The sequence below is a fragment of the Arthrobacter sp. LT660 genome, from assembly GCF_056172845.1.
This window is the reverse complement of record NZ_CM149651.1, coordinates 396,622-511,964: the sequence shown is the minus strand read 5'-3', so window position 1 is coordinate 511,964 and position 115,343 is coordinate 396,622. Positions and strand designations below refer to the sequence as shown.

The window sequence follows — 115,343 nt, the reverse complement described above, 5'->3', positions numbered from 1 at the left end:
CACCACTTTGCTCGGTTCCAACGGTGCTGGCAAGTCCACCACCCTGGCCTGCGCGCAGGGACTGCTCAAGCCCGACGGCGGCACCGTGCGGCTCCTCGGCGAGGACCCGTCGAACGCGTCCGCCTCATTGCGTTCGCGCGTGGGCGTCATGCTGCAGGATGGAGGTCTACCGCCCGCGTCGCGGCCCCTCCAGCTGCTGAACCATGTGGCGTCGATGTACGCCCAACCGGCCGACGTTCCTGCGCTGGCCGATCGGTTGGGGCTGAACGAGTTCGCCCACACCACCATCCGCCGGTTGTCCGGCGGCCAGAAACAGCGCGTCGCCCTGGCGGCCGCTCTCGTCGGGGATCCCGAGGTCGTTTTCCTGGACGAACCCAGCGCGGGTCTGGATCCGCAATCGAGGCGAGCGGTTTTCGACCTCATCAAGGAGCTTCGCGAGCGCGGATTGTGCATCGTGCTCACCACGCACCTCATGGAGGACGCGCAGCGGCTGTCCGACTACGTGTACATCATCGACGGCGGAGCGAACGTCGCTGAAGGCACCGTCCCCGAACTCACGGCGCGGGCAACGGCGGACGCCGACTCGCGGTCGCTGGACTTCTCCGCGCGGCCGGGACTGGTGGCCGGCGGTACCTCACCGCGGCTGGAATGCGGAGAACCCATTCTGGAGATAGAACCCGGCCGGTACCGGGTCCGCGCCCTCCGCTCCCCCACAGACCTGGCCGCCGTCGCGGCCTGGTGGTCGGCCGAAGGGGTCTTCCCCACCGCCATCAGCATGGAACCGCGCAGCCTCGAAGACGTGTTCCTCGAAATCGCCCAGGGAGGCCCCCGTGGCTAACACCGCGCGCGTCGCGCCAGGCAACGCGGCTCCCCAGCTCACCCGCATTCTGCGCCAGGGCCGCTACGAGGCCGCAACGATGCTGCGCAACGGCGAGCAATTGGTGCTGGCTGTCGTGCTGCCGCTGCTGGCCCTCTTCGGACTGACGTTCACCGCGATCCTGGACGGCGTGGCCGTCAACCGTATCGACGCCGCGGCCCCCGGCGTCCTGGCCCTGTGCGTCATGTCGACGGCGTTCACCGGACAGGGCATCGCGACGGGTTTCGACCGGCGCTACGGCGTGCTGCGGTTCCTGTCCACCACTCCGCTCGGACGCGCCGGTTTGGTTTTCGGGAAGTCGATGGCGGTGTTGGCCGTCTTGGCCATCCAGATCGTGTTGATCGGTGGAGCCGCGCTTCTCCTGGGGTGGCGTCCGGCACCGTGGGGGCTGGCCCTCGCCGCCGTGCTGCTGGCCCTCGGCGCGGCCGCGTTCACGTCCCTGGGACTTCTCGTCGCCGGGACCGTCCGCCCCGAGGCCACCCTGGCGATCACGAACCTCGTGTGGATCCTCTTCGCCGCCGTGGGCGGCATCATGATCCCGGTGGAGAACCTGCCCGGGATACTGCAGCCCCTGCTGGAGGCGCTCCCGTCCGCGGCTCTCGGCGACGCCCTGCGGGCGGCCTTCATGCATGGCGCGTTCGACGGCGGAGCCTTCCTCGTCCTGCTGGTGTGGACCGTGCTCGCCGGCTTCGCCGCGACGCGCTGGTTCAAGTGGAACTAGCGCCCCGCCTCTCCCGACCGTTCCGATTGGAGCCGCCCGCATGACAACCCCGGTTACCAAGGCGAAGTGGACCGACCGCCTTCCCACCTCTGTGGGACGCGGCGTCCACGCGCTGGCCATCGCTTCCCTCGCCTCTCAGATCGGCATCATCGTGACGGGCGGCGCCGTCCGGTTGACCCAGTCCGGCCTGGGATGCTCCGAATGGCCCAACTGCGTCCCGGGTTCGATGACCCCCACGCCGGAAATGGGCATCCATGGGCTGATCGAGTTCGGCAATCGGACACTGACCTTCATCCTGACGATCGTCGCAGTCGCCATGATCGTCGCCGTTTGGCGTATGCGCGCGACCCACCGGACCGTTTTCCGGCTCGCGGTGGCGCTCCTGTGCGTTATTCCGGTCCAGGCGCTCATCGGCGGCATCACCGTGTGGACCAACCTGAACCCGTGGGTGGTGAGCCTGCACTTCCTGGCCTCGGCGGCCCTGGTGGCGACGGCAATGCTGCTGGTCAACCGGACGGGAATGCTCCTGCGGCGCGAGTGGACGGTCGCCGTGCCGCCGTTGAGCGGAACCATGCGCGCCCTTGGCTGGACGATCGCCGGGACGTCGACGGCCGCCGTCGTGCTGGGAACGATCGTCACGGGGACCGGTCCCCACGCGGGCGACGCCGGTTCACCGCGCCATGCCTTCAACGCGGACCTCGTCACGCGCATCCATGTGGCACCCGTGTATCTCCTCGTCGCGGCGACCGCTCTGGCCCTTTTCGTGGCCTACCGTTGGCGGGCGGCGCCCGGTTTGCGCAGGGCGCTCGTTCTCCTGGGCGTGGTACTGGTTGCCCAAGCCGCCATCGGGTACACGCAGCATTTCACGGGCCTACCGGTTGGCCTGGTCCTACTGCACATGCTGGGCTCGTCGCTGCTGACCGCGGCGGCGACCAACGTGTGGGACCGCAGCACGGCAGCGTTCCCCCTCTAAGGGAAGCAGGCGGCGACACCGGCCGCATCGCCGGCCGGACAATAAATCAACGTCCCTCCGTCTAGACAACGAAACGTTGACAACGAAACGCCCCGTCCTCGGAGAGGACGGGGCGTTTCGTCGCGGGACATCTTCCGGCGCTAGCCGAACAGGGGATTACCGACGAACGGATCGATGGCCAGTGCCACGAAAACCAGGGTCAGGTACGTGATGGAGATGTGGAAGACCTTCATGGCCTTGCGGTTCATGTCCTGGGGTTCGTGGTTCCGACGGGCCTCGCGGTACAGCACGTGGCACTCGTAGACGAACCAGCCGCCGGTCACCGCGGCGATCACCGTATAGACGATTCCCGCGTATCCCATGGGCACCAGCAACAGCGAGCACACGACGGTCGCCCATGCGTAGAGGACCACCTGCACCGAAACGCGCTGGGCGCTGGCGATGGCCCCCAGCATGGGAACACTGGCCGCGTTGTAGTCGTCCGCGTATTTCATGGACAGCGGCCAGTAGTGCGGGGGCGTCCACAGGAAAATGATCAGGAACAGAATGACCGCCGGCCACGCCAGGGTGTTGGTCACGGCGGCCCAGGCGATCAGGACCGGCATGCATCCGGCGATGCCGCCCCACACGATGTTCTGCGCTGTGCGCCGCTTCAGGATGAGGGTGTAGAGCACCACATAGAACAGGATGGCCGCGAGTCCCAGGGCGGCCGTCAGCGGATTGGTTCCGAACCACAGGACGAGAAGGGAGGCGACCGCGAGCGTCCAGGAGAAGGCCAGGGCCTCCCGGGGCGTCACGTCGCCGGTGACCAGCGGCCGGTCCTTGGTCCGGTTCATGACCTTGTCCATGTCGCGGTCGATGTAGCAGTTGAAGGCACCGGACGCTCCGGCGGCCATGGCGCCGCCGAGCAGCGTCGCCAGAACCAGGCCCACCTGGGGGAATCCGCCGTGCGCGAAGATCATGGTCGGCAGCGTGGTGACCAGCAACAACTCGACGACGCGCGGCTTCGTCAGGGCGAGGTACGACCGCGCTTTGCGGCCCGCGAAAGCGCCCGGGGACTCCGCTGGCTGGCGGGAGGCACGCGGGGTCGGCGCAGAGTCGGTCGGGACAAACTTCACGGACATGCCACTCAGTTCTGCAGGGGATTCGGACAGACCAAGCCATCATACCCTTTTACGGCTCGTAGAAGTCATTCCGCCGGGCGGCGGACAATTGCCCCGTCGGCGAAAGCCGCGTCAATCTTTGGCCATAAACGGGCACAGCCGCCCGCCCCCGGGATAGGGTTGGGGCGAAGTGCCAGCGGCGGCATAACCGGTTCGGCTACGGGTGCGTGGGCTTCGCTCCGCCCTCTCGGTCCGGCCTTCCCGCCCTCACGACCCGCCCGACCACAGAGAGGGACCACACCGTGGCGCCACAGACAGAAGTTAGCGAACTCACTTGGACGAAGCTCGACGAGCGAGCCGTGGACACCGTCCGCGTGCTGGCCGCCGATGCCGTGGAGAAGGTCGGCAACGGCCACCCGGGAACCGCCATGAGCCTCGCCCCCGCCGCCTACCTCATCTTCCAGCGGCACCTGCGCCACGACCCCTCGGACCCGTCCTGGGTGGGCCGCGACCGGTTCGTGCTCTCCCCCGGTCACACCTCGCTGACGCTGTACCTGCAGCTTTTCCTCTCCGGATACGGCCTGGAGCTGAACGACCTCCAGGAGCTGCGTACCTGGGGCTCCAAGACCCCCGGCCACCCAGAGGTCGGACACACGCCCGGCGTGGAGATCACCACCGGTCCGTTGGGCCAGGGCCTCGCCTCCGCCGTCGGATTCGCCTACGGCCAGCGCCGGCTGCGCGGGCTGCTGGACGCGGAGGCGCCCGAGGGCGAGAGCCCGTTCGACCACACCGTCTGGGTCATCGCCTCGGACGGCGACCTGCAGGAGGGTGTCACCAGCGAGGCCAGCTCGCTCGCCGGGCACCAGGAACTCGGCAACCTCGTGGTGGTCTACGACGAGAACCACATCTCGATCGAGGACGACACCGACGTCTCCTTCACCGAGGACGTCCTTGCCCGCTACGCCGCGTACGGCTGGCACACGCAGCGCGTCGACTGGACCGAGACCGGCGAGTACGTCGAGGACGTCGCCGCACTGGACGCCGCCCTGTCCGCCGCCAGGGCGGAGACCGGCCGACCCTCGATCATTTCGCTGCGGACCGTCATCGGCTGGCCGTCCCCCGGTAAGAAGGACACGGGGGCCATCCACGGTTCCGCCCTGGGCAAGGACGAGGTGTCCGGGCTGAAGGAACTCCTCGGCTTCGACTCCTCCGCGTCCTTCCAGATCGACGACGACGTTCTCGCCCACGCCCGCGGCGTCGTTGACCGCGGCGCCGCGGCGCGCGCGGACTGGGACGAGGCGTTCAACGCCTGGAGGCAGCGCTCCCCCGAGGCAGCCAGCCTGCTCGAGCGCATCGAGGCCGGCAAACTGCCCGAAGGCTGGGAATCGCACCTGCCCACGTTCCACGCCGGCAAGGACGTCTCCACGCGCGCGGCGTCCGGCAAGGTCATCAACGCCATCGCCGCCGAGCTCCCCGAGCTCTGGGGCGGCTCCGCGGACCTCGCCGGCTCCAACAACACCACGATCGAAGGCTCCCCGTCGTTCATCCCGGAGTCGCGCCAGACGGACTCGTGGAAGGGCAACCCGTACGGTCGCGTGCTGCACTTCGGCATCCGCGAGCACGCGGCGGCCTCCATCGTCAACGGGATCGTGCTCTCCAGCAAGACCCGCGCATACTCCGGCACCTTCCTGATCTTCTCCGACTACCAGCGTCCCGCGATCCGCCTGTCCGCCCTCATGGGCGTCCCGTCGATCTACGTGTGGACGCACGATTCGATCGGCCTCGGCGAGGACGGCCCGACGCACCAGCCCGTGGAACAGCTGGCCAGCCTGCGCGCCATCCCGAACCTCGACGTCGTCCGTCCCGCGGACGCCAACGAGACCGCCTGGGCTTGGAAGACCATCCTGGAGAACAACTCCAACCCGGCGGGCATCGTCCTGACGCGCCAGAACGTCCCTGTCTACGACCGCTCGCCCGAGGGCGGATTCGCCGACGTCTCCGGCGTCGCACGCGGCGGCTACGTGCTGGCCGAGGCGTCCGACGCCGGCCAACCGGCCGAGCCGCAGGTGCTGCTGCTGGCCACCGGCTCGGAGGTCCAGCTGGCGGTGGAGGCACGCGAGGCTCTCCAGGCGGAGGGGATTCCCACGCGTGTGGTGTCCCTGCCGTGCATCGAGTGGTTCAACCAGCAGGACGCCGCCTACCGCGAGTCCGTGCTGCCGGCCGCCGTGCGCGCACGCGTGTCCGTCGAGGCCGGTGTGGCCATGGGCTGGCGCGAGTTTGTCGGCGACGCCGGCCGGATCGTCTCGCTGGACCACTTCGGCGCATCGGCCGACTACAAGACCCTGTACCGCGAGTTCGGCATCACGTCGGAGGCGGTGGCGGAAGCGGCACGCGAGTCGCTCGCCGCCACCCGCTAGCCTCGACACCGCCAGCCCCTTGACGATCCACGGAAGGAAACAAGCATGAGCAACCCCAACACCGAGGCCCTTTCGGCCGCCGGAGTCTCCATCTGGCTCGACGACCTGTCCCGCGACCGGCTCGAGTCGGGTTCGCTGCGCAAGTTGATCGAGGAGAAGAACGTCGTCGGTGTGACGACCAACCCGTCGATCTTCGCCGCCGCGCTGAAGAACGGCGACGCGTCCTACGCCGCGCAGGTCGCCGAGCTCGCGGCCGCGGGCGCCGACGTCGAGCGCGCCGTCTTCGAGATCACCACGTCCGATGTCGCCGAAGCGTGCGACCTCTTCTTGCCCGTCGCCACGGCAACCGACGGCGTCGACGGCCGCGTCTCCCTTGAGGTCGATCCCCGGATCTCCGCCGACACCGCCGCGACCGCGGCCGAGGCCCAGAAGCTCCACGACAAGGTCGGCCGCGAAAACGTCCTGATCAAGATCCCCGCGACCCTCGAAGGCCTCTCGGCCATTACGGCCACCCTGGCCGAGGGCATCAGCGTCAACGTGACGCTGATCTTCTCGCTGGAGCGCTACCGCGCCGTGGTCAACGCGTTCATGCAGGGACTCGAGGAGGCCAAGGAGAACGGCCACGATCTGTCCAAGCTCCACTCCGTGGCTTCCTTCTTCGTCTCCCGCGTGGACGCCGAGGTCGACAAGCGGCTGGACGCCGTCGGCACCGAAGAGGCCCTGTCGCTTCGTGGCAAGGCCGGACTGGCCAACGCGCGGCTTGCCTACCAGGTCTACGAGGAGCTCTTCTCCTCGGAGCGCTGGGCCGTTCTGGCTGCCGCGGGCGCGCGCCCGCAGCGCCCGTTGTGGGCATCCACCGGCGTCAAGGACCCGGCGTACCAGGACACGATGTACGTGACTGGGCTGGTCGCGCCCCACGTCGTGAACACCATGCCGGAAAAGACGCTCGATGCGACCGCCGACCACGCCGAGGTCACCGGCGACACCGTCACCGGAACCTATGCGGACTCGAACGCCGTCCTGGACGCCCTCGCTGCGCAGGGCATCGACTACAACGACGTCGTTGGCCTGCTGGAGCGGGAGGGTGTCGAAAAGTTCGAGGCCTCCTGGGCCGAACTGCTCGAGGACGTCCGCATTGCCTTGGACTCCGCCAAGGCCGGTGCCTAGGTGAGCGCCCTCGGGTTCCAGGCGACGGGGGCCGCGCTGGCCGCCATCGAGGCCCACGTGCCGCGCCTGGTCGAAGACAGGGTCGCCTCGCGCATCGCGGGGAAGGACCACACCCTCTGGGGACCGGAGGCCGAATCCGAAGCGGCGGTGCGGCTGGGCTGGGTCGATCTCGGCGAGACGTCCCGTCCGCTCGTGGAACAAATCCTGCGGCTGCGCGACGAGCTCCGCGCCGAGGGCGTGGACCGCGTGGTCCTGGCGGGGATGGGTGGTTCCTCCCTCGCACCCGAGGTGATCGCCGCGACGGCCGACGTCGAGCTGGTCGTCCTGGATAGCACGGATCCGGAGATGGTCGGCAACGCCCTAGCCGACCGGTTGTCCACCTCCGTGCTGGTCGTCTCCTCCAAGTCGGGTTCGACGGTGGAGACCGATTCGGCGCGTCGCGTGTTCGAGCAGGCCTTCGGCGACGCGGGGCTGGACCCCGCGAGCCGCATCGTGGTGGTCACGGACCCCGGATCCCCCATGGACAAGGCCTCGCGCGAGGCCGGATACCGTGCGGTCTTCAACGCCGACCCCAACGTCGGCGGCCGCTACTCCGCGCTCACGGCCTTCGGACTCGTTCCCACCGGCCTGGCCGGTGTCGACATCGGGTCTCTGCTGGACGAGGCCGAGGAAGCCGCGGAATTCCTGGCCGAGGACGACGCCGACAACATCGGCCTGTGCCTCGGGGCCGCCCTGGCCGGGACGTCGCCGTTGCGCGACAAGATCGTGTTCGTGGACGAGGGCTCCGGAATCGTGGGCTTCGCCGACTGGGCGGAGCAGCTCATCGCCGAGTCGACCGGCAAGCACGGCACGGGAGTGCTGCCCGTCGTCGCCGAGCCCGGCGCGCCAGAGACCGTGACCCAGGCCGACGATGTCCTCTTGGTGCGGCTCGTCACCGATTCCGACGACGCCGCGGCTCCCCTGGGCGACCAGGTGTGCGTCTCGGGGTCCCTCGGAAGCCAGCTGATGCTCTGGGAGTACGCGACGGTCGTCGCAGGGCACCTGCTCGGCATCAACCCGTTCGACCAGCCGGACGTCGAGGCCGCCAAGAACGCCGCCCGCGGGCTTCTGGACGCAACGCCGGAACCGCAGCCCTCGGAAGCGGTCGACGGGGACATCGAACTCCGCGCGACACCGGGGCTGCTGGACGGCGTCGAGACCGTGGCGGAGGCCCTGCGGCGGCTGCTGGATGTGGTCCCCGCCAACGGCTACGTCAGCATCCAGGCCTACCTGGACCGGGTGGGTCAGGCGGACCTCGCGGACCTACGGGACGACTTCGCCGCGCTGGCGGGGCGTCCGACCACGTTCGGCTGGGGCCCGCGCTTCCTGCACTCCACGGGTCAGTTCCACAAGGGAGGACCCAAGGTCGGCGTGTACCTGCTGATCACCGCGGACTCCGCGTTGGACATCTCCATCCCGGAGCGGCCCTTCACGTTCGGCCAGCTCATCTCGGCCCAGGCGGCCGGGGACGGGCAGGTCCTCGCCGACCTCGGGCGTCCGGTGTTGAGGCTCCACCTCAACGACCGCGTGGGCGGTGTCGCCCAGCTGCGGGAGGCCGTCGCCTCGCTGGTGACCACCTCGGAGGGCTAATCCGCCCCAGCAGTCCCCCCGAAATCCCCTCATGAAAGAGCCCCATGCCAGACACCACCTCGCGCAATCCCCTGCGTGACAGGAGGGACCGGCGGCTGAACCGCATCGCCGGTCCCTCGGCCCTGGTCTTCTTCGGCATCACCGGAGACCTCGCCCGCAAGAAGCTGATGCCCGCCGTGTACGACCTGGCCAACCGGGGCCTGCTGCCGCCAAGCTTCGCGGTGGTGGGCTTCGGCCGCCGTGATTGGTCGCGGGAGGAGTTCGTGTCCGAGGTCCGTGGCTGGGTGCGCGACAACGCGCGTACCCCGTTCAACGAGACCGTGTGGGAACAGCTGGCCGGCGGTTTCCGCTTCGTCACCGGCGGTTTCGGCGACGACGAGGCCTTTGTCCGGCTCCGCGAGACACTGGACGAGCTGTCCGCGTCCCGGGGAACCCGCGGCAACCATGCGTTTTACCTTTCCATCCCGCCGAACTCGTTCGAGCAGGTGTGCGAGCAGCTGTCCAGGCACGGACTGGCCCAGCCAGAGGCGGACGACGCGACGGAGATGCCGTGGCGGCGCGTGGTGATCGAGAAGCCCTTCGGGCACGACCTCGCCTCCGCCCGTGAACTCAATGAGATAGTGGAGTCGGTCTTCCCACCCGACGCCGTGTTCAGGATCGACCACTATCTCGGCAAGGAGACGGTCCAGAACCTGCTGGCACTGCGCTTCGCCAACCAGCTCTTCGAACCGCTGTGGAACGCAAACCACGTGGACCACGTGCAGATCACCATGGCGGAGGACATCGGGATCGGCGGACGCGCCGGATACTATGACGGCGTCGGCGCCGCCCGCGACGTCATCCAGAACCACCTGCTCCAGCTGCTCGCCCTGACCGCCATGGAGGAGCCCATTTCCTTCGACGCCGACCACCTCCGCGCGGAAAAGGAAAAGGTGCTCGGCGCGGTCCGTCTGCCGGAGGACCTCTCCACGCACTCGGCGCGGGGACAGTACTCCGGCGGCTGGCAGGGCGGCGAGAAGGTCACCGGCTTCCTCGAGGAGGAGGGTTTCAACCCCGATTCCACCACTGAAACCTTTGCGGCGATCCGCGTGGACATCAATACGCGACGTTGGGCCGGGGTTCCCTTCTACCTTCGCGCCGGCAAGCGGCTGGGACGAAGGGTGACGGAGATCGCCGTCGTCTTCAAACGCGCCCCCAACCTCCTGTTCCGGGACAACGCGAGCGACGACTTCGGCCAGAACGCCGTGGTGATCCGCGTCCAGCCCGACGAGGGTGCCACCATCCGCTTCGGATCCAAGGTTCCGGGTACCCAAATGGAGGTCCGCGACGTCACCATGGACTTCGGCTACGGGCACTCGTTCACGGAGTCCAGTCCGGAGGCCTACGAGCGGCTGATCCTCGACGTGCTGCTCGGCGAACCTCCGCTGTTTCCCCGCCACGCCGAGGTGGAACTCTCCTGGAAGATCCTCGACCCCTTCGAGGAGTATTGGGCCAGCCTGGACGGGCAGCCCGAACCCTATGCGCCCGGAAGCTGGGGACCGGCTTCCGCCGACGAGCTCCTCGCGCGCGATGGAAGGATGTGGCGGCGCCCATGATCGTCGACCAGCCCGGAACCACGGCCTCGAAACTGGCCAAGGAACTGATGAATCTCCGCGAAACGGGCGGCGTGGTGGCACTGAGCCGCGTGCTCACCTTGGTCGTGGTCACGCGCGACGGCTTCGAGGAGGACGCGATTGCCGCCGCCAACCTCGCCAGCCGCGAACACCCCTGCCGCATCATCGTCGTCGTCGAGGGGAACAAGGACGCGCCCACCGCACTGAACGGACAGATCCGGGTCGGAGGGGACGCGGGGGCCTCCGAGGTCGTGGTGCTGCATGTGCACGGAGAACTCAGCCACGCCGACGAGTCCCTCGTGGCGGCACTGCTGCTCCCCGATGCGCCCATCGTGGCGTGGTGGCCCCACGGGGCGCCGGAGAAGGCGTCGGCTACGGGAATCGGCCGCATCGCGCACAGGCGAATCACGGATTCGGGAAGCGAGGACGATCCGCGACGGGCCCTTTTCGCATTGGCCGATGCCTACGTGGCCGGCGACACCGATCTCGCGTGGACGCGGCTGACGCTGTGGCGGGCCCAGCTGGCGGCGGTGCTCGACCAACTGGATCCCGCCGAGGTCCAGGCAATGACGGTGAAGGGGGCGGCCGACTCCCCCAGCACGGTCCTGCTGGCGGCTTGGCTGACCCTCTTCCTCCACGTGCCAGTAACCATCGCCTCCTCGGCGGCCGGCACGGGGGTGCGCAGCGTCCGCTTCGCCCGCGCCGACGGCGACGTGGTGCTCACGCGCCCGGACAACGACGTCGCCGAGCTCTATCAGCCCGGGCAACAGGTGCAGCGCATCTCGCTTCCGCGGCGCCACCTCTCCGAGTGCCTGTCCGAGGAACTGCGGCGGCTGGACCCCGACGAGGTGTTCGGGGAGGTCCTTCGCGAGGGGCTGCCGCGCACCAACCTGCGCAGCGTGACGGCCAGCGAACGCTAAGCTGCGGGTTACGCCGCCGCTTAACGCGGCGGAACAAAAGGATGGCGGCTTCCGGTGTGGAAGCCGCCATCCTTATGTGTTCTTACAACTGTGCTTTATGCCCCGTGCGCTAGGACTCCGCCGAGAAGCGCATGACCAGCCCGAGCGCGATGATGACGGCACCCCAAGCCAACCCGAGCACCACGGTGATGCGGTTGAGGTTCCGTTCGGCGACCCCGGACGACCCGAGGTTGCTTGTCACGCCGCCGCCGAACATGTCCGACATGCCGCCGCCGCGCCCCTTGTGCAGGAGGATCAGCATGGTCAGCAGGAGGCTGGTGATGCCGAGCACCACCTGCAGGACAATCTTGAGTGCGTCCACTACGGCCTTTCGGTCAACGACGGCTTGTCAGCCGGCTAGTCGGTCACCAGATGGTGCTCGAACCTGACAATGCTAGCAAACTCCGCGGGGTCCAGGCTGGCACCCCCGACGAGCAGTCCGTCCACGTCGCGTTCCCGGAGGATCGCTGCGGCATTAGCGGCCTTGACGGATCCGCCGTACAGCAGCCGGATCCCGGCCGCCGTCCGCGCGTCGTAGAGATCCGTCAGCTCCGTGCGGATCGCGGCGCACATTTCCTGCGCGTCTTGGGGGCCCGCCACCTCGCCCGTGCCGATGGCCCAGACCGGCTCGTAGGCAACCACGAGGTGGGCTGCCTGTTCGGCCGGGAGCGACTGGAGGTTGGCGCGCAGCTGCGCCAACGTGTGCTCGACGTGCTCCCCCGCCTGCCTGACCTCGAGCCCCTCTCCGACGCAGAGAATCGGAACCAGCGAATGGCGGTAGGCCGCCTCCACCTTGGCCCGAAGCGTCTCGTCCGATTCGCCGTGGATGGTCCGGCGCTCGCTGTGTCCGACCAGCACGTAGCGGCAACCGAGCTTGGAGAGGAACTGCCCGGAGATGTCGCCGGTGTACGCCCCGGAGTCGTGGGGCGAAAGGTCCTGGCCCCCGTAGACGACCGGAAGGTCGTCGCCGGCCACGAGCGTCTGCACGCCGCGCAGATCCGTGAACGGAGGGAAGACCGCAACCTCCACCCGGCCGAAATCGTGCTTTGCGTCGTCGAGGGTCCACGCCAGTTTTTGGAGCAGGGTGATGCCCTGCGCGTGGTCCATGTTCATCTTCCAGTTGCCGGCAATCAGCGGCGTGCGGTCGAACTTTCCGTTCGTGGATGTCGTCATGTGCTTATTTGCCTTCCAATGCTGTCAGGCCCGGCAGTTCCTTGCCCTCGAGGTACTCGAGGCTGGCACCGCCTCCCGTGGAGATATGGCTGAAGTCGTCGTCGCGGAACCCTAGCGTGCGGACGGCCGCGGCGGAGTCTCCGCCCCCGACCACGCTGAACGCCTCGGAGTCGGCCAGCGCCTGGGCAACCGCCCGCGTGCCTCCCGAGAACGCGTCGATTTCGAACACGCCCATGGGACCGTTCCAGAAGACCGTGTTGGCGGAGCGGATGTAGCTCGCGAAGGCGCCCCCGGACGCCGGTCCGATGTCCAGCCCGAGCCCGGTGGCGCCGAACGATCCGCCCTCGATGTCGTCGGCGGCCAGCACCTCATGCTCCGCGTCCGCGCCGAACTTCGAGGCAACCACGATGTCCGTGGGCAGGATGATGTCGCAGCCGATCTCCTTGGCGCGCGCGAGGTAGCCGCGCACCGTGTCCAGCTGGTCTGACTCCAACAGGCTGGCGCCGACACCGTGGCCCTGCGCCCGCAGGAAAGTGAAGGCCATTCCGCCGCCGATGAGCAGCTGGTCCGCACGGCCGAGCAGCTTGTCGATGACGGCGAGCTTGTCCGAGACCTTGGACCCGCCCAGCACGACGACGAACGGCCGCTTGGGGCTTTCGGTGAGGGTCTTGAGGACCTCCACCTCCGTGCGGACCAGTTCGCCCTGGTAGGACGGCAGGACTGCGGCGATGTCGAACACCGAGGCGTGCTTGCGGTGGACGGCGCCGAACGCGTCGTCCACGTAGGCGCCGTTCCCGCCGGTCAGGGCCTGGAGCTCGCCTGCCAGGGCGGCGCGTTCGGCGTCGTCCTTGCTGGTTTCGCGGGCGTCGAACCGGATGTTTTCGAGGAGCAGCACTTCTCCGTCCGCCAGGGAGGCTGCACCAGCGCGCGCGCTGTCGCCAACGACGTCCCCGGCGATGGCCACGGGAAAGTCCGCGAGTTCGCGGAGACGTTCGCCCGCCGGGGCGATCGAGTACTTGGGGTCCGGGGAGCCCTTGGGCCGCCCGAGGTGGGCCATCACGATGACGCGGGCGCCGGCGTCGACCAGTTTGGAGAGGACCGGGAGGGACGCGCGTACGCGTCCGTCGTCCGTGACGGTGGAACCGTCGAGCGGCACGTTCAGGTCGCTACGGACCAGAACGCGCCGCCCACGGACGCCGTCGGCGAGCAGATCGTCGAGAGTGCGAGAAGTCATGCGCTTAGGCTATCCGAATCCCGTACCTACGCCAGCTTGCCGCCGACATACTCCGTCAGGTCCACCAGCCGGGAGCTGTAGCCCCACTCGTTGTCGTACCAGGCCAGCACCTTCACGGTGCTGCCGATGACCTTGGTCAGGGGCGCGTCGAAGATGGCCGACGACGGATCCGTCACGATGTCCGTGGAGACGATGGGGTCCTCGTTGTACTTCAGGAAGCCCTTGAGCGGTCCCTCCGCGGCGGCTTTCTTGAACGCGGCGTTGATCTCTTCCGCCGTGGTCTCGCGGGCCAGTGTCACCGTGAGGTCCGTGGCGGACCCGGTCGGGACCGGCACGCGCATGGCGTATCCGTCGAGCTTGCCCTTGAGCTCCGGCAGGACCAGTCCAATGGCCTTGGCGGCACCGGTGGACGTCGGAACCATGTTCAGCGCGGCGGCGCGGGCACGGCGGGGATCCTTGTGCGGCGCGTCCTGCAGATTCTGGTCGGCGGTGTATGCGTGGATCGTGGTCATGAGTCCATCGACGATCCCGAACTGGTCGTTCAGGACCTTGGCCACGGGGCCCAGGCAGTTCGTGGTGCACGACGCGTTGGAGATGATGTGGTGCTTGTCGGCGTCGTACTTGTCGTGGTTGACGCCCATGACGATGGTGAGGTCCTCGTCGGTGGCGGGCGCGGAGATGATGACCTTCTTGGCCCCGGCGGTGATGTGGCCTTGGGCGTCGGCGCCCTTGGTGAAGAAGCCGGTCGATTCGATGACGACGTCGACGCCGAGCTCGCCCCAGCCGAGGTCCGCCGGGTTGCGCTGCGATAGGACCTTGATGCGCTGTTCACCGACGACGAGGTGGTCGGAGTCGACGACGACCTCGCGGTCGAGGCGTCCAAGGACGGAATCGTACTTCAGCAGCATCGCCAGGTCGTCGATCGAGCCGAGGTCGTTGACGGCGACGATTTCAATGTCCGCCGTCTGGGCGAGGCTGGCGCGCAGGAAGTTGCGTCCGATGCGTCCGAAGCCATTAATGCCAACACGAGTAGTCACGTGGTTATTCTCCTTGCCGGAATGTAGGCCGCCGCGGTGGCCCCCGGAAGGGGTGTTGCGCGGAGTGGCCATGGGAAAAGTTGGACACTCCGTTGTGTCGTCGACTGACTGCCGACCGGATCCACGGACTCCCGTCCCGGGGATAGCCGGGAGCGGGGTCCGCGGGATCCGTTGTGCTTATCCTACGTCATGTGACGCGGATATGTGATGCGCATTACGCGCCGGGAACGACCAGTGCCGTTGCGCCCGTGCGGGCTGCCTCGAAGCGCTTGGCGACGTCGGCCCAGTTCACGATGTTCCAGAATGCCTTGACGTAGTCGGCCTTGACGTTGACATAGTCGAGGTAGAAGGCGTGCTCCCACATGTCCAGCATCAGCAATGGAACGGTGCCCACGGGGACGTTGCCCTGCTGGTCGTACAGCTGCTCGATCACCAGGTTGCCGCCGAGCGGCTCGTAGGCCAGCAGTGCCCAGCCTGAGCCCTGCAGGCTCAATGCGGCCGCTCCGAAGTGGCCACGGAACGCGTCGAAGGAGCCGAAGTACTCGTCGATGGCCGCGGCCAGCTCGCCCTCGGGCTTGTCCCCGCCCTCGGGCGAGAGGTTCTGCCAGAAGATCGAGTGGTTGGTGTGTCCACCCAGGTGGAACGCCAAGTCCTTGGAAAGCTTGGGGACGTTGCCGAACTCGCCCTTCTCGCGGGCTTCGGCCAGCTGCTCGAGGGCGGTGTTGGCGCCGGCGACGTAGGCCGCGTGGTGCTTGCTGTGGTGAAGTTCCATGATGCGGGCGGAAATGTTCGGTTCCAGGGCTGCGTAGTCGTACGGCAGCTCCGGGAGGGTGTACTTCGACATGTGTCTCCTCCATTCGTTGTGCACCCCCTCGAAGGGAGTGCCTTCTGGTTTTGCATCCCGAGCCCCCAGGGCGTCGGAAACCTACACCGCCAGACTATCCGTCCAGCATGTCTGCCGTAACACTGTCCTCGGTGCTCGGTATTCCCATCTCGATGGCCTTCTTGTCCGCCATGGCCAGGAGCCGGCGGATGCGCCCGGCGATGGCGTCCTTGGTCATGGGCGGATCCGCCAACCGTCCCAGCTCGTCCAGGCTGGCCTGCTTGTGGGCAACGCGGAGCGCCCCGGCGTACTGCAGATGGTCCGGGACGTCGTCGCCGAGGATCTCAAGGGCGCGCTCGACACGCGCTCCGGCCGCGACTGCGGCCTGCGCGGAGCGACGCAGGTTGGCGTCGTCGAAGTTCGCGAGTCGGTTCGCCGTCGCCCGCACCTCCTTGCGCATGCGCCGCTCCTCCCACACCATGAGTGCGTCGTGGGCACCCATGCGGGTCAGGAGCGCAGCGATGCTGTCGCCGTCGCGTATCACGACGCGGTCGACGCCGCGGACTTCGCGGGCCTTGGCGACCAGCCCCAGCCGCCGCGCGGCCCCCACCAACGCCAGCGCGGCCTCGGGCCCGGGGCACGTGACCTCCATGGCGGAGGAGCGTCCCGGTTCGGTCAGCGACCCGTGTGCGAGGAAGGCCCCGCGCCAGACCGCCTCGGCATCGGCCGTCGAGCCGTTCACGATGGCGGAAGGCAGTCCGCGCACCGGCCGGCCCCTGCCATCGAGCAATCCGGTCTGCCGGGCCAGCGATTCTCCGTCGCGCACCACTCGCACCACGTAGCGGTTTCCGCGGCGCAGGCCGCCGCCGGAGACGACGATGATTTCGGCGGTGTGGCCATACACCTCGGCAATGGACTTCCGCAGCCTGCGCGCCGTCGACGCGAGGTCGACCTCCGCCTCGATGACAATGCGGCCGGAAATGATGTGCAGTCCACCGGCGAACCGCAGCGTCGCGGAGACCTCCGCCTTTCGCTCCGAGGACTTCTTGACGTCAAGCCGGGACAGCTCGTCCTTGACCGAGGCTGTCAGTGCCATGTCTTGTGTTCCTCACTGCTGGGGTCGTTGGGATCGAAAGACGTGAAGACGTCCTGATAGGCCGTGGCCAGCCGCAACGGGTCGTGAACCGCACGTCCCGCCGCGACGCCTACTTTACCGAAGAAGCACCTGGCGCCGAGCCGGGCGGCCGCATCGCGGAACCTTTCGACCCCTTCGATGGACGATGGATCGGCGACGACGGCGTCGATCCGCAGGTCGGGGGCGTACCGCGAAATCACGTTCAAATGGTCGGCGGCGTCCATGCCCACGGTTTCCTTGGTCTCCGTGGCCAGGTTCATGGTCAGCAGGCGCCGGGCAGGGGTTGCCCGGAGCGCGTCCAGCATCTGCGGCAGGAGCAGGTGCGGCAGGACGGACGTGTACCACGATCCCGGTCCCAGAACGACCCAGTCGGCCAGCTCTATGGCGGACAGGGCCTCGGGGCACGCCGGAGCGTCCACGGGTTCGAGTTGGACGTTGCTGACGATCCCGGTGTTGCCAGCGACCGCCAATTGGGCCTGTCCGACCACTCGACGGCGCACCAGGGAGTCGCCGGCGCCCTGACCCAGGACCTCCCCGGAGATCGTCAGCGGGACGGTGCTCATGGGGAGCACCTGACCGCGGGCGCCAAGGAGCGCACCAGCCCAGCGCAGTCCGGCCACGGGATCCTCAAGCAACTCCCAGAGGGTGACGATCAGCAGGTTGCCGAGCGCGTGGTTGTCCAGCGTCCCGGCGGACCCCTCCTTCGATACGAAACGGTGCTGCATCACGTCGCGCCACGTGCGGCCCCAGTCGGTGTCGTCGCACAGCGCGGCCAGCGCCATGCGCAGATCCCCGGGCGGCAGGACGTCCAGTTCCTCGCGCAGGCGCCCGGAGGAGCCGCCGTCGTCGGCCACCGTGACGATGGCGGTGATGTCGCTGGTGAGCCTGCGCAGCGCGGCCAGCGAGGCCGCGAGTCCGTGACCGCCGCCCAGCGCGGCGACGCGCGCCGGCCCACGGCCCGCGCCGGCCGGTTTCGGCGGGACAAGGGGCATCTGCCCGGAAAGGAAGGCCATCTCGTCCTACTCCCGGCCCAGGTCGCGGTGGTTGACCGTGACGTTGACCCGCGGGAGCTGGCGCAGCCTGCGGGCGAGCTCCTCGCTGACCGCGACGGACCGGTGCTTGCCGCCCGTGCAACCGACGGCGAGGGTCGCGTAGTGCTTGTTCTCGCGCCGGTAGCCGTCCATGACCGGTTCCAGGGCCTCGATGTAGCGGTCCACGAACTCGGCGGCTCCCTCGGCCTCCAAAACGTAGTCGCTGACCACGGCTTCCACGCCGGTGTGCGGGCGGAGTTCCGGAACCCAGTGCGGGTTCGGGATGAACCGCACGTCGGCCACGAAGTTGGCGTCCGCCGGGAGGCCGTACTTGAAGCCGAAACTCATGACATTCAGGCGCAGGACGATCGGGCCCGACTCGGAAAAGAGTTCCGTGATGGCGGTGGCCAGGGCGTGGACGTTCATGGGGGTGGTGTCGACCACGAGTTCCGCCGACTCCTTGAGTTCCCGCAGGACCTCTCGCTCGGCCGCTATGCCGTCCAGGATCCGCCCGCTGCCCTGCAATGGGTGGGGACGCCGCCCCTGTTCGAAGCGGCGCACGAGCAGGTCGTCGCTGGCCTCGAGGAACAGCACGCGGTAGTTGATCCCCGCGGCGCGCAGCTGCGCGAGATTCTCCCGCAGGGCCGGGAAGAGGGACTTGCTGCGCACGTCCATGACGACGGCCAGCTTGGGAATGGACCCGGGGACGCGCGCCACGAGCTCGGTGAGCGTCCCCAGCATCTGGGGGGGCAGGTTCTCCACCACGTACCAGCCGTGGTCCTCGAGCGCGTGGGCCGCCGTCGTGCGCCCCGCACCCGACATGCCGGTAACGATCAGCAGTTCGGATTCGACGGGTTTGACCGGTGCCAGCTCGCTACTCATGTCTCCCAGTCTAGGGGAGGCCCGGCCCCGTTTCGGGTGCCTGGACTAGTCCAGCAGTTCTCCGGTGGCGGTGTTCACCGCGGGTTCGGACGGATCCGTCGTGGCCTCCGTCCGGCCGGTGTCCGTCGCGAGCGCCGCGGCCAGCTGCCTGGCCATGGCCGGTCCGATGCCGGGCACGTCGAGGAAGTCGGCCTCGGCCGCCGCACGCATGCGCCGCACGGAGCCGAAGTGCTTCAGGACGGCCTTGCGTTTGGCCGGTCCGAGCCCGGGGACGCCGTCGAGCACGGAGACGACCATCGCCGTCGAACGCTTCTGGCGGTGGAAGCTGATGGCGAAGCGGTGCGCCTCGTCGCGGATCCGCTGGAGCAGATACAGTCCGTGGGAAGCCCGCGGCAGCACCACCGGGAACTCGTCGTCGGGGAGCCACAGTTCCTCGAGGCGCTTCGCCAGCCCCACGACGTACACGTCGTCGATGCCGAGGTCCTCGAGCGCCTGCGAGGCAGCCGCCACCTGAGGCGGACCGCCGTCGACCACCACCAACGACGGCGGGTACGCGAACTTGCGGAGCGGCGCCTTGGCGGCGTCCTCCTCGATATCGATCTGACCGGTGATGGCCGGGGCGATGTGGGTCTGGTCGTCGAGGTAGTGCCGGAAACGTCGGGTGAGGACGTCGTACATGGCAGAGGTGTCGTCGCGCGCGGCCTCACCCGTGACGGAGAACTTCCGGTAATCGGATTTCTTGGGTAGTCCGTCCTCCACCACGACCATGGACGCGACGACGTTCGTGCCTTGGACGTGGGAGATGTCGTAGCACTCGATGCGCAGGAGCGGCACCGGGAGGCCGAGCGCCTCCTGCAACTCCTGGAGCGCGGTGCTTCGGGTGCTGATGTCCCCGGCGCGTCGGGACTTGTGCAGGCGCAGCGCCTGTTCGGCGTTCTCCCGCACGGTCTCCATCAGCACCGCCTTTTCCCCCCGGCGTGGAACCCGCAGGCTCACGGCCGCGCCGCGCAACCCGCGAAGCCATTCGGCGACCTGTGCCGAATCCTCGGGCTCCACCGGGACCAGCACCTCGCGCGGCAGCCGGTCCGCGTCCGTGTTCTCCCCATAGACCTGCTGGAGCAGGTGCTCCACGAACTCCGCGGGCGTGGTGTCCTCGACCTTTTCCACCACCCAGCCACGCTGTCCGCGGATGCGGCCGTTGCGGACGTGGAACACCTGCACGGCCGCCTCGAGCTCGTCCTCGGCGATGGCGAAAATGTCTGCCTCCGTGTCTTCGGACAGGACCACGGCGTTGCGCTCGAAGACGCGCCGCAGCGCGGCGATGTCGTCCCGTAGGCGCGCGGCCTTCTCGTATTCGAGTTCCGCGACGGCGCCGGCCATCTCCCGTTCCAGCTGACGGATGAAGCGGGTGCCCTCGCCCCCCATGAACTGGCAGAGCTCGTCGGCGAGTTTACGGTGGTCCTCGGCGCTGATGCGCCCGACACAGGGCGCCGAGCACTTGTCGATGTAGCCCAGGAGGCACGGGCGTCCGGACTGCTGCGCCCGTCGCAGGACGCCGGCGCTGCAGGTCCGCACCGGAAAAACACGCAGGAGCGTGTCAAGCGTTTCGCGTATGGCCCTGGCCGGGTAGAACGGACCGAAGTACTTGACGTCCTTCCGCCGGTCCCCCCGCATGACCTGTGCCCGCGGGAACTTCTCCCCGAGCGTCACCGCCAGATAGGGATAGGACTTGTCGTCCCGGAAGACGATGTTGAAGCGCGGCGCGAATTCCTTGATCCATGTGTATTCGAGTTGCAGCGCCTCCAACTCGCTGCCGACGACGGTCCATTCGACGCTCGCGGCGGCGAAGACCATGGCACGCGTCTTGGGCAGCAGTCCGGAGGGATTCGCGAAGTAGGAGTTCAGCCGCGAGCGGAGGTTCTTGGCCTTGCCGACGTAGACGACGCGTCCGTGTGGATCGCGGAACCTGTAGACGCCGGGATTCGTGGGGATCTCGCCGGCGCGGGGCCGGTAGGTGGAGGGGTCGGCCATGGTTCGACGCTACCCCGCGGCCGGAGCCTGGTTGTAGCCGTCGCAGCGCTCTTGGCCGGTGAGTTCCGCGACCGCGTCGACGATTCGGTCCGTGGCATGGCGGCGCGCCGGCAGCGGGTGCTTGGGACCGATGTGGTCGAACTGCAACGGTTCGCCGACCTTCAGCGTGAAGTGGTGCGGCGTGATCGCGTTGCGCCCGGCCGGCTGGAGCCGTTCCGTGCCGATGAGGCCGACCGGAACCACCGGCGCACCGGTGGACAGCGCCAGCCATCCGACGCCGGTCCGGCCGCGGTAGAGGCGCCCGTCGCGGGATCGGGTTCCCTCGGGGTAGATCCCGACGCCGCCGTCCGCTTCAAGGATCTCGACCAGGGAGTCCAGGGCGGCGACAGACGCGGCCTGTTCCCCGCGCTGCACCGGTATGGACCCGACAGACTGGAAAAACGCCTTCATCAGGCGTCCCTTCACGCCCGGCGTCGTGAAGTACTCGGCCTTCGCGAAAAAGGCCACGGGACGCGGCATCAGGGCTTGGATGATGATGCTGTCGAGGAAGGACAGGTGGTTGGAGGCCACGATGAAGGGCCCCTCGTCCGGGACGTGCTCCAGTCCGGTGACGGTGGGTCGGCAGGTGGCGCCGATCGTTCCCCGGAAGGTGGCGCGAACGCCGTCGTAGAATCCCATCTAGGCGACCGACCCCTCCGGAACGGCATCCGCCGGCGCGCTTCCGGTGGTCGAGTCCGCGGATTCGAGACCGAGTTTGGCGCCCAGCTCCGCGGCCGAACCGACGACGGCGGCGGCACCTGCCGCGGCGAGCTCGCCCTGCGGTGCGTACCCCCATGAGACCCCGATGCATTCGAGTCCGTTGGCCGCGGCGCCGATGACGTCGTAGTGGCGGTCTCCGACCATGACGGTCTCCCCCGGCGCCGTGCCCAGCGCGGCAAGGGCCGCCGCAACGATGTCTTCCTTGCCGTGCCCGGCGCGCGGGGCCGTTTCGTTGGCGACGGCGCCGTGGATGGCATCGAACTTGCCCGCCAGGCCCTGTACCTCGAGGAGCCGCCGTGCGATGTCGATGGGCTTGGACGTCGCCACCGCGAGGCGGACGCCGGAGGAACGCAGGCCGTCAAGCAACTCGGCCATGCCCGGGTAGACGCGGCTGGCGGCCATGCCGTGGGCGGCATACTCCGCACGGTAGTCGGCGATGACGGAGGGCAGGAGCTCGGCGGTCATGCCGGGAAGCTCAATGAGGCTCAGCGCGAGCGGCGGCCCGACCATGGTGTCGAGGCGCTCCGTGCCGGGATCCGCGAGGCCGTGCCGGAGCACCGCCGCGCGGATGCCCTCGGTGATGGCACCGGCGGGGTCCACCAAGGTGCCGTCGAGGTCGAACAAGACGGCGCGCACACGATTTATCACCGGGTCATTGTTGCACGAACCCGGTGTTGGGCCGGGTGTCCATGACCACCGGGGAATACTTCCCGGCCGTGGCGCGTGCTGCGCCACCTCCGTGCGCGGGTCCCGGGGGCGTTAGCCGAGCAGGTCGGCGAGGAACCGGCCGGTGTGGCTCTCGGGCACCTTGGCGACCTGTTCCGGCGTGCCGGCGGCGATGAGCTGCCCGCCGCCGGATCCCCCTTCGGGGCCGAGGTCCAGGAGCCAGTCCGCGCTCTTGATGACGTCGAGGTTGTGTTCGATCGTGATGACGGTGTTGCCCTTGTCGACCAGGCTCTGGAGGACCTTCAGGAGTTTCCTGATGTCCTCGAAGTGCAGGCCCGTTGTGGGCTCGTCCAGCACGTACACGCTCCGGCCATTGGAGCGCTTTTGCAGCTCGGACGCGAGCTTCACGCGCTGCGCCTCGCCCCCGGAGAGGGTCGTTGCCGGCTGGCCGAGCCGGACGTAGCCCAGGCCGACGTCGACCAGCGTGTTCAGGTGCCGCGCAATCGGCGAGAACGCGGCGAAGAACTCGGCGCCCTCCTCGATGGGCATGTTGAGCACGTCGGCGATGGTCTTGCCCTTGTAGTGGACCTCGAGTGTCTCGCGGTTGTACCTCGCCCCGTGGCAGACCTCGCAGGGCACGTAGACGTCGGGAAGGAAGTTCATCTCGATCTTCAGCGTGCCGTCGCCGGAGCACGCCTCGCAGCGCCCGCCCTTGACGTTGAACGAGAAGCGCCCGGGCAGGTAGCCGCGGACCTTTGCCTCGTTGGTCTCCGCGAACAGCTTCCGGACGTGGTCGAACACGCCCGTGTATGTCGCGGGGTTGGACCGAGGCGTCCGCCCGATGGGGCTCTGGTCTACGTGGATGACCTTGTCCAGCTGTTCCAGGCCCTCGACGCGCGTGTGCCGGCCGGCGACCTGCTTGGCGCCGTTCAGCTTGTTGGCGAGGACCTTGTAGAGAATGTCGTTGATCAGGGTCGATTTTCCCGAGCCGCTGACGCCCGTGACGGCGGTCATGACGCCCAGGGGAATGTGCGTGGTGAGGTCGCGCAGGTTGTTCTCGCGCGCCCCGACGATCTTCAGCTGCCGCTTCTTGTCGATCTTGCGGCGCTTTACGGGTATCTCGATGGAACGGCGTCCGGCGAGGTAGTCGCCGGTCATCGACTCGGTGTTGGCGAGCAGCCCCTCCAGGGGTCCCGAGTGGACGACCTGCCCGCCGTGCTCCCCGGCGCCCGGGCCGATGTCCACGATCCAGTCCGCCTGGTGGATGGTGTCCTCGTCGTGCTCGACGACGATCAGCGTGTTGCCGAGGTCCCGGAGACGGTTGAGGGTTTCAATGAGCCGGCGGTTGTCCCGCTGGTGCAGGCCGATAGACGGCTCGTCCAACACGTAGAGGACACCGACCAGCCCGGAACCGATCTGGGTCGCCAGACGGATGCGCTGGGCCTCCCCGCCGGACAGCGTGCCGGCGGCACGCTCAAGGTTGAGGTATTCGAGGCCGACATCCAAGAGGAAGCGGAGCCGTGCCTGGATCTCGATCAGGACCTGGTGCGCGATCTGCGCCTCGCGACCGGAGAGCACGAGGTCGTTGAGGAACTCGGAGCATTCGCGCATCGGCATGGCGGCCACCGCGGAAATCGACTTTCCGTTGATCAGCACGGAGAGCGACGCGGGGTTGAGCCGCGCGCCGTTGCACTCCGGGCATGGCACCTGCCGCATGTATTCCTCGTATCGGTCCCGGGCGTTGTCCGACTCCGTTTCCTGGTGCTTCCGGTGAATGTACTGGAACACGCCCTCGAAGCCCGTGCTGTACTTCCGCTCGCGGCCGAACCGGTTCCTGTACTGCACGACGACCTTGTGGTCCTTGCCGTGGAGGACGGACTCCCTGACGTCTTCGGCGAGCTTCTCCCACGGCGTCGTCATCGAGAACTTCATGTCCTTCGCCAGCCCCGCCAGCAGCCGGTTCCAGTACTCCGTAGTGGCCGTTCCGAGGGACCACGGGGCGATCGCGCCCTCCTGAAGCGACTTGGAGGGGTCGGGAATGACCAGCTCGCCGTCCACCTCCAGCCGCGTGCCGATGCCCGTGCATGCCGAGCAGGCGCCGAACGGGTTGTTGAAGGAGAAGGACCGCGGTTCGATCTCATCGATGGCCAGCGGGTGTTCATTGGGGCACGCCAGGTTCTCCGAGAACGCGCGCACGCGGCCGTCGTCGTCCGCGTCGAGGTCCACGAAGTCCGCAAGCACGCGGCCGTCCGCGATGCCCAAGGCGGTCTCGACCGAATCGCTGAGCCGCTGGCGGATGCCGTCCTTGCTGACCAGGCGGTCGACAACGACCTCGATGGTGTGCTTGAACTGCTTGCCGAGCTTCGGCGGGTCGGAAAGCTGGATGTTCTCGCCGTCCACCCGCGCCCGCGAGTAGCCCTTCGCCGTGAGTTCCTTGAAGAGGTCGACGAATTCGCCCTTGCGTCCGCGCACCACCGGGGCCAGCACCTGGAAGCGGGTCCCCTCCTCCAGCTCGAGCAGCTGGTCCACGATCTGCTGCGGCGTCTGGCGCATGACAAGTTCACCGCAGACCGGGCAGTGTGGGCGCCCCACGCGCGCCCAGAGCAGGCGCATGTAGTCGTAGATCTCCGTGATGGTGCCGACGGTGGACCGCGGGTTCTTGCTGGTGGACTTCTGGTCGATGGAGACCGCGGGCGAAAGACCCTCGATGAAGTCGACGTCCGGCTTGTCCACCTGGCCCAGGAACTGCCGAGCGTACGCCGACAGCGACTCCACGTAGCGGCGCTGGCCCTCGGCGAAGATCGTGTCGAAGGCGAGGGAGGACTTGCCGGATCCGGACAGGCCCGTGAAGACGATCATCGCGTCACGGGGCAGATCCAGGTCCACGTTGCGCAGGTTGTGCTCCCGCGCGCCCTTGACGACTAGCCGCGACTGGTCGAGCGGGGGCTTGGCTGCGGAACCGGACGGCGAAACAACGGTGCTCTCAGAAATGGCCACCATCAAATAGTAGTCGAAAACGTCTTCGAATTCTCGTTCGAATAGACGCCTTGCGCTCAGGGCGCACGACCGCGCCTAGTGTGCGTTGAAGGCAGCCCTGACGAAGCCGAGCGCCTGTTCCTCGCCCAACCCCCAACGCTTGGCTTCGTCCACGAAGACCTCCGCCGCGGCGCCCACGTGGCGTCCGGCGTCGTCCGCCGCGGCCTCGATCACGGTGCCGTTGCGACCCCGCGTGGAGACGGCACCGGCCCGCTCCAGCTCGCGGTAGGCGCGGGCCACGGTGTTGACCGCCACCCCGAGCCGGTCGGCGAGCGCACGGACCGAGGTCAGCCGGGTCCCTGGAACCAGACGCCCGTGGGCGACCGCGTCGAGGATCTGCCGGCGGATCTGTTCGTAGGGGTTCGAGGGATCCCCGGGATCCACGGTGATGAAGCCGAGTACGTCGTCGTCCATGGTTCCCTTCGCGGGGCGCCCGTCGCCCCATGCCGCCAGCGTACCCGTCCGGCCAAGCGGGTTAGACCGCCCCTCGGTGCCCTCGTAGGCTGTCCCCATGGACAACGACACGAGCCTGCTCCACGATCTTCGCCATGTCACCATCCGCCGCGCCTCGGTCTCGGAGATGGACAACAACGTGTACCTGATCACGTCCAAGGACACCGGCGCGCAGGTGCTCATCGACGCCGCGGACGACGTCGATGCTATCCGCGCCTTGCTGGCCGACGCGGCCGGCGATTCGCGAGGCGAAAACCGGCTGGTCCTGATCGCGACGACCCATCGCCATTGGGATCACGTCCGGGCCCTGCGGCAGCTGGCCTTCGAGACGGGGGCGCCGGCCGCCGCCGGCGCCGACGATGCCGAGGCGATCACGGCGGACACGGGCGTTGACATCGAGGTGGCCCTGAACCACGGGGACGTGAAGGATTTCGACGGCTTCCGGCTCACGGCCGTGCACCTGCGCGGGCACACCCCGGGCTCGGTCGCCCTGGTCTACGAGGATCCGGAGGGTCCGGCGCATATCTTCAGTGGGGATTCCCTCTTTCCAGGCGGGGTCGGAAACACCCAGCAGGATCCGGAGCGTTTCCGTTCGCTGCTCGCCGACGTCGAGCAGCGGCTTTTCGACGCGTACGACGACGCGGCGCTGGTGCACCCGGGTCATGGCGGCGGCACGACGCTGGGGCGCGAACGCCCCGAACTGCCCCTCTGGCGCGACCGCGGCTGGTAGCAGCGCGCGGATGGTCGGGCCCGCGTCGCTTCGCGCTCCGCCCGCATCACCAACCGGATCCCCCCCACCCTCGGCGGTCGCCCTCACCTCAGGGGGCTTCTTCGTGCCCTTCGGCGAATTCTCCCGACGGCGTTTCCCAAAACACGAACGCTTCCCCGCGTCCTCCGACACGCAACCTCCCAGTCGTTCGCCGCCGTCCGCGCGACGAACTCTCGGCATTTGTCGCCTTGCAGGTCCTTTGAGGACGCGGCGAGGATCTGCACCTGCAGTTAGATCTGCAACCACTCGCGCGCGAACTGGTCCAGCATGTCGTTCGGCACCACCACGGCCGGCTTGTTCGTCATGCCCAGCCGGCCCAGTTCCATGGCGCCCATGACCATCTCGGCGGTCTTGCCCGCCCCGACCTCGTGGAACAGCCCGACGGAGGGTTCAGAAATCATGCGTGCCACGGCCGCGCGCTGGTGCGGGCGCGGGGAGAAGTTCTTCACCAGTCCCGGAAGGGTCAGCCGTTCCCCTTCGATCGTGTAGTCGCGCAGCACCAGGGAGTTGAACCGTCGGTTGTACTCGTCGGTCAACGCGACGGTGCGTGCCGGGTCCTCCCACACCCATTCGCCGAACCGGTCCTTGATCATCTGCGCCTTTTCCTGTGCAGCCGTGGTCTCGGTCGGGTTCAGGACGCGCCGGTTGCTTTCCGGGTGGTCCGGGTCCGGGTCTGTGACCTGGACCCGGCGCTGCTCCAGCAGGTTCTTGAAGATGTCCCCGGCGGGCATACGTTCGGTGCCCCAGTCGTTGCGCGCCAGGAACACGTGGCGGTTGGCCTTGACGTCCCAGTTCGCCCCGCTGGCGCGGTCCACGTGAGCGGCCGGATCCTTGATCAGTTCCCTCAGGAACCGGGCGTGGATGTCCGGTGAGATCCAGACCGACCCGATCTTCGCCTCGATTTCGTCCGCACCCAGCGGCCGCGGCATCACCCCTTGCAGGTCGGTGACGTTGCGCCGGTACAGCGGATCGTCCGCTGCCGCCTCGGTGGCGGCGTCGAGCTTTTCACGGATGTTCCCGCTGAGGTATTCGGCCCGGGTCTCCATCGCACCCGGCTCCCCCGGAACGTCATAGACCAGATCCCCGAGCACCTCGCGGGCATCCGCCGGATCGGTGCCAAGCAGCAGGGCGATCTCGTCCAGGTCCACCTCGCCCTTGGTGTCCAGGGTGACGGCCAGGGCCTCGGCCGGGGTGTCCACACCGCGCACGGGCCTGCGGGGCTGGACCTGCCGCTCCCTGAGCAACGCGGCCGGGGCCGCACTCTGGGTGCCCTCGTCGAAGTATTCCAGCGCCGGCACCAACGGTCCGTAGGGATCCTTGCGCAGCACGGCCATGACGCGGGGCTGGGTGCGGGCCAGGATGTGCTGGCCGTTCTCGTCCGTGCGGCCGGTGCGGCGTTCACTGAACCGGTTGATCGGCCCGTACCGCTCCACGTACCGGGCGTAGTCCCCGGCCAATTGTCCGCGGGCCGCTGCCAGCTCGTCGGTGTCCTCGACGTTGGACGCCTCCAGGGTCAGCACGGTGCGCGCACCGTCGCGCAGGCCCAACAGGGCGCGCAACTCGGCCTGCTGCGTGCGCGGGACCTCCAGTTCCACGGCCACGCGGTCGAGGTTGACCTGGGTAAAGGTGCCGTCCGGTTCCGCGCCGAGGTGCCCGACCTGTTCATTGGCCGGCGCCTGCGGAAGACTGGCCGCCGCCTGGGCATCTTGTGAGCGCTGGTCGCGCGCCATTCCCCGGCCTGCGGCCACGGCGCTGGCGGCAATCTCCTGGAGTTGTCCGTGCAGCAGTTCGGGCACCGCCTGCAGGTCCTGTGCCCGCACGGTGACGGTCGCGTTCCCGTACATGCCGTTGCCGACCTCGAGGGTTCCCAGCACTTGGTCGGGGTTTTGGGCGAAGTAGTTGTTGATGCGCGCCTCGTCGCCGGCTGCGGTGCCCAGCGGGCGGGACTCCAGCCAGGAGCGGTCCCCCGGCGCCTCGCCGGGCAGCCTGCGGCGGAAGACCAGCACATCGGTGAGCGCGTCGGTGCCGGCGGCCCGGCGGTGTGCGCCGTTGGGCAGGCGCACCGCACCCAGCAGATCGGCCGTGTCGAACATTTCACGTCGGGCGGCCGGGTTCTGCGCATCCAATGTGAAGGCGGAGGACACGACGCCCACCAGTCCCCCCGGCCGGGTCAGGGCCAAGGACTTGATGATGAAGTGGTTGTGCATCGAGTGCCGGCCCTGGTTGTGGGTCGGATCGTGCAGGATGGTGCGGGCGAAGGGCACGTTGCCCACGGTGGCGTCGAACTGTCCTCCCCCGAACCGGGACTCGGCGAAGGACTCGGTACGGATCGTGGCCTGCGGATAGAGCGCCTGGGAGATCCCGGCGGTCACGGGGTCCAACTCCACACCCGTCATGCTCGTGCCCGTCGGCGCGAGGCCGATGAAGGTGCCTGCCCCGGAACCGGGTTCCAACACCTGCCCGCCGTCGAAGCCCAAGGTCTGGAGGGTCTGCCAGAGTTCCGTGGCGATGGCCGGGTCGGTGTAGTGGGCGTTGATCACCGTTCGGCTGGCCGCCCGGTATTCTTCCTCGGTCAGCAGGCCGCGTAGTTCGGCGCGGTCCGCGGCGAATTCGGGACGGGTCTCGTCGAAGACCTCCGCGACCCCGGACGCGCCCCAGCCGCCCCACCTGGCCAGTTTTTCCCGCTCGCGGCCCGTCGCTTCGCGGGCGTTCTCCCGTACCTCGCGCAGGGTGCGCAGGGCCTCAAGGTTGGCGCGGAAGCGCGCCCTGGCTCCCGAGGGGGCCAGGGCGTCCTGGTGCGCGGGGATGAACCGTGCGGACGCGCTTGGCGCGGCTACCGGTTCAGGTCGCGCTCCATTTCCTCCCGGTGCAGCTCCTCCAGCGACTCCCGATAGATCCGGTTCATTTCTTTCGTCCCTTCGAGGTGCGCGTCCCTCGAATCCGTCCCGGTCTCGTCGTCCTCGGCTTCCTCCACCGTCTCCGGGGTCAGCATCTCGGCCCGGACGATTTCCTCGGCCTGCATCTTCGCCGCGTTCAGGCGTCCGACCTTCTCCAGGTACGTCTCGCCCTGCGGATCCGGCCCCGCGATCTGCACCGACAGCTCCCCCACGCTCATCTCCGCCTCCTCCCCCAGCTTCTGGAACCACGCCTCCGGGTCCGGGATCAGCTCGTACTGGGTCGGGGCCAGCATCTTCCACGTGTCCTGCGCGAACTTGCCGTACGTGTTCATTGCGAACCTCCTCGGGTTCTGGAAAGAGGAAATCATCAAGGGATGCCTGGCCGTCAATCTGGCTTCGTTTGCGCGCTCTGACCATCGATGGGCTCCCGGGGTGAGGTGGCTGGTTTCCTCCCAGCGTATCCAGCCCCGGCGAGCCCATCCTGACGAAGCGCCCGAATGACCGTTGACCGACTGACCTTGAACTTCCCGGCAATACGGTCCAGCGGCCAATGTTCCGTCTCGCGCAGCCGACGGGCCTCGCGCACCTCGTGGGGTTGCAGGCGCGAGGGCCGGCCGCCCTTGCCGGCAGCCACAGCCAGCCCGGGCATCGTGCGTTCCCGGATCAGCTCGCGCTCCATCTCGGCCACCAACGCGATGGTGTCGAACATCAGCCGCCCATCAGGGGTGGTGGTGTCGATCCCCTCGGACAGGGACCGGAACCCCACCCCGCGCTCCTTGAGCGAGTCCAACAGTTCCACCAACCCGCGCACGGTCCTACCCAGTCGGTCCAGCTTCGTCACCACCAAGGTGTTGCCCGACTGCAGGGCGCGCAGGCACGCGTCCAATCCGGGGCGCACCATCGTCGCCCCGGACCTCCCTTGGTCCGCGTACACGTCATAGCAGCCAGCGGCCACCAGCTGCTGCCGCTGGCTCTCCAGGTTCTGGTCGGCAGTGGAGGCCCGGGCGTAGCCCAGGGATACTCCCTCGGGAACCATGATCGGTTCCTCCACGCCTTCCAGACGCTCCGGCCTGTCCATGCCACTCCCCCACTGGATCCAAAACCGTTCAAGCTCGTGGCACGAGCATACTTGTTTCGTACTTGGTTTGTGACCTCAGCCAAGGTGGCATTTAGCGCCTCACGGATGCAAAGCCAACTCCAGGGCCACGGCCACCGTCGCCCCGTGAGCCATGCCGGGCGGCCGTTGGTGCTCGTCCACGAACGCCACCAGTCGCCGGTTCCAACGATTCCACTCCGCACCGCTGTGCGGCCGTATGGTTTTGTGAGACAGCTTATTAGGAGCCCTCACTTAGATGCCCGAGCGTAAGAAGTACAAGCAGAAGTTCAAGGACGATGCCGTGGAGTTGGTGATTTCCTCTGGTCGTCCGATCGCGCAGATCAGCGTCGATATCGGCATTAACGAAGGCACGCTGGGTAACTGGGTGCGTAAATACCGTGCCGATCATCCGGAGCGTTTCACGGCGGAGGAGAAAGCAGCTGTGCCGTGGGAGGAACATCAGAAAGCACTGGCCGAGAACGCGAAGCTGAAGCAGGAAATTGAGTTCCTGGGAAAAGTCAGCGCCTTCTTTGCAGCGAAGCAACGGTAGAGGATTACTACCGGTTCATCGAAGCGGAGAAGGCCAACCATCCGATTGCCTGGTTGTGCCGAATCCTGAAAATTTCCCGTGCCTCGTTCTACCGGTGGCGCACCCCGGCAGGACCGTCACCGCGGTCCGTCCGCCACGAGGTCCTCGTGGCCGCGGTGACCGGTAAGTACGCCGATTGCGGCGGTAAGGCCGGCCGGGACCAGCTGGTCCGTCTACTCAACGAGGACGGCGTCAGCGTCTCTTCTGCCACGGTCGGGGCGATCATGCGCGAGCACGGCCTGCGCGCGGTACGGACGCGGGCGTGGAAGAAGACCACGGAGCAGGACCCGCAGGCAAAGACCGCCCATATCGAGAACCATATGCTCGACGAGGACGGGAAGCGGGACTTCACCTCCGAGGTGCCCGGCACCCGGTTGTGCGGGGATATCACGTACCTGAAAACCGGTGAGGGGTGGCTGTACCTGGCCACCGTGATTGATCTGTGCACCGGCATGGTGATCGGCTGGAACATGGACCAGCACATGCGTACCAGCCTGTGCACGAGTGCGCTGGCGATGGCCCGCGACCACGGATACCTGCACCCGAACGGAGCGATTTTCCACTCCGACCGAGGCACGCAGTACACCTCTTCCGAGTTCCAAGCCTGGTGCGCCAGTAACGGTGTCACACAGTCGATGGGCAAGGTCGGGATGTGTTGGGACAATGCGGTCGCGGAGAACTTCTTCTCGCATTTGAAAACCGAGTACTACCACCACCACAGCTTCGCCAGCAGGCTGGCCGCCAGGACCGGCGTCATGGAGTACATCGAGTCCTGGTACAACCGGAAACGCCCTAACGCAAGAGCCGGCCACCGGTCACCAGCGGCAGCTCTAACTGCCCATCAAGCCCCCGGCCAGGAACTCCTCGCCGCGTAACCCAGAAACAACCGAACTGTCTCAAAAACTTGACGTACGCAAAGCCTGGTGCGCCAGTAACGGTGTCACACAGTCGATGGGCAAGGTCGGGATGTGTTGGGACAATGCGGTCGCGGAGAACTTCTTCTCGCATTTGAAAACCGAGTACTACCACCACCACAGCTTCGCCAGCAGGCTGGCCGCCAGGACCGGCGTCATGGAGTACATCGAGTCCTGGTACAACCGGAAACGCCCTAACGCAAGAGCCGGCCACCGGTCACCAGCGGCAGCTCTAACTGCCCATCAAGCCCCCGGCCAGGAACTCCTCGCCGCGTAACCCAGAAACAACCGAACTGTCTCAAAAACTTGACGTACGCACTCGCGATCAACAACCCCCACGGCGACACCGTCGCCACCACCACCCTACCCACCACGGGAACGGCGACCGGGATCGACTCTTGGGCGCAATACGACGAATACGGCAACCAGCAAACCAACCCCATCGACACCGGCACCACCACCTACGGATGGCACGGCGCCAACCAACGCGCCCTCGAAACCAGCGGCCTCATCCTCATGGGAGCCCGCCTCTACAACAGCATTAGCGGACACTTCACCACCCGCGACCCCATCACCGGCGGCAACACCACCACCTACACCTACCCACAAGACCCCATCAACAAGAACGACATCAGTGGACAGGCATGGTGGAAAACAGCTCTCAATGTTGTTTCCCTCATTCCTGGGCCTCTCGGTATGGTCGCCACGGGAGGGCTCGTTGCAATGCACTTGGCTAGTGGGGATTGGCGATCGGCGAGGAACGCGGCGATTGGTTTCATTCCGGGCGCTAAGATTGCGGCAAAGCTGATCGGAAGCGGGAGCCGAGTCGGGCGACTAATGCAAAGAAATCTGAGCTGGCAGGCAAATAATCGGTTCCTCGGGACCAGAAGTAGGTTGTTCTCAGGCAAACTCAAATATCGCGGCTACCGGATCGGATGGAGCCAAGGGATCAAGCCCAGCCGAAAAAGGGCTGCACCTGTCGTCTGGCGAGCGGGGCGTCAGGGAGCACACCGGCATTACTTCAGTCAGCGAACCACCATCAATTGGTATAAGCGAAGGCAACGGTAAGAATCGTGCGTGGACCAATAGACGAACTCACTCTTCGATCGATAGCCGATGCCATCCCGTCTGTCCGAGCCGACGTAAAGCTCCTAAATGGAGGACTAGAGCTACTCATAGGCATGAAGCCAAATTCTGACAAACAATGGATCGATCTGTCCGTCGATCCTGGGCGGTGGCTGTGGCTTCAATGGCAAGTTCAAGGACGGCAGGGCATGGCGGAATTCGACCTTAATTTCGAAGCAGACGCGACGATCGCTGAAGAACTTGTCTGGAGCTTCGGGCAACGCCGAATCATATTGCAATTCTTCCCGAAATCACCGGACAGGTGGTCTCTGTGGTTGGACAGGGAATTACTTTGGCCACCCCACCCCCGCCGCGGAGTACAGACACCAGATTCATATTTCGTCGAACTCATGGGCGGGATTGCCTGAGCCTCGGAATTGCAAGTACTAAGCAATGCGGCCGGACGGGCATCATGTAGTACATCGAGTCCTGCTACAACCGGGAACGCCCCAACGCAAGGGCCGGCCACCGGTCACCAGCGACAGCCCTGACTGCCTATCAGACTCGCGGTCAGGAACCCCTCGCCGCGTAACCAAGAACAACCGAACTGTCCCAAAAACTTGACGTGCGCATGCCTCAGTCACGAACTCATCTAGGCGTGGAAGAACGATAACCACATGGACGAAGTCAATCTCCGCAAATTGCTGTATGCCCGCCAATCCCTCTCATCAGATGCACCCAACGTGCTTGACCTGTCGGCCCTGCCGCGGCTTGCGCCGTTGAAGGACTTGGATCTGCCCTTCGCGAAGGTCAGGAAGCTACCCGAGGGGGTGGACTGGTCGCAGATACGCCGTCTCAGGATCAATTGGCATCCGTGCTGGGTTCCACTTTTGCGCTTGCCGACGCTCACCTGGCTGGAGATCACCCATGCCACACAAGAGGCGCTCGATGCCACCAAACCCGTTCTGGAAACATTTATGCTCCATCGTCCCCGCCTCGCGGAGGACGCGACCTGGTTCGCACCGGACTTCGCATCCGAGGTCGTCATTCAGGACGCTAAGACGGTCCACTTCGGCAACGCCCGCGACCTCAGCGGCCTTCCGCGGCTGTCGCTCCGCAGAATTGGCGCAGTCCACGGGCTGGACCTTGCATCCCGGCGCGGCAGTATCCCCAAGCTGTCCCTCTTTGATGTCAAGGACGTACAACCCGAAGGCACGATCTGGGACATCCGCGTCGACCAAGGAGTCATCCTTGGGGAAAGACGCCAAAGCAAGTGGCTCTACGACGCATGGACCCGCCGCCCGGCAGACTGGCGGCGCTGGCATTTCAGCCCGCTCATCGCGAAGGACCTCGATCCGGAACGGATCGACGACCCCCTCCCCTTCCTGTAGAACAGACCAGAGAAGAGAATGCACATGGACATCGAGACATTCTGGAACACTATCGAACGGTCCCGCGCCGGCTCCGATGGCACGACCTCATCCCAGGCCGACGAGCTCGCCGCAATCCTGCGAAAACGGCCCGCCACCGAGATCGCGGAGTTCCACCGGCACTTCGCGGAAGCCAACCAGAGCCTCTACACCTGGGACCTCTGGGGAGCCGCCCACGTGCTGCTCGGCGGATGCAGCGACGACACGTTCACCGACTTCCGTTCCTGGATCGTCGCGCAGGGCCACGAATACGTCAGCGCATGCGCCACCGACCCCGCGGCGCTCGGCGATGGCCGGCTCCAAGATGAAGAGGACCTCGGCGGCGCCGAGGAACTGTCCTACCCCCCCAGCGAGGTCTACGAGGAACTCACCGGAAACGACCTCTACGACGACTACCCCAGCACATCCATGGTCGGGGAAGAACCATCCGGCGAACCCTGGGACGAAGACGACGAAGAGGCCCTCCAGGCCAGATTCCCCAATCTCCAGCCCATCGATTCGTAAACGAAAGACGCAACAGATCGCCGCGGGAGGCGAACGGGGGTGTAGCTCGCCCACGTGGCAGGATGTGCCTGTGAAGAAGAAAAGGCAGTCCCGGAAAAAGAACCTGTCGCAGCTGCAGCAGTCGCTTGCTGATGGCGTTCCCGTCCGGATTGTCCGCACCGTGGCCCCGGACGAGATCTTGGACGGCATCGTTCTGGAGTTGACCGCGGATTGGGTCCTGCTCGCCCGCCTCCGCGACGGCGGATACTTCAACGGCTACAGCATTGTGAGGCTCGCCGACTTCCGCCGCGTGGAATCCCGCACCACGTTCCTTCCGTTCCTGCGCGAACACCAACCTTGGCCGCCGGCAAAGCCCGCGGAACCCATCGACCTGGGAGGCCCGGCCGCCTTCATCACGGACGCAGTACGCCTAGCTGGCGTCGTTTCCCTCTTCGTGGAAGTCCGGCGACCGGACGAGTGCTGGATTGGTTCTCCAGTGCATTGGGGCAAGAAAACCGTCTGGATTCGGACCATCGAGCCAGATGCAACGTGGGAAGAGATGATGATTCCGTTCAAGTTCAAGCACCTAAGGCGCATCGACTTCCTAGACGACTACAACAAGGCACTAGTGATACTTGCAGGACCGGAACCAGAACCGGCAGCTGACGGTCAGCCAGGCTAGGGAATCCCGCCGGCGGCGTGGCCCACTAGGCGCAGCGCGGACCGTGAAAGTAACTGGGTAGAGAGCAAGCCGATGAAGAATAGGTATCTGCCCACTGTCTCGCAGCTGGCGGGTAGCAAGACTCTTCGTCGAGACACACCCTCTCTCATGTGGATCGAAGCGCTAAATGGCGCTCTTAGCAGACCTATGCGTCGCCAATAGGACCAGTACCAGCTCGGGACCGCCAAGGCTTACTCTCTCGCGGGCAAGGGCGACCCCAAACATCGATATGATGCCCCAATGAAGCACCGGAACGTTCTGACGCTGGAACCTCCGGATCCCGAGTTCGTAGCCAAGGAGTTCGCCGACTACACCCGCAGGAAGAGGGCGACTGAAAGCCAGCGCCTGGACATCGTTATTGACGGCAAGCCGCTGCGCTATTGGTGGCAGGGCTGGGAACAGCCTGATGCGGATTACAAAGTTCCGGTGCCAGACCTTGTCACGATGCTCACTTCGACTTCCCGGCGAGACGCGATCGACCAGTTGAGCCAGCTTCAAGGCACCGGCATCGGCCAACCGCCAGCACGGGCGGAGCTCTACTACTGTGCGGCCTGCTTCGATATCAGCGACGGCATCTTGTCAGTAGAAATCGACCGAACCGCTGAGGCCGTTACCTGGCGGGCCCTCGGATGGAAAGACGAGGAACAGGACGGCGCTGCTGATGCCCTCATCCCCAACACAACAGACTTCACATTCGATCCGGTCGCCTATGATTCCGTGCTCTCCCGGGCCCGCGCGGACCTGAGCCGCAACCGGCACCATCCTTACCTGCGATTCGGCAAGGCTTACGGACGATGAGCGACGACCAGGAAGTACATCGCTATCTCTAAGCGCTCTTGAGGGAGACTGAGCGGCTTCTCTCGACTCTGCCTGAAGGAGTAACTCGTGACTCCGTCAGTGCGGCTGTCTCGCAACCGGCGGGTTGCAAGACACTCCGGCGAGACACTTCGGCTTCCCCGGGAACTCAGCGGACGCACCTTCTTGCCACTATGCCTTGCAAGCTGGCACCGTGATTCGCCTTAGTCAAACACCGTTGCAAGAGACCTTTAGGTTGGATCGTGCGGAGAAGGGTGTCGTTGTCGGAGTCGTCTGCACGGGCATCCGTTGAAGCGCGGAGGTATGCAGGCGCGTCCGAACACTTGGGTGTGTTCGAACCCGTGTGCATGACGGATAGTCTGTCTCGAATCCTCTGCACTGAGCACCGCTACTGTCATCTATATAGGTGAGCTTGCGCCCTTTGCCTGTCGAGACTCGGCTGACGAAGCGTCTTTCGCGCGTCGGACGCGCTGGACACCCGAAGCCTTTTTTCTGCCATCAGACATGCTGGCCCCGTGCCCACATGTGCAAGGCAAAAGCCTGCGTGCTCCCGCTCTTGTCCCGCAGACATGACGCTCCTAGCAGGTGTCCATCACTTCAGGACGGGCGGCACAGCCTGCACAGGGGCTTATTTTCTGCGGCGCGCTCACAGGCGTCTGGAGTTCCGTCCGACAATTTACAACAGCTTGACTCGAATTGACTGTTGATAAACAACTTTGCAAGAGCAAGCTAAATTCTTGTAGACGAACGCAAATATTCAACCTAGTCTCACTATTGCAAAGTTAATCTCAACGAAGGAGAAAAGTGAGTAACGAGACCAACCCGGCCCGCACACTAGTCGAATCCCTGTACGCAGATGGCGTTGAAATTGACGCTAATTGGGATGCGGTCGATGACGAAGCCATCGCCAAGCTCCGGGATGCACATGCATCCGGCGACGAGGCGGTGCAAAGCCTGCTTGCGAACTTGGCATTCAACAAGTTTGAAACAGCAGATCAGGCTGACAGGATCGCCGCATCCATGGCGGGCATCAAGATGGGCATCGTCGCCCAGATCTTCGACGAGTTCCCCTCCACGTCGCTCGAGGATCTGCAAGCCGCAGCAGATAAAGCGGGCTACGACATCGAAGTTCTGGTCTAAAACCGATTACCGGTGGGCACCTCTTGCAGGAGGTGCCCACCGATGACTCTTCAGTTTTGAAAGGACTCACACATGAACATTGTTGGCCTCGAATGGCGTGACAACTGGCGCGTCAAGAACGGACCTGACAGCTTTGTCGTTCCGTTTCCCCGACTGCGCTCCGCACAACTGGTTTTTCATGGAACAAGCGAATTCTCCTACAGCCAGTTTGGCGTGCATCTCGGGCAAGACGACATTCTGACATTTCTAGGCCCCACCAAACAGAAGATCCAGGGACACTTCTTGGATTGCAGAGAAGGCAGCCCGACTTTCGGGCAACGCGATGACATGGAGTTCTCTCCTTCGAGTGAGTCCGCCCTTGTCATCCCACGTGGCGTCGGTCATGATTTCGACGGCCTTGAGAATGTGTACACGTTAAATACGTATGATCTGTATCTCCCCTCCCCGGACGACTGGACGGGAAGCGATTGGAAGCCTCGAGGTGACGTTATCAACGTCCCCTCGGATGTATTGCCCCACGAAGTCCCCTCTTTCAAACCGAATCCACTCCCTGCGGGGGACAAGTGGTATCAGTTGGTTGCACTTCAGCAAATGGTAATGATTCCGTTGTTGTCGCATGAGTATCCGGTTACTAAAGACGTCACCTTCGATGATGGCGAAACAAAGAGAGTCGCCCTCCTAAAGCGGAAGACAACCGATGACCGGGAGCCCTGGGAGCCGATTCCCGAGATTGACGACCTTGGTTGGGTGAGTCTGCCATTTGTATCTAGTGGGCCGGAATCCGGATTCGTCCCACTCTTGGACCCGTTTCCGCTCTACTTCATCGATCATGGCGAGAGCGGCTACACGCACGATGCTTTCGGTATCCATTTGGGGCAAGAAGACCATTTACTCTTCGCTGGTCCGCTGGATCAGAAGGTCTCGGTGGAATTTATCGATACGCGGGTTACCTCAGAGACGCAAGGAAAGCGATTCACAATGGCTTTCTTCCCCGACCCCACACGCTATCTCAAGATTCCGGCTGGTGTTGGTCACGCATTTTCAGACTTGGAGAACGTCTTCACCTTTAACCGAGCACCGGTATACCTGCCTTCAGGAAACGCAGGGAACTACCGACCCGGAAACGACGTAATCGACTGGCCGCGGACCAACGAAGAGATACCGGCACTGCAGCCGAACACAGAGTCCGCTCCCTCAGAGTTCTACGTGCAGCAGGTGGAGGACCAAGTGTCACTCCAGCAGGCGCCTCCAATGCACACTACTCCGGCCATCATGCTGATCGACGGTCCCAACGGTGAGAAAATCCGCGTGGCGCTGCGAAAGAGAATCGCAGAACCTGCAAACTGACCAGCCGTGTGCGGCGCCTCGGAGTCTCCGAGGCGCCAATCTCTGTCCCGACATCTGAGGCAAATCGATGCTCCACCTCCTAAAATCCACTAATTACCGCTCGTTCTTTCTGGCCTTTACCGTAGGAAACATCGCCGAGGGCCTCGTTTTAGTTACCGTTCCATTTTTCGTCCTTTCCGTGACTGGGGATATCAGATCGGTAGGAATCTGTCTTGCAGCTCAGACTGCGGGCGTGCTCCTTCTAGCCTTTCCGGGTGCTTCACTCTCAGACCGCTTCTCCCGTACCGCAGTCATTGCTTGCGCTTACTCGGCGGCAACGATCAGCCTCCTGAGCCTTGCATTGGCCCTTTCCCTATCGAGGAACGTGTGGCTGATCGCAATCTGCATGCTGTTCTTCGGCGCCAGCACGGCTGTATATGGGCCTGCCGCTGATGCAATGACCCCCCAGCTTGTGACGGCTGAAAATCTGCACCGGGCCAACTCCATGGACGGACTCAGTCAACGAATCGGACAGGGCATGGTTGGACCTCTACTGGGAGGCATACTAGTTGCGGCGAACCTCGGCGCCGTATCGGTCGGCATTTCAGCCGCATGCTGCGCCATCGGGGCGCTCGCAATCTTGCGGGTGAAACTGAGGAAGAACCCCGTACCGGGAACAAGTCCAATAGCGGAGGAACGATCCGACTGGCAAGGTGTGCTTCGTTTCTTGCTTAGGAGCAGAACATTCCTGTTGCTGCTCCTTTGGGTTTCACTGGCGGTCATGCTGCAAGTAGGAGCAAAACCAGTTGTGGTTCCAGCTTGGCTAACAGATTTGGAAGGAACCGACGCGTCCACATATGGCATAGCGTTGTCGCTTGGAGCAGCATCATCGGCAGCGGTGTCCATCCTTGCTGGTTCTCTGAGACTGCCGAAAAGGTACATCCAGTTCATGATTCTTTCCTGGAGTCTTGGATCGGGCGTGTTTCTCATTGCGGTCATATTCCCGGCCACTTGGAGCCTGCTGATCGCGTACGTGGCCGCCTCTGGATTTATGTCTCTCGGCAATATCTACTGGTCCACCTACGTGCAATCGTCCGTTCCAAACCGTCTCCTCACCCGCGTCATAAGCGTCGATTGGGTAGCTTCTCTCGCTCTCACGCCGTTTGGGGCCGTAGCGGCAGGTCTATCTGTTGCGCTACTCGGCTCCGGGAAAGTCTTTGTCGCGATCGCTGTAATCCCGCTTGTAACAGGACTACTCATGCTGAGCCTCAAGTCGTTGAAAGGTGACCCAATCACGAAGGGCAATGAACACACAGTGCCAGCAAACACTTAGGTGGGAGCGGAATGAAAAATGTCGCGTTCGAACCGAAGGCAAGTCCAGGTTGCATCCAGTCAGATAATCCACAAACCGTCCTACGTGGGGCATATCGTGTCGGGCGTCCGCCTGACAGCAGGGAACCGGCAGTCTTGTGCGTAGCGGGAGACGAGCTTGCCGGGCCTGCGTGACTCCGACCGGCCAAGGATTGCGGCATCCAGCTGCTCTTCCCACAAAAGGTTGAGCATTCTCTCTTCCGCCGGCGTTCCTGAGGCGCAACCCAGGACACTGCCCCATAGGCGCTTGCAGAAGTGGCGGAGACAGGGAGCTCTCCTTGCCTCCGCCACACCCCGTCACCGCAGTGTCAATGGCCAATAGTTTGTGCCCATGGGCGGCCAGCAGAAATGCCCGCTGGTGGCCATGAAAACTGCCCACTCATGGCCACCAGATCTGCCCACCTGATGTTCGGTGGCGTTGGCCATGTTGGGGTCGGGGTTTAGTTCATTGGCGTGACTCCTTTTCCGGCCAAGGCCTGGCTGAGTCGGATTGAATCTCCTGATGTCTGGCAGACGTGGGCGTGGTGCAGCAGCCGGTCCACGGTTGCCGTTGCCAGGGTTTTAGGCATGAGCTCGTCAAAGCCGGCAGGATGCAAGTTTGAGGACACCGCGATAGACCGTTTCTCATAAGCGGCGTCGACGAGACGGTAGAGTCCCTCCGCCGCGTCAACGCCGACCGGCAAGAGGCCTATGTCATCGACCACCACCAGATCTGCGCGCAGGATCCGGGCGACGACTTTGGTGACGCTGTCATCGGAACGGTGGGCGCGCATGAGAGCGCCGAGGTCCTCGAGGCGGAACCAAGCGACCCGCAGTCCGGCTTCGACGGCCTGCTGCCCGAGGGCTTCGAGGAAGAATGTCTTGCCCGTGCCGGAGGGGCCGCAGATCACGACGTTCTCCTTCCTTCCGATCCATTCCAGCGTCCGCAGCGCCTGCTGCGTCGGCGTGGGGATCGAGGATGCGGCGGGGTCCCAGGTGTCGAAGGTTTTCCCGGTCGGGAAGCCCGCGGCCTTGCGCCTGGCGGCAAGCATGGAGCGGGATCGACCGGCGACTTCCTCGACGAACAGGGCCTTGACGACCTCGGCCGGTTCCCAGCGCTGGGCGCGGGCAGTCGCGATCAGCTCCGGCGCCAAAGCCCGCGCGTGGGGCATCTTCAGCTGCCGCATCAGCGCCTCCAGCTCCGCCGGCAAGGCCGGTGCGGTGACCGGGACCGGACTCATGCGCTTTCCTCCAGAACGGCGGCGGCCTCGGCGGTTGCGGGTGGCTGGCCGATGGCTGCCCACCCTGCGGTGCCTTGGGTGAGGGACTGGGTTTCCCTGGCGGCATGGGTGGTGGTGCGTGAACCCGCTGCGTTCAGGATCGAGGTGAGGTCCTTGTTCGCGAAGCGGCCATGGATGGCCGCGGTTCCCAACGCGTGATCGACTTCGGACTGCCCGGCGATCTTGGCCAGGGCGACGGCTTCGGCCATCTTCACGTTCATCCGTGCCGTCCCGGCGGCTGCGGCCTCGAGCAGCCAGGTCCGGGCGCCGTCCCCGATCGCGAGGAACTCCGCCTCCGCGGCCGTCCGGGCCTTCGCTGTGTAGTCGCCAGGGATCCTGGGCCGGTGGTCCGGGAAGTGGGCGTCGTTGATCGCCGGGCTGCCGGGCCGGGCGCGCCGGTGCCGGGCGACTTCCACCGGGCCCTGGCTGCCGTGGTGGACGACGATGACCTGTTCATCGGGTCCGGCGCCGTGGGATCGGACGAACACCCCCGCGCCGAGCAGATACGCCGGGACGGAGTACTGACCGTTCTCGAAGGTGACCATCGGCGTGTTCTCCGGGACGGACCGGGAGAGGCCGAACGCGACCGTGTGCGCGGTGTCCGGGATGCGGTGCAACCGTGGCGCTTCCTCGGTCAGCATCGCGGCGGGTTTTCGGCGGGTAGCGCGGTGCTCACGGTGGTTGACCTCATCCATGAAGCCCTGGCACGCCGCCTCGATCTCGGCGAAGGAAGCGTATTCGGGGCGCAGGTTGGTGTCCTTGGGCACGATGTCGGCCTTGGCGAGTTTCACCGAGGACTCCACGCCGCCCTTGGACGCGGGATCAGCCGGCTGGCAGGTCAGGACCGTCACGCCGTAATGGCGGGCGAACTCGACCGTCTGCTGGTTACGGACAGGGACCCCGGCGACGTGGGAAACGGTGACCGTTTTCTCGTTGTCGGTGAGGACGTAGGTTGGGGCGCCGCCCACGACACGGAACGTGCGGTCCAGCGCCGCGAACACACTCGGCGCCGTCCGGTCCCGCAGGACGATCACGACCCGGAACCGGGACCACGCCAGCCATGCCACGAACAACACGGTCTTCTTGCCCTCGATCACTGGGCCGTCGCCGAAATCGTACTGGATCCACTGACCAGGTTCGGTCACCCAGGGGCGGTGCACCCGGACGTGGCCGAGCCGCCAGGCGGCGCGGACCTGCGCGACTGCCCGGCGGGTCGAGCGTTCCGAACCCTCGTAACCGAGGGCACGGAGTTTCTCGTGGGCTTTATCGGCTCGGATCTTGCCCTTGGAAGCCTCGATCCATTCCTCGATCTTGGGCAGGAACGCATCAGTGACCCGGCCCCGGTAGGCCGGCTCGGCGATCGGCTGACCGGCGTCCCGGGCAGCGACGTGCCGGGCGACCGTGTGGTGCGAGCAGCCGGTGAGTTCCGCGGCGGCGCGCAACGAACCCGTCAGATCATACGCAGCAAGTATTTCCATGATTTCTCCGTCAAACTTCATTAGGGCCTCTTCCCGGGCGACTTTGGTGCGACTAGACACCGTTATCAAACCCCGGGAAGAGGCTCCCGCCGCTTAAGCAGCAGGGCTACGTCAAAGAAGTGGGCAGATCTCACGGCCACCAACGGGCAGTTTCCATGGCCGTCAGTGGGCAGTTCCGTGGCCGCCTATGGGCAGTTTTTCATGGCCGCTAACACCGCAGTGTCTCGTAAATCAACAGGTTTTTAATACACGCACCTCGGGCGGATTGCGCCGAGGATCCGCGGCGGAATTCCGGGGCTCCCGTTGTCTCGGAAAGTCGTCTCACTGGAAATCGTCTCATCGACGCCTTGCGAGGGGTTTTTCGAGGCAGAATGGCGGGATGAGGCAATTGGGATACACGCGCGTGAGTACATCGAGCCAGGATGCGCAGCTGCAGCTCGACGCGCTCCTCGCGGCAGGCGTGCAGAAGCGCGACGTGTTCGCCGACGTCACGTCGGGGAGCAAAACCGCGATCGAGCGCCCCGGGATGAAGAAGCTCCTCGACTACGCCGAGGCGGGCGACACCGTCGTCGTCTGGCGGGTGGACAGGCTGGGCCGGTCTCTGATCGACGTGCTGAACACCGTGAACCTGCTGCGCGAGCGTGGCGTGCACGTCCGGTCCATTTCGGACGGGATCGACCCAGCGACCTCGACCGGGCGACTGATGCTGAACATGCTCGCCACACTGGCCGAGTACGAGCGCGAACTGATCGTCGAACGCGTCACCGCCGGGATCGCCGCAGCCCGCCAAGGCGGCACCCGCTTCGGCCGGCCACTTTCCGATCCGGCCGTGATCGCCGACAAGCTCGCGATCGCCGCAGACGCCCGCGCGAAGGGACGCACTGCGGAGGACGCGGCACGCCTCGTCGGGTGGAGCCGAGCGACGCTCTACCGCCACCAGCGAACCTTCTCTATGTCCAACAGTCAGGATGAACTCTAAGACCTCGCCTCGGAGCCGCCCGGAATAACGGAAGCCGCTCGCTATCTTGGAGAGCAACCTAAGCGGTGAGGTGTCTCCCAATCCGAGCCCGCCCATAGGGCGCCAGCCGCCGACTGAAGCGGCTCAATCACAACGGAGAAGTAGACGATGACTTCGATAAGCGAGCTTGCCCTGTCGCGGGCGCGAATCACTCGTGCCCAAGACAACATCAATGAGTTCAGCGAGGTCTTGGCTCGATACCTTGATCGGCGTCCTGCCGAACTCAAAGTGGATATCGACGAACAGGGCCAAGGGACAATTCGGGTCGCCCGACAGGAATCGATTCCAGTTCAACTGCCGATTCTTCTTGGCGAGGCACTACAGAATCTGCGCGCTGGCTTAGATAACTGTCTCTATGCCGTGGCCATTATTGATTCGGGAGTGAATCCACCTCCTGGCGCGTCCAAGCTTCAATGGCCGATAGCAGTGACGTCCAAAGAGTGGACGGAAAACAAAAAGCGGCTACAACACCTATCACCGCATCTGGTCAAGGCCCTTCACCGGATTCAGCCATTCCAAGCTAAGAATCCCGGTTTGAACTGCCTACGCATCCTGCATGACCTTGCGCGGATAGATCGTCACCGCGCACCCCACGAACTTGCGATGTGGTTAGAAACCGTAAAGGGGTCCTTCAGCAAAGACGCCATCCGTGACCTGACAGTCCGAGAAGGGCCAATCGACGAGGGGGGCATTATCGTCACGTTCAACAAGGTCGGACCTGAGGAGTTGAGTCCAGCGTTGCTCGACTTGAACGTCGAATTAGATATCGATGTGCAAGAGGTCGAGCTTGTTCCTTCGCTTACGGCAGGAAAACCGGCACGGCCTTGGGGTTCTTTGGACAATCGCCTGAAAGCAATGTGCAGAGCGGCAGAAGAGTACGCCGAGGGATTGGTGGTTATTGCCCAAAACCCTAGCGCCCTGTTGGATGACGACGAGTACTGATACCTCACTCGAAAACCAAACCGCTGCCGCACGATTGCCGGCAACCGATAGCGCAGCATCCAGGCCACAGCTCGGCAACGTCGGATATCGGCATTTCTGCTCGGTCTATGCTCGGCGGTGGTTATCAAAAGGGGAATTAGTGACTTGCCCGGTACCTGGCGCACACAGCCGGTTGGACGACGCGCAGGCAGCGTGGCACGACGCCCGGACCTGCTTGCCGTGAAGAAGCTGGCGGGCGGAAAGCCGAAGCGCGTGATGGTGTCCACGGTCCCCTCCCGGCTCGCCGTGCCGTGAGGTTCAGCCCCGGCACACGACTGACAGACTGAGTCCGTGACCATCGACATCCAAGCCATGCTGGCCCGCGTCGTCGCGGACGTCTTCGACGAGGACGTCGGCGTGCGACTCTACACCGACGACCGGGACTCGTGGCTACATTGCGTGGCGAGTAGCGCTTGCTGGTAGCGGTAGTCCATTTAGTCGGTAGCGCGGTTCTGGCGAGGTGGTAGCGGCCCGGGCGCTGTGTACCCGGGCCGCTCCGGTGTTATTCCCAGTAGTCCTGGTGGGCGCGGGCCTGGTCGTTTTGGTGCCTTCGCATATCGATCTGGCCGAGGTTGATGATCCGGGCGTTGTTGGCGAGGCGGTTCACGATCGAGTCCGCCGCGACCCGATCGGGCAGTTCGGCGATCCAATGCGCCGGCCCGGTCTGCGAGGCGATCATCGTCGGCAGCCGGTGTTCGCGGTTCGCGAGGATCGCGAACAGGTCGCTGGCGGCGTCGCTGTCGATGCCGACGGTGAGGAAGTCGTCGATGATCAGCAGGTCGATGTTGGAGAGCTCGTTCAGCAGTTTCTGGTGGGCGATGCCGTCGCCGCGTGCGATGACGAGCCGACGGGCGAGGTCGTCCATCCGGAAGTAGAGAACCGAGTGTTCGCTCTGGCAGGCGCCGATGGCCAGCGCGCAGGCGAGGTAGGTTTTCCCGCCGCCGGTGGGCGAGATGATGAGCAGGTTCGTCGCGTCGGAGCGCCAGTCGTGGGCGGCATAGCGTCGCATCCGAATGGGGGTGATGCCGCGCCCGTCGCGGTAGTCGACCTCGGCGACGGTCGCGCCCGGGATCGGGAAGGCGGCCTGGCGGATGAGTTTGTCGACCTTGTTGATGCGCCGGGACTCAAGGGCGTCGTCGACGGCGGTTAGGAACAGCTGCTCGGGGGTGAGGGTGTCGTTGCCTTCGTCTTGGATGAGCTCTTCCAGCCGGGTCGCGACGTGGGTCACGCGCAGGGCCCGGAACTTGTCATAATCGATGCTGGTGAACATCACTTCCCCTCCTCGTCGCGTGCATAGTGGGAGGCATCGCGAACATAGACGTCTGGCATGGTGTCGCGGAAAACGACGGTGCTGACGCGTTTGCGTGTCGAGGCCGCCGGGACCTGCGGCCGAGGCTTCTTCGCGTCGCTGTCGATCGCCGCCATCAGACGTTTCAGTGTCGAGTAGGTCGGATGGGCGCTGCGGTTCACGAGTTCCTGGCAGGCCGCCTCCAGCCGTTCCCGGTTGTTTTTGCCGAGCCCGTCCAGGACGTTCTGGCAGGACAGGTAGCCCTGCGCCTCAATCACCTGGCCGTCGAGAATCTGCTCGATCACCGTGACGGTTGCCGGCCCGACGCTGCGCGCCCGATCGGTGAACCACCGCCTGGACCACAGCCCATCGATATTGCGGTGCTGCGGCGGGACATGGCCGGGCAGGGTCGAGTACTGGCCCTTTCGGCCGGTCAACCGCGGGTGTTCGCAGAGCATCTCGTGCCCATCGAAGACCGTCACCCGGGACGAGGTCAGCCTCACCCGCAACAGCTTCCCCGCCAAAGCGAACGGCACCGAATACCGCTGCGTTTCGGCGGTGACGTGGTAATTACGGCCGGCCTTCAGTTCCTTCCAGGAGACGTCTTCGAACGCAGCGTCCGGCAACGGCTCGAGGAACTCCCGTTCCTCGGTGTCGAACCTCTCCCACCTGGTCGTATCGTCAGCGCGGCGGATGTCGTGGTTGATCTCCCGCACCCGCTCCTCGATCGCAGCATTCAACTCGGCCACGGTCGTGAAGACATCGTCGTCGAGGTAACCGATGACGCGCTTGTTCACGACGTTCACCGCGTTCTCGGCTGCGGCCTTGTCACGCGGGCGCTTAACGCGTGCCGGAACGATCGCGCACTGGTAATGGTCGGCGAGCTGCTGATACCGAGTATTCACAACCCGCTCCGCGTCACCCTTGTGGACTTGGTGGGTCGAGGTCGTCGGGTTGTCCGGAACGACGATCTGCGGAACGCCGCCGAAGAACGTGAACGCCTGAACGTGAGCGTCGAGCCAGGCCGGGGACTTCATATCCGCGTAGGCGCGGCAGAAGATCACGCCCGAGAAAGGCAGCACAGCAACGAACAACACCGCCCTGACCACCTCGCCGGTGATCGTGTCAACGACGTCCATCGTGTCGCCGGCCCAGTCCACCAGCATCGCCCGGCCCGGCTCGTGCCGGAGCACCGCCACCAAATCGTGGGTGCGGAGATAATCGGTGAACAGGGCGCAGAACTGCGAATACCCGTACTTCTTGCCCGCGTCCTTGGTATCGACGTAACGGCGCCAAGCCAACAGCAGAGTGAAGTGCCGGTTCTGTTTCATCGACGCCAGCACCTGCGACAGGTCGGGCTGGACGTACTCCTCTGATACCTTCCGGCGCCCGTCGGGGAACCACTTCGCGAGCTCAGTGTCGGTGATCGCACCCACCGAAGTGACACCCCGGCCCTGGATCTCCTGCCGAACCCGGGCCACGTCGCGATGCGAGCACCCCGCGATCTCGACGACTTCGCGGTAACTCCGCCCCTCCAGCAACAGCCCCAATATTTTCCGATAGTCCACCATGAACCCGCCCTTAACAATGAAACGACAACGCCGAATGCGTTGTCCCTTCACAGCAGAGCAGTACATCAACCGCCAGCGCTACCGTGTACCCGGAAACGTGCTACCAACTCGACGGACTACCGCTACCACCAAGCGCTAGGTGCCACGTCGCCGGATCTCCACCCCGCCCGACCGGCCATAGGCTCTGCATATGAGGTGGAAACAAAGGCGCGAATGGGCCGAACGTGTGGCCCAGATGCACTCGCTGGAAGCAGCTCCCGAACCGGAGCAGGGACACGGCCCGAGCTGGGACGCGATCCTGGCCGGCCGCCGCGAGTTCGCCGGCCGAGTCCTCGGCGGCCCATGGCTCGGCCACGACGTCCTCATCCTGGCCTACGGCAAGACGCGTCGCCGCCGAGAGCCTCGCCCCGACGACTTCGGATACTCCGCCGACTATGCGATCAACGACTGGAACACCCCTGGTCCCGGCGACGACGACGACTCGTTCAGTGTCGCCACGATCGAGGAACTCTACGAACGACTCGACGACACCCCCATCCAGTGGTATCCGCCAGCCAAATCCTTGGCCAAGGCGGGTCTCCTCTTCGGCGGATCGGGCAAGGAACAAAACCTCGAGAACGAATGAGGCCGCGGTCGTCCACGTGCCGGACCACCCAGCAGGACGGCGTCCTGTAGCCACCGGACTGACGCCACGTGAAATCGAGGACACTCACTCGTCAGGCCCCAAGGAGTCCACTCGATCATCCGCGACTCCCCTGACTAGGCAGGACCAATACACGTGTCTCGTAAGCAGCCGGTTGAAAGACGCCGCGTCGAGACACTCGGGACTTATGGAAAACTCTACGAACCGTCCCATTTCCTTGTCTCACAAGCTAGCGCGTAATTGCGATAGGCGATGTCTCACAAGCGGTTGCCGAGGCTCGTCGTGGGCCTCGGCAGACCTCAGGGCTGTTGGTTTACAGTTGCTTTAGCATCGCTTAGATGTTGCCCAATGTCGCTCGTCGTGGCACGATTGACACATGGAAGCGACCACACGCGACGAGATCTACCTCGGCACCACGCGCATGAACATCCACGATCTTGTGCGAGAGCTTATAGAGAACGTGGGGGCCGCCGTCGTGCAGTCCATGGCCGGCGTAAAGGACCGCACTTCACCCTATAAATGGGCAAAGCCAGACGGGACCGAGCCCCGGCCCGAAGTCGAGGCCCGACTGCGGCTTGGCTATCGAGTGTGGAAGACACTCGAGAGGGCCGAGGGCAAGAATGTGGCGTTGGCTTGGCTGATGGGCGCCAACCCGCGTCTGGAGGAGAACTTGCCGGTGCTCTACATCCAGCAGCAACGCTCCCGCGAGGTCCTTGGAGCCGCCGAGGCTTTCGTCAACGACACATACGCCGCGTGACCGCGACGGCAACCGAGCGCACATGCACCGGCACGGGACTCCGACTCGTTCTGACCGATGGCGAGAAGGCGTACCGGGTCGCTAAGGACCGTTACGGTGCACTGTCGGCCAGGGCAAACTCCATCGTTGGACCCCTGCCGGTGGGCACAGACCCGGCGGTGGGGGATGGTCGAGGCCGCTTCGACACCATCGGGTCCACGATCTACCTGGCGGACTCCCGGCGCGGCGCGTATGCGGAGGTGCTTCTGGCCTTTCGCAAGGAGCGCGCGAAAATCGCCGCGGTTGCCGAGACGGTCGGCTGGGACGTCGATGAATACATCGACCAGGTGGCTTCCGAAGCCGCCGCCAATGGGGTCGACGTTCCTTGGGCGATCTCGGTCGACTGGCAAATGGACCGCTCAATCTACGAGATCCGGCTGCCGCGTGAAGGCTGGTGGATCAAAATGGACCATGCCGACACTCTCGCTGCCCTGGAACGGCTCGTCCCAACAGTAGGTGGTACGACCGAGCAGCTTCGGCTCCTCACCTCGGGAACGATCGAGGGCGAGGACCGTACGCTGACCACCTTGCTCGCCCACGTCATCCGCGGCCAATCCCTCGACGACGGATCCGAGCCGCTCGGGATCTCCTACCAATCGAAAACGCTCATGGGCCGGTGCTGGGCCTATTGGGATCGCCGCAGCGACGCCGGTTTATCACCAGGCAGGAACGACCTTCTGCAACTGGTCTCCGAAAACGTTGGTCCGGATCCGGACTTCGCCGGCACTGCCGACTTCTACGGGCTGCCAAGGCTCGGATCCCGCCACTAAGCAGGTTGTCCTATCCGCCAAAGTCGGGGCGCGAGCTAGACATTTCACTGAATCGGCGTATTCCACCGGAAGAAACGAAGCAGGTCGAGGCGCTCTGGACCAATGCATACGGAGCCATCCTTACCTCGAGACGAGGACGCGCGGTGTGTCGTCGAAACTGGCACCGGGATACTGGTGGCGTTCGTGGACATCCAAAAACCTCCGGGTGTCTTGATACCCGCCGGTTGCAAGACATGACGTCGAGACTCTTTTGCACTTGTAGCTTTTTTGCATAGGTGGCAGGAAGGCGGTGGCCGTGCTTCGGGATGGCCATCCCGTGGCGCCGCGTCGGGCTCGGTCGTTGCAATGGGACGAGAATCCTGCCGCCCAGATGTCGGCGGGGTGCGTGCCTGAACAAGCGTCCACGCCATAGGTTAGGCGCACACGATTCCCTGAACACACGGAAACGCGACGTGTGCATTCCCTGACTAAGCTGGGTATTGCCTGTGCAACAGTTCTGGTGTATTTGTTGAGCAATTCATTCGAAAAGCCCCCACCGAGTGCGTGGGGGTTTTGTCATCCCTGGGGGGTAACGGTGTCCACTGCCGTTTCTGTTGCCGTGCGCCGTTTCCTTGCCGTAACAGCGACTGTGTGTTCGTTCGCGCTGGTGGGATCGGGCTTGGCTCCGGTGGCGGCCCAGCCTCTGGACCAGGCACCCGCAGCGGCCGATGCGACCCAGACCGGTACCCGGCCGGATGCGATGTCGGCGCAGGTCACCGCGCGGGCGACAGGGCATCGGGTGGAGGACACCTCCCAGCGCACCGAGACGTCTCAGGTGTTCTCCAACCCGGACGGGACGTGGACGTCGGAGTCCTTCACCCTGCCGAAGTTCCGTGCGGGGAAGGACGGGACCATGGAACCGATCCCGGAGACCGGGGTGTTCTCGGACGCCGGACGGGCGTTCACCGCCACCGGCGCCCGGCTCGAGGTCTCCGCCGGCGAAGGGCTCGGTTCCAAAGCGGCGGTGCCGCTGGTGGAGATGACGGGAACCGGCGAGGCCGCCGACCACACCCTTGTCCTGGGGTGGGAGGGACCGCTGCCGGCACCTGAACTCGCCGACGGCCAGGCCGTCTACGAGACCGGTATCGAGGTGCCCGTCGTGTCCCCGGACGAACCGGGTGGATCCGGCCCCGCACCCGCCGCGCCGACGGCCGAGCCGGCCGGCACGGCTGATGCCCGTGTCGTGGTCGAACCGACTCGGACCGGTTTCCAGCACAACGTCGTCCTGGACCAGGCGCCGGAGGGCGACGTCGTCCTCCGGTTCCCGCTCACCTTTTCCGAAGGCTTGGTGGCGTCCCTGGACCCCGAGGACTCCGAGATCCGCGTCGTCAACGCCGACGGGGAGCTCGTCTTCCACGCGCCCACCCCGTTGATGTGGGACGCGGAAATCGACGCGGCATCCGGTCTGCCCGCCGCGGAAACACCCGTGGACACGCAGCTCGTGGACGAAGACGGCGTCCAGGTCCTGATCCTGACCGCTCACGCCGACTGGCTCCAGGCCGCGGAGCGGGTCTATCCGGTGACGATCGACCCGGCGTGGTCGGGCAATGCGGGCGCTGACACGTGGGTGCAGTCGGGATCGACTATCGGTCACGGCGGGTCCACCGAGCTGCGTGTGGGAACGTTCGACGGCGGGACCACGCGGGCTCGCACGTACATGAAATTCAGTCCGCAGACGCTCACGGGCAAGAAGATCGTCAAGGCCGAGCTGCGTCTGAACAACTACTATTCCTATTCGTGCGCGTCCTCGGAGATCCGCCTGCAGCGCGTTCTCGAGGACTGGAACTCGACCTCGCTGGTGTGGACGGGGCAGCCGGCCGCGACGATCACGGGACAGGGCACGAGCTCCGCGTCCAAGGGCTACTCCTCGTCCGTCTGCCCGGGCGGGTCGGTGTTCTTCCCGGCGACCGCCATCGTCCAGCACTGGGCGGACAACCCCACCCAGGTCTTCGGGATGCGGCTCGTTGCCACGGACGAAACGAACTCGAACACCTGGAATGCGTACGTCAAGTTTTTGAGACAGTTCGGTTGTTTCTGGGTTACGCGGCGAGGAGTTCCTGGCCGGGGGCTTGATGGGCAGTTAGAGCTGCCGCTGGTGACCGGTGGCCGGCTCTTGCGTTAGGGCGTTTCCGGTTGTACCAGGACTCGATGTACTCCATGACGCCGGTCCTGGCGGCCAGCCTGCTGGCGAAGCTGTGGTGGTGGTAGTACTCGGTTTTCAAATGCGAGAAGAAGTTCTCCGCGACCGCATTGTCCCAACACATCCCGACCTTGCCCATCGACTGTGTGACACCGTTACCGGCGCACCAGGCTTGGAACTCGGAAGAGGTGTACTGCGTGCCTCGGTCGGAGTGGAAAATCGCTCCGTTCGGGTGCAGGTATCCGTGGTCGCGGGCCATCGCCAGCGCACTCGTGCACAGGCTGGTACGCATGTGCTGGTCCATGTTCCAGCCGATCACCATGCCGGTGCACAGATCAATCACGGTGGCCAGGTACAGCCACCCCTCACCGGTTTTCAGGTACGTGATATCCCCGCACAACCGGGTCCCGGGCACCTCGGAGGTGAAGTCCCGCTTCCCGTCCTCGTCGAGCATATGGTTCTCGATATGGGCGGTCTTTGCCTGCGGGTCCTGCTCCGTGGTCTTCTTCCACGCCCGCGTCCGTACCGCGCGCAGGCCGTGCTCGCGCATGATCGCCCCGACCGTGGCAGAAGAGACGCTGACGCCGTCCTCGTTGAGTAGACGGACCAGCTGGTCCCGGCCGGCCTTACCGCCGCAATCGGCGTACTTACCGGTCACCGCGGCCACGAGGACCTCGTGGCGGACGGACCGCGGTGACGGTCCTGCCGGGGTGCGCCACCGGTAGAACGAGGCACGGGAAATTTTCAGGATTCGGCACAACCAGGCAATCGGATGGTTGGCCTTCTCCGCTTCGATGAACCGGTAGTAATCCTCTACCGTTGCTTCGCTGCAAAGAAGGCGCTGACTTTTCCCAGGAACTCAATTTCCTGCTTCAGCTTCGCGTTCTCGGCCAGTGCTTTCTGATGTTCCTCCCACGGCACAGCTGCTTTCTCCTCCGCCGTGAAACGCTCCGGATGATCGGCACGGTATTTACGCACCCAGTTACCCAGCGTGCCTTCGTTAATGCCGATATCGACGCTGATCTGCGCGATCGGACGACCAGAGGAAATCACCAACTCCACGGCATCGTCCTTGAACTTCTGCTTGTACTTCTTACGCTCGGGCATCTAAGTGAGGGCTCCTAATAAGCTGTCTCACAAAACCATACGGCCGCACCAGTGCGTCAGGGGAACCGGCCACGACCAGCAGTACCTGGGCGTGTTTGGTGAGCAGTGTCCACTGTGGCCGCTGGGACTGGTCCCGGGCCGCGGACCCGGAACTGTCTGCATGGTCCGTCGCTGGTAGAGGAGTCCCGTCGCCGGGAAGGAACGTGGAAGGCATTTCGTGGTTTGTCCGTTCGGAAGTAGAGGGCTCACGACCCGACCAGAGGCGGGGCCGGTTGGCGCATGGTGGTGGTGGCCAACTCCCGCGTATCTCCGCCTCGGCGATTCGGGAATCTAGGTGGTGGCACGGCACCGCGTCAACGGATGCGATGGCCGTGGGCGGCGAATGGCCCATGGTTGTGGCTAGGCAGAAGGCGGGGCGGGATCGGGTGGCGGGTTCCTGGGCAGCTCCCCGCCGTGCCCGGGGTCGCTGAGGCGATCTCCGAGCGGGCCGGACGGCGCACTTTCATGGCTCCTGGGCGCCGCATCGGCTACGACGAACAGGACCTCGGCCCCGTGCTTCAGGGAGGGCACCGGGAACGCCGAAGGGGTGGTGCGCGGCGGGAGGGGCATTCGCGGTATCTTACCAACTGCAAATGGAACAACACGCCGGGGGCAAAATGCTCATCTGTTCGGTCAGCGCCTCCTGTATTGCACACGCAAAATGCCCCGTTCTGGTTGTTCACACACCAGAGACAGCGAAAACTACTAACCAAAGTCAATCATGCAGCTGCGGCTGGAACCCGCCAAGATACTCAAGCATGAAACACTGAATGCCGTAGACCGGATATCGAATACGAGAATCATGATGAGCGGTGAGCTGCCGGCCGTACGCTGGCATGGAAATCCTTGATTTGGCGGGTATCACCGCAGGCACTGGAGTGATTCTGCTGACGGCCCTTGATGTCTTTCACACCCTGCTTTATCCCCACTGCATGGGACCAGTGTGCAGGATGATCGTGTGCGGGTTCAGGCGTCTATCCAAAAAGATTCAGTGACGGGCGCACTACTCAGATGCCCGAACTTTGAGACGGCCTAGATCGACGCCCCTTGTTAACGTGCCCGAGGAAGCGGAGCGATCATGACGATGGGTTTTACTGTGGATCTCTTGCAGCACCCTCTGTGAGGGTAGTACCAACGGGTTGCAGCCGAGGTAGTAAGTGTCAGGGCATGTAGGGGGCGTAGTAGGGCAGTGAGTCATCGAGGACCGGCACCAGCACGGTCAAGGACTCGTCCGCGTATGTGACGGTCATTGGCACCATTGACCCTGGGTCAGCACCGGCCCGCTCGAAGAGAAGCGGCTCACCTCTCTCGAGACGAACCGAGTTCTCACCGAGGACTAGGATGCTGCTGAGCTGTCCTGCGACGTTGATGTCGAGCATAAGGTCCTGGTCAGTGTCGTTGATGATAGTTCCCAAGACGCGGCCAGGCTTCTGGGCGGAGTCGCCGACTATCAGGATGTTCAGTAGTCGGACGTTGCCGCTTGATGCGTGTGCGCCGTCGGTGAGTGAGTCGCTCATCTGGGTGGCGATTGGATTGGTGAACGAGCACCCGCACAGCGTTAGACCGAGCAGTATGAAACAGCCGGTCGTCGCCGCAGGCTTGCCTTTTGTCCAAGGTTGCATTTGAAGGGCTCCTACTTGCGTGGTCCCGATCAGAGCAGGTTTTGAGCTTGATCCTGAGGGTCGGGTAGGGATGAATGCGTGTGACTGGCACTTGAGGTTGCGACCATCGAGGCTCTGCAAGGTAATGGGCCTGTCGCAGGGCTTCGTGGGAAGCCTCCGAGCCATCTACGCCGACAGTCATTTTTCGCTATTTCCTGTCCGTGCCCCATTAAGGACTCCGATCTTGGTTTAGGTCCCAAGCTCCTTGCCGCTGGCTTCAAACGGTAGATCACTAGGAGGCTCATCGAGAGTGCCTGTCAGAATTGGTTGGGTAGTGGTGGATACCGTCCCAGAGGATCAGGATCAGGATCAGGATCAGGATCGCCAAGAGACGGACGAAAATCGGGGGCCGCCGGGCGATTGCCCATGGTTGTGGCTAGGCAGAAGGCGGGGCGGGATTGGGTGGCGGGTTCCTGGGCGGCTCCCCGCCGCGCGCAGGGTCGCTGAGGCGATCTCCGAGCGGTCCGGACGGCGCACTTTCATGGCTCCTGGGCGCCGCATCGGCTACGACGAACAGGACCTCGGCCCCGTGCTTCAGGGAGGGCACCGGCAACGACGATGGGGTGATGATCACGGCCGCCCCTGCCCGGCGGGCGGCGCGGGCCAAGGCCAGGGCTATGGCTTGGGACTGAGGTGCGCGGCGGAAGGGGCAAGCGCGGTATCGCACCAACTGCAAATGGAACAACGCGCCGGTGGCGTCCAGGGCGGGGTGCGCCCGTGCGGCGACGGTTTCGGCCTCCCGTAGCGCTTCCCGGTGGAGGCGGGCTGCGATGGCGGCGTCGGTGGTGAAGGCCGGTTGCGCGAGGGGCACCAGCAGAACGGTCGGCCGTCGTTGCGCGCAGGCGAGGGCCGCGGCACGGCGTGCCACTGCCGTCGCCTCAGGACCATCGGTGATAACCGCGGCAATGGGGCGGGGCGTTGGGCGGGCGGGTTTGTCCATCATCGTTCCCTTTCGGTTTTGCTTCCAAGGGGTGCTTTGTCCGTGGTGTGGGTGAGCGGCCGCCGTTCCCTCAAGGGACCGGGTCCTGAGCACCGGGCCACGGAAGGGGGCTGCTGAATTGGCCGGTGTGGAGGGGCGAGGCGGTCCACCAGCTCGGCCAACAGGAAATACATCGCCTTCAGACCGAGTACCACTGCTGAGCAGGGGCAGCGCGCGGGACCGCCCCGGGCCGAGATGTCCCTGGGCGGCAACGCCAATGGATCTACGTAACTCAAAACACGTATCATGGTTCGCATGCAGCCTCCTTCCAACTGGACTTTCCTATCCAACCACGGGCACGTGCTCGTCGCGTTGGCGGGTGATTCTCAGTCGCGGATGCGGGATGTGGCCGCCAAAGTCGGCATCACCGAACGTGCCGTCCAAATGATCGTTCGCGACCTGGAGGAAGCCGGGTATGTCGTCCGCGAGCGGGTGGGTCGTCGGAACCGGTACACCGTGGTGCAGCAGAACCGCTTTCGGCACCCGCTGGAGGAACACGTGCGGGTGGGGGATTTCCTGGCCCTCGCCGCAGCAGCACCCCCGGTCAGCGATCGTCTCAGCGCTTCCTCACCGCCCGACGTGCGAGCTTGATCATTTCCTCGACCACGAGGACGCAGGACGCCACCGCAAGGCAGGTCAGCCACTGGGTGGCGGAGAGCGACGTGGTGTCGAAGATGCCCTGGAGCGGGGCCAGTTGCACGGCGAGGACCTGTAGGACCAGGACCGCGGCGAAGGAGATCCACAACCAGCGGTTGGTGAACAGATGCCGCGTGAACACCGTCTGCCGCTCGGACCGAGCGTTGAGCGCGTTGAAGAACTGGAAGAGGACGAACGTGGTGAATGCCATGGTGGACGCCACGGCGGCGCCGTAGGCCCCCTCGGCCAGGGTGAGCACCGACAGGGTACCGATCGCCATGACTGCGCCGGCCCGCAACATCCGTAGCAGCCGGGTCCGGTCCAGGATCCGATCATCGGCCCTGCGCGGCGGTTCGTCCATCAGCCCTGGTCGGGCGGGGTCAACGCCCAGGGCCATCGCCGGGGGGCCGTCCATGATGATGTTGACCCACAACACCTGGATCGCGGTAAGCGGTGCCGGGAGCCCGGCCACGGTCGCGCCGAGGAAGGACAGGATGGCGCCGATGTTGGTCGACAGTTGGAAGCGGACGAACTTCACCACGTTGTCATAGATCGATCGGCCCTCGTGGACCGAGGCGACGATGGTGGCGAAGTCGTCGTCGGTGAGAATCATGTCGCCGGCTTCCTTGGTCACCTCGGTGCCGGTGAGCCCCATCGCCACACCCATATGCGCCGCGCGCAGGGCTGCCGCGTCGTTGACGCCATCGCCGGTCATTGCCGTCACGTGCCCCATGGCCGTCAACGCCCCGACGATGGCGACTTTGTGTTCCGGGGCGACCCGGGCGAATACCCCGATGCTCTCCACGCGTTCCGACAGCTCTTCCGGGGTCATCCGATCCAGCTCGGTGCCGGTGACGACTTCGCCGCGGATGCCGAGCTCCCGGGCGATGGCGGCCGCGGTGTCCCGGTGGTCGCCGGTGATCATCTTGACCGAGACCCCGGCCCGGTGGGCGAGTGCGATGGCGTCCTTGGCCTGCGGGCGGGGCGGGTCAGCGATGCCGACCAGGCCGAGCAGCGTCAGGCCGGTCAGCCGGTGCTCAAACGCGTCAGCGTTCGACGAATCACCGGCCGCGGGCAGGTCGTCCATCAACGTCGTCGCGGCGGCCAGCACCCGCAGACCACTCGACGCGAGGGCTGTGACCTCGCTTGCCATCTGGTCCCGGCCGGCGGCGTCGAGGTCACGAACTCCCTCGGCGGTGAGTAACGCCGTGCTGCGCGCGAGGAGTACGTCGGGAGCGCCCTTGAGGTAGACGCGGATGCGTCCGTCCTCCTCGTGTGCGGTCACCATGAACTTGCGGGCGCTATCGAAGGGCAACTCGGCCACCCGCGGGTGCGCCGCACGCAGCGTCGGGGCGTCGATCCCGGCCTTCACGGCCGCAACGACCAGCGCGCCTTCGGTGGGGTCGCCGACGATGCCAGCCCGGCCACCCGCCCCCGGGGCAGCCAGCACAGCGTCGCTGCACAGAACAAACGGTTCCAGCAGACGCCCCGGATCCCCGGTCCGCTGCCCGGCGGTCTCGGCAATGATCGACCCTGTCGGGGAATACCCCTCGCCGTCGATGCGCATGCGCTGGCCTGCGAAGACCAGCGCACGGGCCGTCATCTGGTTCAGCGTCAGCGTTCCGGTCTTGTCGCTGCAGATGACCGTAGCCGAGCCCAGGGTCTCCACCGACGCGAGCCGCTTGACGATAGCTCCCCGCCGGGCCATTCGACCGACGCCGAGGGCGAGGGTGAGGGCCAGGACGGCCGGCAAACCTTCGGGCACCGTGGCCACGGCGAGGGCCACCGCCGTGAGCGCCAGCTCGCCCAAAGGCTCGCCACGCACGAGGGCGATTGTCACGTAGATGGCGATGGCGATCCCGCCGATCAGGGCGATCCGCTTGCCCAATGAATCCAACTGCACCTGCAGCGGGCTCTTGGGCTCCTCGCCGCTCGCAAGCAGTTCCGCGATCGCGCCGACCTCGGTCTGCGCGCCAGTGGCGGTGACCACGAGTTCGGCCCGGCCGCGGGTGAGCGCGGTGTTCATGTAGCCCATGCCGGTGCGGTCGCCCAGCGGCACTTTCTCACCGGGAGCGGCGCCCACCGGCAAGGTGTCCTTGGCCACCGGCTGAGACTCCCCGGTCAGTGCGGACTCGTCGATCTCGACTGACTCCGCCACCAGGAACCGTCCGTCGGCCGGCACCCGGTCTCCCGCCTCGAGCAGGACCAGATCACCCGGCACAAGCTCGACCGCTCCGACCACCCGCACCGACCCGTCCCGGCGGACCCGTGCGGTGGGCACCAGCATGTCGCGCAGCGCCTCGAGGCTGCGCTCCGCCCTGTTCTCCTGAACGAAGCCGATCAAGGCGTTGATCAGGAGCACGATCAGGATGACGATCGTGTCCTTGAGGTCCCCGACGACGCCGGCGAGAACCGCGGCACCGAGCAGGATGAGGATCAGTATGCTACGAAACTGATCGAGGAATCGCAGCCAACCTGGCCGCCGCGGCCGCTCGGCCAAACGGTTCTCACCGATCAGTTCCCGGCGTCGGGCAACCTCTGCCTCACCGAGTCCTTGCGCGGAATCGACGCCCAGCGACTCCGCCACGACGGTCGCGATCTGAAGGTGCGGATCCCGCAGAGGCGCTTCCTTCGCGCCAATCGCCGGAAGGAAGCTGGATGACTGGTCGTCCTTGATCGCCATTACTGATCATTCCTCGTGGTGTCTGGTGTCTGGTGTCTGGTGTCTGGTGTCTGGTGTCGTATGCGGTCGGCGAGGGTGATGGGGGGTGTACTCGTGTTCATCTTGAGCATCGTCTCGTTTGCCGGCCGGGTCAACACCGGGGCCAGGCCAGCCTTGAGGGGGAAGAGACGGTGGACAATAAGCCGCATGAGGTACTCATGCGGCCACTCGTGGCCGGTCATCGAGGTACCGGCCCGTCAGGGGACGGATGGTATGGACAGGTCCTCGTCCCCGCGCTGCCCACGATGCCGCGCGGGGCCCAGCAGCGGGTTCGCGGATGCAACCGTAAGGCGATGGCGACGGACCACAGGGCCAGAGCAAACCACGGGATCAGGTTCGACACAGGAACTCCTCTTCTCTTGCCACTGCCGTTGGCGGGGCTAAACTGATACAGCCAGACTAAAGCAGAATAACTCGCGAAACAAGGTTCGCATGTGTCTCTGAGATCGTTATCCCGCCAAAGTTACTGTGCTCGGGTGGTGGGTCATTGCCCCGCTCGTTGTGCGGGGAATTCACCCGTAGCTCTTGCCTGCCGTGCGAGTTTCTTGATGTTGCTCGAGGAAGGGGCAAGCAGACTGCGCAAGGACGTCAAGTCACCAGCAACGGCGCGGCGCTTCTGGGACCCTGGGGGTCCATTGGAGCTTCTGAGATGAGCGGGTGTTGCGACGATTTGTCGGAATCCATCGGATTTGGGAGGTTCAGGGTCTCATGGGGAGCTGGATGCTGATCGTGGTTGGGCTGGCCGCCTTGATCGCCGGAGCCGAGCTCGTGCTCCGCGCAGGCACTCGATTGGCAGCCCGGCTGGGTGTGTCTCCCCTCGTCATCGGGCTGACCGTGGTCTCCATCGGCACCAGCACCCCGGAGCTGGCCGTCGGCGTCGACGCAGTGTGGGTCGGCGCCGGGGATCTCGCGGTCGGCAACATCGCCGGCACCAATCTCGTCAACCTGCTCCTCATCCTGGGGCTCAGCGCTCTGCTGCGCCCCTTGACACTGCACGGTCAGATCCTCCGCTTCGACTTACCCATGATGGCACTGGCAGCCATCAGTGTGCTGCTGATGACGCTGGATCGGACGCTCTCCCGGACCGACGGCGTGCTGCTGGTGGCCATCGCACTGATCTACACGGCTGTGATCCTGCGTGTTAGCCGGCGGGAGTCGGCGTCCGTACGCGCGGAGTATGAAGCCGAATACGCCGCGCCGCCCCGGCCCTCCCCGAAAGGCAGGCTCGTGGATACTGTTCTGCTCGTGGCCGGGATCGCCGTGGTGGTACTGGGAGCACACGGGCTGGTGGGCGGATCCGTGGAACTCGCCCAGCAGCTGGGTGTATCCGACGCCCTGATCGGACTGACTATCGTCTCCATCGGCACTTCTGCCCCTGAGCTGGTAACGACTCTCATCGCACCGTGCGAAACGAACGTGACGTGGCGGTCGGAAACCTTATCGGCTCCAGTGTCTACAACATTGCGTTCATCCTCGGGGTGACCACGCTGACCGCCCCGGGCGGAATCACCGTCTCCGAGCAGCTCGTCCAGGTGGACCTGCCCCTGATGACCGCGGCGGTGCTGCTGTGCATCCCCGTATTCCTCAGCGGGCGGAGGGTCCACCGTTTTGAAGGCGGGCTCTTCGTCGTCCTGTACCTCGGGTATCTCGTCTGGCTCCTAATGACCCGCACCTGACCCGGAGTGACAATGTCGGGGTAGTTCCCGGGCGCCCGTGGTGCTTTCCGGCCCAGACCTGCTCCGAAGAGCCTCCGCAAACATGGACCGCACCGCGCAAGATCGCCACTCTTGATCTGGGAACAAGGAATCAAGGACACTTGCGTTGAATCCGCGCCTCCAAGCGGACGATGACGCCTTTGTCGAAGAGATGAGCGGGTTCCGCCCGCGGCCGTTAGGATCGGATTACTGCAACAGGCAGGAGGCCGCAGTCCGCGCAAGTAATGCAGCCATGAGGTTCAGACGAGAGGACCCGATGCAGCCCCGAACGGACAGTTCAGTCCCGCAACCGGAAAACGACCCGACACCCCGCCGCCGCCGACGCCTGGCTATCGAACACATCCGGTACGCCGCCGTCATCGGGGCAGCCACTGCACTGTTCCTTTCGGCCGTAACCTACCTTTGGGCCCTGGGCAAGGCAGTGACGTTCGTCCACATCCTGGCCGTAGAAGGCCTGTCCTCCGATCCGGCCCTGGTGAAACTGTTCGAGAGCATCGATTCCATCTTGATCGCGACCGTGCTGCTCATCGTCGGCTTTGGGGTCTGGGAGCTGTTCGTGCACGACCTCGATCTTCCGCCGTCGCTGACCACCACCTCTTTTGATCACCTGAAGGGGCGGATCGCGGGCACCCTGGTCCTGGTCCTGGCCGTCCGATATTTGGAGCGCCTCATTTCCAAGCCCTCACCCGAGGAGATCCTGGCCCTAGGCATCTCGACCGCACTCGTCGGCGGCCTGCTTCTCGTCTTCGCGACCTCCCGCCGTTCGCATTGACGCGTGCTGCAGGATTGAATCTGCCAGGCATTCCATCCATGGCCCGGCTACCGGATGCACGAGACCCACACCTCGGACTCGAGGCACCTGCGATGGCGCAGATAAGGCACCTCGTCGGGCAAGTTCACCGGTCGCCTCATCCGGACACGACAAGACAATGGCAGCCGCGTGGGTTGACGAGCCGGGCCCGGTCAGCGCCGGCGCAAGACCGTGCCGCCCTCCTCATACCCTCAACCGTGGAGCAGCTGACTAGGCCGATCGTGAGGTCGAGCTCCGGTCACAGGGTCGTCCCAAGACAGGATCCCCTCGCGGACATGTGGTGGCCGTGCAGACGACTCTGGACATTTCGTGCAGACGACTTAGAGGAGAATGACAGCGGCGTCGTAAAAGTTACAGCCGTAACTGGTCATTATCGCCGGACTTGTGGGACGCATGGTGCAGCTGATCAACACCGCCTTCGCCGTCTATGAAATGCATCAGCAGTCCGGACGAACCCGTGAGGCGCAGCGCATCCGTGCAGTGGTCGAGCAACAGCTTGCCCCGTTCACCGGCGCAGTGGCGAACATTGTGGAGCAGTCCACCCGGGACGGGGTGCTGACGGACACCAGCGGGACCCTGACGGACACCAGCGGGACCCTGACGGCGGCCTTCGAGTTCACGGCCAAGACCGTCGCCGACGTGGAAGTGCCGATCGCTGAGATGGTGCTGCTGCCCTCTTCGGCGACGCCGGCGGACATTCGGCGGGCCGTCGCCAGCCACGGATTCTCCCGGTACATCCCCACGGACGAGGACGGGAACCCCTCCGGTTACCTGCACCTCAAGGACGTTATGGACCTGACGACGCCGGAGAAGTTCAGCGACCCAGTACCGGCCAAGCGGATCCGGCGCCTCGCGCCGGCGTTCAGCGGCAGCGATCTCGAGGACGCCCTGGCCACGATGCGCCGGACGGGTGCCACGTCGCCCGGGTCTTCGACGCCCATGGCACAACAACGGGTGTGCTGTTCCTCGAGGACATTATTGAGGAACTTGTGGGCGAGGTGCAGGATGCCACCAGCGCATAAACTCGCGAGACCATCTGAAGTACCGAACCGAACCGGCCGCAGCGGCCGGACCCTTCACGGAAGTTGAGCACCATGACCGTTTCCCCCCTTATTTGGGCCATCACCATTGCCGTGATCCTGGCCTTGCTGGCCTTCGACTACTTCTTCCACATCCGCAAGGCCCATGTGCCCACGCTCAAGGAGGCCGCCGCCTGGTCGGCCCTCTACGTGGGCCTGGCCGTCGTCTTCGGCGTCCTGGTGTGGGTTTTCGGCGGCACCGAGATGGGGTCGGAGTACTTCGCCGGCTACATCACGGAGAAGGCCCTCTCGGTCGACAACCTCTTTGTCTTCCTGATTATCATTGCGAGTTTCAGGGTGCCCCGTGAAGACCAGCAGAAGGTGCTGCTCTTCGGCATCGTCTTCTCGCTGATTGCCCGCACCGGCTTCATCCTGCTGGGCGCCGCGCTCATCAATTCCTTCGCGTGGGTGTTCTACATCTTCGGTCTGATTCTGCTGCTCACCGCCGGCAACCTGCTCCGGCCGGACGCCCACGGCGAGGACCAGGCCGACAATTTTATGATCCGGATCGCCCGGAAGCTCTTCCACACCACGGAGCACTACGACGGGGACAAGCTCTTCACCATCCAGGATGGCAAGAGGGCGCTGACGCCGATGCTGCTGGTCATGGTGGCGATCGGTGGAACCGATATCCTCTTTGCCCTGGACTCCATCCCGGCGATCTTCGGGCTGACCCAGAACGTCTACATCGTTTTCACCGCCACGGCGTTTTCCCTGATGGGCCTGCGCCAGCTTTACTTCCTGATCGACGGACTCCTGGACCGCCTCATCTACCTCGCTTACGGCCTGGCGTTCATCCTTGCCTTCATCGGCGTCAAACTGGTGCTCCACGCCCTGCATGAGAACAACCTGCCGTTCATCAACGACGGCCAGCCCGTTCCCGTGATCGAGATCAGCACGGCCACCTCCCTGACCGTCATCGTTGGGGTGCTCGTCCTGACCGTCGTCGCGTCGCTGCTGAGCAAGGCCGGCAAAGCCCAGACCTCCATCAACAATGCGCGCCGGCACGCCGTCAACTACCTCGACCTGGAATACACCGCTGACTCGTCCGAACGCGAACGGATGTACCGGATGCTGACCGATGAAGAGTCCCAGATTCTCACCATGGATCCGAAGTACCGCAACAAGGCCAAGGACATTGACAAGATCCGGGCGCTGGTGGCGGAAGCGCACCGGCAGCACGAAGAATACCTGGCGCGTTGATTGGCACTCCCGCTGGTCCTCGTCCTGGCTACTCAGGCGGGGACGGGGCCGTCGGGGAAGTGCTCCCCGGCCGGCCTTCCGCAGGCATGGGTGATGGCGGCTTGCAGCCGGGCCAGCACTTCGGATGGCTGCCCGTCAGAGGGAATGACGGCAAACCGGGGGAATTCCGGGAGTGAGTGGTAGGCCTCGTCCAAGGACTGAAGGTCTTCGAGCCGCTCGGAGTCGGTGCCCCGAGCCAGGACCCGCGCGTGGGCCTCGTGGGGGTCAATGTCGAGGTAGATGACGAGGTCGGGCTGGGGGAGCGCGCGGATGAGGAAAGGAAGCAGGCGTCCCCGGGGAAGTCCGTGCATCTGGCGCAGCGCGAGCTGGCAATGTAAGTCCCGGTCCATGACCACCAGGCCTGGAAATTGTCTGGCGCGGCGGTGTGAATTCAGGACGTTGAACGTCCGGACTGCCGTTTCCAGAAAGTCCGCCAGCCGCGGTGGCAGGTGAACGCGAAGTCCGGCACTGATGAGGGACATCTGTCGGCGACCCGCATAGTTGCCGAGAAACAGGGCGCCCTTCCCCGTGCGGCGGGCGGCATCCACCAGGGCCCGTGCCGCCGTGGTCTTTCCTGAACCGTCAATTCCGGTGATCACGATCAGCAAGCAGTCTCCTTTGGGCGGGCGGGTCTTGGGCCGCTACCCACCCCCAACGTATGCGATCACGGCTTTGTAGCGGACGGCAGCTCGAGGCGCCGGATCGCGAGGTAGCCGATGATGAGCAGCGCCACCACGAGCACGACGACTGCCCATTCCAGCGCCACCGAGACATCAGCCGCTGCCTGTAGTTCTGCAGCCTGCCGGATTCGCCGGCCACCACAGGCCCTGGGCCCTGGGGAGCTGAAGCTGGTTCTGGAAGGCCATGTCCGGTCAGCCGGTCGGCCCTGGATTGGACGGTTTCTCCGCTGTGAGAGAACCCGCGTGGGCGCGTGCGGTGGGGTCCCTGCGGACCTTGATCAGGCTGGCGGTTGTGGTCACTGTCAGAATTACTGCGATGACGATGAGGCTGGTGTTGGTGCTGATTTCCGGTACCCGGCCATCGAGGCCGTGGCCCCAGTGCAGGACCAGTTTCACGCCGATGAAGGCGAGGATGAGCGCCAGTCCAGTGGAGAGGTAGACCAGCCGATCCAGGAGGCCCTTCACAAGGAAGTACAAGGCCCGCAAACCGAGCAGGGCGAAGGCATTGGCGGTGAAGACGATGTACGGCTCGGCGGTGATGCCGAAAATGGCCGGGATGGAGTCGAGTGCGAATAATAGGTCGGTGCTCCCGATTGCCAGCAGCACTATGAACAGCGGCGTTACCGCGCGGCGGCCGGCGATGCGGGTGAACAGCCGGCCGCCCTCGTAGTCCTTGGTGACGGTCAATGTCCGGCGGGCCACCCGGACCAGCACGTTGTCCTGCACGTCCGGGTCGGCGTTGCGGTGCCGGTAAAGCTGCACAGCGGTCACAATCAGGATCAGGCCAAAGATTAGGAACATGAAGGAAAACAGCTGGAGCAGTGCTGCACCCAGGGCGATGAAGATCGCCCGCATGACCAGAGCCAGCGCGATTCCGAAGATCAGGACCTTCTGCTGGTACTTCTCAGGAACGGCGAAGGTCGACATGATGATCACGAAGACGAAGAGGTTATCGATGGAGAGGCTTTTTTCGACGATGTAGCCGGCGAAGTATTCCGCGCCGTAGTCCCAGCCCACCTGCATCGCGAAGACCAGTCCGAAGACAATGGCCACGGCAATGTACAGAATCGATGAGATTGCGGCCTCGCGGAACTTGACAACGTGAGGCCGGGCAGCGGCCAGTCCAAGATCCAGGGCGAGCAGTCCGAGAATAAGTCCGATGGTGAGCATCCAGCGGAGTGCACTGACTTCGAGCATTGGTAGCCTTTCTTGTCATCAACTGATAGAGACTGATTGCTTTCCCTGCGCTCCCAGCCGCCGACCGGGCGTCTGCGGGTCCGATCGACTATTTTCCTTGAAATGGCAACCAAGGATTTTGACTCAGGGACACCCGCCGTGCCTGCCGGCGAAACGCGTTGGACGTTCCTCACCAACCACGCCCACGTCCTTCTTACTATCGCCCGTGACCCGCAGATCCGGTTGCGCGACGTCCCCGCCCTGGTGGGTGTGACGGAGCGGGCAGCTCAGAAGATCACAGCTGACCTTGTTGAGGCCTGCTATATCACCAGGACGAGGACCGGGCGGCGCAACAGCTACACCGTCGCCACGGGCCGTCCCTTCCGCCATCCCGTCGATGCCGGTCACGAACTGGATGAACTCCTCGCGGTCCTCGTCCCTGAGCCCACCCCGCGCACCCTAGACATCCGAACTAGAGTTCGCTAATCTAGGTTCGTTGGTATAGATAATACGCTACCGCACGGGGCGGTGGGGTGGCCGGCCGTGGTTTGGCGGTGGCGGTTTGGAAGGAGCTCGCTCTTGAACAATCGAGAGGCACGTTTCAGACCGCGACACCCCGCCGGTGTTTCCCGGTACCATCGCGGGGCTTCACGACTGGCGCCGCCCTGGTCCGCTTCGTTACAGCGCAGGAATCAGGAGATGTCCCGGTTGGAGCGTCTCGGGCATCAGGTGCTGGATACCGCCGGGGTCACATTCGAAACTGACTTGATGACCTACCGGGGCGGTGGCTCTGAGTCCGGGCGGACCCGCCGTATGGCCTCCGCAATAGAGCGTCTGGCCCGCGACCGCGGTGCCATCCACTGGCCGGCAACCGCGGTTCCGGCCTCCCACAGCAAGGAGAACCACCCGTGAGCCAGGAAAACTTGGGCGACGGACTGATACCGGCACCGGCTGACAGCATCGTGGTCGGACATGACGGATCCGACTGCGCAGACTACGCCCTGGACACGGCACTTGGACTCGCAGACCAGCTGCAGGTCCCCGTCGTCATCGTGCGGGCCTGGTCCATCGCTACTGCCCCGCAGCCACCCGGCTGGGAGTTCGGATACGTGCCGTCCTTTGACGAATACGCCGCTGCCGTGCAAGGGGAGCTCATGCGGGATGTGCACACGAGGGTCGACAGATACCCCAAACTCTCCGTCAGCTCCAGGGCCGTTCACTCCGGCGCGGCCAAGAGCCTGATAGACGTCTCACGGGACGCCCGCATGCTGGTGGTCGGATCGCGCGGACGCGGCGGTCTCGCCGGGATGCTGCTCGGCTCCGTCAGTGACCACTGCGTCCGGCACGCTGCCTGCCCGGTCATGGTCGTGCGCCGTCGGAGCTGAAGCCACGGAACTCCGGCCACCGTTGGCTCCTTTGCCCGGTGCTGGCGGCCCGATCTGGGCAGGCCTAGAATTTCTCCGGCCGCAAAACGTCTACGTCACTCACGAACAGGATCATGGCGTAGTCCTGGTAGTAATGCTCCTGGAGGTAGGCGGCAATCGCTCCGGCCGTCGCTTCGTCGCACACCACCTCGACGCGGATGTTGCTGTTCGCTTCCCAGCCGGCACTGCGGACGCCGCGGTGGCCTTTGCCGCGAGCGTCGGTGATGGTGTATCCATGGGCGTTGAGCCGGTCCATGTCCCGAACGAGAGTGCCCTCAAGTACGGCTTCAGTGACGACGGTCAACAGCTTGCGTTTATGGTTTCGCATCAGTCTCATCCTTTCGCGAAAGTATGTGCCCACACCGCGAGGGCGTGGTAAATCGGGATACCCAGCAGGACATTGAACGGGAACGTGATCCCCAGCGCGGCGGCCAGCGACAGGGTGGGGTTGGCCTCGGGCACGGAAATGCGCATGGCCGCCGGGACCGCGATGTATGACGCACTCGCCGCCAGTGTCGCAAGAACGACCGTGCCGCCGATGGAGAGGCCCAGCACCCAGCCCAGTCCGGTCCCCACCAGGGCCGAAAAGAGCGGCATACCAATTCCAAAGGCCATCAGGAATGGCCCGTGCCGGCGCAGGCTTCCTATCTGTGTCGCGGTGATCAGCCCCATCTCCAGTAGAAAAAGAGCCAGGAATCCCTTGAAGAGATCGAAGAACAACGGCTCGATCGAAGATAATCCGTCCGGCCCCGCCGCCCAGCCGATGAGCAGCCCGCCCAGGAGCAGCACAATGCTTTTCCCGAGGAAAACCTCGTGGGCGACCGACCTCCACCGCGTCTCTCGAGAGAGACCCCGGGCCAGGACAATTCCCACAATAATGGCCGGCACTTCCAGCAACACCAGAAGCAGGGGCATGTGCTCTTCGAACGCGACCTGGCGGCTGCCAAGATACGCGACGGCCACGGCATAGGTGCCTACGCTCACCGAGCCGTAGTGGGCGGCGATGGAAGCGGCATCCGCGCGTTTGAATCGGCCCAGGTAGCGCAGCACGGGAAAGGCGGCCAGTGCGAGGAAGAATCCCAACGCCACGACGGCCAGCATTTGCGGCAGCAGGCTGCCGAAAGGCTGTCTGGCCAGTTCGATACCGCCCTTAAGCCCGATGGCCAGCAACAGCACGATACTGACAAACTCGTAGATCGCAGCCGGTAGACGCAACTCCGAACGCAGCAGACCAGCGGTGGCGCCCAGCAGGAAGAAAAGGATGATGGGATCGATCATGTGGTTGCTCTCTTGTTCGTTTCCGGCTTTTACGAAGTCGGGGTGCAGGCAATGGCCCGCCCCCCAAGTTCAGGGACTGCAATCCACCCGAGGCACCAGCATCCCAGGATCCCATTAACACACGCTATTTGATTCACGATCAAAATTTCAGGTATTGTAGAACGTAGCATCTGCGTCTGAGAGGCGGCCGTCGGTTCTTTTCTAACTAATCATGCGTACCTTTCGGGTGTGCTGCGACAGTTCCGGCAGTTCGCGCTCAGAGTGAAAGGTCAGTTATGACCAGTTTTGATTCCGGCAATTCAACCCGGCTTTCCGTCTATTCCGGTGAACGGATTTCTCTGCTTACCCAGCATGGCAAGGAGCGGGTGATCATCCCGGTGCTCGAGCGTGCGCTCGGCTGCCGGCTCGAACATGTCACGGGCTACGACACGGATCTGCTCGGTACTTTCACCCGTGACATTCCCCGCGCCGGCACACAGCTCGAGGCTGCGCGCAGGAAGGCGCGGGTAGGCATGGAATTGTCAGGATTGCCGCTGGGTATCGCCAACGAGGGTTCGTTTGGCCCGGATCCGTACATGGGGATGTTCCCCTGGAACATCGAACTCATGATCTGGATCGATAGTGAGCGTGAACTGGAGGTCGTTGGAACAGCCGAAGGCAAGACGAATTACTTCCACCTGCTGACCGCGGACTGGGCGGAGGCCCAAACGTTCGCCCGTGAATCGGCGTTCCCCGGACACCACCTGGTCGTTCGCCCGGACGGCGAGCACGACCCCCGCATCCGTAAGGGAATCGCCGCCTGGCCCGAGCTGGAGCGCGCCTTTTCGAGAGCGTTGGCCCGATCGGCCAACGGCAAGGTTTTTCTCGAGACAGACATGCGCGCCAACGCCAATCCGACGCGCATGGAAACTATCCGTCTCGCGGCCGAAGACCTTGCACAGAAACTTCGCTCCAGATGTCCGGCCTGCGGCACCCCGGGATTCTGGAAAGTGGAGCGAGTGGCAGGACTCCCGTGCACCGGCTGCGGCGAGCCAACGAGCGAGACCCGCGCTGAGATTCATGGATGCCTCACCTGCGCGCACCGCTACACTCGCGACTTAACTGACCCACCACGCGCCGACCCGCGATTTTGCGAATATTGCAACCCTTGACCCTGCCCAAAAACCTCGACGCGTCCCATTGCCCACCGCGTTCAGGGCGATACGCAGCTTGAAATCAACACCGGAGCAAAGATATGCAACCATCACATTTAGTGGACATCAAGCCCCGCAGCCGGGTCGTCACCGATGGAATCCATGCCGCCCCCGCGCGCGGCATGTTCCGGGCGGTCGGCATGGGCGACGATGACTTCGCCAAGCCCCAGATCGGCGTGGCGAGCTCCTGGAATGAAATCACTCCCTGCAACCTTTCCCTGAACCGGCTGGCCCAGGGCGCCAAGGAAGGCGTCCACGCCGGCGGCGGCTTTCCGATGCAGTTCGGCACCATCTCCGTTTCGGACGGGATCTCCATGGGCCACGAGGGCATGCACTTCTCCCTGGTGTCCCGCGAAGTCATCGCCGACTCCGTCGAAACCGTCATGCAGGCCGAGCGCATCGACGGCTCCGTCCTGCTCGCCGGCTGCGACAAGTCCCTGCCGGGCATGCTGATGGCCGCCGCCCGGCTGGACCTCGCCGCGGTCTTCCTCTACGCCGGCTCCATCATGCCGGGCTGGGTCAAGCTGGAGGACGGCTCCGAAAAGGAAGTCACCCTGATCGACGCCTTCGAAGCCGTGGGCGCCTGCGCCGCCGGCAAGATGAGCATGGAGGACCTGACCCGCATCGAACGGGCGATCTGCCCGGGCGAAGGTGCCTGCGGCGGCATGTACACCGCAAACACCATGGCCTGCATCGGCGAGGCGCTGGGCATGTCCCTGCCCGGCTCGGCAGCGCCGCCCTCGGCGGACCGCCGTCGTGATGTGTTTGCCCGCAAGTCCGGCGAAGCCGTGGTGAACCTGCTCCGCCTGGGCATCACGGCCCGCGACATCATGACCAAGAAGGCGTTCGAGAACGCCATTGCCGTCACCATGGCATTCGGCGGCTCCACCAACGCGGTTCTGCACCTGCTGGCGATCGCCCGCGAGGCTGAGGTTGAGCTGACGCTCGATGACTTCAACCGGATCGGCGACAGGATCCCGCACCTGGGGGACCTGAAGCCGTTCGGCCGCTACGTCATGACCGACGTCGACAGGATCGGCGGTGTTCCGGTCATCATGCGGGCGCTGCTCGACGCCGGGCTGCTGCACGGTGACTGCCTCACCGTGACGGGCAAGACCGTTGCCGAGAACCTGGCGGCCATCAACCCGCCGGACCTGGACGGCAAGATCCTCCGTGCGCTGGACAACCCGATCCACAAGACCGGCGGCATCACCATCCTGCACGGCTCCATGGCGCCCGAAGGTGCCGTGGTCAAGAGCGCAGGCTTCGACGCCGACGTCTTCGAGGGAACTGCCCGGGTGTTCGAGCGCGAACAGGGTGCACTGGATGCGCTGGACAACGGCGCCATCCACAAGGGCGACGTGGTGGTGATCCGCTACGAAGGCCCGAAGGGTGGCCCGGGCATGCGCGAAATGCTCGCCATCACCGGCGCCATCAAGGGTGCCGGATTGGGCAAGGATGTCCTGCTCCTGACCGACGGCCGCTTCTCCGGCGGCACCACCGGTCTCTGCATTGGCCACGTTGCACCGGAAGCGGTCGACGGCGGACCCATTGCCTTTGTCAAGGACGGGGACCGGATCCGCGTCGACATCGCAGCACGCAGCTTCGACCTGCTGGTCGACGAGGCAGAGCTGGATGCCAGGAAGGATGGCTGGGAGCCCCTGCCGGCCAAGTTCACCAAGGGCGTGCTCGCAAAGTACGCCAAGCTGGTGCACAGCGCCTCCACCGGCGCATACTGCGGGTAAATCACAGGCACCCATTTGCAGTCCACGGACGGTGACTTCGCTGAGAATCAGCCGAGGACTCGTCGGCTACTACAGAATCATTCAAGACGACCGAAAACACAGCTCGGAACTTTCCGTTCCACTCATCGCACTACGACCCACCAGCACCTTGCATCCCCAGGTCCCGTGATGCTCTGGACACCCTTCCAGTAGGTCGGGCCTTCCAACGGACAGCGAACCTGCCGCCGCGCGGGGCGGGCACTGCCTCTGTCGGCGAAGGATCCACGTGCGACATTTGCCCCAGCCGGAAAAGTTCTCGCTCAGCCTCCGGATTGCGCGTACGGAAACCCCAACTGGGGACGAGTGCAGAGGACTTCTGAAATTCCGTGCAGACCACTTCGGAAAATGACAGTCAGGCTGGGGTGTAGCCCACCTAGACAGCTATGGGCGGTGGGGCGACACTCTTCCAGGTCATAGGTGTAGTAAAAGGTAATCGCAATGAGTTCCCAAACCTCAATGATGGGCAGCAAGTCTTCCGCATCGCGACCCGCACTCCGGAGGGCCTCGATCTCGGGCTGCGTCCAACCGGCCACCCACCGCGCATGGAAAACGAAATCCTGCCCCGGTCAGCTCAGTCAGCAACGGGACGGAATGGACGCGGTTCGCTTTGCCGAGAATGTCCCACTGGCGCGGCATCGGAGCGACGGCGCAGCCGGCAGTGGGTCAAAAAGAGTTCGCATCCGAGATGTGGGGACCACGTTATGGGTTCGGACCGTGACCCGAGCTCGAACCGACCCTGCGTGTCAGAACTTGCCGGGTCAGAATCGGTCGATTGTCGACCGACCCATTCGCTTCAGGACTTGTGTCCCACCATGAAGATCCTGCGGAAGGGGAACAGCGTCAAGGGCCTGCCGCCCGTATCGGGAACGCCGGGTAGGCGGCGCGGACGAGACGGCCGTATTCGCACTGGAAGTCGGAGGCCGCGTCGTCGTCGAGGGCCGCCAACACAGGCCGCAGGGCGGTGCCGCGTACCCATTCGAGTACCGGGTCCTGCCCCGGCAGGACCTGCTGGTAGGTGGTTTCCCACACGTCGGCGATGAATCCGTTGCGGAGCAGGATTCGCAGATACTCGGACGGTTCGGCGACCGTGTCCGGCCCACGCAGCACACCACCCAGCATCCCGGACCACCCGGGGGAAGCGGCGAGGTCGCGCATGATGCGGTGCGAGGGCGCATCGAAGTTCCCCGGCACCTGCGCGGCGAACCACGCCCCGCGTTCCAGGGCGTCCAGCCAGCCGGCGAGTACGTCCATGTGGTCGGGCACCCATTGGAGCATCGCATTGGAGACCAACAAGTCGACGTCGCTTCCGGGCGTCCAGCCCGTGGCCTCCAGGCGTCGGAACGCCAGGTTGGCGCCCCGGTGGGCGCCGCGGGCCGCACCCACCATCCGCGGGGAGGCACCCAGCCCGACGACGCTTGCCGACGGCCAGCGTTCGGCGAGCGCCGCGGTGAGGTTCCCCGGTCCGCAGCCCATGTCGACGACGGTCCTCGGGCGGTCCGCCCGGATTCGTTGCGTCAGGTCGAAAAAGGGGCGATTGCGGTCGTCGGCGAACTCCGTGTACTTGGCGGGATCCCATTCCATGGCCCCAGCCTAGGGCCGGGCGGCGTTCGTGGGGCGTGTCCGCCGGGCGGCTAGGCTTAGCAGCACCATGAGACTCACCGAACTGCTGCCCGATGCCCCGCCGCGCGGGGCCACCGCCGATTCCACCTATGCCGCGTTCATCCAGTGGGTGGAGGACCGTGGGATCGGCCTGTACCCGGCGCAGGACGAGGCCGTCATGGAGATCGTCGAGGGAAACAACGTCGTCCTGGCCACCCCGACGGGATCCGGCAAGTCGCTCGTGGCCGTCGCGGCGCACTTCCACGCACTGGCCCGCGGCGAGCGCAGCTACTACACGGCGCCGATCAAGGCGCTGGTCTCCGAGAAGTTCTTCGCGCTGTGCGAGATCTTCGGCGCCGAAAACGTCGGCATGGTCACCGGCGACTCGTCCGTCAACCCGGACGCCCCCATCATCTGTTGCACCGCCGAGATCCTGGCCAACATCGCGCTCCGGCAGGGATCCGCCGCGGATCTCGGCCCGGTGGTCATGGACGAGTTCCACTTCTACTCGGACCCGCAGCGCGGATGGGCGTGGCAGGTCCCGCTGCTCGAACTGCCGCAGGCGCAGTTCCTGCTGATGTCCGCCACCCTGGGCGACGTCACCCGTTTCGAGGACGAGCTCACCTTGCGCACCGGCCGCCACACCACCACGGTTTCGCATGCGGAGCGTCCCATTCCGCTGCACTACTACTATTCCCAGGACCCCGTGCAGGAGGCCATGGAGGAACTCGTCTCCACGAAGCAGACACCGGTCTACGTGGTGCACTTCAGCCAGATCGAGGCGATCGACCGCGCCCAGAGCCTCACCAGCATCAACGTCTGCACCCGCGAGGAAAAGGACCGGATCGCCGACCTGATCGCCGGCTTCCGGTTCTCGCCCGGTTTCGGCAAGACGCTCAACCGCCTGGTCCGGCACGGCATCGGCGTCCACCACGCCGGGATGTTGCCGAAATACCGGCGCCTCGTGGAGCAGCTCGCACAGGCCGGGCTCCTCAAGGTCATCTGCGGCACCGACACGCTCGGGGTCGGCATCAACGTCCCGATCCGCACCGTCATGCTAACGGCACTGTCCAAGTACGACGGCGTCCGCACCCGTCCGCTGAACGCCCGGGAGTTCCACCAGATCGCCGGGCGGGCGGGCCGCGCCGGATTCGACACCTCGGGCACCGTCGTCGTGCAGGCCCCCGAGTTCTCGATTGAGAACAAGAAGTCGATGGACAAGGCGCTCGCGAAGTTCGGCGACGACCAGAAGAAGCTGCGGCAGGTCGTGAAGAAGAAGCCGCCGCAGGGCTTCGTGTCCTGGAGCGAGAAGACGTTCGACAAGATGGTCGCGAGCGTTCCCGACCCGTTGACGTCGAGCTTCGCGGTGACGCACTCGATGCTGCTGAACCTGCTCGAGCGGCCCGGGGACAGCTTCGCCGCCGCGCGCCGGCTGCTCACGGAGAACCACGAGCCGCCCACCCGCCGGCGCGACCTGATGCGCCGCGCGCTGGGCATCCTGCGGGAACTGCTGGCCACCGGCGTCGTCGAACGCCTCGACGCTCCCGACGAGCACGGCAACCGGCTGCGGCTCACCATCCACCTGCAGCAGAACTTTGCCCTGAACCAACCCCTCTCCCCCTTCGCCATGGCCAGCCTGGAGCTGTTGGACCGGGAGTCCCCGACCTACGCCCTCGACGTCGTCTCCGTGATCGAGGCGACGCTGGAGAAGCCGCGGCAAGTGCTCTCCGGCCAGCTGAAGAAGGTCCGCGGCGAGGCGGTGGCCGCGATGAAGGCCGAGGGCATGGAGTACGAGGCGCGCATGGCCGCCTTGGACGAGGTTACCTACGCCCAGCCCCTCGCGGAGCTCCTCGGGGAGGCCTTCGAAACGTATCGCCGCGGCGCACCCTGGCTCGGGGACTTCGAACTCGCCCCGAAGTCGGTGGTGCGGGACATGTACGAGCGCGCCATGTCCTTCGGGGAGTACGTGCAGTTCTACTCGCTGGCCCGCAGCGAGGGCATCCTGCTGCGCTACCTGACCGACGCCTACAAGGCGTTGCGGCAGACGGTCCCCCAGGATCTGTTGCGCGAGGATCTGCAGGACCTCATCGTGTGGCTGGGCGAGATGGTCCGCCAGGTCGATTCGAGCCTGTTGGACGAATGGGAGAAGCTGGCCAACGGCGAGGCCCCGCGGGACGTCTCCGAGGACATCCTGCCCCCGCAGCCGGACCGCCTGACCTCCAACGAACGCGCGTTCCGCGTGATGGTGCGAAACGAGATGTTCCGCCGCGTCAAGCTCTTCGCCAACGAGCAGGACGTCGCCCTGGGGGAACTGGACGGACACGACGGCTTCGACGCGGACGCGTGGGCCGGGGCCATGGACGACTACTTCGGCGAACACGACGACATCGACGACGGGCCCGAGGCCCGCGGGCCGCAGCTACTGATCATCAAGCCCGCGCAGGGCCGCTGGAACGTCCGGCAGATCTTCAAGGACCCGGCGGGTCACAACGACTGGGGCATCGACGCCCACGTCGACCTGGCCGCCTCGGACGAGGCAGGATCCGCCGTCGTCACGGTGACGAGTGTGGGGCGCCTCGGCTAGCGCCGCTCCCGCCGTCTCACAGGACCCGGGTGCCGGCGACGCAGAGTCCGGCGAGCGCGTAGCCAGCCACGGGAACGGACAGCATCCATTCGCGCAGCGAGCCGGCGTTGCCGATCAGCGGCACGGCGATGTTTCCGTTGGCCCGCCAGACGTGGCGGAGCACGGGCACCCGGGCCAGCTTCCGCGGGCGGCGGACGCACAGCGGCCACGTCAGGGCGACTCCCCCGGTGGTGATGAGGTCCCCCGCGACGTGCACGGCGGCCCCGAGTCCCACGGCGGCGGCGAACCACCGCGGGTCCTCCGGCGCGTAGAGCGCCACGGATGCCCCGGCCGCCAGGCCGACCAGCCACGGGAACCGGCGCATTGAGTCCGGGATGAACCGCAACGCCTTCGCGGCGAAGGCGGCGAGCAGGACGGTCGCGAGTCCGGCTCCCGGATAGACGGTCCCGAAGCGCTGCGTCTCCCACGTCGACATCCCCACCAAGGCCGAAAGCACGACGGCGGCGACGAGCCCGAACAGCGAATGGGTCCCCTTGCGGTGTCCTCCCATGGCGCGTCCCAGACCGGCGCACAGGGCATTGGACACGGGCGGCAGGGCCTGGGCGATGGTGGCGCTGCGGTGGTCCGCATCCGGGAGCAGGGCCGCCCCCGCGCACACCAGGGCTCCGGTCAGCACGCCGGCGGGCCCGGCCTCGATCGCACCGAAGCCCACGGTCACGGCGTCGGGCAGGGCTTCGGCGACCGCACCGGGCATCGCCGGAAGCCGGGTGGCCCATCCGGCGACGGGGACCTCGTAACGGGTGGTCGCCGCCACCCAAGCCGCCGCGCCGCACGCGGCGTGGTTTCCGCCCATCATGGTCAAGCGCCCCCTGTGCCTCGGAGAGGCGCCGCCCGGCGCGGAGCCCCCTCAACGCTAGGTTCGCATCCGGCCCGGCACACGCAGCGACACCGGTACGCTGGGTCACATGAGCGACATCCGCGACGCGCGACCCGACGACGTCCCCGCGATCCTCGGCCTCATCCGTGATCTGGCCGCCTATGAGCGGGAACCGGACGCGGTCAGGAACACCGAGGACCGACTCCACCTCAGCCTGTTCGGCGACCAGCCACGCGTGTTCGCGCATGTCGTCGAGGACACCCTGCCCGGCGGGACGGACCTAGGCGTGGTCGGAACGGCCATCTGGTTCCTCAACTACTCCACGTGGGAGGGCACCCACGGCATCCACCTCGAGGACCTGTACGTCCATCCCGGCGTCCGCGGAGCCGGCCATGGCAAACGGCTCCTGCGCAATCTGGCCCGCATCGCCGTCGAACGCGGCTATTCCCGCCTCGAATGGAGCGTGCTGGACTGGAACGAACCCGCGATCGGCTTCTACGACTCCCTCGGAGCGGGCTCGATGGACGGCTGGACGGTGCGCCGACTGGACGGCCAGGCCCTTGCGGACATGGGATCCCGGCCATGACGCTCCACGAGGCTCACCGGGTCGCCGCCGTCCACGAATTCCGCGGCATGCGCGCCACCGAGCACTATTTCACCGTCCCGTTGGACCACGCGGCGCCCGGGCGGGAGACCATCACGGTCTTCGCCCGGGAGGTCGTGTCCCTGGAGCACGCGGATCCGGAGTCCCTGCCGTGGCTGCTCTACCTGCAGGGCGGTCCCGGCGGGCAGTCCCCGCGCATCTCCTCGCTGTCCGGCTGGATGGCCGAAGCCGCAAAGGCTTTCCGCATCCTCCTTCTCGACCAGCGCGGGACCGGCCTCAGCACCCCCGCCAACCGCCAGACGCTGCCGTTGCGGGGCGACTCCGCGGCCGAGGCGTACTACCTGACCCACTTCCGCGCCGACTCGATCGTCCGCGACGCCGAGGCCATCCGCGGGATCCTGGGGGCCGGGCCGTGGACCACGTTCGGGCAGAGCTACGGCGGATTCTGCACCCTGAGCTACCTCTCGCACGCTCCGCGCGGGCTGGCACGCTGCCTGATCACGGGGGGCCTGGGCCCCGTCCGCGGCGACGCCGACCGCGTCTACCGCGCCACGTACGCCCGCATGGAAGCCAGGAACGCGGAGTACTTCGCGGAGTACCCCGAGGACCGCGCCGTCCTGAATCGGGTCTTCGAGCACTTGGGGAGCACCGCTGAGCGCCTGCCCGACGGCCGGCCCGTGACGCGGGCACTGGTCCAGATGCTCGGCCAGTTCCTCGGAGGGAACACCCGCGTGGACCAGCTGCACCACGCGTTCGAACAAGCGTTCGTCCCCACCCCCGGCGGGGCGCGCCTCGGCGACGCCTTCCTGGCGGTGCTGCAGGCGCAGGCCGCACGGCTGACGAACCCGCTCTACGCGCTGATGCACGAGTCGATCTATGCCCAGGGGTTCGCCACCGACTGGGCGGCGGCACGCGTCCTGACGGAGTTCCCGGCGTTCCACCCGGACGCCGCCGAGCCGCTCCTCACCGGGGAGATGGTCTACCCGTGGTACTTCGATGAGGACCCGGCACTGCGCCCGTTGGAACAGACTGCCGGGCTGCTGGCGTCCATCGACGAGTGGCCGGAACTGTACGATCTGGACGTGCTGGCCACGAACACCATTCCGGTGGCCGCCGCGGTGTACTCGGACGACGTGTACGTAGACCGCGACCTGAGCGTGGAGACGGCGTCCCTTGTCCGCGGCCTCCGCGTCTGGGAGACGGGCGAATACCACCACGACGGCATCGCGGACGACGGCGCCGGCATCTTCGCGCGCCTGCTGGGGATGACCGAACCGCAGCCCGACGACGCAGAAACACCTCAGGCATCCCACCGGGGCCCCGCGGAAGGAAACGAATCATGACTCTGCACATCACGGGCGACGAGGCCGCGGACGCACTGCTCGACGAGAGCCCCCTGGCGCTGTTGCTCGGGATGCTCCTGGACCAGCAAGTCACCATGGAATCGGCCTTCGCCGGCCCGGCAAAGATCCGCGACCGGATCGGCGCACTCGACGCGGCCCAAATCGCCGCCTACCCACCCGACGACCTCCTCGAGGTCTTCCGGCAATCCCCCGCCGTACACCGCTTCCCGGGGTCCATGGCCCAACGAGTACAGGCGGTCTGCGCCGTCGTCGAGGCCGAATGGGGCGGCGACGCCGCTGCCCTCTGGACGCGCGGCGGGCCGGACGGCGCCGAGGTCCTCAAGCGGCTCAAGGCGCTGCCGGGCTTCGGAGACCAAAAGGCGCGGATCTTCCTCGCGCTCCTGGGCAAGCAGCGGGGCCTCGACGCCGCGGGGTGGCGCGAGGCGTCCGGGCCCTACGGCGAGGAGTGCGCCCGGAAGTCCGTGGCGGACATCGTCGACGCGGAATCGCTCGCCCAGGTCCGCGCGACGAAGAAGGCCGCTAAGGCCGCGGCGAAGAAGAAGTAGCGAACACCACGCGCAGGCACCAGGCCCCGACGAAGGCCGCCACGGCCATGGCGGCGTAGTTCAGCCCACCGAAGCCCGCGAGCGCCAGCACGACGCCGGAGAGCGCGGCGCCGAGGGCGCCCGCCGCGCCCATGAGGGCGTCGGCCGCCCCCTGCACCAGGACGCGGACCTGGCCCGGGACGCTCTCGGAGACGAAGGCGGATCCCGACACGGTCGCGAGCGACCATCCAAGGCCCAAGAGCACCAGTCCGACGACGACGGCGGGTCTGGACTGACTGCCCAGCGCGCTGGTGAGCAGTGACGCCGCAAACACGGCCTGGGCGAGCAGCATCGTGCGCGGCCGTCCCCACCGGTCGGCCAGGAGTCCCACCAGCGGCGACAGCGCGTACATGCCGGCGATGTGCAGCGAAATGGTGAAACCGATGATCACCAGCGCGTCGGCCGGCACCTGCCCGCCCACGGCATGGCCGGCGTGGGCGACTTCGGACGCGGCCAGGTTCTTCAAGTGCACCGGCGTCATGGACATGACCGCCACCATGATCAGATGCGCACCGACGATCGCCGCGATGCCCATTCTGGCCGCGGGATAGTCGCGCAACGCGGCCATCCCCTCGCGCAGGGAAGGCCTGCCCGGGGCGCCCCGGACCGCCGCCGCCGGATTCACGTCGGCGGGTGCGTCCCCGGTGGCGGCCCGGGCCATCTGGAGCGGGTCCGGCCGCAGCCCGATGTTCAGCACGAGCAGTGCCACGAGCAGTCCGGCGAACGAAAACAGGAAGGGCCCGCTCAGCTCCGGAAGCCCCAACGCCGCGCCCAACTCCGCGCCGGGACGGATCAGGTTGGGACCGCCGACGGCACCGATGGTGATGGCCCAGACGACGAGTCCCAAGTCGCGGCCGCGCGTTGCGTCGTCGGCCAGGTCGGTGGCCGCGAAACGGGCCTGCAGGTTGGCCGCCATCCCGACCCCCAACAGCCCCGACGCCACCAGCAACAGCGGAAAGCTGCGCACGACCGGCGCCAGCACCATGCCGAGCGCGCCCAGCGCGGCCAGTGCGAGACCGGCGGACAACGCGACCCTGCGTCCGCGGCGGATGGCCAGCCCGGCAAGCGGCATCGCGGCGACCGCCGCGGCCACGGAGATGGCGGTGGTGGACGCTCCCGCGAACGCGTCGCTTCCGGTGAGTTCCACGGCAAGCAGGGAGCCGAGCGCCAGCCCCGCCCCGTTCCCGACGCCGCTGAAGAGCTGGGCCACGGACAACGACAAAACAACGCGGCGCTGGAGCGCCTTCCTTTGGGGAAGGCGGCCCAACGCCGCGTCGGTTGGCTCGCTCACCGCCCCAGCGTAGCAACCACCCGCTACGGGGACGAGGTTGTTCAGAAGGGTGCGTGAGTGACTACTCGGCGTCCGAGCGGGCGAGCTCGACGTCCTTGGCCAGGCGCGCGTCCATGGCGGCCCTCTTGCCGGCCGGGCTCAGCAGGCTGGCAACCGTCGCGACGACGATCGTTCCGAGGATGACGGCCAGCGAAAGGGGCGTCGAGATCTCGGGTACCCATTCGATGTGCTGGCCACCGTTGATGAACGGCAACTCGTTCTCGTGCATCGCGTGGAAGACCAGCTTGACGCCGATGAAAGCCAGGATGACCGACAGTCCGTGCTTGAGGTAGATGAGCCGGTCCATGAGTCCGCCCAACAGGAAGTAGAGCTGGCGCAGGCCCATCAGCGCGAAGATGTTGGCCGTGAACACGATGAAGGCGCTCTGCGTCAGGCCGAAGATGGCGGGGATCGAGTCGACGGCGAACAGCAGGTCCGTCATGCCGATGGTGATGAACACGACGACCATCGGGGTGAAGACGCGGCGACCGTCAACGGTGGTGCGCAGCTTGTTGCCGTCGTAGTCCTTGCTCATCGGAAGCCGTGACGTGAGCCGCGCGATCAGGCCGTTTTCGGAGCCCTCTTCCTCGTCCTCGCCGGAGTCCGTGGCCTGCTTCCAGGCGGTCCAGAGCAGGAAGGCGCCGAAGATGTAGAACACCCAGGTGAAGTGCTCGATCACGGTGGCGCCCACCATGATGAAGATGCCGCGGAGGATCAGCGCGATGATGATCCCGAACATCAGCACCTCCTGCTGGTACCTGCGCGGCACGGAGAACCTGGCCATGATGATGATGAAGACGAAGAGGTTGTCCACGCTGAGGCTGTACTCGGTGACCCACCCGGCGATGAACTCCTGGCCGTAGTCCGGCCCGGCCTGCCAGAACATCAGGCCGGCGAACACCAGGGCGAGGGTGACGTAGAAGCCGACCCACAGGCCGGCTTCCTTCATGGAGGGCTCGTGCGGTCGCTTTACCACGTAGAGGAGATCGAAGAGGAGGACCAGTCCGAGCACCACGAACGTGATGGTCTGGAACTGGGTGGAAAGCTGGTCTGACACAGGTGACCTTTCGGGGGCGGCGCGAAGCACCGATTGCGGATACGAGTGATTGCCGCAAGTCTCTCCGCCGCCCGGTGTCCGGGTCCGGCCACTGCGCCCGGCGGTGCCCCATTGCCCCGCGTGCTGACGTCCACAGTGTTCGGGATACTCCCCTACGCTCGGAACAGTCTATCGCAGGGCAGGACCTACGCGTGCCCGGCGTTCTTCATCTGGCGCAGTTCCTTCTTCAGGTCCCCCACCTCGTCGCGCAGACGCGCTGCCAACTCGAATTGCAGTTCCGCGGCCGCTCCGTGCATCTGATCGGTGAGTTGCGTAATCAGGTCCACGAGGTCCTCCGCGGGGACCGCGGCCAGCCCGTCCCGCTTGACGGCAGCCTCGCCCCTGTCCTTGGCCGACTTGCTGCGCTTGGCCCCCTTGGCCAGCCGCTGGTTGTTCAGCAGTTCCTGCGTGTCGGCGTCCTCGCGGGCGATCTGGTCCGTGATGTCCGCAATCCGCTTCCGCAGCGGCTGTGGATCCACGCCCTTTTCCTTGTTGTATGCCATCTGGATTTCGCGCCGCCGATTGGTTTCGGAGATCGCGTGCGCCATGGAGTCCGTGATGCGGTCCGCGTACATGTGCACCTGGCCGGACACGTTGCGGGCCGCGCGGCCGATCGTCTGGATCAGCGAGGTCCCCGAGCGGAGGAAGCCCTCCTTGTCCGCGTCCAGGATCGACACCAGGGAAACCTCCGGCAGGTCCAACCCCTCGCGCAGCAGGTTGATGCCGACCAGCACGTCGAAGACGCCCAACCGAAGTTCGCGAAGCAGCTCGACGCGGCGCAGTGTGTCGACATCGGAGTGCAGGTATTCGACCTTGACCCCGTGCTCCGTGAGGTAGCCCGTGAGGTCCTCCGCCATACGCTTGGTCAGCGTGGTGACGAGCACTCGCTCGTTCTTCTCGGTCCGTTCGCGGATCTCGTCCAGGAGATCGTCTATCTGGCCCTTCGTCGGTTTGACGACGATTTCGGGGTCGATCAGGCCGGTCGGGCGGATGATCTGCTGGACCGTCCCGTCGGCCTTTCCGAGCTCGTACTTGCCCGGCGTCGCCGAGAGGTACACGGTCTGGCCGATGCGTTCGAGGAACTCGTCCCACTTCAACGGACGGTTGTCCATGGCGGACGGGAGGCGGAACCCGTGCTCCACCAGCGTGCGCTTGCGGGACATGTCGCCTTCGTACATCGCGCCAATCTGCGGGATGGTCACGTGCGACTCGTCGACAACGAGCAGGAAGTCGTCCGGGAAGTAGTCGATCAGGCAGTGCGGCGCCGTGCCGGGTCCGCGTCCGTCGATGTGCCGGGAGTAGTTCTCGATCCCGTTGCAGAAGCCCATCTGCTGCATCATCTCGAGGTCGTAGGTGGTGCGCATCCGCAGGCGCTGCGCCTCGACCAGTTTGTTCTGCGACTCCAGTTCCTCCAGACGCACCCGCAGCTCGTCCTCGATGTCGGTGATGGCCCGGTTCATGCGCTCGGGCCCGGCGACGTAGTGGCTGGCCGGGAAGACGTACATCTCCGTCTCCTCCCGGATGATCTCGCCCGTCAGCGGATCGAGCGTGAAGATCTTTTCGATTTCGTCCCCGAAGAACTCGACGCGCAGCGCCTGCTCCTCGTACATCGGGATGATCTCGACGGTGTCGCCGCGCACGCGGAAGGTTCCCCGGTGGAAGTCCACGTCGTTGCGCGCGTACTGCATGGACACAAACTTCCGCAGGAGGTCGTCGCGGTTCAATTCCATGCCCCGGCGCAGCGTCACCATCCCCGCCACGTATTCCTCGGGAGTGCCGAGGCCGTAGATGCAGGACACTGTGGCGACCACAACGACGTCGCGCCGGGTCAGCAGCGCGTTGGTGGCCGAGTGCCGCAGCCGCTCCACCTCCTCGTTGATCGAGGAGTCCTTCTCGATGAACGTGTCCGTCTGCGGGACGTAGGCCTCGGGCTGGTAGTAGTCGTAATAGGAAACGAAGTACTCGACCGCGTTGTTGGGCAGCAGCTCGCGGAACTCGTTGGCCAGCTGCGCCGCCAAGGTCTTGTTCTGCACCATGACCAGCGTGGGACGCTGCACCTTTTCGACGAGCCACGCCGTCGTCGCGCTCTTTCCCGTGCCGGTGGCACCCAGCAGCACGACGTCCTTCTCACCGCCCTTGATCCGTTCGGTCAGCTCGCCGATGGCCTGCGGCTGGTCCCCTGCGGGCTGGAAATCACTGACCACCTCGAACGGCGCCACGACGCGGTTGATTTGCTGGGCAAGACTCATGGGACAAGGCTACGCCCGGCCCCGGACGCATTGCGCCACTACCGCCGATGGCTTAATCGGCCGAGAATGGAACCCGCCAACTCGCGCGCGAACAACACTCCCCCGCCGACGGCCAGCACCATTCCGAGTCCGGCCAGCCAACCGGGGACCAGCACGCGCCACGTCCACGGAGCGGAGGACGTGGTGAACTCAGCGCGCCCCCCGACCGCGAGCCACAGCACGAGGGCGACCAGCAGGCAAGCCGCCATGGCCGAGAAGGTCCGCCGCACCCAGCGCATGCCGTCCCCGAATTCGAAACCCGGCGTCGGATCGGACGCGCGCGGCGTCACGGTCCGGCCCCGGGCTTCCCCGGGGCGCGCACGGCCGCCGCCGGCAGTATCCGTTCATTCCAGAGGCGGTCCACGGACGCCAGCAGGTCGCCGAGGGTTCCCGAGTTCTCCAGCACGACGTCGGACGCGGCCGCGCGTTCGGCGTCCGTGGCCTGGGCGGATACGCGGGATTCGGCCTCGCTCCGGGCCATGCCGCGGTCCTGAACCATGCGGCGGATCCGTTCGGGCTCCGGCGCCTGGACTGTTACGACCAGATCGAAGTTTCCGGCCTGCCCGGTCTCCACCAGCAGGGGGATGTCCTGGACCACGACGGCTCCGGGTGCGGCCGCCGCACGCCGGCGGGCCGCCTCCGCACGGACCAGCGGGTGCACGATCCCGTTGAGCTTCAGCCGAGCCGGTTCGTCGGCGAAGACCAGCGCACCGAGCGCGGGCCGATCCAGCGCGCCGTCGGTCCCGAGCACGCCGTCACCGAACGCCTCGACCACGGCGGCCAGTCCCTCCGTCCCCGGCGCGACCACCTCGCGGGCGATCGCGTCGGCGTCGATGAGGACGGCTCCGAGTTCGACAAGCCGCGACGCGACGGCCGATTTTCCGGCGGCGATCCCGCCGGTCAGTCCAACATTGAGCATTCCCCCACCCTATCGGGCGCCTTCGGCCGGGGGGATGTTCTGGTTGACGTGGAACAGGTTGGCGGGGTCGTAGATGGCCTTGATGCGGGCCAGCCTCTCGTAGTTGCCCCGGTATGCCGCTCGGACCCTGTCCTGTCCCTCGTCCATGAGGAAGTTGACGTAGGCTCCCCCCGCGGTGGTGGGGTGGAGCTCCTCGGAATAGGAGCGCGCCCAGTCGCTGATGAGCTCCGCCTTCGCCGGATCGGGGTCGACCCCCACAATGACTCCGGCCCAGCCCCCTTGCCGGTAGGCGAAGGCGGTGTCGCCGGTCCCCACCCGGGCCGCTGCCCCGTCGATCGGGTACAGGTGCATGGTGGAGTGTCCGGTGGGCAGCGCAGCCCCATGCCTGGCATGGATCCCAATGGCCGCGTCGGAGATCTCGGCGACGAAGTCGGCACGCCAATACCATTGCATCCCAGCGGGATACAGCCCGTCGAAGGCCTGTTGCAGCACATTGAAAGGCATTTCCTGCAGGCCGACCAGCAGGGGATTGCCGAACTCCCGCACCTGTCCCAGCACCTCGCCCGCGCGCTCGTGGGCGCCGGTGTAGCACCAGACGATGCCACAGGATTTCCTGCCCCACAGTTCCTCGGGGAACGGCGCGGCCGGCGGAATCGCCATGATGCCGATCCAGCCGGACAGCTCTGCCGGCAAGGTGGGGAGCAGTTCCCTGTACCAGGCCATGACCTCGCTGGTGTCGGCCAGGTCGTAGAGCACGGGTCCCCCAATGATCAACCCGTGCTCACCGATGTCATGGGTGCGGAAAACGAAGGACGTGGCGACGCCGAAGTTCCCTCCCCCGCCGCGCAGGGCCCAGAACAGATCGGGATGCCGGTCCGCGTCTGCCCTGACCAGCGAACCGTCGGCGAGCACCACGTCCGCGGAGAGCAGGTTGTCCACGGTGAGCCCGAAGCGGCGCGCCAGGTAGCCGATACCGCCTCCGAGCGTCAACCCGCCGACGCCGGTGGAGGCGATGAATCCGCTGGGCGTCGCCACCCCGAAGGGCACCGTGGCGTGGTCCACGTCGCCCCAGGTGGCGCCGCCGTCGACGCGCACGGTGTGGGCCGCCAGGTCGAGGGTGGTGCCGCGGAGACCGCCCAAGTCGATGACCAGCGCGTCGTCGGCGATTCCCAGTCCACCGGCGTTGTGCCCGCCTCCACGGACGGCGACGGTCAGCTCATGCGTGCGCCCAAAATTGACGCAAGCGACGACGTCGGCCGCATCGGCGACCCTGGCGATGGCCGCGGGGCGCTTGTCGATCATCGCGTTGTACACGGCGCGCGCCGCGTCATAGCCCGCGTCCGATGGTCGGGTCAGGCTTCCGCGCAACTGCGCGGCGAGTTCGTCGAAGTCCGCATGCGCGGTGGCGGCCGTCGGTGTTGAGAGGCTCATGGCGTACTCCCTGGTGGGCGTGGTGGGTTGATGGTCCCCACGATAGGATGCCGGGCGTTCGCGGAGCGTTCGGCCGTTCGGGCCAACCGTTCGCGTTGCTCCCTGAGATGCCCCGCCCACCAGTTTTCCTGGCGCGATCGGACCGCCTCGAGCGCCGCATCGACTTCGGCGAGCGCCGCCACGGGTTGGTGGTCGCGCACGAGGACGTCGGCCAACAGCGAGTGCCAGTACGTCATTCGCACCACGGCATCCTGGTGCTCCAGGGCCAGCATCGCTGTGCGGATCCGCCGCGCGCCGGAGGCTCCCCCGGTGCTCCATCCGGCGAAGATCTCCGCCCACTGTCCGTAGTAGGCGATGTCGTAGCGGCGACACAGCCCGAGCAACTCGTCCACCACCTCGCCGAGCCCCTCCGCGTCGGCCGACAGTTGGCGCAATAGCGCAACGTACGCCAGTGCCACGGCCCGGGTGTAGGGATGTTCGGCCGCTGCCGAGCGGTTAAGGGCCTCGGAGGCCAGGAGCCGCGCCCCGTCCCGATCTCCGGCAAGCCAGTGCGCGTGCGAGGCCCAGGCCCGCGCGTGGATCTCGATGCGCGTTCCCAGGATCGTGGAGTACCCGGGCGTTACCGTTGTGTAGCAGGCGGCGAAGTGTTCGATCGCCTCGCCGGGCCGCCCCAGTGCAAGGGCGGCCCCTGCCACCGCAAAGTGCGCCTGGGCCGCCAGGTCGGCGTCGTCCGCGGTGATTTCCAGGGCGCGTAGGCCGATCGCGTAGGACTGTTCGATACGTCCCTGAACATGCCGCCCGCAGAACAGGCCGATGAGACTCGCCACGACCACGCGTGGGCGCCCCAACCGCTCGGCCAGGACGACCGATCGTTCCAGGTTCTCCAGCAGCTCCGCGCAGGAGTACCCGTGAAGGGCGGTCAGCGGCGGAGACATGGGGCGCCTCGCGTCCAGCTCCGCCGCATCGCGGCCGGCTCCGGGATCCAAGCCCGCGACGATGTCCAGCGCCTGTCGGTAGCTTTCCAGCGCCGTTGCGTTAGCGAACACGCCGGCCGCCGCCGCTCCGGCACGCATCCGGAAGTGCAGCGCCCTGGCCGGGTTGGAGGCCAGGGCATGCTGTTCGGCGAGCAGGGCCGCCACGGCATCCAGGTCCTCGGCGTGCAACGCCTCGAGGGACGCGGCCAGCCGGGTGTGCAGGAGCCACCGTTGCGCGGGGGTCAACGGCCGGTAGGCGGCGTCCGCCAGCAATTGGTGCGCAAAGTAGTAACCGTGGCCCACGGGAACCAGGATGCCGAGGCGCCACAGTTCGTCCACGGCCGCCACCAGCTCGCCCGCCGGGAGATCGGTTGCGGCATTGAGCAAGCCCATGCCGATTTCCCGTCCGTTGGCCGCCACCAGCCCGGCCACTGCCCTGGCCTCGGGATCCAATCCGGATATCCTGTTCCCGAGCACCGCGCCAAGCTTATGTGGAGATCCGTCGGCTTCCTCCGGGAGAATGCGGGCGGTCTGGACGATGAACAGCGGATAACCTCCCGTCGCCGCCCTGAGCATTCGCGCCTGACCGTCGTTCAGGGGGCCTCCGCGCAGGGCGCCGGCGAGGGCGGCGGTATCCGCTTCGCCGAATGGTTCCAGGGGAATCTCGTGGAGGCAGCCACTGGTCCGCAGCGAGGCCAGCATGCCGGCAACGGCCCCGCCGGGGAGGGAACCGCCCGTGCGCATCGTGGCGACCAGCATCAACCCCGGCGCGTACTCCCCCGCAAGGAGGAAGTGGATCAGCGCGGCGGTTTCGCTGTCGCACCACTGCAGGTCGTCCAGCACGAGCAAGGTGGGCCTGCCCGCGGCCCCGATGCCGCGGGCCAGCGACTCGAAGTAGCCGAAGCGCTGCCACGCATCGACCATGGCGCGCTCACCGTCCGCGGCCGCGGAGGGGAGCGCCGCCGTGCCGCCTCCAACACCTGGCAGAAGCCGGCTCACGTTGCGTTGGATGCGGGGAGGGAGATCCCGCAGCACCGCGGCAAACCCGCTGGTGTGCAGCCACGCGGCGAACGGCGCCAGCGGGATCATCCCTCCGCCGTCGAAGCACCGCGCCCTCGCGACGAGGGCTCCACGCGCGGCTGCACCGGCCGCGAGGCTCTCGGCCAGATGCGTCTTCCCGACTCCCGGGCCTCCCGTCAGGAGCATCACGGCACCGTGTCCGGAAGCAGCGGCGTCCCAGGCGGCGCGTAGTGTCGCCATCTCCCGGGCCCTGCCGATGGGATCCTGCAGTCGTTCCCGCCGCGAAGTGCGCCCGTGTTCCCCGGAGAGTCCGGACACCAGGGCCCGGGTCTCCTCCCCCGGGCCCACGCCCAATTCCCCCTCGAGCATCTGGCAACAGCCGTGGAACGTGTGCATGGCTGCCGCTGGCTCTCCGAGCGCCAACTGGACCCCGATCAGGTCGCGGTACCCGCTTTCGGAAAGGGGTGCGACCTGCACTCCCCGTCGCGCCGGCCCCAGCGCCCGTTCCGCCTGTCCCAGCCTCAGCCAAGCCGCCGTCGCCTCCGAGCAGAGTCCCGAGTATTCGCCCTGCAGCGATTCGCGAAGCGGACCCACCCAGTCCGCATAGTTCCCAGGCATCAGTTCCCCGCGGTAGCTGGACAGGGCGGCGTCAGCATGCCGTAGGAATCCCCTGACGTCGCCCCGTCCCGCGGCGTTCCGAGCCGCGGCGTTCCGAGCCGCGGCCCCCTCGCCGGTGAAAAGCTCCACATCGATGCGCACGCCCGTGTCGGGAACCCATCCGATGGCGCCGTTCGCCGTCTCGAGGCGCCCGGACCCGCCCAGCAGGCAACGCAGGTTGTGGAGTTCGCGCCGAAGGTTCGTCAGCGCCTGCGCATCCGCGGAATCGGGCCAGAAGGTTCCGGCCAGCACCTGCCGCGAAACGAGCATGCCGGGGTGCAGCACCAAGTAGGCAAGGAGGTCCAGGGCACGGGCTTTGCCGACACCCACTTCGGCTCCGGCATCGGTGAGGCGCTGTTCGCCCAGCAAATTCAACTTCAGCACGATCCGTGTCTCCCCACGATCCCCCCACGCGCCATTCTCGCACCACCTCCACCGGCGAACAATGGGCCTTCCGCCGCCGCTAGGCTTGAGCAGTGACTGCCACTGAAAGCCGTGCGACGGCGTACACAACGGTCGAGGGCGACCACGTGCACGAAATCGTGGTCAAGCGGTCCCGGTTCGTCACCCACCTGCGCCGCGTGGAGACCGAGGACGCGGCCCGGGATGTGGTCGCCGAACTCCGCAAGACCCACTTCGACGCCCGCCACCACTGCAGCGCGTACATACTGGGTCCCGACCGCATGGCCATGCGCAGCAACGACGACGGCGAGCCATCCGGCACCGCCGGCGTCCCGATGCTCGACGCACTCGCCAAGCGCGAAACGGCTCCGGACACCGCCGGGCTCTCCGACACCGTCGCCGTCGTGGTCCGCTACTTCGGCGGGGTCCTGCTCGGCGCAGGCGGTCTGGTCCGCGCCTATTCCGAATCGGTCTCCGCGGCGCTGGACGGCGCCGTCCTGCTGCGCCGCCAGCGGATGTGCAGCTACGGCATCGACGCGCACCACGCCGACGCCGGCCGGCTTGAAAACGAACTCCGAGCCGCCGGCACCACGGTCCTGGGCACCGACTACGGACCCTCCGGGGTGACCCTGCGCATCGCGCTGCCCGACGACGCCGCCGTTCTGGCTGGATTCAACGAGCGGCTCGCGACGCTGACCGCCGGTTCGGGACGGGCCGTGCAACTGGGAACCGACTGGGTGGACCTGCGGTGAATGATCCGATGCCTGCCGGCCTTGTTTTCACGGCGCTGCGCCGCTGGCCCGACGCCGAGGCCGAAAACCTACAGGCGCACGACGCGGCGGACCGCCTGCTGCTGCACACCGCCGCCGAAACCGGGCGGCTGGCAGCCCCGGGAAAGGTCGTGGTCCTCAACGACCACTACGGCGCGCTGGTATTGGGCGCCGCCGCACTGGGCGCACACGGTTTGCGCGTCCACCAGGACGGGCTCTCCGGGGTCCGCGCACTCGCGGCGAACGCGGACCGGCTGCTGCCCGGGCTGCCCGCCGATGCGTACCGCCAAGAGGCGCTGGGTCCGGCACTGCTTGCCGGAGCCACGCTCGTCGTCCTTCAGCTGCCGCGCTCGCTGGACGCCCTCGAGGAGTTCGCCGGGATGGTTGCCGCCCACGCGGACCCCGGCGTCGTGCTGCTCGCCGGAGGCCGGGTCAAGCACATGACCCGCGCGATGAACGACGTGCTCGGACGGCATTTCGCGTCCGTTTCGGCAGGGCTTGCCCGGCAGAAGGCCCGGGTGCTCACCGCCGCGTCGCCCCGGCCCGCCACCGAACGTCCCGCCGACCGCTTCCCGCTGACATCGGCCCACGACGTCGGGCTGCCCGCGCCGCTGACGCTGTGCGCCTTTGCGGCCACCTTCGGCGGCGCCAAGCTCGATCCGGGCACGCGATTGCTGCTTCCCCTGCTTGCGGGTGCCCGACCCGCGCAACGGGCCGTGGACCTGGGCTGCGGGAACGGCACCATCGCCGGCTATCTGGCCCTTGCCCGGCCCGACCTGCGGGTGCTGGCCTGCGACCAGTCGGCCTCGGCGGTCGCCTCCACCGCGGCGACGGCGGCGGCAAACGGCGTCTCGAACCGGGTCGAGGCGGTGCGCGACGACGGGCTGTCGGCGCTGGCGGACGGCTCCGAACAGCTGGTCGTGCTGAATCCGCCCTTCCACATGGGGAACACGGTCCATGCGGGGATCGCTCTGAAGCTGATCGCCGAAGCCGGCCGGGTGCTGGCCCCCGGCGGCGAACTCTGGTGCGTGTGGAATTCTCCCCTGGCCTACCGCCCGCACCTGCAGAGACTCGTCGGCCCCACGCGGCAAGTAGCCCGGAACCCCAAGTTCACGGTCACGGTTTCCACGCGGCCGCAGGCCTAGCCGCTCCACCGCGTCTCCCCCGACGATCTGCCGGCAACGAACGAGGGCCCCCTCGCCTTTCGGCGTGGGGGCCCTCATTCGTGTTACGTCAGTCGGCGCGGGCGCCGTCTGACGCGGACTGCCTAGGCGCCGGTGAGCTTCTCGCGCAGTGCGGCGAGAGCCTCGTCGGAAGCCAGCGTGCCGGCGTCCTCGGCCGGAACCTCGGAGGAGTAGCTGGTCGAAGCGGACTCGCCGCCACCCTCGGTGGCCGCAACGTCCTCGGCGGCGTGCTGCGCGACCTGCTTCTTGTGCGCTTCCCAGCGGGTCTGGGCGTCGGCGTACTGCTGCTCCCAAACGGCGCGCTGGGACTCGAAGCCCTCGAGCCACTCGTTGGTCTCCGGATCGAAGCCCTCGGGGTACTTGTAGTTGCCCTCTTCGTCGTACTCCGCGGCCATGCCGTAGAGAGCCGGATCGAATTCGGAACCCTCGGGATCGACACCGTCGTTGGCCTGCTTCAGCGACAGGCTGATGCGGCGGCGCTCGAGGTCGATGTCGATGACCTTGACGAACAGCTCGTCGCCCACGGAGACAACCTGCTCGGCCAGCTCGACGTGGCGCACGGCCAGCTCCGAGATGTGCACGAGGCCCTCGATGCCGTCCTCGACGCGGACGAACGCGCCGAACGGAACCAGCTTGGTGACCTTACCCGGGACAACCTGGCCCAGTGCGTGCGTGCGGGCGAAGGTCTGCCACGGATCCTCCTGCGTCGCCTTGAGGGACAGCGAGACGCGCTCGCGGTCCAGGTCCACCTCGAGAACCTCGACTGTGACTTCCTGGCCGACCTCGACAACCTCGTTCGGGTGGTCGATGTGCTTCCAGGACAGCTCGGAAACGTGCACCAGGCCGTCGACGCCGCCCAGGTCCACGAAGGCACCGAAGTTGACGATGGAGGAAACGACGCCGGGACGGACCTGGCCCTTTTCCAACTTGTTGAGGAACGTGGAGCGAACCTCGGACTGGGTCTGCTCGAGCCATGCGCGGCGGGAAAGGACCACGTTGTTGCGGTTCTTGTCCAGCTCGATGATCTTCGCTTCGATCTGCTGGCCGATGTACGGGGCCAGATCGCGCACGCGGCGCATCTCGACGAGGGACGCGGGCAGGAAGCCGCGCAGGCCGATGTCGAGGATGAGGCCGCCCTTGACCACCTCGATGACGGTGCCGGTGACGACGCCGTCCTCTTCCTTGATCTTTTCGATGTCGCCCCAGGCTCGCTCGTACTGAGCGCGCTTCTTGGAGAGGATCAGGCGGCCTTCCTTGTCCTCCTTGGTGAGGACGAGAGCCTCGACGTTGTCACCGACGGCGACGACTTCGCCCGGGTCGACGTCGTGCTTGATGGAAAGCTCGCGGGAAGGAATGACACCCTCGGTCTTGTAACCGATGTCGAGCAGAACTTCATCGCGGTCGACCTTGACGACGACGCCCTCGACGAGGTCCCCATCGTTGAAGTACTTGATGGTGGCGTCGACGGCTGCGAGGAAGTCTTCAGCGGTACCGATGTCGTTGATGGCGACCTGCGGGGTACCAGTCTTCTCGTTGGAGGTGATGGTCATGTAGTAGGGGCTCCGATGTGGATAGTCTCTGATGGGTCGGGCAGCCGGAAGTCCCGGCATATTCCGAAATATTGGATTCAACGCACGATTTCCGCGCGCGACAGCGCGCAGGACATGCCCGACCAGTCTAGCCGCTTACGGCAACGGCGGTCAAAGGACACCGGTCGCCGTCGCGGGAGTTCGCCCGACGGCGGTCGTTCCCGGCGCCCGCCACTCGAACCGGCACTAGAAATGTGTGATGCAGTACGGCGGCGCGCCCATTGCGAACATGCGGTCGATCAGTTCCACGGACGCCTCCGAGGCGCCGGGAAGCCGTCCCGCGGCGGCGAGGGTCGCGGCGGAGACACCGCCCAGAAACAGCGAGCCGAGCACGTCGACGGGAACCACGGCGTCGACGGGCGCGTCCGCGTCCAGCCGTTCCACGGTGGCCCGGCCACCTTCGGCGGCGACACGAATCCGTCCCGAGGCGATATCGAGCGGGTCGAGAACCTCCAGCGCGCAGGTGCCGTCCGTCGGCCAGGCGCGCGCCGCCAGGGCGGCGACCGGATCCAGCACCCGCAGCCACAGCACGTCCTCCGCCCCCTTCACGGCATATCCGCGGCTGTCCGCCATGGACCATGGCAGCGGATCGTCCTCCGCCGCCGCGCTGAACACGACGCGCTCCACCAGGTCCACAGAGGCCAGGTACCGCCAGAGTTCCCGGTAGGCATCGTCGGTCGCGGCGACGAGGTCGGCGACCTCCAGCGTGCGCGGCTCCTTGTCCCAGCCGGCGAAACGGTAGCTGACGTAGCCGTCGGCGGCGCCCCCATCCGCGTAGTGCACGGCCGCGCGCAACCCCCGGTCCAGCTCCGGCTTGTCGCGGCCCCACGTTCCGGACACCCTCATGGCGTAGGCGCTCTGGCGTCCCACGGAGCCGGTGGTCCGGGCGTGGAATCGGGAGAAGACCTCGGGTGCGAGTTCGCGGAGGGTCCCGGGCTCGGCGACCTCGACGGTCCCCGTGGCGTGGGCGCGGAGTCCGAACCGCTCGCGGACATCCACCTCCACCTCGCGGGCGAAGGTGGCCGCGCCGAACCCGAAACGGCCGTAGATCGTGGCCTCGGAGGCGGTCAGCGCGGCCATCGCGCGGCCGTTGGCGGCCGCCCAGCGGAGATCCTCCGTCATCATCCGGCGCAGAATGCCCCGCCTGCGGTGCGTGGCCCTGACCGTCACGGCCGTGATCTGATGCGTGGGCAGCATGCGCCCGCCGCCCACATTCAGGTCGTTGGCGAGGGTGGCGTAGGTCGCGACCGGGACACTGGGGTCCCAGACGCCGGGACGCGTCTCGTCGTCGTAGGCTCCCCACAGCGTTCGACCGTCTTGGATGTAGGAGCGCGCAAATGCCGCGGTGTGCGCGGGTTCCATGCCTGAATCGAGGAAGCCGAAATCGACGGCCCCGAACCATCCAAGCGTTCGGGCGTCGGGCTTGTCGCCGTCAACGCCAGGCGGAAAACGCTCGATCCTCATGCCGATCTCCTTCGAGTTAGTGGCCGGCCTGGTGCCAGTCTGCGCCGATTCCGACGGACACGTCCAACGGGACGGACAAGCTGGCGGCGGCCCCCATGCGCTCGCGCACCATCGCACCCACGGCATCGAGTTCGCCGTGGGCGACCTCCAGCACAAGTTCGTCGTGGACCTGCAGCAGCATGCGCGATTTCATGTCACCCTCGCGCAACCCCGCCTCCACGCCCAGCATGGCCCGCTTGATGATGTCCGCGGCGGACCCCTGGATGGGGGCATTGAGGGCTGCGCGCTCGGCCATGTCGCGGAGTTGCCGGTTGTCACTCGACAAGTCGGGAAGGTAGCGGCGACGCCCCTCGATGGTTGAGGTGAATCCATCGATCCGCGCCTGGTCGACGACGGAGCGCAGGTAGTCGCGCACGGCTCCGAAACGCGTGAAGTAGTTCTTCATCAGCATCCGGGCCTCGTCGACGGGGATGTTCAGCTGCTTGGAGAGACCGAAGGAACTGAGCCCGTAGGCCAGACCGTACGACATGGCCTTGACCTTGGAGCGCATCTCGCCGCTCACGTCCCCTGGATCGACGCCGAAGACCTGCGCGCCGACGAACCGGTGCAGGTCCTCGCCCTCCCGGAAGGCCTGGATCAGCGCCTCGTCCCCCGAGAGGTGCGCCATGATGCGCATCTCGATCTGCGAGTAGTCGGCTGTCAGGAGCGTCTCGAAGCCGTCCCCGACGACGAACACCTCGCGGATGCGCCGTCCGGCCTCGCTGCGGACGGGGATGTTCTGCAGGTTCGGGTTCAGGGAGGACAGCCGGCCGGTGGCCGCCACCGTCTGGGCGTACGTGGTGTGGATCCGTCCGTCTTCGGCCACTGCCCTGCGCAGGCCCTCGACGGTCTGTCGCAGCTTGGAGGCGTCGCGGTATGCCATGAGGGCCGCGAGGAACCCGTGTTGGGTCTTGGCCAGCAGGTCCGCGAGGGAATCCGCGTCCGTCGTGTAGCCCGTCTTGATCTTCTTCGTCTTGGGAAGGTCCAGCTCCTCGAAGAGCACCACCTGGAGCTGCTTCGGGGAACCCAGGTTCACCTCATGCCCGATGGCCTCGTAGGCCGCGGCCGTGGCACTGTCGATGGTCGTGGTGAAATCCGCCAGCAGGTCGTCCAGCTTGCCGGTGTCGATGGCGATCCCCGTGCGCTCCATGTGCGCCAGCACGGACGACAGCGGCAACTCCATGTCGCCCAACAGCGTGGCGGCTCCCCGCTCCAGCACCTGGCCCGCGAGGTAGACGCTCAGCGTGCGGATCACGTGTGCGGCGCGTGCGGCGGGCAAAGCCGCCCCCGAATCCCCCAATTCGAGCGAGAGCTGGCCGCTGTCGGCGGGCTGGGTGGCATCGAGTGCGATCCGCAGGTGGTACTGGGCGATGTCCGCGAGATCGTGGCTGCGTCGGTCGGGTTGAATCAAGTACGCGGAAATCATGGTGTCGTCCACGACCCCGTTGAGTTCGATCCCGCGCTCGAAGAGTAGCTTGTACCCGGCCTTGAAATCGTGGAGTGCCTTCTTGTAGTCGTCGGACGACAGCACCCTGGCCAGGGCCGACTCCGTTTCGGCGTCCGCTAGCTCCAAGTCGGCGTACGCCGTGGCGTCGTCGGAGGCGAAGGCGATTCCGACGGCGTCGGCGCCGCCCGGCGTCGTGGCCACGGTCGCCAGATGGACGCCGAGGGTGTGGGCGCCGTTGCGGGAGAACCACGAGTCGACCGCCTTGGGGGTGTCCAGCATCGTCGGTTCCGGCACCTCGGCCTCGTCCTCGTGCTCCGCCTCGTCTTCGCCAAACAGGTCGAAGAGGCGCTTGCGCAGCGTGTTGAACTGCAGCGCGTCGAAGAGCTCCTCGATGGCCTCCCGGTTGGGGCGGTCGAGTTCCAGGGCCTCCAGCGTGACGGGCAGGTCCAGTTCGCGCAGGAGGTGGTTGAGGCGGCGGTTGCGCTTGACGTTCTCGAGGTGCTCCCGCAGCGACTCCCCCGCCTTGCCCTTGATGTCCGCGAGGTTCTCGATGATGCCCTCGAGACCGCCGTATTGGTTGATCCACTTGGCGGCGGTCTTGGGCCCGACTCCGGGAACGCCCGGCAGGTTGTCCGCGGTCTCCCCCACCAGCGCGGCCAGGTCCGAGTAGCGTTCCGGACGGACGAAGTACTTGGCCTCGACGGCGTCGCCGTCCATGGGCGGTATGTCCGAAACGCCCTTCTTCGGGTAGAGCACCGTGGTCTTCTCGGTGATGAGCTGGAAGGCGTCCCGGTCGCCCGAGACGACGACGACCTCCCACCCGGCGGTTTCCCCGCGCCGGGCCAGCGTCGCGATGATGTCGTCCGCCTCGTACCCGTCGGACGTGATGGTCGGGATGTTCATCGCCTCCATCACCTTCTGGATGAGGTCGATCTGCCCGTGGAACTCCTCGGGGGTCTTGTTCCGGCCCGCTTTGTACTCCGTGTACTGCTCGGAGCGGAACGTGGGGGTATCCAGGTCGAAGGCCACTCCGACGTGCGTCGGGGACTGGTCTTGGATCATCCGGATGAGCATCGAAACGAAACCATAGACCGCGTTGGTGTGCTGGCCCGTGTCCGTCGCGAAGTTCTCGGCGGGGAGGGCGTAGAAGGCCCGGAAGGCCATGGAATGACCATCGATGACAAGGAGGCGTTGCGCGCGGGGGTCCTCGGTTTTGGTTGATTGGCTCACGGGTGCCAGCCTAGTTGCCATGACGGACAATTTCACAGGCGTGCACCCTGCCCCGGCCAACCCCTTTGAAAGCCAGCTCGCGGCGCATGGGGTGCCGGCGGAGATACACGCTCGGTTCGCGGCGTACGGTGTCGGAACGCTGGTTCAGAAGCTCGGGATCGTGTTCACCGAACTCGCCGTCGGGCGCGTCGTCGCCACCATGCCGATCGAGGGCAACCAGCAGGTGGCGGGGATCCTGCATGGCGGTGCCAGCGTTGCCTTGGCGGAGACGCTGGGTTCCTTCGCCGCCGCCCTGCACGGCGGCGACGACAGGCGGCCGGTCGGCGTCGACATCTCCGCGACCCACCACAGGCCGGGCATCTCCGGCTTGGTGACGGGCGTCTGCACGCCGATCCACTTGGGACGGACCATCACCACCCACGAGATCGTCATCACCGAAACGAACGGCAAGCGCGTGTGCACCGCGCGCATCACCAACATGCTGTTGGACGCGCGCTAGCCTTCGCCGGCCGGGACGCGGAGGCTGCCGTACCTCTCCATCCGGTGCCACCGCAGCCGGACCCCGGCCAGCGCGGTGACCACCGACTGGATCACCACGAGGTACATGAGTTGCCGGTAGACGAATTGCTGGAGCGGGAGCGTCCACAACGGCCGAAGCGGCTCGCGGTCAAGCCGGAACGCATAGGCCGCCATGGCGAACTGGACCAGGAGGAATCCGATCCACAGGGCGGCAATCCGGAGCGGATCCAGGAAAACCAGACCGTAGATGGCGAAGACGTCGACAACGGGAGCGAACAACGGAAGCAGCACCTGAAGCACCAGCAGGTACCCGAGGCCCCTCCTGCCCAGCTTGCCGGACGCGCCGCGCTGCAACACGGCGCCACGATGCTTCCACATGGCCTGCAGGGTGCCGTAGCACCAGCGGTAGCGTTGTTTCCAAAGGGCGCCGATGCTGGCAGGCGCCTCCGTCCAGGCCCGTGCGGCGTCCTCGTACACCACCCGCCAACCGGAGCGGCACAGCGCCATGGTGAGGTCGGTGTCCTCGGCGAGGGTGTCGGCGCTCACCCCGCCGACGCCGGTCAGGGCTTCGCGGCGGAAGGCCCCGATCGCCCCGGGAACGGTCGGCATGCATTCGGCGACATCGAAGAGGCGGCGGTCGAGGTTGAAGCCGACGACGTATTCGATGTGCTGCCAGGCGCCGAGGATGCCGCCCCGGTTCGCGACCTTGGTGTTTCCCGAGATCGCGCCCACCCGCGGATCGGCGAAGCGCTGGACCAGGACGTGGACGGTGTCGGGTTCGAAGACGGTGTCGCCGTCGACCATGACCACGAGGTCGTAACTGGCCGCGGCCAGGCCGGCGTTCAAGGCGGACGGTTTGCCACCGTTCTCTTTCCGGATGACACGGACGCCGGGCAAATGGAGATCGGCGACGGCGCCGGCCGTGCCGTCGGTGGATCCGTCGTCCACGACGATGATCTCCACCGGATGCGTCGAGGCGGCGATGGACCTGACCGCGGCCTCGATGCCCGCCGCCTCGATGTAGGCGGGGACGATCACGGTGACCGGTTCCAACACCTCGGCGCGAAGCGGCAGCTCGAACCAGCCGCGCTCTATCTCGGTTTCGCGGTTGTGCCGCACGGCGCGGCTGTGCCGGGCCGCAACACCGACCACGAGCAGGACACGCACGAGTGTCACCACTCCCGCCACGACCAGTGCCCACGCGATGGCCGTGACCACCACATCGGTGAACCAAACGCCCCAGAGAAGGGCCTTTCCGGCCAGGGTGTCCCCTAACGGCGCCGGCCCCTCGCTCTCAACTCCGATCGAGTCGCCAACAGTCGTGAAGCGTTGGCCCGACTCCTGTTGTCCCGCCAGCACCGAAGAGAGCGCGGCGACGGTCTGGGACCTGTGACCGCCTCCGTCGTGCAGGAGGACCACCTGTCCCCCTTTGCCGGAGTCCGTGATCTGGTCGGCGATCGCCGTCGGACCGGGGCTCAGCCAGTCCCCGCTGTCGATCGTGCTGAGGACGGTGAGGTACCCCTCGTCCCCGGCCGTCTGCATGGCGGACCATTGGCCGTCGGTGACGGACGCGTTGTCGGAGACATACGGGGGCCGCAGCAGGGACGGCGAGCTGCCCGTGATCCCCGCAACCACCTTCTGGGCACCCCGGATCTCGAGTTGGCTCCTCCAGAGCGGAGACCCCGCGAGATCGGTGTGCGTCAGCGTCTGAATGCCGATTTCATGCCCCTCGGCGGCCATGCGTCGCACCAGATCCGGGTGCTGGATTGCCGCGGTACCCGTCACGAAGAAGGTCGCGTGGGTCCCGTGTTCGCGCAGCACGTCGAGGATTCGGGGCGTCCACAAGGGATCCGGTCCGTCATCGAACGTCAACGCGACGTCGCCGGCGGACGCGTCCGCGGTGCGAACTCCGCTTCCGCGGGGATCCACCACGGGTCCGCCCTCCAAGACTGCCCGGGGGACGCTCCCGGCCCTGGCTTCCGCCGTAGGGACGGGCTCGCCAATCCCGGACAGGTGGCTCATGTACCCCTGCACGGCCAGTGCCAGTCCGAGCGTCAGCACCAGTGCCATCATGAGGAACCAGTGCGCCCCGACTCCGATGGCACGGGCGGCGCCGCGTCCCGAATTCACAGGCGTGTGGGCGCCATGAAGGTCGCGCGAGCCGTCGGGGCCGCCGGTGCCGTCGATGTGGGTCCGACCGCATCGTCCGCCGCGCGCGGAAGCGCCGGCGCCGCGACGGTCGACCCGCCGAGGAATGCGACCAGAAGAAGGACCACGTACGCCACGACAAGTCCCAGGGCAACCACACCCAACGTCCTGAGTCTTCGCAGTCGTCGACCTGTTGGGTCGACGAAGATCGGACCATGCGGTGGGGTGGAGGCGTCACGGACAGGCGTTTCGGTGGCAACTGGCATCGCTGCTCCACCTTAGGCGACAGCGGCGAATGTAACAAAAGCATCACAGACAAACTCGTGCAACGCTGGTGGCATGGACCTCGAGGTGACGACGGCACTCACGATTCCCGCCGCCGAACTGAGCTGGCGCTTTTCGCGCTCATCCGGACCGGGCGGACAGCACGTGAATACCTCCGACAGCCGCGTCGAACTCTCTTGGAGCATCGCCGAATCCACGGCGTTGGGCAGCGGCCAACGGCACCTGCTGTTGACGCGCCTCGAGCGTCGCCTCGTCAACGGCACCATCACGGTGACGGCCGCGGAACAGCGTTCCCAGCTGCGCAACCGCGAGATCGCCAGAACCAAGCTGGCCCAACTGGTGGCCGAGGGGCTTGCGCCCGGGCCGGCCCGCCGCCGCGCCACGAAACCGACCAGGGGCTCCAACCTCCGCCGTCTCGCCGCCAAGGAACGTCGTTCGGCGACCAAGCGCCAACGCAGGCGCCCGCCGGGCGATTAGAAGGTGCGGCCCCAGGTGGCGGGCTTGACGACGTCGTACCGCGTCTCGCGCACGCCGCCCCCGTGGTCGACCATCGAGGTCTCCACGAGCGTCGCTTGACCACGCATGGCGAACAGCGGCCGTCCACCGCCGAGGATGACGGGCATGCTGAAGAGGATGAACTCATCCAGCAGTCCCGCGTCCACAAACTGCCCCGCCAGCGATCCGCCGCCGACCACCCAGACGTCCTTCTCCCCCGCGTCTTCGGCGATATCGCCCACCCATTCGCCGACGTCTCCGCGGATGAAGGTCAGGTCCGCCCCGGGAAAGGCGGCCAATTCGCGGTGCGTGAAGACCCACGTGGGGATCCCGGCGTACGGCCAACCGTCCTTAACGTTCGCCAGCATCCAGCTGTAGGTGTCGGCACCCATCGCCAAGGCCCCGACGCCGGCCATGAAGTCGGCTATCACCGAATCCTGGGTGGGGAAATCGACGTCGAAGAGCCATTCCAACGAGTCCCGCTCGTCGGCAATGTAGCCGTCGGCCGATGCTGCCACGTAATACCTGTTGCGAGCCATGGGACTATCCTAGGGGCGGATATCCCGCCGGCAACGGCCGGCTGCACGGCCGTTCTCAATACCCTTGTGCCCGAGGTGGGACTTGAACCCACACGCCTTGCGGCGCCGCATTTTGAGTGCGGTGCGTCTGCCATTCCGCCACTCGGGCCAGCGCCGCCGAATAGGCCATACACGGGTCTTTTGACGGACCGGCGCGCCATGGTCGCTGCGGAGGCGTTGCGGAAAACAACTCTACATGCCGATAGGCTGGAGTCAGAATCCGTTCCAACCCACGCCCGGACACACCGCGGGCAGCCAGGAGCAAGAAAACAATGACGGAAATTACCCCCGAGCCGTCGGGTGCCCCCGCGCGCCGCGTTGTGGTGGCCGAGGACGAGACGCTGATCCGACTCGATATCGTGGAGATCCTCCAAGGCGAGGGCTACGAAGTCGTCGCCGAGGCGGACAACGGTGAGAAGGCCGTCGAGCTGGTGCGCGAGCACCGCCCGGACCTCGTGTTGATGGACGTCAAGATGCCGGTGATGGACGGCATCACGGCCGCCGAAACGATCGTCAAGGAGCGCATCGCCCCGGTCGTGCTGCTCACGGCATTCAGCCAGAAGGAACTCGTGGAGCGCGCGCGCGAGGCGGGCGCGATGGCGTACGTCGTCAAGCCCTTCACGCCGAACGACCTCATCCCGGCCATCGAGATCGCGATGTCCCGCCACGAGCAGCTCGTCGCCCTCGAGAAGGAGGTCGGCGACCTTCAGGAGCAGTTCGAGACGCGCAAGCTGGTGGAACGGGCAAAGAGCGTCCTGACGACGAAGATGGGCCTCTCCGAGCCGGAGGCCTTCCGGTGGATCCAGAAGACGTCGATGGACCGGCGGCTGGGCATGCGCGAAGTCGCCGAAACTATCATCAACCAGGTCAAGTAGGCCCGACCGGCACCTGCCCCATCCTCGGCGCGATGGGGCCGCGCGCGGCACAAGGGAGGCGGACCCCGCGGGGTCCGCCTCCCTTGTTCACCGGCCTCGGATGCCGAGGTCCGTCGTTCGTGCTAGGGCTGCTCGCCCCGCATGCGCGTGACCATGTCGTCGACGGCTTGCTCCTTGGTCCTCCAGGGACCGACCTTCTCCCGGTTCGGCGTCTGCTGGCCGTCGTACAGCTGACCGGCATCGGCGATGTCGCCCACGCGGTGGATGCGCAGCGAGTTCGTCGAACCCGCCTGCCCCGGAGGGGAACCGGCGGCGATGCAGACCAAGTCGTTGATCTGCGCGATTCCCTCCTTCTGCAACGCCTCGTCGACCTGCGCGGTCATCTTGTCCGTGTGGTCGGCATAGTCGACCAACCGGGGCTGGATGCCCCAGAACAGCGTCATGATGTTGTAGGTGTGCTTCAACGGCGTGAACCCGAGGATCGGCTGCTTAGGCCGCAACCGCGAGAGCCTCCGCGCGGAATCGCCGGACTGCGTGAACGCGACGATGAACTTCGCGTCCAGCTGGTCCGCGATGGCGACCGCGGCGCGCGTGATGGCGCCACCGCGGGTCTTCGGGCGGCTTCCCAGTGGCGGTATCCGCTGCAACCCGTGGTCCTCGGTGGCCTCGATGATCCGGGCCATCGTCTCCACCGTTTCGATCGGGTACGCGCCCACGCTGGTCTCGCCCGAGAGCATGACCGCGTCGGCCCCGTCGAGGACGGCGTTGGCGCAGTCCGAGGCCTCGGCGCGTGTCGGCGTCGGACTCTCGATCATGGACTCGAGCACCTGTGTGGCGACGATGACCGGCTTGGCCCAGCGCCTGGCGAGCTCGATGGCACGCTTCTGGACCAGCGGCACCTCCTCCAGCGGCAGTTCGACGCCGAGGTCGCCGCGGGCCACCATAATGGCGTCGAAAGCGTCGATGATCTCCTCGAGCGCATCCACCGCCTGCGGCTTCTCGACCTTGGCGATGACCGGCAGCCGCCGGCCCTCCTCGTCCATGATCTCGTGGACCCGGGTGATGTCGCTGGCGTTGCGGACGAAGGACAGCGCGATCATGTCGACGCCGGCGCGGAGCGCCCAACGCAGGTCGTCCTCGTCTTTTTCGCTCAGCGCGGGGACGTTGACGGCCACGCCGGGGAGGTTGATGCCCTTGTTGTTGGACACCTCCCCGCCAACGATCACCTCGGTCACGACGTTCCGCTCATCGACCTCGACGGCGCGCAGTGCGACCCGTCCGTCGTTGACCAGAAGCCGGTCGCCCACGGCCACGTCCTGCGGGAGGCCCTTGAACGTGGTCGAGCAAATGTCCTTGGTGCCCTCGATGTCGTCGATGGTCACCGTGAACCGGTCTCCCACGGCGAGCGTGTGCGGCCCGTCGGCGAACCTGCCGAGGCGGATCTTCGGCCCCTGAAGGTCGGCGAACACGCCGACCGGGCGCCCGAGTTCCTCCGAGGCCTGCCTCACGTTGGCCAGGTTCTCGGCGTGGGTGGAGTACTCGCCGTGGCTCATGTTGAGCCGTGCGACATCCACTCCCGCCTTGATGACCTGAAGGGTCTTTTCGTACGTGCCGATTGCCGGGCCGAATGTCGCCACAATTTTTGCGCGTCTCATTGCGTCAGCCTATCCGCCTTTCCTTTGTCCGGGTCCGGGACGCAGGACTGCGCCCCGGTCAGAGCATGCCGATGGACCGGTCCGTCGGCGCCACGGGCGCCGGCAGACGGGTTTCACCCATCAGATACTTGTCCACCGCGGCGGCGCAGGCGCGCCCTTCCGCGATGGCCCACACGATCAGAGACTGTCCGCGGCCGGCATCGCCGGCCGCAAACACGCCGGGCGTGTTGGTCATGTAATAACCGTCACGGGCGACGTTGCCCCGGTTGTCGAACTCAGTGCCGGCCTGTTCGCCGAGCCCTGCGGGCTCGGGCCCGGTGAAACCGAGGGCCAGGAATACGAGGTCGGCGGGAATGACACGTTCGGTGCCGGCCTTCGGGACTCGCTTTCCGTCCACGAATTCGGTCTCGGCCACCATGATGCCCGTCACACTTCCGCCCTCACCAACGAACTCTACCGTAGAGGCGAGGTAAGTGCGCTCCCCGCCTTCCTCGTGCGCGCTGGCGACCTCGAAGAGGTTGGGGAACATCGGCCAGGGCTGGTGCCCGGGCCGTTCCGTCGGCGGCTGCTGGCCGATAGCCAGCGTCGTCACGGATGCGGCCTTCTGGCGGTGTGCGGTGCCGATGCAGTCCGCGCCGGTGTCACCGCCACCGAGGATGACGACGTGCTTGCCGCGCGCGTCGATCTGGTCCTCGACCTCCTGGCCGGACACGACACGGTTGGACTGCACGAGGTAGTCCATGGCGTAGTGCACGCCCTGGAGGTCCCGGCCCGGGATCGGGAGGTCGCGCGGCACCGTGGCGCCGGTCGCGACCACGACGGCGTCGTAGCGCCGCCGCAGCTGGTCCCAGGAGATGTCCTTGCCGAGTTCGACGTTGGTGCGGAACCGCGTTCCCTCGGCCTCCATCTGCTCGAGGCGGCGGTCCAGAACCGTCTTTTCCATCTTGAAGTCCGGGATCCCGTAGCGCAGCAGCCCGCCGATGGCGTCGTCGCGCTCGTACACGGCGACCGTGTGGCCGGCGCGGGTCAGCTGCTGGGCCGCGGCCAGGCCGGCCGGGCCGGAGCCGACGACCGCGATCGTCTGGTCCGTGTGCCGTTGCGGCCGCAGCGGTTCCACAACCCCGTCCTCGAACGCCTGGTCGGCGATCGAGACCTCGATCTGCTTGATGGTGACCGCCGGCTGGTTGATGCCCAGCACGCAGGAGGATTCACAAGGAGCGGGGCAGAGCCGTCCGGTGAACTCGGGGAAGTTGTTGGTCGCGTGAAGTCGCTCGCTCGCCTCCCCCATGCGGCCCTTCCAGACCTGGTCGTTCCACTCCGGGATCAGGTTGCCCAGCGGGCACCCCTGATGGCAGAACGGCACGCCGCAATCCATGCATCGTCCCGCCTGCTCCTTCAGGGCCCCCGACTCCTGCCGCTCGTAGACCTCCTTGTAGTCCATGATGCGCACCGGCACGGGGCGCCGGGGCTGGGTGACGCGGTCGCGTACTTTCAGGAATCCACGCGGATCAGCCACGGGTTGCCTCCAAAATCCTGTTCCAAACGGCTTCGCCGTCCGGGTCGAGTCCTTCCGCTTCGGCAGCGGCACGGGTTTGCAGCACGGCGGCGTAGTCGCGCGGCATGATCTGCGTGATGCGGGCGACGGTGTCCTGGAAATCAAGCAGCAGCGTCGCCGCCAGCGTCGATCCCGTTTCCTCCGCGTGACGCGCGAGCAGGGCGCGCACCGTTTCGACGTCGTCGCCGGGAACGGCCTGCAGGATCAGTTCGCCGGCGTCGAGCGCCTGGCGGTTCACCTGTGCGCGGTCCAGATCCAGCACGTACGCCTGCCCGCCGGACATGCCGGCGCCGAAGTTGCGCCCCGTGGGGCCCAGAACCAGCGCCGTGCCCCCTGTCATGTACTCGCAACCGTGGTCGCCGATACCCTCGGCCACGGCCGTGGCTCCGGAGTTTCGCACGAGGAAACGCTCGCCCACGATCCCGCGCAGGAACATCTCCCCGCTCGTCGCGCCGTAGCCGATCACGTTGCCGGCGATAACGTTCCGCTCAGCGGCGAACGAGTTCGCGCGGTCCGGCCGGACGATGATCCGGCCGCCGGAGAGACCCTTGCCGACGTAGTCGTTCGAGTCGCCGAACAGCCGGATGGTGATGCCCTCCGGGAGGAAGGCCCCCAGCGACTGGCCGGCCTGGCCCGCGAGCGTCACGTCGATGGTGTCCGTGGCCAGCGTGTCCGTCCCGAACGTCCGGGTGACGGCGTTGCCCAGCATCGTGCCCACCGAACGGTCGGTGTTGACCACGTCGAGGCTGATGCGGACCGGCTGGCGGTTCTCCAGCGCATCCGCGCTCATCTCGATCAGGCGGTTGTCGAAGTGCTTTTCCAGCTCGTGGTTCTGGCCCACCATGTTGCGCACCGGGGAACCGTCGCCGTCGAAGCCCTGGAGGATCGGCTCCAGGTCGAGCCCCTCGGTCTTCCAGTGGTCGATCGCCGGCTTCTTGTCCAGCATCTCGGAGTGGCCGATGGCCTCGTCGATGGTGCGGAACCCGAGCTCGGCCAGGATCTCCCGGACCTCCTCCGCGAGGAATTCGAAGAAATTCACCACGAACTCCGGCTTGCCCGTGAAGCGCGAGCGCAGTTCCGGGTTCTGCGTGGCCACGCCGACAGGGCAGGTGTCCAGGTGGCAGACGCGCATCATGATGCAGCCCGACACCACCAGCGGCGCCGTGGCGAAACCGAACTCCTCGGCACCGAGCAGCGCGGCGATGACGACGTCGCGCCCCGTTTTGAGCTGGCCGTCCACCTGGACGACCACGCGGTCGCGCAGGCCGTTGAGCATCAGCGTCTGCTGCGTCTCTGCCAGTCCCAGCTCCCAGGGGGCCCCGGCGTGCTTGAGCGAGTTCAGCGGCGAGGCGCCCGTGCCGCCGTCGTGCCCGGAGACCAGCACAACGTCGGCCTTGGCCTTGGTCACGCCGGCGGCCACGGTGCCGATGCCCATCTCGGAGACGAGCTTGACGTGGACGCGCGCCCGGGGGTTGGCCCGCTTCGCGTCGTAGATCAGCTGCGCGAGGTCCTCGATGGAGTAGATGTCGTGGTGCGGGGGTGGCGAGATGAGGCCGACGCCCGGCGTCGAATGGCGCGTGCGCGCCACCCACGGGTACACCTTCTGGCTCATCAACTGGCCGCCCTCGCCCGGTTTGGCGCCCTGGGCCATCTTGATCTGGATGTCGTCGGCGTTGGTCAGGTACAGGCTCGTCACGCCGAAACGGCCGGAGGCGATCTGCTTGACCGCCGAACGGCGCTCCGGATCGAGCAGGCGGTCGACGTCCTCGCCGCCCTCGCCGGTGTTCGACTTGCCGCCCAGGCGGTTCATCGCGATGGCCAGCGTCTCGTGCGATTCCTTCGAGATGGATCCGTAGCTCATGGCCCCGGTGGAGAACCGCTTGACGATCGAGGAGACCGGCTCCACCTCGTCCAGCGGGACCGCGGGACGGACCCCCTCCTTGAAGCCGAGGAGACCGCGGAGCGTCATGAGGTCCCGGGACTGGTCGTCGACGCCGCGCGTGTAGGACTTGAAGATGTCGTAGCGGCGCTCGCGCGTGGCGTGCTGCAGCCGGAAAACGGTCTCCGGGTTGAACAGGTGCGGCGGGCCCTCCCGGCGCCACTGGTATTCGCCGCCGGTTTCCAGGACCCGGTGCGGTTCCTCGTTGCCGTCGGCGGGGTACGCGGCGGCGTGGCGGGCCGCCGCCTCCATGGCGATGACGTCGAGTCCGACTCCGCCCATCTGCGACTGGGTACCCGTGAAGTACTGGTCGACGACCTGCTGGGACAGACCCAGGGCCTCGAAGGTCTGGGCGCCGCAGTAGGAGGACACCGTGGAGATGCCCATCTTGGACATGATCTTCAGGACGCCCTTGCCGAGGCCCTTGATCATGTTCGCGTGCGCCGTCTCCGGCGTCGTGTCACCGAGGTCGCCGCGCAGCGCCATCTCCTCCACCGACTCCAGGGCCAGGTAGGGGTTGATGGCCGAGGCGCCGTAGCCGAGCAGCAGCGCCACGTGGTGCACCTCGCGCACGTCGCCGGTCTCCACGAGGAGCGACGTCTTCGTGCGGTTGGCGCTCTTGAGCAGGTGGTGGTGCACGGCGCTGAGCAGCAGCAGCGACGGGATGGGCGCCCACTGGGCGTTGGAGTCGCGGTCGGAAAGCACCACGAACTTCACACCGCGGTTGATCGCGGCGGAAACCTTTTCACAGATCTCCTGCAGGCGCTGCCGCAGTTCCTTCTCCCCGCCCTCCGGGCGGTACAGGCCACGGACCTTGAGGGACACCTTGGTCCCGTTGTCGTCGCGGAGGTTGGTGATCTTCGCCAGCTCGTCGTTGGTGACGACCGGGAACGTGAGGGCGATCTGCCGGGCCGTGACCTGTCCGGTGTCCAACAGGTTCCCGTCCGGTCCGATCGAACCGTGCATGCTGGTGACCAGTTCCTCGCGGATGGCGTCGAGCGGCGGGTTGGTGACCTGGGCGAACGACTGCGCGAAGTAGTCGAACAACAGCCGGGGCCGCTTGGAGAGGACGGCGATCGGGGTGTCCGACCCCATGGCGCCGAGGGGCTCCGCCCCGGTCTTGGCCATGGGCGCCAGAAGGATCGAGAGTTCCTCGTTCGTGTAGCCGAAGGTGCGCTGGCGCAGCGCGACGGAGGCGGGGGTGTGCACGACGTGTTCGCGTTCGGGCAGGTCCTCGAGCTTGATGACGTTCTGCTCGACCCACTCCTTCCACGGGTTTGCCGCGGCGACCTCGGCCTTGACCTCGCTGTCTTCGATGATGCGTCCGGCCTCGGTGTCGACCAGGAACATCTTCCCCGGCGAGACGCGGCCCTTGCGGACGATCTTCTCCGGCGCGATATCCACGACGCCGACCTCGGAGGCGAGGACAACCAGGCCGTCGTCGGTGACCCAGTAGCGCGCCGGCCGCAGGCCGTTGCGGTCCAGGACGGCGCCGACGAGGTTGCCGTCGGTGAACGACACGGCGGCCGGTCCGTCCCACGGCTCCATGAGCATCGAGTGGTACTGGTAGAAGGCCCGGCGGTCCGGGTCCATCGAGGTGTGGTTCTCCCACGCCTCGGGGATCATCATCATGATGGCCTGCGTGATGGGGCGCCCGGAGATCATCAGGAGTTCGGCGACCTCGTCGAACGACGCCGAGTCGGAGGCGCCCGGCGTGCAGATCGGGAAAAGCTCCTCGGGCACTTCGCCCAGCACGTCGCCGGCGAGCTGGGACTGGCGGGCGCGCATCCAGTTGCGGTTGCCCTTGACGGTGTTGATCTCACCGTTGTGCGCGATGGTGCGGAAGGGCTGAGCCAGCGGCCACGACGGGAACGTGTTGGTCGAGAAACGCGAGTGGACGATGCCGAGACGGGTTTTGAAACGCGCGTCGGACAGGTCCGGATAGAACGGCTCCAGCTGGGCCGTGGTCAGCATGCCCTTGTAGACGATCGTCTTCGAGGACAGCGAGGGAAAATACACGCCGTGCTTGTTCTGCGACCGCTTGCGCAACCGGAAGGCCCGGGCGTCCAGGTCCTCCACCGGAGTCGCGGTTCCCTCGGCGGGCGCCAGGAAGAGCTGAACGAACCGGGGCATGCAGGCGCGCGCCATGGCGCCGACGATGGACGCCTCGACCGGCACCTCGCGCCAGCCGAGCACGGCGAGGGACTCCTGCGCGGCCAGTTCCTCGATGCCTTCGCGGGCCGTGGCCTCGATGGTCGCCTCGTCCGGCAGGAAGGCCGTACCGACGACGTAGGAACCCGCCGGAGGCAGGTCGAAGTCCACGACCGCGCGGAAGAACTCGTCGGGAACCTGGGTGAGCAGTCCCGCGCCGTCGCCCGTGCCTTCGTCGGCGCCGACGGCGCCGCGGTGCTCGAGGTTGCGCAGGGCCGTCAGCGCCGCATCGACGATGTCGTGGCCCGGCTCCCCCCGAAGGGTGGCGATAACGGCCAGGCCGCACGCGTCCTTCTCGTTCTCCGGGTTGTAGAGGCCCGTGGCCTCGGGGATGTTGGCAAAGCTGGTGAAGGGCGACGTGGCGACCCCGTCCAGAGGGCGCTGTGCGCGCGGCTGATCTCCGGTCAGTTTCATGTTGTCCTTTCTCCGTATGGTGGTCTGCCACGGGGGTGGCGGCGCAAGGGTGCGGAGGGACGGCGTTGGCCCCTGGGCGGTCGAGGCCGGCGGTCGCCGACGGTGCCCGGTGAGTCGGATTTCCTCTGCGGCGCGGGGCTGCGCCGGAGGACGTCCGGCCGAGGTGGGCCGCCGGCTTGTACTGGCGGTGTTCCACGTAACGGTGGTCCACTTCATTGTGGTGTGCGGCCCCGGATTGCTCAAGGGAGTCCGCGCCTCTTCCGAAGCGGCCGACGCTTAAGGGTTGTGGTTCGGCGTGAAGCGGAAGTATGGAGAGATTAGCACCCCGCGGCCGGGCTCCCCCAGCCGCGGGGCATTCTTTACGCGGGGCCCGACTTGGTTTCCTCGGACCGCCGGGCAGGGGGGGTTGCGTCCGTCTCCGGCGCCCTTTCGCCACCCGGTTCGGCGCCGACTTGCTCGGGCGCGCGCCCCGGAAGATGGACCCCGGGATCCGGAAGACCGCTGAATCTCGCGGCGAGATAGGCGAAAACCATCAGGGCGACGACGAGCAACAGCAGCGACGTCCAGACGTTCAAGCGCTGCGTGAGGCCGAAGAAGGAGATCATTTCGGCGTCGTCGATGCGCATGGCCTCGATCCACAGGCGGCCGAGTGTGTAGTAGGCCACATAGGCCCAGAACATGGTGCCCCGGCGGAACCTGAACTTGCGGTCCAAAAGAAGCAGGATGGCCACGCCAGCGATGTTCCAGAGGAACTCGTAGAGGAACGTGGGGTGGAACAGCGTCCCCGGCAGGGCATCGGGCGGGAAGTTGGGGCTTGTCGCGTCGATCTCCAGACCCCATGGCAGGGTGGTCGGGCCGCCGAAGAGCTCCTGGTTGAACCAGTTGCCCCAACGTCCGATCGCCTGGGCCAGCAGGACGCCCGGCGCGGCGGCGTCGGCGAACGCCATCAGCCGCACGCCGTACCTGCGGCATCCGATCCACGCACCCACCAGCCCGAGGGCGACGGCGCCCCAGATGCCGAGCCCGCCGCGCCATATCTGCCAGATCAGGCTCAGATCGCCCGAACCGTCGAATCCGGGACCGAAGTACGCGTCCGGCGACGACAAGACGTGGTAGAGACGGCCACCGATGATCCCGAACGGGATGGCCCAGATGCAGATGTCCCAGACGACGCCGTCCGGCCCGCCCTTGGCCTGCCAGCGACGCGCGGTTAGCCACATGGCCGCCACGATGCCGGCCAGGATGCACAGCGCGTAGGCGTGGATGGTCAGCGGACCCACCGAGAGACTCGCGAATTCCGGCGGAGGGCTCGGGATGGAGGCGGGAAGAGCCGTGAACGGATTCATGCCGTCCCTCCCTTGCCGCTGAGTTCGGCCGTGAGCCGTCCGACGGCCTCGACCCCACCATCGCGCAGCGCGGCGACAAGGGCGGTTCCGACGATCACGCCGTCGGCGTATGCGCCAATCTCCTCCACGTGCTCGGCCCGCGAGACGCCGAGACCGACGCAGGCGCGCTCCGCGCCGGCCGCGTGCGCGGCCTCGACGACGGCGGCCGCGGTGTTCGCGACATTGCTCCGCGCTCCCGTGACGCCCATGATGGAGACGCAGTAGACGAATCCACGGCTTGCCTCCACCGTGGAGCGCATGCGTTCCACGGTCGAGCTCGGTGCGACCAGGAACACGCGGTCGAGCCCGTGCCTGTCAGAGGCCTCGAGCCATTCGGAGGCCTCGTCCGGAATCAGGTCCGGCGTGATCAGGCCGGCTCCGCCGGCCTCGGCAAGGCGACGGGAGAACTCGTTCACGCCCATCCGGAGCACGGGGTTCCAGTAGGTCATGACCAGCACCGCCGCATCGCAGCGCTCGGTGATGCCGCGGACCACGTCGAACACCTGCGCGACCCGGAAGCCGTCGGCCAGCGCCTGGACGGTCGCCGCCTGGATCACGGTGCCGTCCATGACCGGGTCCGAGTAGGGAATCCCGACCTCGATGATGTCCGCGCCGTTCTCGGCCATGGCCACGGCGGCGTCGATGGTCGTCTGCACGTCGGGGTAGCCGGCGGGCAGGTAGCAGATCAGCGCGGGACGGCCCTCCGCGCGGGCGCGTTCGATGGCTGCGGCGGACTTGCTCTGCATTACTTGTCCTGTCCTTCGGCGTCGTCGATGATGTCGAACCACTCGGCTGCGGTCCCCACGTCCTTGTCTCCGCGTCCCGAAAGGTTCACCACGACGATGGTTTCCTTCGGGTCCGCTCCGGCTTCCACCTTGCGCCGGCCGACCTTCATTGCCCCGGCCAGTGCGTGCGAGGACTCGATGGCGGGGATGATGCCCTCGGTGCGGCACAGCAGGCTGAACGCCTCCATGGCCTCCGCGTCGGTGATGGGTTCGTAGGCGACGCGCCCGATGTCGTGCAGGTGGGAGTGTTCCGGTCCGACGCCGGGGTAGTCCAGTCCCGCGGAGATGGAGTGTGATTCGGTGGTTTGGCCGTCGTCGTCCTGCATGAGATACGTCCGTGCGCCGTGTAGCACGCCGGGTTTGCCCAGGGTGATGGTTGCCGCGTGACGCGGGGTGTCCACCCCGTCCCCGCCGGCCTCGAAGCCGTAGAGTTCCACCGAGGGGTCGTCGAGGAAGCCGTGGAAGATGCCAATGGCGTTGGAGCCGCCGCCGATGCACGCGCAGACGGCGTCCGGGAGCCGTCCGGCCTGTTCCAGGACCTGTGCCCTAGCTTCCTCGCCGATGACCTCGTGGAAGAAGCGGACCATGGCCGGGAAGGGGTGCGCGCCGGCGGCGGTCCCGAGCAGGTAGTGGGTGTTGTCGACGTTGGCGACCCAGTCGCGCAACGCCTCGTTGATGGCGTCCTTCAGCGTCTTCGAACCGGCGGTGACGGGCACCACCGTGGCGCCGAGAAGGTTCATGCGGGCGACGTTGAGCGCTTGCCGGCGGGTGTCCTCGGCTCCCATGTAGACCACGCACTCCATCCCCATCAGGGCCGCGGCGGTGGCGCTGGCGACGCCGTGCTGGCCGGCGCCGGTCTCGGCAATGAGGCGGGTCTTGCCCATCCGCTTCGCCAGCAGCGCCTGGCCGAGGACGTTGTTGATCTTGTGCGAACCCGTGTGGTTCAGGTCCTCGCGCTTGAGGAAAACACGGACTCCCCCGGCGTGTTCCGCGAACCGCTTGGCCTCCGTCAGCAAAGACGGCCTGCCCGAGTAGTTGCGGTTCAGCTCGGCGATTTCGGCGGTGAACGCCGGATCCGCCTTGGCCTTCTCGAACGTGTCCTGCAGCTCGTCCAGCGCGGCGATCAGGGATTCGGGCATCCAGCGCCCGCCATAGCCGCCGAAGTAGGGGCCGGGGGCATTGCGGAGGCTGGGACCGCCGTCGAGGAAGGCGTCGACCGGATCGGTCGCCTCTGGCTGGCTGGGGGTCTCGGTCATGGTGTGGCCGTCCTGTCTGGCTGGAGGGAAAGCTGGAAGGTGCGCCCGATCAGGCCCTGCGGGCGGGCCGCGCGGCGGTGCCGGTCGCGATGAAGGCCCGGACGGCGTCGGCCGGAGTGTTGTCCTTCACCAGGGCTTCGCCGACGAGGATCGCGTCGGCGCCGTGCGCGGCGTAGTCCGCGACGTCGTCGGCTCCGCGCACCCCGGATTCGGCGATGATCACGCACGTGGACGGAATCCTGTCCGCCAGGCGGGCGAAGTTGGACCGGTCGACGTCGAGCGTCTTGAGGTTGCGCACGTTCACGCCGATGATGCGGGCGCCGACGGCCACCGCGCGGTCCACTTCCTCTTCCGTGTGCGTCTCGACCAGGGCGTTCATGCCCAAGTCGTGCGTCAGCGCCAAAAGCTCGGCCAGCGTCGCGTCGTCCAGTGCGGCCACGATCAGCAGGATCAGGTCGGCACCGTGGGCACGCGCCTCGAGGATCTGGTACGGCTCCACCGTGAAGTCCTTGCGGAGCAGCGGCAGGTCGACCGCGGCGCGGACGGCGTCGAAATCCGCCAGCGAGCCGCCGAAGCGGCGCTCCTCGGTGAGCACGGAAATGACGGAGGCCCCGCCGTCGCGGTACTGGCGCGCCAAGATGGCGGGTTCCGGGATGTCCGCGAGGGCGCCCTTGGACGGGCTTTTGCGCTTGATCTCGGAAACCACCCGCAGGATGGTGTCGCGGCCTGTCCCGTCGGACGTGCCGCCGAGGGTGGCAAAGGCGTCGCGGGCCGGCGCTGCGGCGAGGGCCAACGCGCGGATGGAGGCCGCGTCGATGTCCGACTGCCGCCCCCGCAGGTCCTCGCGGACGCCCGAAATGATGTCGTCGAGAACGCTCACGCCTAGTGGCCGTTGTCCTTGGACTTGCTGCCGCCGACGCCGTAGCCGATCTTCTTCATGAACCAGCCGGCCACGAGACCGAGGATCACCACGACGGAGCCCACCGCCAGAAGCGGCACGTTCGTGATGGCGAATCCCACGCAACCGAGGAGCGCGCCGATCAGCATGATGCCCACGGCGGTCCACGCCGCAACACTGTTTCCGTGCCCGATCGGCTCCGCGTGCATTGGATCGAAACCGTGTCCGGTGGTGGCTTCGGCTTTGGTGGCCATGGCTGTTCTGCTCCTCGTCGGCTGGGTTGTCCGGGGAATGCGTCCCGGGTCGAAACTAGTTACATTCTGCCATTCTTTTCCCCGGCGGGACGCCATGTTGCGCCCCGCGGCGGCACCCCAGCGCATGCCGTCAGCGGGTGGGGTCCTCGCCGCGGGAGAGGCTGTCCCAACCGTCGATTTCGTTGACCGGGCCCGCCGCCGGACCCGCCGCGGACGGCGCTTCCGGGGCTGAGGGCGCGGCGTACTTGCGGTTGGCCCGCCAGTGCCGTCCGGTCGCGGCGAGCACGATGCCGCAGCCGATCGCCCAAACACCGGCCGCGAGGGCCACCCAGGGCCAGAACCGCACGTCGTAGGCGCCGTCCACGGTCGGCGTCCCCGCCGCCGCCCCGACGGCGGAGGCCGCGGCGCCGAGTGGGTCCGCGACGACGGCGAAGGCGGACGCCACGATGCCCGCCCCGGAGGCGGCCAACAGCACGGCAATGACGTACCGCGCCACGGGCCCGGCGATCGCAGCGGCCACGGAGCCCGCGAGCGCGACGACGGCCAGCGCCGCCACCGCGGTGGCCGCCTCCGAACCCGCCACGTCGATGGGTGCCGGGTTGATCGCCCCCTCGGCGGGAAGCACGCGGATCCACACGCGTGTGGCGGTGGCGAGCGCGGCGATGGCGCCGAGGACCCCGGCCAACACCACGCCGCGGCGCGACGGAGGCCAGAACCGGCGGATCGTCGCGGCCGACCCGCCCGCGGAGCCGGTCATGGAGTCGTCCCCGCCGGCCGCATGCTGCCGGCGGCCC

General features: G+C 66.3%; 95 protein-coding genes, 1 tRNA gene and 2 pseudogenes (2 of these 98 only partly in view). 44 read left to right on the top strand and 54 right to left on the bottom strand.

Annotated features, from left to right (window positions below):
- The 3 genes in view from AC0QSG_RS02350 to AC0QSG_RS02340 are tightly spaced (at most 40 nt apart) and all read left to right on the top strand, a layout consistent with a single transcriptional unit that may run on beyond the window.
- Nucleotides 1-838, top strand: the 3' portion of a protein-coding gene (locus AC0QSG_RS02350) for an ABC transporter ATP-binding protein (RefSeq protein WP_475376525.1). 128 nt of this gene lie to the left of the window's left edge; the window shows 838 of its 966 coding nt (coding positions 129-966); the start codon falls outside the window, past its left edge; its stop codon occupies nucleotides 836-838.
- Nucleotides 831-1,598: an ABC transporter permease gene (locus AC0QSG_RS02345; RefSeq protein ID WP_435726076.1), complete on the top strand. Its 768-nt coding sequence runs from the start codon at nucleotides 831-833 to the stop codon at nucleotides 1,596-1,598. Before AC0QSG_RS02350 ends, AC0QSG_RS02345 begins: the two co-directional genes overlap by 8 nt.
- Nucleotides 1,599-1,638: 40 nt before the next feature.
- Nucleotides 1,639-2,571 carry a COX15/CtaA family protein gene (locus AC0QSG_RS02340; protein WP_435726075.1) on the top strand — a complete coding sequence of 311 codons (933 nt, stop codon included), beginning with the start codon at nucleotides 1,639-1,641 and terminating at the stop codon, nucleotides 2,569-2,571.
- 140 nt (nucleotides 2,572-2,711) lie between these two features.
- On the opposite strand, the gene AC0QSG_RS02335 is transcribed toward AC0QSG_RS02340, so the two are convergent.
- A complete protein-coding gene (locus tag AC0QSG_RS02335; RefSeq protein ID WP_475376524.1) occupies nucleotides 2,712-3,695 on the bottom strand; it encodes a heme o synthase in 984 nt (327 codons plus the stop codon).
- A gap of 281 nt (nucleotides 3,696-3,976) precedes the next feature.
- Between AC0QSG_RS02335 and tkt the strand changes: the two genes are divergently transcribed.
- The 5 genes from tkt to AC0QSG_RS02310 are packed head-to-tail and all read left to right on the top strand — an operon-like array spanning nucleotide 3,977 to nucleotide 11,420.
- Nucleotides 3,977-6,091, top strand: a complete 2,115-nt coding sequence (tkt, locus tag AC0QSG_RS02330) for a transketolase (RefSeq protein ID WP_475376523.1) — start codon at nucleotides 3,977-3,979, stop codon at nucleotides 6,089-6,091.
- Between the two features lie 45 nt (nucleotides 6,092-6,136).
- A complete protein-coding gene (gene tal, locus AC0QSG_RS02325) occupies nucleotides 6,137-7,258 on the top strand; it encodes a transaldolase (RefSeq protein WP_435726072.1) in 1,122 nt (373 codons plus the stop codon).
- On the top strand, nucleotides 7,259-8,887 hold the full coding sequence (locus tag AC0QSG_RS02320) for a glucose-6-phosphate isomerase (protein WP_475376522.1): 1,629 nt from the start codon (nucleotides 7,259-7,261) through the stop codon (nucleotides 8,885-8,887).
- A 44-nt stretch (nucleotides 8,888-8,931) separates the two neighbouring features.
- Nucleotides 8,932-10,482, top strand: coding sequence for a glucose-6-phosphate dehydrogenase (gene zwf / locus AC0QSG_RS02315; RefSeq protein WP_475376521.1), 1,551 nt, complete (start codon nucleotides 8,932-8,934; stop codon nucleotides 10,480-10,482).
- Nucleotides 10,479-11,420 (top strand): glucose-6-phosphate dehydrogenase assembly protein OpcA, encoded by a 942-nt coding sequence (locus tag AC0QSG_RS02310; RefSeq protein WP_435726069.1) that lies wholly within the window; start codon nucleotides 10,479-10,481, stop codon nucleotides 11,418-11,420. The genes zwf and AC0QSG_RS02310 overlap by 4 nt, the downstream gene beginning before the upstream one ends.
- Before the next feature lie 109 nt (nucleotides 11,421-11,529).
- On the opposite strand, the gene secG is transcribed toward AC0QSG_RS02310, so the two are convergent.
- The 13 genes from secG to AC0QSG_RS02245 all read right to left on the bottom strand — a co-directional run bounded on the left by secG (nucleotide 11,530) and on the right by AC0QSG_RS02245 (nucleotide 25,779).
- Complete coding sequence (secG, locus tag AC0QSG_RS02305) at nucleotides 11,530-11,781, bottom strand: preprotein translocase subunit SecG (protein WP_435726068.1); 252 nt, start codon at nucleotides 11,779-11,781, stop codon at nucleotides 11,530-11,532.
- Between the two features lie 35 nt (nucleotides 11,782-11,816).
- Nucleotides 11,817-12,632 carry a triose-phosphate isomerase gene (tpiA, locus tag AC0QSG_RS02300; RefSeq protein WP_475376520.1) on the bottom strand — a complete coding sequence of 272 codons (816 nt, stop codon included), beginning with the start codon at nucleotides 12,630-12,632 and terminating at the stop codon, nucleotides 11,817-11,819.
- Nucleotides 12,633-12,636: 4 nt separating this feature from the next.
- Nucleotides 12,637-13,866, bottom strand: a complete 1,230-nt coding sequence (locus tag AC0QSG_RS02295; protein WP_475376519.1) for a phosphoglycerate kinase — start codon at nucleotides 13,864-13,866, stop codon at nucleotides 12,637-12,639.
- A gap of 26 nt (nucleotides 13,867-13,892) precedes the next feature.
- Entirely contained in the window at nucleotides 13,893-14,903 is a 1,011-nt protein-coding gene (gene gap, locus AC0QSG_RS02290; RefSeq protein ID WP_475376518.1) for a type I glyceraldehyde-3-phosphate dehydrogenase, read from the bottom strand.
- Nucleotides 14,904-15,117: 214 nt separating this feature from the next.
- Complete coding sequence (locus AC0QSG_RS02285; RefSeq protein ID WP_435726064.1) at nucleotides 15,118-15,747, bottom strand: superoxide dismutase; 630 nt, start codon at nucleotides 15,745-15,747, stop codon at nucleotides 15,118-15,120.
- 94 nt (nucleotides 15,748-15,841) lie between these two features.
- Nucleotides 15,842-16,822: a DNA-binding protein WhiA gene (gene whiA, locus AC0QSG_RS02280; RefSeq protein ID WP_435726063.1), complete on the bottom strand. Its 981-nt coding sequence runs from the start codon at nucleotides 16,820-16,822 to the stop codon at nucleotides 15,842-15,844.
- The gene (locus AC0QSG_RS02275; RefSeq protein WP_435726062.1) at nucleotides 16,813-17,874 is read right to left on the bottom strand and encodes a gluconeogenesis factor YvcK family protein; all 1,062 of its coding nucleotides are present in this window, start codon (nucleotides 17,872-17,874) and stop codon (nucleotides 16,813-16,815) included. Before AC0QSG_RS02275 ends, whiA begins: the two co-directional genes overlap by 10 nt.
- A gap of 6 nt (nucleotides 17,875-17,880) precedes the next feature.
- The gene (gene rapZ / locus AC0QSG_RS02270; RefSeq protein ID WP_435726061.1) at nucleotides 17,881-18,774 is read right to left on the bottom strand and encodes an RNase adapter RapZ; all 894 of its coding nucleotides are present in this window, start codon (nucleotides 18,772-18,774) and stop codon (nucleotides 17,881-17,883) included.
- A gap of 45 nt (nucleotides 18,775-18,819) precedes the next feature.
- Nucleotides 18,820-20,805, bottom strand: coding sequence for an excinuclease ABC subunit UvrC (uvrC, locus tag AC0QSG_RS02265; protein ID WP_475376517.1), 1,986 nt, complete (start codon nucleotides 20,803-20,805; stop codon nucleotides 18,820-18,822).
- Between the two features lie 9 nt (nucleotides 20,806-20,814).
- Nucleotides 20,815-21,483: a lysophospholipid acyltransferase family protein gene (locus AC0QSG_RS02260; RefSeq protein WP_435726059.1), complete on the bottom strand. Its 669-nt coding sequence runs from the start codon at nucleotides 21,481-21,483 to the stop codon at nucleotides 20,815-20,817.
- Nucleotides 21,484-22,212 (bottom strand): HAD hydrolase-like protein, encoded by a 729-nt coding sequence (locus tag AC0QSG_RS02255; RefSeq protein WP_475376516.1) that lies wholly within the window; start codon nucleotides 22,210-22,212, stop codon nucleotides 21,484-21,486.
- Between the two features lie 111 nt (nucleotides 22,213-22,323).
- Nucleotides 22,324-25,230, bottom strand: a complete 2,907-nt coding sequence (gene uvrA, locus AC0QSG_RS02250; RefSeq protein ID WP_475376515.1) for an excinuclease ABC subunit UvrA — start codon at nucleotides 25,228-25,230, stop codon at nucleotides 22,324-22,326.
- Between the two features lie 72 nt (nucleotides 25,231-25,302).
- Nucleotides 25,303-25,779, bottom strand: coding sequence for a GntR family transcriptional regulator (locus AC0QSG_RS02245; RefSeq protein WP_475376514.1), 477 nt, complete (start codon nucleotides 25,777-25,779; stop codon nucleotides 25,303-25,305).
- Between AC0QSG_RS02245 and AC0QSG_RS02240 the strand changes: the two genes are divergently transcribed.
- Nucleotides 25,778-26,449, top strand: coding sequence for an MBL fold metallo-hydrolase (locus AC0QSG_RS02240; protein ID WP_475376513.1), 672 nt, complete (start codon nucleotides 25,778-25,780; stop codon nucleotides 26,447-26,449). The two genes, AC0QSG_RS02245 and AC0QSG_RS02240, sit on opposite strands and share 2 nt — an antisense overlap.
- A 269-nt stretch (nucleotides 26,450-26,718) precedes the next feature.
- Here AC0QSG_RS02240 and AC0QSG_RS02235 read toward each other — a convergent pair whose 3' ends face one another.
- The 3 genes from AC0QSG_RS02235 to AC0QSG_RS02225 form a co-directional block, all read right to left on the bottom strand.
- Nucleotides 26,719-29,028 carry a hypothetical protein gene (locus AC0QSG_RS02235; protein WP_475376512.1) on the bottom strand — a complete coding sequence of 770 codons (2,310 nt, stop codon included), beginning with the start codon at nucleotides 29,026-29,028 and terminating at the stop codon, nucleotides 26,719-26,721.
- Nucleotides 29,029-29,321: 293 nt separating this feature from the next.
- The gene (locus tag AC0QSG_RS02230) at nucleotides 29,322-29,717 is read right to left on the bottom strand and encodes a TnpV protein (RefSeq protein WP_475376511.1); all 396 of its coding nucleotides are present in this window, start codon (nucleotides 29,715-29,717) and stop codon (nucleotides 29,322-29,324) included.
- Between the two features lie 53 nt (nucleotides 29,718-29,770).
- Complete coding sequence (locus AC0QSG_RS02225) at nucleotides 29,771-30,463, bottom strand: recombinase family protein (RefSeq protein WP_475376510.1); 693 nt, start codon at nucleotides 30,461-30,463, stop codon at nucleotides 29,771-29,773.
- A gap of 274 nt (nucleotides 30,464-30,737) precedes the next feature.
- Here AC0QSG_RS02225 and AC0QSG_RS02220 point away from each other — a divergent pair.
- The 10 genes from AC0QSG_RS02220 to AC0QSG_RS02175 all read left to right on the top strand — a co-directional run bounded on the left by AC0QSG_RS02220 (nucleotide 30,738) and on the right by AC0QSG_RS02175 (nucleotide 40,298).
- Nucleotides 30,738-31,945, top strand: a protein-coding gene (locus AC0QSG_RS02220; protein ID WP_475376509.1) for an IS3 family transposase whose coding sequence is annotated in 2 segments (ribosomal slippage) — nucleotides 30,738-30,993 and nucleotides 30,993-31,945 — 1,209 coding nt in all. Because the reading frame shifts where the segments join, the coding sequence is not laid out codon by codon here.
- Between the two features lie 76 nt (nucleotides 31,946-32,021).
- Nucleotides 32,022-32,261 carry an IS3 family transposase gene (locus AC0QSG_RS02215; RefSeq protein WP_475376508.1) on the top strand — a complete coding sequence of 80 codons (240 nt, stop codon included), beginning with the start codon at nucleotides 32,022-32,024 and terminating at the stop codon, nucleotides 32,259-32,261.
- Between the two features lie 29 nt (nucleotides 32,262-32,290).
- Complete coding sequence (locus tag AC0QSG_RS02210) at nucleotides 32,291-33,052, top strand: RHS repeat-associated core domain-containing protein (RefSeq protein ID WP_475376507.1); 762 nt, start codon at nucleotides 32,291-32,293, stop codon at nucleotides 33,050-33,052.
- A 674-nt stretch (nucleotides 33,053-33,726) separates the two neighbouring features.
- Nucleotides 33,727-34,440, top strand: coding sequence for a hypothetical protein (locus tag AC0QSG_RS02205; RefSeq protein WP_475376506.1), 714 nt, complete (start codon nucleotides 33,727-33,729; stop codon nucleotides 34,438-34,440).
- A gap of 24 nt (nucleotides 34,441-34,464) precedes the next feature.
- Nucleotides 34,465-34,983 carry a DUF4240 domain-containing protein gene (locus tag AC0QSG_RS02200; protein ID WP_475376505.1) on the top strand — a complete coding sequence of 173 codons (519 nt, stop codon included), beginning with the start codon at nucleotides 34,465-34,467 and terminating at the stop codon, nucleotides 34,981-34,983.
- Nucleotides 34,984-35,053: 70 nt separating this feature from the next.
- Nucleotides 35,054-35,644, top strand: a complete 591-nt coding sequence (locus tag AC0QSG_RS02195; protein WP_475376504.1) for a hypothetical protein — start codon at nucleotides 35,054-35,056, stop codon at nucleotides 35,642-35,644.
- Nucleotides 35,645-35,923: 279 nt separating this feature from the next.
- Nucleotides 35,924-36,481, top strand: coding sequence for a hypothetical protein (locus tag AC0QSG_RS02190; RefSeq protein ID WP_475376503.1), 558 nt, complete (start codon nucleotides 35,924-35,926; stop codon nucleotides 36,479-36,481).
- Between the two features lie 822 nt (nucleotides 36,482-37,303).
- Complete coding sequence (locus tag AC0QSG_RS02185; protein WP_475376502.1) at nucleotides 37,304-37,639, top strand: hypothetical protein; 336 nt, start codon at nucleotides 37,304-37,306, stop codon at nucleotides 37,637-37,639.
- Nucleotides 37,640-37,711: 72 nt separating this feature from the next.
- Complete coding sequence (locus AC0QSG_RS02180) at nucleotides 37,712-38,986, top strand: dTDP-4-dehydrorhamnose 3,5-epimerase family protein (RefSeq protein WP_475376501.1); 1,275 nt, start codon at nucleotides 37,712-37,714, stop codon at nucleotides 38,984-38,986.
- Between the two features lie 67 nt (nucleotides 38,987-39,053).
- Entirely contained in the window at nucleotides 39,054-40,298 is a 1,245-nt protein-coding gene (locus AC0QSG_RS02175; RefSeq protein ID WP_475376500.1) for an MFS transporter, read from the top strand.
- A gap of 478 nt (nucleotides 40,299-40,776) precedes the next feature.
- On the opposite strand, the gene istB is transcribed toward AC0QSG_RS02175, so the two are convergent.
- Nucleotides 40,777-41,556, bottom strand: coding sequence for an IS21-like element helper ATPase IstB (istB, locus tag AC0QSG_RS02170; RefSeq protein ID WP_435728490.1), 780 nt, complete (start codon nucleotides 41,554-41,556; stop codon nucleotides 40,777-40,779).
- Nucleotides 41,553-43,094 carry an IS21 family transposase gene (gene istA, locus AC0QSG_RS02165; RefSeq protein WP_475375124.1) on the bottom strand — a complete coding sequence of 514 codons (1,542 nt, stop codon included), beginning with the start codon at nucleotides 43,092-43,094 and terminating at the stop codon, nucleotides 41,553-41,555. Before istA (AC0QSG_RS02165) ends, istB begins: the two co-directional genes overlap by 4 nt.
- Before the next feature lie 358 nt (nucleotides 43,095-43,452).
- Between istA (AC0QSG_RS02165) and AC0QSG_RS02160 the strand changes: the two genes are divergently transcribed.
- From AC0QSG_RS02160 to AC0QSG_RS02150, 3 genes are all read left to right on the top strand, one after another.
- The gene (locus AC0QSG_RS02160; RefSeq protein WP_475376499.1) at nucleotides 43,453-44,052 is read left to right on the top strand and encodes a recombinase family protein; all 600 of its coding nucleotides are present in this window, start codon (nucleotides 43,453-43,455) and stop codon (nucleotides 44,050-44,052) included.
- 147 nt (nucleotides 44,053-44,199) lie between these two features.
- The gene (locus AC0QSG_RS02155) at nucleotides 44,200-45,033 is read left to right on the top strand and encodes a hypothetical protein (protein WP_475376498.1); all 834 of its coding nucleotides are present in this window, start codon (nucleotides 44,200-44,202) and stop codon (nucleotides 45,031-45,033) included.
- A gap of 330 nt (nucleotides 45,034-45,363) precedes the next feature.
- A complete protein-coding gene (locus tag AC0QSG_RS02150; RefSeq protein ID WP_475376497.1) occupies nucleotides 45,364-45,495 on the top strand; it encodes a hypothetical protein in 132 nt (43 codons plus the stop codon).
- A 79-nt stretch (nucleotides 45,496-45,574) separates the two neighbouring features.
- Here AC0QSG_RS02150 and AC0QSG_RS02145 read toward each other — a convergent pair whose 3' ends face one another.
- Together AC0QSG_RS02145 and istA (AC0QSG_RS02140) are read right to left on the bottom strand one after the other, a co-directional pair.
- Nucleotides 45,575-46,342, bottom strand: coding sequence for an ATP-binding protein (locus tag AC0QSG_RS02145; RefSeq protein WP_475375122.1), 768 nt, complete (start codon nucleotides 46,340-46,342; stop codon nucleotides 45,575-45,577).
- Nucleotides 46,342-47,931: an IS21 family transposase gene (gene istA / locus AC0QSG_RS02140; RefSeq protein ID WP_475375123.1), complete on the bottom strand. Its 1,590-nt coding sequence runs from the start codon at nucleotides 47,929-47,931 to the stop codon at nucleotides 46,342-46,344. The genes AC0QSG_RS02145 and istA (AC0QSG_RS02140) overlap by 1 nt, the downstream gene beginning before the upstream one ends.
- A gap of 190 nt (nucleotides 47,932-48,121) precedes the next feature.
- Here istA (AC0QSG_RS02140) and AC0QSG_RS02135 point away from each other — a divergent pair, with 190 nt between their 5' ends.
- The 4 genes from AC0QSG_RS02135 (at nucleotide 48,122) to AC0QSG_RS02120 (ending at nucleotide 52,301) form a co-directional block, all read left to right on the top strand.
- Complete coding sequence (locus tag AC0QSG_RS02135; protein WP_475376496.1) at nucleotides 48,122-48,556, top strand: hypothetical protein; 435 nt, start codon at nucleotides 48,122-48,124, stop codon at nucleotides 48,554-48,556.
- A gap of 394 nt (nucleotides 48,557-48,950) precedes the next feature.
- A complete protein-coding gene (locus AC0QSG_RS02130; RefSeq protein WP_475376495.1) occupies nucleotides 48,951-49,331 on the top strand; it encodes a hypothetical protein in 381 nt (126 codons plus the stop codon).
- Nucleotides 49,328-50,140, top strand: coding sequence for a hypothetical protein (locus tag AC0QSG_RS02125; RefSeq protein WP_475376494.1), 813 nt, complete (start codon nucleotides 49,328-49,330; stop codon nucleotides 50,138-50,140). The genes AC0QSG_RS02130 and AC0QSG_RS02125 overlap by 4 nt, the downstream gene beginning before the upstream one ends.
- 574 nt (nucleotides 50,141-50,714) lie before the next feature.
- Nucleotides 50,715-52,301, top strand: coding sequence for a DNRLRE domain-containing protein (locus AC0QSG_RS02120; protein ID WP_475376493.1), 1,587 nt, complete (start codon nucleotides 50,715-50,717; stop codon nucleotides 52,299-52,301).
- Here AC0QSG_RS02120 and AC0QSG_RS02115 read toward each other — a convergent pair.
- The 3 genes from AC0QSG_RS02115 to AC0QSG_RS02105 form a co-directional block, all read right to left on the bottom strand.
- A protein-coding gene (locus AC0QSG_RS02115) for an IS3 family transposase (protein ID WP_475375874.1) occupies nucleotides 52,219-53,426 on the bottom strand; the annotation gives its coding sequence in 2 pieces (ribosomal slippage) (nucleotides 52,219-53,171 and nucleotides 53,171-53,426; 1,209 coding nt in all). The two genes, AC0QSG_RS02120 and AC0QSG_RS02115, sit on opposite strands and share 83 nt — an antisense overlap.
- A gap of 1,199 nt (nucleotides 53,427-54,625) precedes the next feature.
- Entirely contained in the window at nucleotides 54,626-55,087 is a 462-nt protein-coding gene (locus tag AC0QSG_RS02110) for a hypothetical protein (protein ID WP_350005827.1), read from the bottom strand.
- A gap of 415 nt (nucleotides 55,088-55,502) precedes the next feature.
- Nucleotides 55,503-55,994, bottom strand: a complete 492-nt coding sequence (locus AC0QSG_RS02105) for a hypothetical protein (protein ID WP_475376492.1) — start codon at nucleotides 55,992-55,994, stop codon at nucleotides 55,503-55,505.
- A 366-nt stretch (nucleotides 55,995-56,360) separates the two neighbouring features.
- On the opposite strand from AC0QSG_RS02105, the gene AC0QSG_RS02100 reads away from it, so the two are divergent.
- Nucleotides 56,361-56,696: a helix-turn-helix transcriptional regulator gene (locus AC0QSG_RS02100; protein ID WP_350005824.1), complete on the top strand. Its 336-nt coding sequence runs from the start codon at nucleotides 56,361-56,363 to the stop codon at nucleotides 56,694-56,696.
- Here AC0QSG_RS02100 and AC0QSG_RS02095 read toward each other — a convergent pair.
- On the bottom strand, nucleotides 56,662-59,424 hold the full coding sequence (locus tag AC0QSG_RS02095; protein ID WP_350005822.1) for a cation-translocating P-type ATPase: 2,763 nt from the start codon (nucleotides 59,422-59,424) through the stop codon (nucleotides 56,662-56,664). The genes AC0QSG_RS02100 and AC0QSG_RS02095 overlap by 35 nt on opposite strands.
- 747 nt (nucleotides 59,425-60,171) lie before the next feature.
- On the opposite strand from AC0QSG_RS02095, the pseudogene AC0QSG_RS02090 reads away from it, so the two are divergent.
- The 4 genes and pseudogenes from AC0QSG_RS02090 to AC0QSG_RS02075 all read left to right on the top strand — a co-directional run bounded on the left by AC0QSG_RS02090 (nucleotide 60,172) and on the right by AC0QSG_RS02075 (nucleotide 64,271).
- Nucleotides 60,172-61,139, top strand: a pseudogene (locus AC0QSG_RS02090) (calcium/sodium antiporter).
- 271 nt (nucleotides 61,140-61,410) lie between these two features.
- On the top strand, nucleotides 61,411-61,950 hold the full coding sequence (locus tag AC0QSG_RS02085) for a YqhA family protein (protein WP_350005820.1): 540 nt from the start codon (nucleotides 61,411-61,413) through the stop codon (nucleotides 61,948-61,950).
- A gap of 555 nt (nucleotides 61,951-62,505) precedes the next feature.
- Nucleotides 62,506-63,011, top strand: a pseudogene (locus AC0QSG_RS02080) (CBS domain-containing protein); the annotation flags it as partial.
- A 72-nt stretch (nucleotides 63,012-63,083) separates the two neighbouring features.
- The gene (locus tag AC0QSG_RS02075; RefSeq protein ID WP_350005818.1) at nucleotides 63,084-64,271 is read left to right on the top strand and encodes a TerC family protein; all 1,188 of its coding nucleotides are present in this window, start codon (nucleotides 63,084-63,086) and stop codon (nucleotides 64,269-64,271) included.
- Nucleotides 64,272-64,303: 32 nt separating this feature from the next.
- Here AC0QSG_RS02075 and AC0QSG_RS02070 read toward each other — a convergent pair whose 3' ends face one another.
- Both AC0QSG_RS02070 and AC0QSG_RS02065 read right to left on the bottom strand, forming a co-directional pair.
- The gene (locus AC0QSG_RS02070; protein ID WP_350005816.1) at nucleotides 64,304-64,918 is read right to left on the bottom strand and encodes a dTMP kinase; all 615 of its coding nucleotides are present in this window, start codon (nucleotides 64,916-64,918) and stop codon (nucleotides 64,304-64,306) included.
- 264 nt (nucleotides 64,919-65,182) lie between these two features.
- Nucleotides 65,183-66,187 carry a TerC/Alx family metal homeostasis membrane protein gene (locus AC0QSG_RS02065; protein ID WP_350005814.1) on the bottom strand — a complete coding sequence of 335 codons (1,005 nt, stop codon included), beginning with the start codon at nucleotides 66,185-66,187 and terminating at the stop codon, nucleotides 65,183-65,185.
- Between the two features lie 102 nt (nucleotides 66,188-66,289).
- Between AC0QSG_RS02065 and AC0QSG_RS02060 the strand changes: the two genes are divergently transcribed.
- Both AC0QSG_RS02060 and AC0QSG_RS02055 read left to right on the top strand, forming a co-directional pair.
- Nucleotides 66,290-66,652 (top strand): AsnC family transcriptional regulator, encoded by a 363-nt coding sequence (locus AC0QSG_RS02060; RefSeq protein ID WP_350005813.1) that lies wholly within the window; start codon nucleotides 66,290-66,292, stop codon nucleotides 66,650-66,652.
- Between the two features lie 422 nt (nucleotides 66,653-67,074).
- Nucleotides 67,075-67,551: a universal stress protein gene (locus AC0QSG_RS02055; RefSeq protein ID WP_350005811.1), complete on the top strand. Its 477-nt coding sequence runs from the start codon at nucleotides 67,075-67,077 to the stop codon at nucleotides 67,549-67,551.
- A gap of 64 nt (nucleotides 67,552-67,615) precedes the next feature.
- Here AC0QSG_RS02055 and AC0QSG_RS02050 read toward each other — a convergent pair whose 3' ends face one another.
- A complete protein-coding gene (locus AC0QSG_RS02050; protein ID WP_350005809.1) occupies nucleotides 67,616-67,918 on the bottom strand; it encodes a P-II family nitrogen regulator in 303 nt (100 codons plus the stop codon).
- A gap of 5 nt (nucleotides 67,919-67,923) precedes the next feature.
- Nucleotides 67,924-68,868 (bottom strand): sodium-dependent bicarbonate transport family permease, encoded by a 945-nt coding sequence (locus AC0QSG_RS02045; RefSeq protein WP_350005807.1) that lies wholly within the window; start codon nucleotides 68,866-68,868, stop codon nucleotides 67,924-67,926.
- 275 nt (nucleotides 68,869-69,143) lie between these two features.
- Here AC0QSG_RS02045 and AC0QSG_RS02040 point away from each other — a divergent pair, with 275 nt between their 5' ends.
- Nucleotides 69,144-70,019, top strand: coding sequence for a DUF6671 family protein (locus AC0QSG_RS02040; protein ID WP_350005805.1), 876 nt, complete (start codon nucleotides 69,144-69,146; stop codon nucleotides 70,017-70,019).
- A 101-nt stretch (nucleotides 70,020-70,120) separates the two neighbouring features.
- A complete protein-coding gene (gene ilvD / locus AC0QSG_RS02035) occupies nucleotides 70,121-71,806 on the top strand; it encodes a dihydroxy-acid dehydratase (protein WP_350005803.1) in 1,686 nt (561 codons plus the stop codon).
- A gap of 879 nt (nucleotides 71,807-72,685) precedes the next feature.
- On the opposite strand, the gene AC0QSG_RS02030 is transcribed toward ilvD, so the two are convergent.
- The gene (locus tag AC0QSG_RS02030; RefSeq protein WP_475376491.1) at nucleotides 72,686-73,426 is read right to left on the bottom strand and encodes a methyltransferase domain-containing protein; all 741 of its coding nucleotides are present in this window, start codon (nucleotides 73,424-73,426) and stop codon (nucleotides 72,686-72,688) included.
- 67 nt (nucleotides 73,427-73,493) lie between these two features.
- Between AC0QSG_RS02030 and AC0QSG_RS02025 the strand changes: the two genes are divergently transcribed.
- Nucleotides 73,494-76,028 carry a DEAD/DEAH box helicase gene (locus AC0QSG_RS02025; RefSeq protein WP_475376490.1) on the top strand — a complete coding sequence of 845 codons (2,535 nt, stop codon included), beginning with the start codon at nucleotides 73,494-73,496 and terminating at the stop codon, nucleotides 76,026-76,028.
- Nucleotides 76,029-76,044: 16 nt separating this feature from the next.
- Here the strand turns inward: AC0QSG_RS02025 and AC0QSG_RS02020 are convergent, their stop codons facing one another.
- Nucleotides 76,045-76,884: a metal-dependent hydrolase gene (locus AC0QSG_RS02020; RefSeq protein ID WP_475376489.1), complete on the bottom strand. Its 840-nt coding sequence runs from the start codon at nucleotides 76,882-76,884 to the stop codon at nucleotides 76,045-76,047.
- 109 nt (nucleotides 76,885-76,993) lie between these two features.
- Here AC0QSG_RS02020 and AC0QSG_RS02015 point away from each other — a divergent pair, with 109 nt between their 5' ends.
- From AC0QSG_RS02015 to AC0QSG_RS02005, 3 genes are read left to right on the top strand one after another with little or no spacing between them, the layout of a single operon-like run.
- Nucleotides 76,994-77,491, top strand: a complete 498-nt coding sequence (locus AC0QSG_RS02015; RefSeq protein WP_475376488.1) for an N-acetyltransferase family protein — start codon at nucleotides 76,994-76,996, stop codon at nucleotides 77,489-77,491.
- Complete coding sequence (locus AC0QSG_RS02010) at nucleotides 77,488-78,852, top strand: alpha/beta fold hydrolase (protein WP_475376487.1); 1,365 nt, start codon at nucleotides 77,488-77,490, stop codon at nucleotides 78,850-78,852. The genes AC0QSG_RS02015 and AC0QSG_RS02010 overlap by 4 nt, the downstream gene beginning before the upstream one ends.
- Entirely contained in the window at nucleotides 78,849-79,418 is a 570-nt protein-coding gene (locus tag AC0QSG_RS02005; RefSeq protein ID WP_475376486.1) for an HhH-GPD-type base excision DNA repair protein, read from the top strand. Before AC0QSG_RS02010 ends, AC0QSG_RS02005 begins: the two co-directional genes overlap by 4 nt.
- Here the strand turns inward: AC0QSG_RS02005 and AC0QSG_RS02000 are convergent.
- From AC0QSG_RS02000 to AC0QSG_RS01970, 7 genes are all read right to left on the bottom strand, one after another.
- Entirely contained in the window at nucleotides 79,393-80,748 is a 1,356-nt protein-coding gene (locus AC0QSG_RS02000) for an MFS transporter (protein WP_475376485.1), read from the bottom strand. The two genes, AC0QSG_RS02005 and AC0QSG_RS02000, sit on opposite strands and share 26 nt — an antisense overlap.
- Nucleotides 80,749-80,809: 61 nt before the next feature.
- On the bottom strand, nucleotides 80,810-81,844 hold the full coding sequence (locus AC0QSG_RS01995; RefSeq protein ID WP_435726037.1) for a TerC family protein: 1,035 nt from the start codon (nucleotides 81,842-81,844) through the stop codon (nucleotides 80,810-80,812).
- Nucleotides 81,845-82,029: 185 nt separating this feature from the next.
- Nucleotides 82,030-84,132 carry an excinuclease ABC subunit UvrB gene (gene uvrB, locus AC0QSG_RS01990; protein WP_435726036.1) on the bottom strand — a complete coding sequence of 701 codons (2,103 nt, stop codon included), beginning with the start codon at nucleotides 84,130-84,132 and terminating at the stop codon, nucleotides 82,030-82,032.
- Between the two features lie 38 nt (nucleotides 84,133-84,170).
- Nucleotides 84,171-84,461: a hypothetical protein gene (locus AC0QSG_RS01985; protein ID WP_475376484.1), complete on the bottom strand. Its 291-nt coding sequence runs from the start codon at nucleotides 84,459-84,461 to the stop codon at nucleotides 84,171-84,173.
- Nucleotides 84,458-85,090, bottom strand: coding sequence for a dephospho-CoA kinase (coaE, locus tag AC0QSG_RS01980; RefSeq protein ID WP_435726035.1), 633 nt, complete (start codon nucleotides 85,088-85,090; stop codon nucleotides 84,458-84,460). The genes AC0QSG_RS01985 and coaE overlap by 4 nt, the downstream gene beginning before the upstream one ends.
- Nucleotides 85,091-85,099: 9 nt before the next feature.
- Nucleotides 85,100-86,521: an FAD-binding oxidoreductase gene (locus tag AC0QSG_RS01975; RefSeq protein ID WP_475376483.1), complete on the bottom strand. Its 1,422-nt coding sequence runs from the start codon at nucleotides 86,519-86,521 to the stop codon at nucleotides 85,100-85,102.
- The gene (locus tag AC0QSG_RS01970; protein WP_475376482.1) at nucleotides 86,518-89,556 is read right to left on the bottom strand and encodes an ATP-binding protein; all 3,039 of its coding nucleotides are present in this window, start codon (nucleotides 89,554-89,556) and stop codon (nucleotides 86,518-86,520) included. Before AC0QSG_RS01970 ends, AC0QSG_RS01975 begins: the two co-directional genes overlap by 4 nt.
- A gap of 92 nt (nucleotides 89,557-89,648) precedes the next feature.
- Between AC0QSG_RS01970 and AC0QSG_RS01965 the strand changes: the two genes are divergently transcribed.
- On the top strand, nucleotides 89,649-90,326 hold the full coding sequence (locus AC0QSG_RS01965) for an IMPACT family protein (RefSeq protein WP_475376481.1): 678 nt from the start codon (nucleotides 89,649-89,651) through the stop codon (nucleotides 90,324-90,326).
- Between the two features lie 8 nt (nucleotides 90,327-90,334).
- Entirely contained in the window at nucleotides 90,335-91,489 is a 1,155-nt protein-coding gene (locus tag AC0QSG_RS01960; protein WP_475376480.1) for a class I SAM-dependent methyltransferase, read from the top strand.
- A 122-nt stretch (nucleotides 91,490-91,611) separates the two neighbouring features.
- On the opposite strand, the gene rpsA is transcribed toward AC0QSG_RS01960, so the two are convergent.
- From rpsA to polA, 3 genes are all read right to left on the bottom strand, one after another.
- On the bottom strand, nucleotides 91,612-93,078 hold the full coding sequence (gene rpsA, locus AC0QSG_RS01955; protein WP_435726030.1) for a 30S ribosomal protein S1: 1,467 nt from the start codon (nucleotides 93,076-93,078) through the stop codon (nucleotides 91,612-91,614).
- Nucleotides 93,079-93,303: 225 nt separating this feature from the next.
- Entirely contained in the window at nucleotides 93,304-94,581 is a 1,278-nt protein-coding gene (locus AC0QSG_RS01950) for a GNAT family N-acetyltransferase (RefSeq protein WP_475376479.1), read from the bottom strand.
- Nucleotides 94,582-94,597: 16 nt separating this feature from the next.
- Nucleotides 94,598-97,231 (bottom strand): DNA polymerase I, encoded by a 2,634-nt coding sequence (gene polA / locus AC0QSG_RS01945; RefSeq protein ID WP_475377261.1) that lies wholly within the window; start codon nucleotides 97,229-97,231, stop codon nucleotides 94,598-94,600.
- An 85-nt stretch (nucleotides 97,232-97,316) separates the two neighbouring features.
- Here polA and AC0QSG_RS01940 point away from each other — a divergent pair, with 85 nt between their 5' ends.
- The gene (locus AC0QSG_RS01940; RefSeq protein ID WP_475376478.1) at nucleotides 97,317-97,796 is read left to right on the top strand and encodes a hotdog fold thioesterase; all 480 of its coding nucleotides are present in this window, start codon (nucleotides 97,317-97,319) and stop codon (nucleotides 97,794-97,796) included.
- Here AC0QSG_RS01940 and AC0QSG_RS01935 read toward each other — a convergent pair.
- Nucleotides 97,793-99,946 carry a bifunctional polysaccharide deacetylase/glycosyltransferase family 2 protein gene (locus AC0QSG_RS01935; RefSeq protein WP_475376477.1) on the bottom strand — a complete coding sequence of 718 codons (2,154 nt, stop codon included), beginning with the start codon at nucleotides 99,944-99,946 and terminating at the stop codon, nucleotides 97,793-97,795. The two genes, AC0QSG_RS01940 and AC0QSG_RS01935, sit on opposite strands and share 4 nt — an antisense overlap.
- 357 nt (nucleotides 99,947-100,303) lie before the next feature.
- Here AC0QSG_RS01935 and arfB point away from each other — a divergent pair, with 357 nt between their 5' ends.
- Nucleotides 100,304-100,726 carry an alternative ribosome rescue aminoacyl-tRNA hydrolase ArfB gene (arfB, locus tag AC0QSG_RS01930; RefSeq protein ID WP_435726026.1) on the top strand — a complete coding sequence of 141 codons (423 nt, stop codon included), beginning with the start codon at nucleotides 100,304-100,306 and terminating at the stop codon, nucleotides 100,724-100,726.
- On the opposite strand, the gene AC0QSG_RS01925 is transcribed toward arfB, so the two are convergent.
- Together AC0QSG_RS01925 and AC0QSG_RS01920 are read right to left on the bottom strand one after the other, a co-directional pair.
- On the bottom strand, nucleotides 100,723-101,283 hold the full coding sequence (locus AC0QSG_RS01925) for a dihydrofolate reductase family protein (RefSeq protein ID WP_475376476.1): 561 nt from the start codon (nucleotides 101,281-101,283) through the stop codon (nucleotides 100,723-100,725). The two genes, arfB and AC0QSG_RS01925, sit on opposite strands and share 4 nt — an antisense overlap.
- Before the next feature lie 67 nt (nucleotides 101,284-101,350).
- Nucleotides 101,351-101,431: transfer RNA gene (locus tag AC0QSG_RS01920), tRNA-Leu, on the bottom strand.
- Between the two features lie 163 nt (nucleotides 101,432-101,594).
- Here AC0QSG_RS01920 and AC0QSG_RS01915 point away from each other — a divergent pair.
- Nucleotides 101,595-102,197 carry an ANTAR domain-containing response regulator gene (locus tag AC0QSG_RS01915; protein WP_435726024.1) on the top strand — a complete coding sequence of 201 codons (603 nt, stop codon included), beginning with the start codon at nucleotides 101,595-101,597 and terminating at the stop codon, nucleotides 102,195-102,197.
- A gap of 122 nt (nucleotides 102,198-102,319) precedes the next feature.
- Here AC0QSG_RS01915 and pyk read toward each other — a convergent pair whose 3' ends face one another.
- From pyk to AC0QSG_RS01865, 10 genes are all read right to left on the bottom strand, one after another.
- Nucleotides 102,320-103,852: a pyruvate kinase gene (gene pyk / locus AC0QSG_RS01910; protein WP_435726023.1), complete on the bottom strand. Its 1,533-nt coding sequence runs from the start codon at nucleotides 103,850-103,852 to the stop codon at nucleotides 102,320-102,322.
- A gap of 58 nt (nucleotides 103,853-103,910) precedes the next feature.
- Nucleotides 103,911-105,368, bottom strand: coding sequence for a glutamate synthase subunit beta (locus tag AC0QSG_RS01905; RefSeq protein ID WP_475376475.1), 1,458 nt, complete (start codon nucleotides 105,366-105,368; stop codon nucleotides 103,911-103,913).
- Nucleotides 105,361-109,971 (bottom strand): glutamate synthase large subunit, encoded by a 4,611-nt coding sequence (gene gltB, locus AC0QSG_RS01900; protein WP_475376474.1) that lies wholly within the window; start codon nucleotides 109,969-109,971, stop codon nucleotides 105,361-105,363. The genes AC0QSG_RS01905 and gltB overlap by 8 nt, the downstream gene beginning before the upstream one ends.
- Nucleotides 109,972-110,330: 359 nt before the next feature.
- Nucleotides 110,331-111,317: a prolipoprotein diacylglyceryl transferase gene (gene lgt, locus AC0QSG_RS01895; protein ID WP_475376473.1), complete on the bottom strand. Its 987-nt coding sequence runs from the start codon at nucleotides 111,315-111,317 to the stop codon at nucleotides 110,331-110,333.
- Nucleotides 111,314-112,102: a tryptophan synthase subunit alpha gene (gene trpA / locus AC0QSG_RS01890; RefSeq protein WP_475376472.1), complete on the bottom strand. Its 789-nt coding sequence runs from the start codon at nucleotides 112,100-112,102 to the stop codon at nucleotides 111,314-111,316. The genes lgt and trpA overlap by 4 nt, the downstream gene beginning before the upstream one ends.
- Complete coding sequence (gene trpB / locus AC0QSG_RS01885; RefSeq protein ID WP_475376471.1) at nucleotides 112,102-113,397, bottom strand: tryptophan synthase subunit beta; 1,296 nt, start codon at nucleotides 113,395-113,397, stop codon at nucleotides 112,102-112,104. Before trpB ends, trpA begins: the two co-directional genes overlap by 1 nt.
- A gap of 49 nt (nucleotides 113,398-113,446) precedes the next feature.
- Entirely contained in the window at nucleotides 113,447-114,277 is an 831-nt protein-coding gene (trpC, locus tag AC0QSG_RS01880) for an indole-3-glycerol phosphate synthase TrpC (RefSeq protein ID WP_435726017.1), read from the bottom strand.
- Nucleotides 114,278-114,279: 2 nt separating this feature from the next.
- On the bottom strand, nucleotides 114,280-114,549 hold the full coding sequence (locus AC0QSG_RS01875) for an HGxxPAAW family protein (protein WP_435726016.1): 270 nt from the start codon (nucleotides 114,547-114,549) through the stop codon (nucleotides 114,280-114,282).
- 130 nt (nucleotides 114,550-114,679) lie between these two features.
- On the bottom strand, nucleotides 114,680-115,306 hold the full coding sequence (locus tag AC0QSG_RS01870) for a Trp biosynthesis-associated membrane protein (protein ID WP_475376470.1): 627 nt from the start codon (nucleotides 115,304-115,306) through the stop codon (nucleotides 114,680-114,682).
- Nucleotides 115,303-115,343, bottom strand: the 3' portion of a protein-coding gene (locus tag AC0QSG_RS01865) for an anthranilate synthase component I (protein WP_475376469.1). 1,510 nt of this gene lie beyond the right edge of the window; 41 of the gene's 1,551 nt are visible here — the last part of the coding sequence; the start codon falls outside the window, past its right edge; the stop codon is at nucleotides 115,303-115,305. The genes AC0QSG_RS01870 and AC0QSG_RS01865 overlap by 4 nt, the downstream gene beginning before the upstream one ends.

Excerpts from the sequence above, each read along its gene's own strand:
- AC0QSG_RS02180 (WP_475376501.1), top strand. The coding sequence starts at position 37,712 with ATGAACATTGTTGGCCTCGAATGGCGTGACAACTGGCGCGTCAAGAAC.
- AC0QSG_RS01975 (WP_475376483.1), bottom strand. The coding sequence starts at position 86,521 with ATGAGCCTCTCAACACCGACGGCCGCCACCGCGCATGCGGACTTCGAC.
- AC0QSG_RS02110 (WP_350005827.1), bottom strand. The coding sequence starts at position 55,087 with ATGCAACCTTGGACAAAAGGCAAGCCTGCGGCGACGACCGGCTGTTTC.
- whiA (WP_435726063.1), bottom strand. The coding sequence starts at position 16,822 with ATGGCACTGACAGCCTCGGTCAAGGACGAGCTGTCCCGGCTTGACGTC.
- AC0QSG_RS02015 (WP_475376488.1), top strand. The coding sequence starts at position 76,994 with ATGAGCGACATCCGCGACGCGCGACCCGACGACGTCCCCGCGATCCTC.
- AC0QSG_RS02160 (WP_475376499.1), top strand. The coding sequence starts at position 43,453 with ATGAGGCAATTGGGATACACGCGCGTGAGTACATCGAGCCAGGATGCG.
- AC0QSG_RS02030 (WP_475376491.1), bottom strand. The coding sequence starts at position 73,426 with ATGGAATGGGATCCCGCCAAGTACACGGAGTTCGCCGACGACCGCAAT.
- istB (WP_435728490.1), bottom strand. The coding sequence starts at position 41,556 with ATGAGTCCGGTCCCGGTCACCGCACCGGCCTTGCCGGCGGAGCTGGAG.
- AC0QSG_RS02075 (WP_350005818.1), top strand. The coding sequence starts at position 63,084 with ATGACCGTTTCCCCCCTTATTTGGGCCATCACCATTGCCGTGATCCTG.
- AC0QSG_RS02085 (WP_350005820.1), top strand. The coding sequence starts at position 61,411 with ATGAGGTTCAGACGAGAGGACCCGATGCAGCCCCGAACGGACAGTTCA.
- AC0QSG_RS02065 (WP_350005814.1), bottom strand. The coding sequence starts at position 66,187 with ATGCTCGAAGTCAGTGCACTCCGCTGGATGCTCACCATCGGACTTATT.
- gltB (WP_475376474.1), bottom strand. The coding sequence starts at position 109,971 with ATGAAACTGACCGGAGATCAGCCGCGCGCACAGCGCCCTCTGGACGGG.
- pyk (WP_435726023.1), bottom strand. The coding sequence starts at position 103,852 with ATGAGACGCGCAAAAATTGTGGCGACATTCGGCCCGGCAATCGGCACG.
- AC0QSG_RS02225 (WP_475376510.1), bottom strand. The coding sequence starts at position 30,463 with ATGGACAGGCCGGAGCGTCTGGAAGGCGTGGAGGAACCGATCATGGTT.
- AC0QSG_RS02060 (WP_350005813.1), top strand. The coding sequence starts at position 66,290 with ATGGCAACCAAGGATTTTGACTCAGGGACACCCGCCGTGCCTGCCGGC.
- AC0QSG_RS02215 (WP_475376508.1), top strand. The coding sequence starts at position 32,022 with ATGGGCAAGGTCGGGATGTGTTGGGACAATGCGGTCGCGGAGAACTTC.
- AC0QSG_RS02095 (WP_350005822.1), bottom strand. The coding sequence starts at position 59,424 with ATGGCGATCAAGGACGACCAGTCATCCAGCTTCCTTCCGGCGATTGGC.
- AC0QSG_RS01870 (WP_475376470.1), bottom strand. The coding sequence starts at position 115,306 with ATGACCGGCTCCGCGGGCGGGTCGGCCGCGACGATCCGCCGGTTCTGG.
- polA (WP_475377261.1), bottom strand. The coding sequence starts at position 97,231 with ATGGCCTTCCGGGCCTTCTACGCCCTCCCCGCCGAGAACTTCGCGACG.
- arfB (WP_435726026.1), top strand. The coding sequence starts at position 100,304 with ATGGACCTCGAGGTGACGACGGCACTCACGATTCCCGCCGCCGAACTG.
- tal (WP_435726072.1), top strand. The coding sequence starts at position 6,137 with ATGAGCAACCCCAACACCGAGGCCCTTTCGGCCGCCGGAGTCTCCATC.
- trpB (WP_475376471.1), bottom strand. The coding sequence starts at position 113,397 with ATGACCGAGACCCCCAGCCAGCCAGAGGCGACCGATCCGGTCGACGCC.
- AC0QSG_RS01960 (WP_475376480.1), top strand. The coding sequence starts at position 90,335 with ATGCCTGCCGGCCTTGTTTTCACGGCGCTGCGCCGCTGGCCCGACGCC.
- AC0QSG_RS02240 (WP_475376513.1), top strand. The coding sequence starts at position 25,778 with ATGGACAACGACACGAGCCTGCTCCACGATCTTCGCCATGTCACCATC.
- AC0QSG_RS02275 (WP_435726062.1), bottom strand. The coding sequence starts at position 17,874 with ATGGCCTTCCTTTCCGGGCAGATGCCCCTTGTCCCGCCGAAACCGGCC.
- AC0QSG_RS02245 (WP_475376514.1), bottom strand. The coding sequence starts at position 25,779 with ATGGGGACAGCCTACGAGGGCACCGAGGGGCGGTCTAACCCGCTTGGC.
- istA (WP_475375124.1), bottom strand. The coding sequence starts at position 43,094 with ATGAAGTTTGACGGAGAAATCATGGAAATACTTGCTGCGTATGATCTG.
- AC0QSG_RS02040 (WP_350005805.1), top strand. The coding sequence starts at position 69,144 with ATGACCAGTTTTGATTCCGGCAATTCAACCCGGCTTTCCGTCTATTCC.
- AC0QSG_RS01925 (WP_475376476.1), bottom strand. The coding sequence starts at position 101,283 with ATGGCTCGCAACAGGTATTACGTGGCAGCATCGGCCGACGGCTACATT.
- AC0QSG_RS02230 (WP_475376511.1), bottom strand. The coding sequence starts at position 29,717 with ATGAACACGTACGGCAAGTTCGCGCAGGACACGTGGAAGATGCTGGCC.
- AC0QSG_RS02285 (WP_435726064.1), bottom strand. The coding sequence starts at position 15,747 with ATGTCGAAGTACACCCTCCCGGAGCTGCCGTACGACTACGCAGCCCTG.
- uvrB (WP_435726036.1), bottom strand. The coding sequence starts at position 84,132 with ATGAGTCTTGCCCAGCAAATCAACCGCGTCGTGGCGCCGTTCGAGGTG.
- AC0QSG_RS01940 (WP_475376478.1), top strand. The coding sequence starts at position 97,317 with ATGACGGACAATTTCACAGGCGTGCACCCTGCCCCGGCCAACCCCTTT.
- AC0QSG_RS02145 (WP_475375122.1), bottom strand. The coding sequence starts at position 46,342 with ATGTTCACCAGCATCGATTATGACAAGTTCCGGGCCCTGCGCGTGACC.
- AC0QSG_RS02310 (WP_435726069.1), top strand. The coding sequence starts at position 10,479 with ATGATCGTCGACCAGCCCGGAACCACGGCCTCGAAACTGGCCAAGGAA.
- AC0QSG_RS02335 (WP_475376524.1), bottom strand. The coding sequence starts at position 3,695 with ATGTCCGTGAAGTTTGTCCCGACCGACTCTGCGCCGACCCCGCGTGCC.
- istA (WP_475375123.1), bottom strand. The coding sequence starts at position 47,931 with ATGGTGGACTATCGGAAAATATTGGGGCTGTTGCTGGAGGGGCGGAGT.
- AC0QSG_RS02005 (WP_475376486.1), top strand. The coding sequence starts at position 78,849 with ATGACTCTGCACATCACGGGCGACGAGGCCGCGGACGCACTGCTCGAC.
- uvrA (WP_475376515.1), bottom strand. The coding sequence starts at position 25,230 with ATGGTGGCCATTTCTGAGAGCACCGTTGTTTCGCCGTCCGGTTCCGCA.
- uvrC (WP_475376517.1), bottom strand. The coding sequence starts at position 20,805 with ATGGCCGACCCCTCCACCTACCGGCCCCGCGCCGGCGAGATCCCCACG.
- AC0QSG_RS02200 (WP_475376505.1), top strand. The coding sequence starts at position 34,465 with ATGGACATCGAGACATTCTGGAACACTATCGAACGGTCCCGCGCCGGC.
- AC0QSG_RS02135 (WP_475376496.1), top strand. The coding sequence starts at position 48,122 with ATGAGGTGGAAACAAAGGCGCGAATGGGCCGAACGTGTGGCCCAGATG.
- rpsA (WP_435726030.1), bottom strand. The coding sequence starts at position 93,078 with ATGACCATCACCTCCAACGAGAAGACTGGTACCCCGCAGGTCGCCATC.
- AC0QSG_RS02025 (WP_475376490.1), top strand. The coding sequence starts at position 73,494 with ATGAGACTCACCGAACTGCTGCCCGATGCCCCGCCGCGCGGGGCCACC.
- AC0QSG_RS02190 (WP_475376503.1), top strand. The coding sequence starts at position 35,924 with ATGAAGCACCGGAACGTTCTGACGCTGGAACCTCCGGATCCCGAGTTC.
- AC0QSG_RS01875 (WP_435726016.1), bottom strand. The coding sequence starts at position 114,549 with ATGGCCACCAAAGCCGAAGCCACCACCGGACACGGTTTCGATCCAATG.
- AC0QSG_RS02020 (WP_475376489.1), bottom strand. The coding sequence starts at position 76,884 with ATGATGGGCGGAAACCACGCCGCGTGCGGCGCGGCGGCTTGGGTGGCG.
- rapZ (WP_435726061.1), bottom strand. The coding sequence starts at position 18,774 with ATGAGTAGCGAGCTGGCACCGGTCAAACCCGTCGAATCCGAACTGCTG.
- trpA (WP_475376472.1), bottom strand. The coding sequence starts at position 112,102 with ATGCAGAGCAAGTCCGCCGCAGCCATCGAACGCGCCCGCGCGGAGGGC.
- AC0QSG_RS02010 (WP_475376487.1), top strand. The coding sequence starts at position 77,488 with ATGACGCTCCACGAGGCTCACCGGGTCGCCGCCGTCCACGAATTCCGC.
- AC0QSG_RS02175 (WP_475376500.1), top strand. The coding sequence starts at position 39,054 with ATGCTCCACCTCCTAAAATCCACTAATTACCGCTCGTTCTTTCTGGCC.
- AC0QSG_RS02260 (WP_435726059.1), bottom strand. The coding sequence starts at position 21,483 with ATGGGATTCTACGACGGCGTTCGCGCCACCTTCCGGGGAACGATCGGC.
- AC0QSG_RS02340 (WP_435726075.1), top strand. The coding sequence starts at position 1,639 with ATGACAACCCCGGTTACCAAGGCGAAGTGGACCGACCGCCTTCCCACC.
- AC0QSG_RS02205 (WP_475376506.1), top strand. The coding sequence starts at position 33,727 with ATGGACGAAGTCAATCTCCGCAAATTGCTGTATGCCCGCCAATCCCTC.
- AC0QSG_RS02100 (WP_350005824.1), top strand. The coding sequence starts at position 56,361 with ATGCAGCCTCCTTCCAACTGGACTTTCCTATCCAACCACGGGCACGTG.
- AC0QSG_RS02155 (WP_475376498.1), top strand. The coding sequence starts at position 44,200 with ATGACTTCGATAAGCGAGCTTGCCCTGTCGCGGGCGCGAATCACTCGT.
- AC0QSG_RS02295 (WP_475376519.1), bottom strand. The coding sequence starts at position 13,866 with ATGACTTCTCGCACTCTCGACGATCTGCTCGCCGACGGCGTCCGTGGG.
- AC0QSG_RS01915 (WP_435726024.1), top strand. The coding sequence starts at position 101,595 with ATGACGGAAATTACCCCCGAGCCGTCGGGTGCCCCCGCGCGCCGCGTT.
- coaE (WP_435726035.1), bottom strand. The coding sequence starts at position 85,090 with ATGCTCAATGTTGGACTGACCGGCGGGATCGCCGCCGGAAAATCGGCC.
- tpiA (WP_475376520.1), bottom strand. The coding sequence starts at position 12,632 with ATGACGACATCCACGAACGGAAAGTTCGACCGCACGCCGCTGATTGCC.
- AC0QSG_RS02130 (WP_475376495.1), top strand. The coding sequence starts at position 48,951 with ATGGAAGCGACCACACGCGACGAGATCTACCTCGGCACCACGCGCATG.
- AC0QSG_RS02050 (WP_350005809.1), bottom strand. The coding sequence starts at position 67,918 with ATGCGAAACCATAAACGCAAGCTGTTGACCGTCGTCACTGAAGCCGTA.
- lgt (WP_475376473.1), bottom strand. The coding sequence starts at position 111,317 with ATGAATCCGTTCACGGCTCTTCCCGCCTCCATCCCGAGCCCTCCGCCG.
- zwf (WP_475376521.1), top strand. The coding sequence starts at position 8,932 with ATGCCAGACACCACCTCGCGCAATCCCCTGCGTGACAGGAGGGACCGG.
- AC0QSG_RS01950 (WP_475376479.1), bottom strand. The coding sequence starts at position 94,581 with ATGAGGATCGAGCGTTTTCCGCCTGGCGTTGACGGCGACAAGCCCGAC.
- AC0QSG_RS02045 (WP_350005807.1), bottom strand. The coding sequence starts at position 68,868 with ATGATCGATCCCATCATCCTTTTCTTCCTGCTGGGCGCCACCGCTGGT.